Genomic DNA, 115343 nt, shown 5'->3' on the forward strand with positions numbered 1-115343 from the left:
TACGCGATTTTTAGCCAGAGTGAGAAAATCGGTAATAATTTCATTTGCTCGATCCAATTCACATATCATCATTGAAAACTGTTCTGCAAATCCACTAAAAATTGACTTTCTTTGCATATAGCGCAAATATCCTCGTACAGTTGTCATCGGATTGCGGATTTCATGACCGATACTAGCTGCTAACTGCCCCACGAGATTCAAACAACTTAATCTTTCAATATGTTGCTTTAATTCAATGGTTTCTGAAATATCTACAACCGTTAGGAGCAGCATATTCTGCTCATTAACCATTAGGTATTTTATATTCAAAAGAATCATATTTGCATTTTGTGATTTCACATTGAATCTGCATTTATAATCTTTCACACTTTGCTGCTGGAGTAAACTCTTTCGTATATAGTGGTAATCCCTTGGAGAAATCAACTCTTTTAATGAATGTATACTCCATTTGAGAATGGTTTCGTGATCCTGACCTGCTAATTTTACAAAATGATCATTCGCTGTAATAACCTTTCGCGTATCAACTGATATAAGAGCCATGGGGCAGGGGCTGGAAAGAAACAGCTCCCTGAATGCTTTCTCCATTTGATCTGCTTTACTGCAAAACGTACTTTTATGAATTGGTAAATTATTTTTATATCTAGTAATTTTAGCTTTTTTTATTGATATTCGCCTACATTTACGGATTCTCTTTTCAAGTAATCCCATCTTTTCTAAAACAGCAGAATCATGATGTTTTATATTGATGCACCTTAATGTAGGAACAAAGGTAATTACTTTTGTCAACTCTCGAATCGTCGTAAACAGAGCACGAAGAGTGTTCTTACTGCCTTTCACCTTTACAGGTTTCTTACATCGATCCTGTGCAAAGCATTCTATACTATTTGTTTCCTTAGCGAGAACAGACACACTTCGACCCCCTTAATATAGCAACATTCAACTAAAAGAAGATGATTTAGCATTCTTTCCCACATATAAAAACCCTTATTAGTATTTTCTGATAATTTCGCTGTAAAATGTTTAATTCCTTCTAAAAATCACCATCAAAAACTGACAAATATCTTGTTAATTAGCATAATCCGATTCTGTACTATGTAATATCTAGGACAATTATACCTTTTACAGACAGGATAAAGCAGCAATATATAAAGAAGGCTTAACTCAATCGGAATAAAAATCCGTTCTAAATTAAGTCTTCTTTATCAATGCACTAAGCCAGGGTTTTAAAATATCCGATCCCCTTTTGATCCATGAGTACGACAATGAACCCATCCCTGATAGCGAGGATCTTCAGGGTTTTCCTCCAATGCTTTTTTCTCATCGAGATATAATTTAATATCTGTACTTTTATATAGTTTGCGATCTTGACCTACATGACAAACTTTAATACAAATACCGCAAGGATAGCGATGTTCCTCCCGAAGCTGGTCATGATACTTAGCACAAGCAACCTTATCCATCTGCGCAACAAGATCATCTTCTCGCGTTACAAAGGCTTGGGATGGACATAGCTTTTGGCAGACACGGCATTTATTGCAGAGATCTTTTTCTATTAAAGGATCACCAGGTATCGCTAATGTAGTAAAAACAGATACATACCGTACCCTGGGTCCATATTTTTCATTTAGCAAGGTATTATTATAACCAACAGTACCCAATCCTGCATATTTTGCTGCATAAACATGACCAAATGCAGCTACAGGCTTTTCTACTAATACTTTAATATCACCATAACCATCACGGGGTAAAAAAATCGATCCATGCCCAAGTTCATTTAAATAAATTGACAACCGATATGCAATTTGATCCAGCATAATATTTGACGTATCATACTGTTCTACATAATTAATTGAAGGAGTTGTCTCCAAAATGGGCAGCAAGACAGGTATACCCAACACAATTACCGTTTGTGCCTGAGGCCAGATCGCCTTAGGACGGTATGCTTCCTTTACTTCATTAAATTCTTCCCAGCGAGAAACAGGAGCGAAACCAACTAAAGTTGCCCCTAAATTCTTTGCATATTCAATAACATCTTTTTTTATGTTTTGGCTGTTCATGGAAAATTCTCCTTACGACCTTACTTTAGCATAAAAGGCTAAGAATTGCCCTGTTATTAGCAATTCTTAACCTTCAGCTTTCTGATCAGTTATTTTACTTTATAAAATTTATTGTGCTGCAGCAAGAGCTTGTTCAATATCTGCAATGATATCTGCACTATCTTCAATACCAACTGACAAACGAATCAGCTCTTCCCCTACACCTGCTGTGGCAAGCTGTTCAGGAGTAAGCTGTGAATGGGTAGTGCTCGCAGGATGGATGACTAAAGATTTAGCATCTCCCACATTAGCAAGAATTGAGAATAGCTTAAGAGCATCAATAAATTTCTTACCAGCTTGCAATCCACCTTTAATACCAAAGGTTAGAATCGCACCTGCACCTTTTGGTAAATACTTTTTAGCTAATGCATGATCCCGGTGGCTGGGAAGACTTGGATAGCTTACCCATTCAACCTGTTCATGTTTTTCAAGATACTGTGCAACGGCCAAAGCATTCTCCGTATGACGCTGCATACGTAAAGACAAGGTTTCTAATCCTTGCAAGAACAAGAAACTATTGAAAGGACTCACTGCTGCCCCAAAATCACGCAAGATTTGGATACGCAAGCGAGTAATGAAAGCCAAGGGTCCTAATGCTTCTGTATAACTTAAACCATGGTAGCTCGGATCTGGTTCTGACAACGAAGGAAATTTGCCGTTAGCCCAATTGAATTTACCGCTGTCAATAACCAAACCACCCATGGAAGTACCATGTCCCCCAATAAATTTAGTAGCAGAATGAATTACAATATCAGCACCAAATTCGATAGGACGAGAAAGGTAAGGTGTCGCAAAAGTACTGTCAATCAACAAAGGAATACCATTCTCATGAGCAATCTCAGCTACTTTTTCAACATCGAATACGTCAATTTTAGGATTCCCTATGGTTTCTGCAAAGACAGCTCTTGTCTTGTCCGTAATCGCTTTGCGAAAATTTTCTGGATCACTGGGATCAACAAAAGTTACCTTAATTCCAATACGAGGTAAGGTATAGGCAAACATATTATAAGTACCACCATACAAAGTGGAAGAACTAACGATTTCATCCCCAGCTTGGACGATATTTAATATTGCAGCATTAATCGCAGCATGACCAGAAGCAAAAGCAAGAGCTGCCACGCCGCCTTCCAAAGCCGCAATTCGCTTTTCTAACACATCAGTAGTTGGATTCATGATACGAGTATAAATATTACCAGATTCTTTTAAACCAAATAGATTAGCACCATGCTCACTATCACGAAAATTGTAAGATGTGGTTTGGTAAATAGGCACTGCCCTTGAACCCGTTGTTGGATCAGGTTCTTGTCCTCCATGTACTGCTACTGAATCAAAACGTAAATTTTCTGGTAAAGCCATATTTTTATACCCCTTTCTATTCACATATATGTATTTATACAACGCTTGGTAACCTGATACAAGAGACTTGAATGATCGATATACTTCTTTTTAATTGCTGGTATACGTATTTTCGAAACCTCGTCAATTAAAAAGAAAAAGACTAAAGAAAGCCCTCTTCAGGAATTTCTTCAGCCTTCAGTTTATCTGATCAGCTATAATATTGCTTAAATAATATCATAGCTCTATATTCTCGTCAATAGATCTCTACTATTTCTTGACGTCTAAAAATATCGAAATATTCAAAGGGAGGTATCTACTGATTTAAAGAGAATTACTTTATAAAATTGATTTCCACTCATAGCATAATAAAAGAAAAAATAGGAAAAGGTATCTAAAATGACCATAAAAAGAAAAGCTATTTTCGGTATGGCCTTAGCAGCCATTCTCTGGAGTGCCGGCGGTTTTCTGATAAAAGGGATCGACTGGCACCCCATGTCTATTTCAGGAGGACGAAGTCTGATTGCAGCCTTGGTAATTGGGTTCGCATTTCGCAAGGAAAATCTATCTTTTTCCAAATCACAATGGGCAGGAGCTGTGGCTTATTGTGCTTGCGTTACCTTATTTGTAGTTGCCACTAAACTTACTACTGCCGCCAATGCTATACTATTGCAATATACAGCTCCCATTTATGTAGCATTGCTTAGCGGCTGGCTGCTTGGAGAAAATGTGACTAGGCGAGATTGGTTCACCATTTTGATTGTCTGCTGTGGAATGATTTTCTTCTTTCTTGATAAGGTTACAGCAGGCGGCACCCTGGGAAATCTGTTTGCCATTGGATCCGGAATCACTTTTGCTCTATTCATCCTTTTTATGCGTATGCAAAAAGAAGCTTCTCCTTACGGCTCGGTTTTGTTAGGTAATCTATTGACCTTTGCTATTAGTCTTCCTTTTTGGTCAAACAATGTCATCGATGCTGCAAGTATCACTGGCATCACCGTTTTAGGTGTTTTTCAATTAGGAATTTCATATGTTCTTTACTCCTATGCCATACGTCATGTAGAAGCATTAAAAGCCACTCTCATTACTTCGATTGAGCCAATTCTAAATCCTATTTGGGTTTTTCTGTTCTTTCGTGAGCAGCCTGGTTTATACTCTATGATCGGCGGATTCATTGTATTAGCAGCCATTACCATACGCTACTGGTTTGAGGCCAGAACCCAATCGTATATTACGCAAACAGCTAACGATAATCTACAAAAATAATATTGGCATAAATCAAACTATTTGTATATTAAATTGCTATACAAAATATATAAAGACACGTACAATAATAAATAAATTATTTTCTTTGTTCCTGGGAATAACGCTCTTTCCAAAAGGAATTTTAACAGAAAGAAAGAATAAAAGAGTGTATCCTTTTTTCCAGAGACATTCTACACATAACAACATTTAAGAAGGAGGTTTTTGGATGCGTATTGTTGAACAAGCTTTTCGCGTTACAGCACGTACTAGTATTATGAAAGCAGATCATCCCGCGGATTGTATATTCCAAGTCTTTGTAAAGGGACGCCTTCAGGATAAGCAGAGCTATAAGATAGATGGAGAAAACATTAACTTTGGATTCGACTGTCTGGTACCAGGCGACTTAGTACAAGTATTTTATTTCATTCCATGAACCTCTGCTATTCTAATAAAAAACTAACGTAAAAAACGCTGACACGTACTTTAAAACATATAAAACGAGTCGAACCGCAAAGACGCAAAGGGTTTTGTCATTGCGAACAGAGTGAAGCAATCTCTTACAAAGAAATCCCACCAATTTTGGTGGGATTTCTTTGTCTTTAGGCAACCTTCTTCTGGAATTTTTTAATACTTATGGTTAATGTAATGATGATAAAAATGACCAGGGCTGCGATCTGGGGCCATAGCACACTCAGACCTACGCCCTTTAGAATAATACCCCGCAAAATTTGAAGATAAAACGTAAGTGGCAGCAAGTTGCCAAGTAAGTTAAAAACCATAGGCATTGCTTCTCTAGGAAACATAAATCCTGATAATAAAACACTCGGCAAAAATACAAAGAAGGATAACTGCATTGCTTGCATTTGATTTTTGGTCACTGTAGAAATCAACAATCCTAAAGCAAGAGAAGCAAGAATAAATAGAGCCGTAAGGGCATATAACAAAGCCAGACTGCCGCGTATCGGCAGGTCGAATATGAGAACACCTGCCAATAAAGCTACCGTTACTTGTACGTAACCTACAAGGCTATAGGGAATGATTTTCCCCAGCATCAATTCCCAATTTTTCATAGGCGTCACAATCAACTGCTCCAATGTTCCCCGCTCTCGCTCCCGCACGATTGCCATGGAAGTAATCATAACCATTGTCATGGTCAGCATCACTCCCATAATCCCTGGCACCATGTAAAAGGCTGAGATAAAATCCGGATTATACCAAGGACGTATGCGAATATCATAGGGCTTTTCTGTAGGATGCCCTGAAAAACCCCGTATCTGCTGCAAGAGAATATCTTGAGATTTTAACTGGCCAATTAACTGGGCAGCGCTAATTGCAGAAGATGCTGCCATGGAATCAGTAGCATCTACAATAACCTGTACCGCAGCTTGCCGGCCATGCTTTAGGTTTTCCGAGAAATCCGGTGATATGACAATACCGACTTTCGCTTTTCCTGCATCTACAGCAGAATTTACCTCTTGATAACTTTTTGCCAAATATTTAATATCAAAATATCCGCTGGCTTCTAATGAACTTAATAGATCACGACTATCTTGCTGCAAGGATTGATCAAAAACAATCGTAGGTAAATGCTTCACATCGGTATTAATCGCAAAACCAAATAACACGAGTTGTATCACTGGCAGACCGAGCATCATGATTAAGGTAAGACGATCACGGCGCATTTGTAAAAATTCCTTAATCAATAAGGCTTTCAGACGTCTCATTGTATCACTCCTTTCGATGAGATTTCACAAGATAAACGAATACATCTTCCAAGGCCGGAGTTATCTTTTCATAATGAAAGTCTGTAATGTGCGCTAACTTCTCAGTCTCCATCAAAAGATGCAAACTAGTACCTGAACAATAGATATCAAGATAAGGAAGTGTACTTCCTTCAAGAGTTTCTAACAATCCCATAGGATCATCTGTAGGAATTCTAATCAGCGTGCCAGGAATGGTCTGTTTTAAATAAGCCGGCGAACTGCTGGCTACCAGGTTACCTTCGAAAATAAAGCCAATTTCGTCACAATGTTCTGCCTCATCCATAAAGTGCGTGGTCACCATCACCGTAGTACCTTGTAAGGCTAGGTCATAGATAATATCCCAGAACATACGACGGGATTTAGGATCTACGCCGCCAGTGGGTTCATCCAAAAACAAAATAGAAGGCTTATGAAGAATAGAACAGCCTAATGCCAGACGCTGCTTCCATCCACCTGAAAGGTTGGCGACTAATTCATCTTGGCGGTCCTTTAAGCCAGCCAAATTGAGCATTTCTTCAATTCTTACTTTCCCCTGGCTGCCGGATAAACTGTACATTCCCCCATAGAATTGTAGATTCTCTATTACCGTTAAATCATCATATAAGCTAAATTTTTGAGACATATAACCAATTTTTTGTTTAATCATCTCACTATCTTTGGCGATATCAAAGCCTAATACGCTGCCCCTGCCGGAAGTCGGTTCTAATAAACCACATAACATACGAATTGTGGTAGACTTGCCCGATCCATTAGGCCCCAGAAAACCATAAATGGAGCCTGCTTTAACTTGCAGAGTCACATCATTTACAGCAGTAAAGTCGCCAAATTTACGGGTAAGATTCATAAGCTCCACAGCATACATTTAAAACACCTCACTTGCTAATGCAACAAAGACATCTTCTAAGGTAGGAGGAATCTCTTTAAGAGCTTCAATCATCAATCCCGCAGCTCCTAATGTAAGTTTTACTTCTTCCAAAGCTGCACCATCTTTTACAATCACATGGTATTTATCACCAAACTTATTGCACTCCATAACCGAAGGAATTGCTAAATATCTCTTGATGTTCAGGCCCTTAACACTTAATTCCAATACCTGGTAAGGATAGCCTTGACGTAAACCTTGGGGTGAATTGCAGTCAGCCACTTTTCCATTGTGCATAAAAGCCACACGACTGCAAAGCTCTGCTTCATCCATATACGGTGTTGATACGATGATGGTCGTACCTTCTTTATTAAGGCGATATAACATCTGCCAAAACTCTCGACGAGAAACAGGATCAACGCCAGTAGTGGGCTCATCAAGCAAGAAAATTTTAGGGCGATGCATAAGTCCTGCGGCCAAGGCAAGTTTTTGCTTCATCCCTCCTGACAGATGATCTGCTAAGCGTTCTTTAAATGGCAGTAGTTTTGTAAAATCAAGGATCTGATTGGCACGTTCTTCAATTTCCTCTTTATCCTGGCCATATAAGGAACCAAGTAAAAAAATATTTTCCTGAACCGTCAATTCACCATATAAACTAAATTTTTGCGGAACATAGCCTAGATATTGTTTTATGATCTCTGGATTCGCAGCCCCCAGTACTCTCATTGCTCCCGCAGTTGGTGAAAGAATACCTGCAATCATACGGATCAAAGTCGTTTTTCCGGCACCATCCGGTCCTACTAAACCAAAAATTTCGCCCTGGTTAATTTCCAAGGAAACATCATTTACCCCCAATACCCTGCCATAGTTTTTACTTACGTGCTCAAGCTTGATCATTGGATTACCACATCTGCAGGCATACCAGGCTTTAAAATTCCCTCTGAATTATCAATTTTCACTTTTACATAAAAAACCAGATTTGCTCTTTCCTGCTGGGTTACACTCTGTCTGGGAGTAAATTCCGCATTCTGGCTGATTTCTTTGATAGTACCGGCAAATACTCGATCAGGATACGCATCAATCTTAACATCAACAGACTGGCCAAGCCGAATGAGCCCCAACTGTTCCGAAGAAATATAGATTTTAACCCAGCAATCGTTCAAATCACCAATGGTTGCAATTGCCGACCCAGGACTGACATATTCACCATTTTGATAATTCTTGTTTAACACTACACCTGTAAGAGGGCTGACAACATCTCGGTCTCCTAGATTTGCCTTAGTGACAGCAATGATTGCCTGGTACCGCTCGGTCTCCATCCTCTGGGCTTCAATCAGATCCGGACGATTGCCCTCCAGCAATAAACGCTGCTGAGCTTGGGCGGAAAGCAATGAATTATAAGCTACATCATAACTAGACTGAATGGCCTCAATCTGTTGAGCAGCAATGGCGCCTGTACTATAAAGAGCACGATAGCGCTCCAAATCACCTTGTGCTTTCTGATAAAGTGATTGAGCTGCTGCTAAATTTGCATTGGCTTGCTCTATTTCATCCCTTCTAGGGCCTTTTACCAGATCCGTTAATTGTGCTTTTGCCTTTGCCAGTGCTGACTGATCTGCTAAGAGCTGGGCTTCCAGCTCCGGTTTATGAATATGAGCAATCATTTGTCCCCCCTCTACCTTATCACCAACTTGAATGGTCAGCTGCGACAGGTAACCATTCGTCTTAGGTACAACATCTGCAAGAGTCACTTCAATAGTACCAGTCGCCGTAATGCCTTTTTCCTTTTTAAGAAACAGCTTATAACCGGCCCCTGCTGCCAATAGAAAGAAAAACAGCAAAATAGCAATGACTTTCTTATTCATGGTCTTTCCTCCTTAAAATGCCATTTAAAAACGTATCGAGAGCCTGGGCAGTATATTCTTCTCCCGTTTTTTCTGATGAAGAGGTAAATCCTTGAAAAATAGGCTTGGCAATAAAGAAAAAATTCATAATCCCTGCTAAGGATACAGTTGCAAAATCATGATCTAAATCTGGTTTAAATTCACCTTTGGCAACGCCTTCCTCAAAAGTAGTATGAAGAAAACCGAATATACACGAAATATATTTTTTGACTACAGCCTCGCAGCAAGGAGTCGGATTCATAAGCTCACTCAAAATAAAACGAGTTAAATATGGACGCTGCTCATGTATAGCCGAAATATTGTTTGCATACGTGATAATTGCCTCTGTGGGAGATGAAGGAGGGCTTTCTTCAAGTCTTCTTAACATCTGAGCAATTAAGATAAACTGCTCCTCTAATACCTCTTGATACAGTCCCTCCTTACCTCCGAAATAATAAGAAATAAGGGCACTATTGACATTGGCAGTCCGCGCTAACTCACGTATTGATACAGCATTAAACCCTTTTTGCGCAAAAAGCAGCGTAGCTGTTTCAATTAGCTTGACCTGAGCATCTTTTTTCATATTATTCTCCTTCGAGTTTTTTAATTAATCGATTGATTAAAAAATATCATACCTGCCATATGCTGTCAATCTTTTTTTAACATTCTGCTCTTTTGCCTTGTCAGCATATCGTTTTTTGTATCGTAACGCTGTAAATACTACATTCCTGGTATGTCAATTGCAAGCAGAGCGAAGCAATCCCCCTTGTTTAAGGGATTGCTTCGCTCTGCTTCTACCTATTGTCTCCCGTATTTATCACTAAAACGAATGCTGTCATCCTCTCCTAAATAACTGCCATTTTGCACTTCAATGAGCTGGAGGGGTAATTTCCCCGGATTTTCAAGACGATGTATGGTATTTTGAGGTACAAAAGCACTCTCATTTTCGTGCAATAGCTGTTCACTCTCGCCTATGATCACTTTGGCTGTACCACTGATCACAATCCAATGCTCACTGCGATGATAATGCATCTGCAAGCTAAGCATTTCTCCTGGATTGACAACAATTTTTTTCATTTTATAACCTAAACCAACCCCCAGCACCGTGCAATATCCCCAGGGATAATACAAGGTCCTGGGCTCATCTGCCTCGATTCGGCCTCGCTCTTTCAGCTGGGTTACTAAATCTTTCACTTTTTGAGACTCACCTTTTTTGGCTACGACGATAACATCATCTGTTTCTACAACCAGAATATCTTCAAGGCCGATGCCGCCAATAAGCCGGCTGTGTGCCAATATCAGTGTATTGGTGCATTCAATGGGAATACAGTCTCCCTGCAAAGCATTAGCGTCCCGATCCTTGGGCAGCACATCATAGATCGCATCCCATGATCCAATATCATTCCATTCCGCTGTAATTGGCAGCATGACTAATTCTTCGGATTTTTCAGCTATGGCATAATCAAGAGATATGGATGGAATTTCAGCAAAGTTTTCTCCCATTTGTTCCCACCCTGCCTCAGCCAGTGCATATATCTCCAATTGATATTTTTTTAATTCACTCATAAAGCATTCAATAGTAAAAGCAAACATTCCCGAATTCCAATAATAATTTCCAGCGGCAAGATAGGACTCGGCTGTTTCTTGATCGGGTTTTTCTCTAAAAGACTGAACATAAAAGCCGCTGTTAAATGCTTCGCCTGCCTGGATATATCCATACCCTGTCTCTGGATGGTCTGGCTGTACACCTAAAGTTACAATCTTCCCCATCTTTGCCAGCCCTATAGCTTGGAGAAGATTCTCATTAAAGATCTTTAGCGGACGAATAATATGGTCAGAAGGCGTTACATACAGAATCTCATTTGCATCGCACCCCAGTATATCGAGGCAATATCTTGCCGCAAACGCCACTGCCGGTGCTGTGTTACGTGCTGCCGGCTCCAAAAGAATATGTGCTTCATTGGCTTTTGCAGCAATGAGCTCCGTTCTAACATGATGAATGTATTCTTGATTTGTTACGATGACCATATCACAAGGTCTAACCAGGGGTAAAAATCGCAGGATCGTTTGAGCAAGCAATGAGTGCTCCCCGTTTAGTTTTAAAAATTGCTTTGGAAATCTCGTGCGAGACAGCGGAAATAATCGACTGCCTCCACCACCAGCAAGAATGATGACTTTCATAGAATCATCACATTCCTTCCATCACCTATAATAAATAAATCGGCATAGTAAATACTATGCCGATTCTTCACAATACATGATACAATATGCTGTTTCCTAACAGAATTTACGCAATGACTAGACGATAAGCAAAGTCTCGATTACAAGTGCTTTGCAATTTTTTCTCAAAGGCTAATTTCTTTAAAATATCGACTATGTTGGGATCAAACTGACTCCCCCTACATCGCTCCATTTCCTCAATTGCTTCACAAACACCGAAAGCTGACCGATACGTCCTCATGGTTGTCATTGCATCAAAAGAGTCGGCAACAGCTACAATTCTAGCTCCTAAAGAAATTTCTTCTCCACATAAACCATCCGGATAGCCTTTGCCATCAAACCGCTCATGATGATGACGAACAATATCAGAAACAGAACGAAATACTTTAATTTTCCCCACAATAGTGCCACCGATTTCAGGATGCTGACGAATGGTATCAAATTCTTCTTCTGTCAGTTTTCCCGGTTTGTTCAATATAGCATCTGGAATACCAATTTTTCCTATGTCATGTAAATGAGCACCAATATGAATTCGTTCCTGTTCCGCTAATGGCAGTTCCATAGTTTGCGCCATTAGCAAGGAAAGTTCTGCCACTCGTTCCGAGTGACCGCACATATAAGAATTTTTGGCATCCAATGCAGTGGATAAGGCATCTACAATATCATGTAAATCTTCTAATGTAACTGAATCAAACAAGATATACATCGCTCCTTCGTCACTACAATCAAGCAACCTTATGAATCAAATGACTATCAGGATCATAAACAGAAACACTATTTCTTCCAACTTTTTTCGAATAATAAAGTGCTTGATCTGCGTAATTATATAATTTTTCTTTATCAAAGTAGCACAAAAATTGAGAAATTGTACAAATGCCAATGGATACTGTCACCGAGATGTGCTGATTTTCATTTAATACAAAATCATGATTTGCAATATTCTTATGAATCCTGCTGGCAATGACCACAGCCTGCTGTGAATCCGTTTCCGGCAATAATAAAGCATATTCTTCTCCGCCAATGCGAGCCGCTAAATCGCCCTCGCGACTATTTTCCTGGATAATCCTTGCTAATTCCAGCAAAACAATATCACCCGTCTGGTGACCATAATTATCATTGACTTTTTTAAAGAAGTCAACATCAAAAATTAACAATGAAATCGGATGATAATTACATACTAACGCTTTAAAATGTCGTTCTAACGTATCAAAAAAACATCTTCTATTTGCAATCGCAGTTAAAGGATCTGTCATTGCCATAACCTGCATACGGCTGCGAGACTCTTGCAAATCATCAACGGCCTGCCTGAGAGCCTTCTCCCTAAATTCGATCTGCCTCGCCATCCAATTCATATCTCGCATAAGAGTGATTATATTGTCCTCTTCATCTCTTGCTTCATTAGGGAGCGACAATAGTTCTTGATAATTTCCCTGCTTCACTCTGGAACATAATTGACGCATACTATTTAAATGTTTGCCAATGAGCCAGTCCGATACTAAGTTAGGCATTACCAAAATTAGGAATAATGCACTTGCTAACGATAAAGCCTCAATTTCGTTAATATATTTATTCCCTCGTAAAGGTGAATCAAATGCCATCCAAAACATAATGCTTTGGGGGATCATTAATAGTATTAGAAAAACGAACCGAAGCTTACTTACCAAGATTTGTTCCTCCTCTTTAAGCACATATGCCTATAGCCAGGATTGATATTCGCTCTATCCTTTACCCAACTAATCTAAGATCTTTTAGAAAATCTGATGTTCAAACCTATCATATTTCTCATTCCCATCAAATTATCTACTACATATTCAATAATTACATTATCATTGAAAACAATTCTCATTATCTTTCCATAATAATGCAAATTCCCTTTCGGTGTCAATATCTGCGAACTGATTTTATTAAATATAGATCGTTTTATGAACAAATAGTATTATGTTTTTCTATATTGCTTTCCTTATCATACAAAAAGGTCATTTACAGCCTTTCAATTTAATAGTAAAATAACAGTATTGTTAACCATTTTTATATTCATCGTTAACGTTAATTGTTATAATTTGTAAAGCACATATATTGAGTGAAAGGAGGTTGCTAGGATGCATTATCATGAAATCATTGCTCTGGGAGAGTCAATATTACAGGGGCATCAAATTCAATATAAAGAAGCATTACAGCTCACTCATATAATGAATGAGGATATTCCTTTACTTTCCGCTTTTGCTAATAAGATTCGTCTCCAATTTACTGGCAGAAACGTTGATATGTGCGGCATTGTAAATGCCCGCTCAGGAATGTGCTCAGAAGACTGTAAATTTTGCGCCCAATCCGTTTATCACGATACGCAGACGCCTATACATAACTTATTAGACATAGGCCAAATTACTGCAGCAGCGCAAAAGGCTCAGGAACAAGGGGCAAAACGGATTAGCATCGTCACCAGCGGCAAGGGTATGGACAGAGACCCTGACTTTCAAAAGATCATAGAGTCGATACAGGCAATTATGAACCATACCAGCTTAAAAGTTTGTGCTAATCTTGGCACACTTAGTCTAGAGCAGGCACGCATGCTGGCATCTGCAGGTGTCAAGCGTTATGCTCACAATTTAGAAACCAGCGAAAACTTCTATCCCTCGGTATGTACAACCCATTCTTATCAAGAGCGCGTCGACACCATTCAGGCGGCAAAAGCTGCTGGAATGGAGCTTTGCACCGGAGGTATTATTGGTATGGGAGAAAGCTGGCAGGATCGCATTGATTTTGCTTTTGCCATAAAGAGTCTGGATGTAGCTTCCATTCCCATCAATATTCTCAATCCTATTAAAGGTACTGCTCTGGAAGATGTTATGCCCCCCTCTCCCCTCGATATTATTAAGACCTTTGCTATTTTTCGTTTTATTTGCCCTGACAAAATCATCCGTCCTGCTGGCGGCCGAGAAATAAACTTGCGGGATATGCAGGGGCACCTGATGTTATCTGGAGCGAATGGTCTTATTATTGGCAATTACTTAACCTTTACAGGTCGTAACACGGTGGCAGATTTTCAGATGGTACAAGACGCCGGGTTAATTCCAGCGCTGCTGTAAACACAAATGGCTTTCGAGCCTAACTCATCCTTTTCCTGTTTACGGCTATTACATGGCTATTTTCCGAAAGTACACAACGAAAACTAGGAGGAGTCAACATGGACAACTATGATTTAATTTTTTCTCTAGGGAAAAAAATATTAGAAGGCAATCAGCTTACCTTTGATGAGGCCCTGTCCTTAACAACCATTGAAGAAAGTGACATTCCCATACTACTTGGCGTTGCCAATAAAATCAGGGAAAAGTTTACGGGATCCTATGTAGATACTTGCCAAATTCTGAATGCTCGTTCAGGAAACTGTACGGAAGACTGTAAATTTTGCGCCCAATCTGCCCATCATGATGTAGAAGTAGATGTATACCCACTCATGAATGAAAATGCAATTGTCCAGGCAGCCCAAAGAGCAGAGGCAGATTCTGCCTACCGTTTCTGTGTGATTACCTCAGGATGCGGTATGGAAGGTGATCGAGATTTTGAAAAAATTACAGCAGCAATTGAAAAAATCGGTCAGGAAACAACTCTTGAGCGCTGCTGTTCCTTAGGAACCTTGCAAGAACAACATGTAGCCGCACTCAAAAAGGCCGGTATTACGCGTTATCATCATAATTTAGAAACCAGCGAAAGTCATTTTAGTGAAATTTGTACAACTCATACCTATGAAGACCGTATAAATACAATTAAAAGAGTGAAAGCGGCTGACATTGAAGTGTGTTCCGGCGGTATCATTGGCATGGGTGAAACTTGGCGTCAGCGTATTGAATTGGCCTTTACATTAAAAGAATTGGATGTCGACTCTGTGCCCATTAATGTTTTGAATCCCATTAAAGGAACAGCACTGGAAAACCAGGAAAAACTAAACCCAATGGAAATTTTGCAGACCTTTGCTATTTTTCGCATGATTCTGCCTACAAAAATTATTCGTTATGCTGGCGGCCGCGAACATAATCTTGGAGAATTAGTTCCTCTAGGATTCTTATCCGGCGTTAATGGCATGCTCATCGGTCATTATCTGACTACACAAGGACGAGGAGCTAGCAAAGATCTCCAAACTGTAACAGATTTAGGGCTAAAACTACTAAAAAACGCTTAATAGTGACCCATTCTCAGCATTGACGAGTAATGATTTTACTTGATATAATGGCAATGATTATAAGCATGGCGTTGCAATATCAGCGCGAAAATCAACAGTTTATGGCTTTTTTGGTATTCATTTCCGAAAAAGCTCTTTTTTCTGTATTAATGGTGACAAAGACAATGGAGGTTACTATGAGTTTATTATTCGAAACATGTTCGCAAATTACCCCTTTAGATCAAAAAGTCATGGAAGCGGTTCAATTACGATTAGACACATTGATTAAACCCCAAGACAGTCTTGGCCGCCTGGAAGAAATGGTAAAGCAATACGCTGGTATTCGAAAAGAAGAACTTCCTGCAGCGCCTCGTACATGCATGGTTATCGCCTGTGCCGATCACGGCGTAGCTCGCAACCAAATCAGTGCCTATCCTGTGGAAACGACACTGCAAATGACTAAAAATTATGTAGGTGCCAAAGGTGCCAGCGCTAATGCTTTTGCAAACTTCAGCGGTGCCGATATGGTCGTAGTCGATGCAGGGGTTGCCGCTGATCTATCTGATACTGAAGGACTATGGCATCGTAAAATTGCCTATGGCACAAAAGACTTTACGCAAGGTCCAGCAATGACACGGGAAGAAGCCATCCAAGCCCTGGAGATTGGAATCGAAATTGTGAATGAAAAGGTGCGTGCTGGATACAACTGTTTCAGCCTGGGTGAAATGGGTATCGGCAATACAACTTCAAGCGCAGCAATTGCAGCGGCCTTTACCAATATTACTCCCGAGCAAGCTACAGGACGCGGCACTGGCATTTCAGACAGCCGTCTTGTCTTTAAGATTGATATGGTACGCCAAGCACTTACTGTGAATCAGCCAAATCCTCAAGATGGACTGGATGTTCTGGCAAAAATCGGAGGTTTTGAAACAGGGGTTTTAGCAGGAGTTATACTGGGTGCTGCTGCAAATCGCTGTGTGGTTGTCATTGATGGTCTTAATACAACTGCCGCTGCGTTGATTGCCAACGCTCTTCATCCCATGGTCCCCCACTATCTTATGCCTTCTCATTTATCCGGTGAACCTGCTCATCGCATTGCCCTAAAGTTTCTTGGCTTAGAAGCGTGCATTGATATGGGAATTCGGTTAGGAGAAGCAATTGGTGCGTCTATAGTAGTCGATATGCTGGGTGCTTCTATTAAAATGCTGGCTGGTATGGTTTCTTATGAAGATTCTGCTGGTAAAAAGGAAGCATAATTTGTTGATAACAGGAGGTCCCACTTATGATGCAAGATACGATTTCGTTAATTAAACCACTTGATACAATCGCGATGGAAAAATGCCAAATACGCCTTGATAACTTAACCAAACCTCTGAACAGTTTATATTCATTTGAACATCTGGCACGTCAGCTGTCCGGTATTACTTACAATCCTAGACCCCGCAGCCTAAAAAAAAGTATTATCATCATGGCAGCAGACCATGGCGTAGCAGCAGAAGAACCCTGCGCTTTTTCTAAACAAGAAGTGATTCTTCAAAGAATTCATAATATTTCCCGAGGCGGCGCTGCAGTCAACGTTTTCGCTGACCATGTTGCTGCAGATTTACTCCTTGTAGATATGGGTATTGCTGCCAATGTACCTCCTCTTCCTTTGGTACGAAATGAAAAAATCGCCTATGGAACTAAAAACATAAATCATGGCCCAGCAATGACTCGGGAAGAAGCGATAAAAGCAATCGAGATTGGCATTAGAGTCGCTTCTGAAACGATTAAAAAAGGTTCTCAGGTCCTAGGATTAGGTGAAATGGGAGTCGCCAATGCAATTTCCAGTACAGCAATCATTGCCTGCTACAGTCAACATCCGCTGACTGATTTGGTAGGAAAGACTGCAGATTCTTCCAGCGATCTTTTTGATAAAAAGATTTCCCTCATCCGCCACGCCATTACCGTGAATACTCCAAACATTCATGATCCTATTGATGTATTAAGTAAGCTGGGTGGTTTTGAGACTGCCGGACTGGTTGGAATTATACTAGGAGCAGCCTCAGGCGGAGCAGCCATTGTCTTAGATGGTCTTGTGACCAGCACTGCTGCCTTACTTGCAGTGAAATTAGCTCCTCAAGTTAAAGACTATCTCATTGGTTCTCATTTCCCTCCGGAACCTGCACATAAAGCCAGTCTTGACTTAATCGGTATTCCCGCTTACCTTCATCTCAACATCTCCTCAGGAGAAGGAGTCGGTGCTGCATTAGGAATGTCCTTACTCAATGCTTCATTGCATGTCTTAAATGATATGAAAACCTTTGGCGATGCCGAGGTACCTGTCGCTCATGACGGACCGGGCGCTCTTAAGCAAGATAAAAGTGTAAAAGATGAATAAGCAAAATGATGGCAGCAGTTCATAAGAAACTGCTGCCATCATTTTGTTTTAAAATACTAGAATTTATAAGTTTTGTAAGCAAAAAACATAAGAAATTATGAACCACAAAGGCACAATGCCGCTGCTGCGGCACACAAAGGAACACACGAAAAATATAAATAAGACCCTTTGTGTCCTTTGCGCCTTTGTGGTTCGATTGTTTTATATGTTTCATGCAGGAACATAGTTCTGCAAGTTTTCTAATGCAAGTCCATTAATCTCTGCTCCAGTCAATAAATGATCCATATCTAACATAACAACGAGACGCTCCTCCACTTTGCCAATTCCAATTATGAATTTACTTTCTGCATCTTGAATAAAGGAGGGCGCAGCTTCGATCTCTTCGGAATTAAATACTACAATGTCCGTCACTTCATCGACTAAGCATCCTACGATACGCTCATTCGTCTGAACCATCATAATTTTAGTTTCATCATTTATTACTTGGTTTTCTAACTTTAATTTTTTGCGTAAGTTAAAAACATATCGAACTTTCTCTCTCCAGTTTATCATCCCCTCCATATTGCCCAAAGTACCCGGGACCTCCTGAATAGTAACTCGATTCGTTCTAATAATGCCATGTACTATTGCTGCCTCTATAGCAAATTCAGTACCATTTATTTCGAAAACAACCATTTGCACACGTGCCATACCATCATCTCCCAGCCTAAATCAATAACTACTTTTACATATCATTTGCTAAGGCATATAACTCTTCCGCCATGCCAGTTACTTCTTCAATGCTAGCGGTTACTTCCTCAATGGCAGCTGCCTGCTGTTCTACGGTCAAGCTGGTAGCACTCCCCATAGCAACAGTCTTATCTACGGATTGCTGAATAATGGTAGTAAACTCTTTTATTCTACCCACTGTCTGTTTCGAATCCCCTGATAGCTTTCTGATTTCCTGTGCCACCACACCAAAACCGAGACCTGCTTCTCCTGCTCTTGCTGCCTCGATTGCTGCATTTAATCCTAACAAACGGGTTTCATCGGCAATTTCTTTAATAAAATCCATCACGTCATTAATTTTCCCTGACACTACATTTACGTTATTTATTTCTGTATTCAAGGAACTTTGATTCGAGCTGACATCACTTGCAGAAGCTGCCAGCTCTTCCATTGTAGCTGATATCTGAATTACACTATCATTAATAATACCAGCCATATTCCTTAATTTACTTTGCTGATACCACATTTTCGATAGAGTATTAGCAACTAAATATAAGACATGAGCAGCAGCCTCCACGCTTTTTCTAGGCACTTGCTTGATTTCACTTAAGGATTTCATATATTCATCAGGATCTACGCCGATTTCTTGGGCGATCTGACGAAATTTACTTTCATCCGGATCAGAAGTCAAAACCTGTCCACCTAATATCGTTCCGATCTGTTTTCCCTCCAGCATAATAGGTGCCGCAAAATCAACCAAACCAGCATGACAATCATAGATCGCCGGCTTACCTGTTCTGGCAGACTCTTCACCGCCCTTACTGTCACATTCCATACAACGTTTGTTCCCAACATTCGATTCCCGCGTATGTATCATACAAAATGTTGTAAAATTGCTGGGAGTAGTAACGGGCTTCCCCTCAATATCAACTGCAATACTGGCTACCCCTACAGCTTCGGCAAAGTTATCCTGAAAGGTCTGCAAAAAATTTACATCAATAATATCTACTAACTTGACTTTACTAAAATCTTCTAAAGGCTGTTTTACTGCTGTCACCTTTGTCATGGATCTTGCCTCCATTTTTTTGATTTTTCAGTTTTCATTTAATGATAATTTTCGACAAAGGCGAAATCATTTCCTTGAGATTTTTTTAGCTTCATCATGGCACATTTTTGCCATTTTTTGATCTTTTTGTAATATTATGTCGTTTTAGCCAAACATGGCAATTCCTAATGGCGTAACTAATAAAGGATGAGGGGGAACGTGTACTTTACGTCCGAAAGCTTTGCTGAATTCTTCACCAAAACCAGTCAGATAAGCGGTACCGCCTACCACATATACAGGATAATCCTGATACTCATCATATCCTGCCAGCATGTTCTTTACAATCGTTGCCATCTTTTCAATAACAGGTAAAACAACTGGCATGATGCGCCGATGCTGGGATACATCTTTTTTAAGAACTTCCGCTTCTTCATAGGTAATTTTATATGCTCCAGATAATACCAGCGATATGTGGGTGCCTCCTGTTGCTTCATCAGCGGTGAAAACTAAATCTCCATTCTTCAATACAGCAATCCCTGTAGTTCCTCCACCAATATCCACGACAATGCCATGACCGATATTCAGCGCTTTAGCTGCTGCCACTGGTTCATCCACCTGACGGATGGGTTCAATTCCTGCCCCTGCAATGACATGTCCGCAAGCCTGGGCATTTCGCCCTACTGTACCTGGCGGAATGGCTGTGGCACCTTTATCCAGCGTAATACCCATAATTTTTTCTACTTCGGCCTTTAGTTCTTCAACAATCGTCGTCGCTCCCCTAAAATCAACAACTAAGCCATCTTTCACCACCGATGCCCAGCGCAGGCTTCCAGCTACAGGATTCCCCTGGCTGTCAGTCACAACCAGTACCACATCAGCCGTTCCCAAATCGACTCCCACTTTATAAGGTCCTGGCAAATCGGCTGCCGTTCCTGTTTCGATCAAGTGATGCAATTGATGAATTTTTTCATATGTTTCCATACTTGTCCTCCCTATCCCTACTGCCAAAGGCAATTGTATTTTAAATGATACTCTTCTTAACTTAACTTGCTGACCAAGTCTCTCTTTATGATTATCTAAATCATAATTTATATCCTGCTCCAAAAGGCCTAATAGAATGCCCACTTCTTTTACTATCTTGCTCAAATTATTTATAAAACGCTGGCATCCCCTTAAAACATCTAAAACAATCGAACCACAAAGGCGCAAAGGACACAAAGGGCTTATTTTTATATCTATTTTTTGTGTTCTCCTTTGTGTGCCGCAGTAGCGGCATCGTGGCCTTTGTGGTTCATAGATTTTGATATTTTTCACCTATAAAACTTATATATCCCAATACTAAAATTAAGAAAGAACCAAAATCTCACAAAGAAATTTTGGTTCTTTCCATCATGCATTATTTGAATTCCATATTCTTATCAATGGACCAGGCATCAATTAACACACCACTTTGCTTATATGCTTTTACATGCAGGATCTGATTTTCCATCTCCACTACCAGATAATTTGGTTCATCCAATGGATTATAAAAAAATGCATCCCACTCACTTGCTGCCGTATCATTGTAAGTTTTGCTGCCGCTTCGCCCAGTCGTTACATAGATCGTGCCCTTGCCCGGGCTGTTCACCACTTGATCATTATGTATAGGATAGGTACGGGCATAATCATGTTCGTGACCGGAAAAGACCACATCCACATGATATTTATCTAAGATAGGTACAAAAGCTCCTTTAATTCTAGCATTAGCTCCTCCTACCTTGTTATGGTATGGCGGTCTATGTAAAAAAACGATTTTCCACTTTTTATCCGTTGCAGCCAGATCCTGCTCTAACCAAGTTTTCTGTATTTCTAGTATTTCGGGAACAAGCTGAACTTGTTCGCCGATTTGGCTGTCTAACATAACGAAATGTATATCCCCATAATCGAAAGAATAAACCTGCCTTCTAAGACTTTCAGGACCATTAACAGGGACTTTGAGTTGAGCAGTAAATAATACAGGCAGTGAAAAGTGCCTTTCTGGTGTATAGTTCTCATGATTACCCGTCAAAGGCATTGCTGGAATCCGATCAATGACCCCTTGACTCGCATTAAACCATGCATCCCATTGCGCATAATCCTGCCCTACATCGACTAAATCTCCTACATTAATAAAAAATTTCGCATCCTGGTTAGTCTGATACGCCTGCTGCAGAGTCCTACGCCAAACTTCATAGTTAATACTCTGGGAATCACCAAATACCAAAAATTTAAAAACCTCATTCTTTGCTGGAGGTGTAGAAAAAGTACGAGTTTCTCCCCACCCACTGTCTTCATTGATTTGATATACATAACCTGTACCAGGCTTCAACCCCATTAATGTAACTGAATGGATATTCATATTTCCCAGATTCGTGACTAATGTCTCCACCTTAGCATCTATAATTCGGGCATTATGAGGAAAAGACTTGATAAATTTCCTCTCGGCATAACGCACCTGCCCCGCAGGTTCTGTCTCCTCTGTTCTCCAGGTAATCGTCTGGGTTGTTTTAGGATCGGACTCCCAGGTAAGGGTTACATGATCTACCCCAGCAGCTGCTGCCAAAGGCTGCTCTAAAAACGACATCATAGAAGAAGCTATGAGAAGAACAATTGCTATAAAAAAGATACCAATACTTTGAAACAACTTCCTTTTGTGCAACATGCCGTCTCTCCCTTGTTCAAATATATAATATGATCTTAATCGTTTCATTTCTAAAAAACATGTCATCAATTAATAAGAAAAACGCTCCGCGTCCTTTAAAACATAGAGAGGAAACCGAACCGCAGAGGCGCAGAGAACACTGAGAAAAAACTAGAGAAAGAATTTAAAAACCTCTCTGCGCCCTCCGCGCCCTCTGCGGTTCAATCCCCTTCGGGTTCCTTCGCCTCTTCGTGTCTTCGCGGTTCCGTATTTTTTCTCTGTGTCCTCTGTGGCTCTCTGTGCCCTCTGTGTTTACGTTCCCTTTTGTGGTCATAAAATCTTATCTTCCTCGCACCTAAATACTACTTGCTTTGAAAGCTTCATTAACGATTTCTTTTGCTTCTTCCTGAATTTGCTTAAGATGTTCTATTCCTTTAAAGCTTTCGGCATATATTTTGTACACCTCTTCCGTTCCGGATGGTCTTGCAGCAAACCAGCCATTCTCGGTGCAAACCTTTAATCCCCCTATATCCGCTTGATTACTAGGTGCCTTAGTCAACTTCGCCGTAATGATTTCCCCTGCTAATGTTTGCGCTTTGACCTGTTCTGGTGAGAGCTTCGACAATATAGTCTTCTGCTGCGTATTCGCAGGGGCATCAATGCGTGCATATACAGGCGCTCCAAACTTCTCACTTAAATCCTGATAATGCAGCCCTGGATCCCGGCCAGTTTTCGCAGTAATTTCTGCAGCTAATAAGCACAGAATAATACCATCCTTGTCTGTTGTCCAGACAGTACCGTCCTTTCTGAGAAAAGATGCTCCAGCGCTTTCTTCTCCGCCAAAGCCAAAGGAACCATCAACGAGGCCGTCAACAAACCACTTGAAACCCACAGGGACTTCTGCAAGTCTTTTGCCTAGACTGGCAGCAATGCGATCAATCATCGAAGAACTAACCAATGTCTTACCAATAGCAGCATCTTCACGCCATCCCTTACGGTTTTGAAACAAATAGGAAATGGCTACGGAAAGATAGTGATTGGGATTCATTAAACCAACACTGGGAGCAACAATACCGTGACGATCAAAATCCGGGTCGTTGCCGAAAGCAAGATCATATTTTTCTTTTAATTCGATAAGCCCGGCCATGGCATAAGGAGACGAGCAATCCATGCGAATTTTCCCGTCTGCATCTACATTCATAAAGCCAAAAGTAGGATCAGGATACCCATTGATTACATCAATGTCAAGACCATAGGTTTCTGCGATGGGTGCCCAATAACCAAGACCCGCACCACCTAGAGCATCAGCCCCCAATTTCAGACCGGAAGCCTTTATCACTTCCATATCAATTACCTGCTCTAAATCATTCACATAAGGCGTAATAAAATCATATTCATGTACATAAGTTGTTTTTAACGCTTTTTCATAAGGCAAGCGTTTGATCTTTTGATTGCCCTCAAGTAAGATTCCATTGGCTTTATCAGCAATCCATTTGGTAATATGAGTATCTGCTGGTCCACCATTTGGAGGATTGTACTTAATGCCGCCATTATCCGGCGGGTTATGAGAAGGCGTAATGACAATGCCATCAGCCAGCCCTTCTTTTCTGCCTTTGTTATATTTGAGAATTGCGTGAGAAATACCCGGTGTCGGGGTATAATTCATATCCTTAGCAATGAAGGTTTCTACGTTATTAGCCGCTAAGACTTCTACCGCCGAAATAAAGGCAGGTTCAGACAAAGCATGAGTATCAAAGCCAATAAACAGCGGGCCCGTAATATTTTGGGCTTTGCGATAGCAGCAAATCGCCTGGGTGATCCCATGAATATGCTGTTCATTAAAACTGGATTGCAGTGAATTCCCTCGATGCCCAGAAGTTCCAAAAACAACTCGCTGCCCTGGAATATTGACATCGGGAGTATTAGTATAGTAGGCACTAACTAAACGCGGGATATTGACTAACATGCTTTTAGAAGCTTTTTTCCCTGCCATGGAGTGAATCGTCATAGATAGATGCACCTCACAATTTATTTTATATTGTTTCTACATCCTAAGTGACTGTTTATTTATTATTACATTCCCCAGCCACTGTAAAATACCCTGCCAAGGTCTTTGCCAGCAAAGGCTTTTTTTACATCCTTTTTTCCTCAGTCTCTCTTTATGCATTTTCAAAACATTAAGCAGTTATGTTTCTCCTGAAAAAACATTTTCTGCATTTAGGTGATGACAACGTTTATTTTTAATGTTATACTGTAACTATAAATTTCATAAACATAATGGCAATGACGCCGTGCACTTATAGGGATACCTATGAGGGCACGGCTTTGCTTTGTTTCAGGAAAGGGGGTATTTGATGATTAAAGTACAAGGAGTCAATAAATTTTTCGGTCCACTACATGTTTTAAAGGAGATTAATCTCAATGTAGACAGCGGTGAAAAAGTCGTTGTCATCGGACCAAGCGGTTCTGGAAAGAGTACCTTAATCCGCTGCATGAACTTACTAGAAACGCCAAGCACGGGTCAGATCGTGGTTGACGGTGTCGACATCACGGCCCCTAAGGCACCTATTACTAAAGTTAGAGAGTCTGTAGCAATGGTTTTTCAACAGTTCAATCTATATCCTCACAAGACAGTGCTGGAAAACTTAACATTAGCACCAACGCTCATAAAAAAAATCTCCCGTGACGAAGCAAGTGAATCAGGTCTCGCTTTTTTGGAACGAGTTGGCTTACGAGAAAAAGCAGATGCCTATCCGGCTCAGCTCTCTGGAGGACAGCAACAACGGGTTGCCATTGCTCGCGCCCTTAACATGCGTCCTACAGTTATGCTCTTTGATGAACCAACTTCTGCTCTTGATCCTGAAATGATACAAGAAGTATTGGATGTAATGGTTGACCTGGCAAAAGAAGGGATTACTATGGTAGTTGTTACTCATGAAATGGGTTTTGCCAAACAAGTAGCCGATCAGGTCATTTTTATGGATGGAGGCACAATACTTGAAAAGGGTTCTCCAGAGCATTTCTTTTCAAACCCAGAACATGATCGTACGAAATTATTTTTAAGCCGCATTCTTCGCTAAACGTAATGAATTGATAAAAAAAATATACGGAGGTTATTAAAAATGAAAAAACTATATATTCTTATCCTTAGTTTAATGATGTTCATCGCCCTAGCAGTTTCGGGTTGTGGCAGCACAACAGATTCTAAGCCTGCAGCAGGCGGAACGGGTACAGCTCCTGAAATCAAAGCGATACAAGATCGCGGCACCTTAAAAGTAGGCGTTAAGGTTGATGTACCGAAATTTGGTTTTAAAGATCCTAAAACGGGTCAAATTGACGGTTTTGAAATCGACCTAACAAGAGCATTGGCTAAGAAAATTCTCGGTGATGAGAAAAAATTCGAAGCACAAGGCGTTACTGCCAAAACCCGCGGTCCTTTACTTGACAATGGTGAAGTAGACTTAGTCATTGCGACTTTTACCATTACAGAAGAACGTAAACAAAGTTACAATTTTTCCGATCCTTATTTCACAGATGGTGTTGCTTTAATGGTCAAGAAAGATTCTGGTATTACCGATCTTAAAGGCTTAGCAGATAAAACAATTGGTGTTGCGCAAAGTGCTACCAGTAAAAAAGCCATTCAAGAAGCAGCCGATAAAGAAGGCATTAAGGTTAAGTTCTTAGAATTTGGTACCTATCCAGAAATTAAAACAGCGTTAGACTCTGGTCGTATTAATTGTTTTAGTGTGGATGGCGCTATTTTATATGGTTACTTAGATGATACCACTGTAATTTTAAATGATCGCTTCACACCACAAGAGTATGGAGTAGCAAGCAAAAAAGCCAACGCAGGATTAGCTAAAACAGTAAATGATACTATAAACGATATGAAAAAATCAGGTGAATTAGATAAGCTGATGCAAAAATGGGGACTTAAATAGTGCCAGGACCTTTTGCTGGGTTCAAGTGGTTAGCGCTGGTCAATGATTGGTCTGTCTTTGCCGAAGGTTTTGTTCAGACCATTCTTTTATCAGCCCTGGGACTAACGTTGGCTTTAGGCCTAGGAATCTTCTTTGGACTTTTGGGTACATCACATGTAAAACTATTTAAACTACTCAATCGCGTGTATGTAGAATTTATTCAAAATACACCTTTAGTCATTCAAATTTTCTTCTTATACCATGGCTTACCGCATCTAGGAATTATGTTGCCCGTTTTTGTTGTGGGAGTACTGGGCGTAGGTGTTTACCATGGTGCCTATATTGCAGAAGTCATTCGAGCAGGTGTGGAATCTGTACCAAGAGGACAACTGGAAGCCGCCTATTCCCAAGGATTCTCCTATTGGGGAGCCATGATTCATATCGTATTGCCCCAAGCCAAACGAATTTCTTATCCTCCATTGACCAACCAAGCTGTGAACTTAATCAAAAATACTTCCGTATTAGCCATGGTTGCAGGTGGTGAACTTATGTACCATGCGGATTCGTGGTCAAGCAATAACCTTTACTATGGTCCTTCTTATGTGGCAACCGGGTTACTGTATCTCTCATTATGTTTTCCATTGGCTACTTTTGCCAAACGCATGGAACGCAAATTGGAGGTATCATCATGATTGAAGAATTGTTCCAATGGGAACTGCTTAGTTTTCTCGGAGCTGGTCTCTTAACGACATTGCAAATTGCAATCAGTTCCATTGTTTTGAGCATGATTTTAGGAACCATCTTAGGCATAGCCCGGCATTCCAATCATACTCCCCTTAGTCAGGCAGCTTCCTTTTATGTCGAAGTCGTACGAAATACCCCTTTATTATTATTTATTTTGGCGGTTCGCTTCATGACAAAACTTCCTCCTATTTATGCCGGTATTGCTGCCATGACGATTTTTACAACAGCCATGATTGCTGAAATTGTCCGTGGCGGCTTGAATTCTGTAGGCAAAGGACAATGGGAAGCAGCCAAATCCCAAGGATTTACCTACACACAAACACTGATTTATATTGTGTTACCTCAGGCACTGCGCAATACGATACCTCCTTTAGTATCCCAATTTACAACAGTCATTAAGGATACCTCTCTTGTCTGGGCAGTGGGCATTGAGGACCTAACAGGAAAAGGCATGATCATCATGGGCCAATATGGTACTACTGCTCAAGTCTTTACCATCTTCGCTACCATAGCGGTAACCTACTTTGTCTTTAATTATGCTCTTTCTATATTGGCCCGCTATCAACAGCGGCGCTTATCACTAAGAAGCTATTAATCAAAAATGAGAACTCCCGGACATCTTTCCGGGAGTTCTCATTTTCTAGTACTCCGCCACTTTGAAATGGGAAGATGATGACGAGGCAAAATTGTGTCAGCCAAGGCGGAGGAAGGAGGCATACCGCCTGTATGCTGACTGACGACAACGAAGGCTGGCGAAATTTTGACCGTCAGCAATTTCTATTTTCAAGGTTGGTGGAGTACTAGGTCACACCACCGATTTGAATACATAGAACCGTCACATCATCACAGCGAACACCCTCTTCGCCTATCTGCTTTATCGCTGCAACCAGCTGGTCATAATCAGCATCCAGTGAAATAGCAGTTCCCGCCATCAGACGATCAGCTATACCGTCACTATAAAAACAAAAGAGATCCCCCTTCTCAATGGGCAGATAACAAACCTCATACTCGGGTGAGGCGCTTACACCTAAAAACAGACCCGGTGTTTTAATTCTTCCCCGTGCCCCAGCAGAGTCAGCAATAAATTCGGTAATACCTGCTGCAACATAACGCAGCTCGTGTTTTTTAAAATCCAATTCAAAGAAAAATGCTGCCACCATCACATCATTGCCAAAATAATTATTTACCCGCCGATTCAGTTCTAACATCCGCCCGGTAAGGGAAAGGGGCAGATGCATAATTTCCTGCAGCATAAGATTCAACGCCGCTGCTTGAAGGGCACTTGCCACTCCATGTCCCGTAACATCAATTATATAGCCAAATAAAGAATCCTCATTCAGCCAGCGATAACCACACGAATCCCCGCTGACTAACATATAAGGTTCATATATAATTTCCAAACTCAAACGTGATTCCTTAAGATTCTCCGGCAGCATGGCCCGCTGCTGGCGGCCAGCCTTAGTCAGCTCCTTATAAAATTTTTCACGCATATATTGTTCTTCTTGCGTCTTTTCTGCTAAATTCTGCGTTCGCTCAATCACTCGTGCTTCTAAATTGCCAACTAAATCGAGAAGGTCTTTGGCCATCTTATTAAAGGAACGGCTAAGCTGCCCCAGCTCATCCTGCCGTTCCGTATCCGGCACCGGATACAAACGTCCCTGGGCCAGTTCCTGGGCAGATTGATTCAATCTTAGAATCGGGCGTGTCACCCATCCTGCAGTCCAGACCGCTAAACCAAAAACAGCAATCATAATAAAAAAAACGACTCCTGCTGTTTGGTGCAAATTCTTCCAAATATTCTCCATGAAATCTTCATCCGCTAAAACCACATATATTTTCCATGAAAGTCCATTTTCTTCATAAGAATCTACACTTACAGAATAAAAGTGGTCGTCCAAGCTGATTCGAAAAGAGGAACCTCTATCATCCAAAAATGATTTTACAGCTGCCTTTAACACCGGATTGCTACAATCATCGGCCTTAATTCTCTCACTTTTCCCGTTTACTATTTCAAATGGTTCCGTAAGTATTGAGGCAGCAACGATCATGCCATCCCTATCCACAACAAAGACCTGTCCCGAAGCCCCTAAGGATAAGTCCCGGAGCATGTTTCCCAGCCAGGATAAAAGATAATCAACGCCAAAGACACCTACTAGCTGACCCTCTTCATTAAATATAGGATATGTAGCCGTAATTGTGGGTTCATGGAATACAAAATGACGGTAAACCCCGCTGAAAACTGGTTTTCGCGCTTCTTGTGCAGCTTGATACCAAGGGCGTGTACGGGGATCAAAATTGGGAAAAACATTTTGAAGCTGTACTCCATCACCTTGCTCAGAAACACTATAATACCAAGATGCACCACCTGTTCCCAGGTTATTTCTCACTACTTGAAATTCGCCTGCTGTTTTGCGGCGTGCGCCATAAAACTCCCCATTAGATAAGCCGACATATGTCATAGCCGCATCGGGAAATACCTTAAGATGATTCACAAATTGCCGTTCTCGTCCAACTGGGTCCGAAAGGGTGAGGAGCCCTGCATGCCAAGCATTCACATTCAGCTCATTTAGACGCAAAGGCTCCTCTATATGCCGCTTTAATTGCTCATGGACTTGTCCTAGTATTTGCTCCCTCATCTCCCCCAATACAGCTCCTACCGCTTCTTGTCCGCCTTGAAATAAGAGAAAGCCTATTAAACAAGTCACTGTCAGAAACTGTAACATAAAAGGCAGAGAGAAGACAAGCCTAAGAGAAAATCGTCCAGCGATACGTTGAAACCAATACCTGACAGTCATCTTTTTACTACCCTTTCCATCTGTTTTTTGCTGAGCAGCGTGATTCATTCATTTCGCCTCACATTCCTAAGCACTTCGATCATGTCTGTTACTCTATATTCCCCTTTCTTTTTTTACAGTAAAACTCCTGCAAAGTATAAGCAGCTTCGCAGGAGTTTTTGTCGTTTATTGTCTATTTATACAAATTTATGTTTTATCCTACTCTTCCATGAAAGAATGATTTAATGGGAGTATGATACAGTGCATAAGCGATCAAACTTCCCCCAGTTGTACTAATCAGAAATGGAAGCACAAAGAAAAAAGCACCGACCTCAGAACCAATGATATATTTTGCTACGGGAAAAGCCACAAGGCTTCCTATGATTCCAGTACCAACAATCTCCCCCACAATAGCACCCGCAATAAGATTGGTCTTCTTATACAAGATACCTGCCAATGCAGCTCCGAAGATACTTCCTGGAAAGGCTAGCAACGATCCGGTACCAAGAACATTGCGCAGTAAGGATATACTAAAGGCAGCACTGACAGAATAACGCGTTCCCAAAAGCACTGCTAATAAAACATTAATCCCATGCTGTACTGGAAAGCACTTTGCAATACCAATCGGAATATATACTAAATGGGCGGAAAAGACGCCAATTGCTATAAATAAGGCTGTAAAGGTTAATTTTCGAATCTCCATGTTTTCCTCCAAACTACAGCTTCTATTGCTCCAACTATGCCCTTTTATTCCAGACGCCAGCTGCACATGTCATCGATTATCAGTTTATGCTTGTGATAATTCACTAAGGTATTGCGATGCCCAACACTAATAATCGTTGTGTTCTTAAGCTGAGAATGCAGCAATTGATACAAATGAGCCTCTGTTATTTCATCAATTGCGGAAGTTGCTTCATCAAGAAATAACCAGTCTGGCTGCTGCAGTATAGCCCGTACAAAGGCGATTCGCTGCTGTTCACCGAAAGACAGAACATGAGACCAATCCTCAACTTGGTCAAGTTTATCAACAAGACCCTCTAATTTGCAAAGCTCCATAATGCTGCGAATTTTTTCATCCGTTGCAAAATCCTCTCTGTAAGGATACAATACAGAATCCCGTAAGGTTCCAAGGGGTAAATAGGATCTCTGGGGCAAAAATAAAAGTTTCTGTTCTGCTGGAATACGAACACTGCCTTGTCCAAATGGCCAAATGCCGGCTAGAGTACGTATGAGAGTGCTTTTCCCGCAGCCAGATGGTCCCATAATTAATAAAGAATCCCCCTGATGAATTGTTAATTGTAAGCCCTTAAGCAATTCCTCCCCATTGGGTAAATCAATTTGCAGCTGGTGCACATGCAAGGATGGATCAGTCCCATAGGTTACATCAATCACTTCCTCATCTGCAATATGTTCTACGCGATTCATAGCCTGGCTAAAGCCTAGTAAACGTTTAACGACGGACTGCCACTGAGCCAAACTGGAGTAACTATCAATGAGAAATGACAACGAATCTTGTACTTTGCCAAAAGCCGTAGAAGTTTGTATTAATCCACCTAACTGCATCTGATTGCTAAAATAGCGCGGGGCCGCAACAACCAAAGGAAATATAATAGCAATTTGACCATAACCGGCTGTAAACCAAGTCAATTTTTTCTGCCGCAACATTACTGCTTTAAAATTATCAAATACCATCTGAAAACGCTCTGTCAGTTTTGCTCGTTCTTGTACTTCACCGCCATACAAAGCAATACTCTCGCTGTTTTCCCGCAAGCGAATCAGACTAAAACGAAAATCAGCTTCATAACGCTGCTGACTAAAATTAAGATTTACCAAAGGCTTACCAATTTTAACGGTTAACCAGTTACCAGCTACCGAATAAAGAATAGCAACCCAAAACATATAGCCCGGAATCGTAACTTCCGTCTGCCCTATAGGAATCGTCAAGGAACCAGAAAGATTCCATAAAATAAACATAAATGAAAATAAAGTTACAGCAGCTTTTAAAAGCCCAATAGAAAGACCTAGCGTCAAATTAACAAACAGCTTTAAATCCTCACTAATTCGCTGATCAGGATTATCGGTGTTATTCTCCAAGAGCTGCATCTGATAATAAGCTTGTTTATGCAGCCATGTTTGCAGATATTTTTCAGTAAGCCAGCGGCGCCATTTAATTTCAAGAAATTGCTGCAAATAAAGCACATAAACAGCCACAATGATATGAGAGGCTGCCAAAATGCAAAAAGTGCCGATCGCACTCACAAAACCATCTTTGTCATGATTCTGCAGTGTATTATAAAAGGTATTGTTCCATTCATTTAGCAGCACGAATATATAAACATGTCCTAAGTTAAGAGCAACAATAACTGCTAACAGCATTCTAGCCTTCCACTTTTCCTCTGAAAACCAATACGCCTTGGTAATTTGCCACATTCCCTGCATAAAATTGCGATTATATACATTTATCATCAAAACTATCCTTTCTTTCCATGCTATTACTGCTTTTTCTTTAATCTTTCTCGTTTTCTCGAAAATTATCGAAATTCCTTTTAATTATTATAAAAAAACTGACAACCTTTAAAAAAGCTGTCAGTTCTCATACTTCCTATTAAAATAACCTAACTATAAAGATTTATTTTTAGCAAAATAAACAGCAGCACCAAATTATCGGTGCTACTTGTTTTTCTTCATATAAGGATTTTGAACTTCTGTTGAATTAAAGAATGCTGCGATATCCACGTCTAAACCTTCAGCAATCAACAAAAGCATATCAAGTGAAAAGCTTATATTTGTATTTGGAGCCTCTATCTTAGAAAGATGGCTTGTGCTAATATCAACTTTCGCTGCAAGCTCTTCCTGACTTAAACCGCGAAGATTACGATAAAATGCAATCTTTCTACCAATTTCTCTATATACTGAATAGAATTTATCGTTATCTCTTTTTCGCACAAGGTTACACTCCCATTAATTAGTACTATTAATTATAGAGAGCAATACAACTTTATGCACTTCTTTAAATTAGAATGAATCTTGCTAATATAAAGAAATATATGTTATAATTTGGATTACATTTAAGCAGTTTCAAAAGGAATGGTTATGTGCATCATAAACTATCATCTCAAAAGAAAATAGAATATGATACATTATGCAATGCTATCTCGGAACTAAGCCAAGAGATTGATTGTTTAATAAAAGAAAATAAAGACGCATCCGAGATTTATGAGCAGCTTGAAGCAACATTAAATCAATGTGTTCATTTATTAAGAAAGAGTTTCATAACAGAGACTGCTAAAATAAAGTAAGCTGAGCATAATGCTCAGCTTTTTCTTTTTACCAACAGTGAATTACGGCTCATAAACAGGTGGTTTACAAAGCAGGGATCAGTTAAGAAGGTAAGGCTTGCAACTCATCATGAATTGCAAGCAGATTAGGAGGGGTACGTTTTTCTAATACTGCAATTACGTTAATTACGGCGGTATTTCCCATGCGAATATTTGACTCATTGCAGGTTCCCCCCAAGTGGGGCGTCAAAATAACATTTTCTAAACTAAACATAGGGTGCAGCTGCGGAGGTTCAAAATCATACACATCTACACCATATCCACGAATACGACCGTCAAGTAATGCCTTATACAATGTTTCATACTCTACCAATTGACTGCGGGCAGTATTAATCAGAATCGCCCCTGGTTTAAGTAAACCCAATCTGCCATCATCAAGAATATTGCGGGTTTTATTCGTTAAAGGCAAATGAAGACTCACAAAATCAGATTGCTGCAGCAATTGATCAAGAGCAACGTAATCAAGGCCAATTTCCTTTGCCTCTGGTCGCTTCACACAGTCAAACCCTAGAATCTTCATCTTATAGCCCATTGCACGATAAGCAGCAGCTAGACCTATTTTCCCGACACCAACAATACCAATCGTTTTACCCCAAAGACCTACGCCCATTGGCTTTAGCCAATGCCCGCTTTTTGTGGCTTCATTCGCAATATATAACCCCCGTGATAACATATGGAGTAATCCAAAAGTCAAATCAGCAACCTCATGACTGTTCACGCCTGGAGCATTTGTCACCACTACACCACATTCAGCTGCGGTCTTACTATCAATACCATCTACCCCCACACCATGCTTAGCAATTACCTTTAAACGGGCGCAGGAGCGAATGATTTTGCCTGTAACTTTATCATTGCCTACAATTAAAGCATCTGCATCCTGGGCAGCATTTATCATTTCACCTTCCGTCAAGGGTCTACCCAATGAGTTCATAATAACTTCACACCCTATTGCCTGTAAACGCTGCAGAGGCTCAGGGTCAGCTTTAGCAAATGTAACTGCCGTAACAACAACTTTCCATTTATACATGATCATTCCTCCATGTATTTTATAGTTAAAACAAAAGAGACTTGGCATCTGCCAAGTCTCTAGACATCGGCAGATGCCTGAGTCTTTTTATTTCCAATCAAAGGTGAACTGTTAAAACAACACTAATCATGCTTAGCCGCATGAACAGCAGCAACAATTTCATTGGCTTTACGCTTGACCGCTTCCCAATCTCCCCTTGCTGCAGCGGCAAAATCTACAAGCTGACCGCCAGCACCGACAGCCCTTGCACCAGCTTTGATAAATTCTACAGCATTATCCTTGTTCACACCACCAACTGCCATAGTTGCAATCTGGGGTAATGGACCACGCAGTTCCCGAAAATAGTTAGCTCCGATAGATGCTGCCGGAAAAATTTTCACCATTTCGCAGCCTAACTCATAGGCTTTTACAGCTTCTGTTGGTGTCATTACACCAATTACTGCGGGAATGTTGGCCTGGCAGCAAACAGCTAGTGTTTCTTCGGCAAGGTGCGGCGTTAGCACAAAGGTCGCACCGGCCTTGATCGCAGCGTGAGCATCTTCGCCTGTCATGACTGTCCCAGCGCCAATTGGCAACTTTTCACCGATTGCTTCCTTGAGTGCCGTGATCCCCTGAAGAGCACCCTCACTGTTTAATGTTATTTCAATTGCTCCTACACCAGCGTCTGCCAATGCTTGTCCGAGGGGCACAAGTATGCCAGGATCAACACCGCGTAGAATGGCTACTACACCATTTTGAGCCACATGTTCCAATACAGCATGCATAAACACCACTCCTTTCTTTTTTATTGTTTATCCGACTCCCCTCTTCTCCAAGGGGGAGTTAAGAGCGACTAAAGGTTCAGGTGGAGTTAAAACTCCATCTGAATCAAGTCTTCTTTATAGCGGTGCAGACTTGTTTTGTATCGCAGCATACGTGTTTTCTTCTTCCTCTTCCATTAACTTAATTGCTTTGCGCTGCTGGGATTTTGCCACTAATAAAAAGAGGCCAAAAACTACTGCGGAAATAATCACACCGCTCAAAATAAAGGATAAAGTCTGCATAATTGCATAGGTAACAAATAAGGAACCGCCAGAGAAAGAGGCAACGCCTACAGCCCCTTCTGGCATTGTGCCACCTACGGCTAAAAATATTTTGGTCAAAACAGGGGAAGTTACAGTACCGCACAATAGTACTTGTACCAATACAACTGCACCGATAACCAAGGTACGGAATACATTGCCGTTAACCAGTGCCACAACAAAAGCAATCCGAAAAGGTATGACTGTAATATCTGCAAAAGGGAGCATCTGATTTCCTGGTAAAATAGCTGCCAATACTAATACAAATGGAGTTAAAATTAATGCTGCGGTTAAAACGGAAGGATGCCCAATTGAAATCGCTGAATCCAAACCAAGAAATATCTCCCGGCCTCCAAGATGTTTTTGCAAAAATTCACTACTAGCTTCTTGTATTGGCATTAAACCTTCCATTAGAATAGCAACTACTTTCGGTAGAATAATCATAACAGCAGCTAAGTTCATCGCCAAATTTAAGGAATCTTTTATTGAATATTTAGCCATGATTCCGATAATCAGTCCAATGATTACAGCCAGTACTGCAGGTTCACCAAACAAACCAAGGTATTTCCTCACCGAATCAAAATTACCGCGAATATTTTTCACACCAGGAATACGATCCAATAACTCATTGATCGGCGCTGCGATGACCAGCTCAGATATAGAAGACAAGGTTGGCATCGAGATTCCTGGCAGGCCATAAAATTTTTGCAAGAAAGGAGCAGCCCAGTCAGCTGTCAGCCAGGTTATGAAAGCAGCCAGCATCATTCCCACAAATCCAAGATATACATTATCCGTTGCATAATAGGTTAAGACACCAGCAGTTATTAAATGATGGTAGTTCCAAATATCAACCATTAACGTTTTCGTTACACGAAAATAAAGTAATACCAGATTAAAGATCAACAGTACTGGAATGCCAATGGCCCCCATAGGCGTAGCCCAGATAGCTGCTGCAACAGCACCCCAGCCCACATCCATGATATCCAGCTTGAGCCCTGAGTTTTTGGAAAGCGCCTTCATCGCCGGACCTAAATTATCACCCATAAAGGCAACAACCATTTTAATACCAATCAGCGCAATTGCGATGAAAATAGCTGCCCGAATGGCTTTGCTGGCCTTAGTCCCTAACGCCAAGGCAAATAAAAATATAAAAAACGGGAGTACTACATTAGGTCCAATATCAAATATTATCTTAAAATAACTTGCAATCGTTTCCATATTTATCCCTCCCTGCTATTTTGTTATTGTAAATGCTTTTTAATTTCTTCTAAGGTTTCTTTTAGTCCCATGCCAGTAAGAAAAGGAAGCCCTTTAATCAAAGGTGTCTTTACGGTATCAGGAAGTGTTGCCCCCATGGCCATTAAGACTATTACATCCACTTTATCCGCATACGAAGCCAGTTCTCCGATTTTTGCCTGAATTACTTCACAGCGAACGTTGGCATTTGCCATATAATCCTGAATCTTTTTACAAGCCACCGTAGAAGTTGCCACCCCATTGCCACATAATACTAATACTCGTTTTGCCATTACAAAATCCCCCTTACTATTTTTATACTATTTATAGTCCCCAGATTGCTCCTTTGACAGTTGGACCAACCTGCTTGCTATACCTAAGCAGCAAATTTGAGCCAGTTTCCTTCACCAGCGGCTGCCAATTAAGACGCCTGCGCTCCATTTCTGCTGGATCAACCTTAAGATGAACCGTGCCATCTTTAAGGCTAATCGTTATGGTATCACCGTCTTCAACCAAGGCAATCGGCCCGCCTTCTGCTGCTTCGGGGCATAAATACCCAATACTTAATCCTGCACTGGCCCCGGAAAAACGACCATCTGTTATTAACGCCGTATTGGGAACCCCTTTTAGTACCTCCGTAACCCGATGCAGCTCCCGCATGCCAGGACCTCCTTTAGGTCCTTCATAACGGACAACCACAACTTGACCAGACTTAATTTTATTCTTATGCAAGGCAGTATGACATGCCTCCTCACTTTCAAATACAATGGCTGGCCCAGTAAATACGTGCTGCTCTTCCGGTACCGCAGAAGCCTTGACCAATGCCCCGCACGGTGCCATAGAGCCATACAATACTTGAACACCACCCGTTGGAGCAAGAGGCTTGCCAAAAGCCTTAATCACATCCCGATCCCCTTCAGAAGCGCTGCGGGCAACCTCACCAATGGTTATTCCGCCTACGGTTCTGGCTTCCATTTTAAGCAGCGACTGGAGTTCCTTAAGCACCGAAGGTAAGCCGCCAGCACGGTATAAATCGTACACCGTCTGGTTACCGTTTGGCACAAGTGCCGCCAATAGCGGGGTCTTATCACTCACTTCTTCAAAGCTGTCCCAGGATAAGGAGATACCTGCCTCAGCAGCAATGGCTGGAAGATGCAGAAAGGCATTCAATGAACCGCCTAAGGCATTTAATACCACCAGCCCATTATAAAATGCATCTGTTGTGGCAATATCCCTTGGTCTGATGCCTTGCTTAATCATATCCATTACCGCCCTGCCGGATTGTTCAGCGGAAAACCGCCGGGCACTGGTTGGCGCTGGAAGGACACTGCTGCCTGGCAGCATCAATCCCATAGCTTCACAGAGAACAGCCATCGTATTGGCAGTGCCAAAAAACGGACATACTCCAGGACCAGAATAATATTGGAGTGACCCCTCAATTAGTTGACGTTCTGTAATCTCACCTGCAAGGAATTTCGTACGCAGGTGTTTCGAATCTGATGGCTTACATTCCGGTACAGAAGCACCAGCGGTGACGATCACAGCTGGAAGATTGATCCGCAGGGCCGCCTGCATCATACCTGGAATAATCTTGTCACAGGAGCCCAGTAATACGATTCCATCAAATATTCCATGACCAAGAACCATTACTTCTACAGAATCAGCGATAATATCACGATGAGGTAATGTATAGCGCATACCAAGATGCCCTTGGCTAATACCATCACACATACCAATGGTGTTAAATTCAATTGGCTCCCCGCCTGCTGCCCGTATGCCGGCCTTAACAGCTTCAGCCAGCTTCAATAATGGCTCGTGTCCGGGACATACTTCGTTCCAACTATTTGCAACAGCAATTAAGGGTTTACCATCCAGTGCATCCAGTGATATTCCTGCAGATGCAAGGTGTACTTTGGCGATGGCCCGTTGATAAGGCTCCAGACGATCAATGGCGCGTTCCATGATTTAATGCACCTCCTTTAGCTTTAAATACTGCTTTAAAATTTCCTCAATTTCTTTTGGGTTAGTTGCCCCCAGCAAAATTTCTAAAACTTTAGGATTCTGAAAGGTTTCAACTAAATTCTGTAATAAATCCACTTGTGCATGAGGTTCTTTCATTGCCAATAAAAACACAATACTAACTTTTAATGTATTTCCTGAATCACCCATATTGCCAAAAGCTACTGGATGAGCCAGCGTAGCGACTGCGATAGCTGGCTTATTCACATGCTCTACATCGGTATGAGGAATGGCTACATTAATATTGCCAAGAGGAAGACCCGTGGGAAATATTCCTTCTCTCTTTATCACTGCTGGTACATAAGAATCCTTCACATAACCAAAAGCATGCAGCTTATTTCCGAGAGACTCAATGATCTCCTTAACGTTTGCAGCCTCTAATTGCGATATAATTAAATCTGCTGATAAAACTTGATTGCTACTCATTTTTCTAGCCTCCTACTCTATCCTAACCTCAGCATAAATATGCCGGGAGAATTTATATCAAATTACCTTAGTCCCTAGTACCTCATCAGCATTAAAAACGCTGCTGCTTTAGCAGTCTTTTTAACAACAGATTAGGTACTAGACCAGGACAAAAACATTTGGGTTATTTTTTCGGTTTCATTTTCACTGCGAAGACAGGCTACCTTGTCTGCATCACTGAGAATATTGGTTAATTCCAACAATGCAATGACATGAGAGGAATGGTCCACTGCTGCCAGAGCAAAAATCATATCCACTGGATCATTTTCCGGTTTTCCAAAAGCAACAGGCTCCTTAAGCCTAATAAAACTAAATCCTGATTTTTTTACTCCACAATCAATATCTGCGTGAGGGAGGGCAATGCCCTTCCAATATACGATATAAGGTCCCATCTTATCGACTACATCAACCATTGCTTGTCCGTATATTGGTTCACTATATCCCTCTTGATACAATACATTCCCTGCTTCATAAATAGCATCCCGCCAATTTTGGACAGACACATTTAATCTAATATTCGAGGCAGGCAATAGCTGAGACAGCGATGGCGGATCAGAATCCATCTGTGTTTCTTCTAATGTAGCATTCAGCACGCTGTCTAATTCGCGGCGCAATTGGGGGTAATCTTGAATGCTGCAATATTTTTCAATTACCTTCACAAGATCGTCAACAGAAGATGTTCCTTTTGCTTTGTCCATGTGATTTTCTAATAATGCAATATCATGAGGCGGTAAGAGAGGGTTAACAATCAGTATGGGGATCGAAACGGTGGGAATTGGCACTGTAGATACAATAATGTCTACATGATGAATCTCTAACAGCATTTGAACCTGACGGCAAGGTGCTATTGCGACAATTTTTATGTCAAATAAATACTGTAAACGGGATGCTAACAAATTAGCTGTTCCCGTACCTGCCGCACAGATGACAAGTACTGAAGGCTGGATTTTATCCCGGTTTTTCATTCTTTCAAGTGCAGCACTAAAATGAACCGTCAAATAACTGATTTCTTCATCTAACAGTTGTCCGCCAATATAAGCAGCCAAAGAATTCGTATGTTTTCTTACTGATTCAAATAACAGCGGATAATTGGACTTGACTTCATCCAAATAAGGATTCTCTAAACTTAATCCATATTTTACTCGAAACAATGTAGGGCGAACTTCTTCCAAAAGTCCTTCTAATAATTGATGATCTTCTGTCAAATCGTAGGGTACATCCTGACTTACCCGTGCAATGAGATTACATACCAGCATTTGTATTTCCGTTCTGCTCTCTTGTTCTTCGACCGCTGAAGATGCAACATTACTTCCTAAAATATACTCCGTAAAAAGGCTGACTTCATCAAGGGGAATGGATAAGTCAAATCGTTCTTCCAAAAGTGGAATGGTGGTAAGGGCAACGGCAAAGGTACGTGAGCTCTGCAGTACTTCCAATTCTGACTGCCGGCCAACAATATCGCGCCCCGCTCTAATTCGATGAATGGAGACGATTAAGTAAATTACCAGCCCACTAAATGCGACATCTGAAAAGACAACCTTAAGCTCATCTTCCAACCGACGAATATAGGTTTGCAGAAAGGCTACATCAATGTTCTCCAGCCAGCATTTAAATAGCTGGCTATCACTCAAGTTAGGTTCCGGTATCGTGATCCATTCCAACATATAGGACAACGACAGATTTTTGCGCAGCAGTTCTACAACAGCTTGACGGTATTCTCGTTCCGGTCCTACAACTTTGATTCCATATTTAGGTATGGAGCGTAATTCTAGCTGCCTTCTTTCCAGCCACTCGCGCACTTTCTGTAAATCCTTGATGACGGTTCCCCGACTGACATATAAAATAGCTGCAAGGTCATTGATTCTAATATAATCTTTAACATACAATAACTCGGCTAAAATTTTCTGCAGTCGTTCATTCGATGACAATACATACTGATATAACCCTAAATGTTGAAACAATCTTAATAGTTTTGTTTTCTCTTCTGTGGATTCGACAAACTTCACACCACCGTTTTGTTTGCGAATCAGTGATGATAGATTATTAAATTGCAAAAAATCATCCACTACATCCAGATCATAACGAATGGTGCGGTCACTAACATGAAATCGCTGAGCTAAATCTCGAATCCGAGCCCAGCCTTCATTTTCCAAAATATCTAGAAGTACACTACAACGGCGTTCATTTAGCAACATCATGTTCACCCCCACTTCCATTTTTATTCTACATGATTATTTGAATAATCAGAAGTTTAACATCTTTCACAAAAATTATGGCAAAAATGAACTAATAGAGCTTCCCCTGCAAAGAAGATGCAAGAAAATGTGACAGCTTTTCCCTTGAAAAAGTAAGCTATTCTCTTTTAAAATTGCAGATAGTATCTATCATGCTGTAAGAAAAATGACACACGAAAATAGAGGAATCCTTTCCTCAAATTTTCGTGTGTCATTTTATTGATTTTAAACCATCTTCAACGAATGCAAATAAGAAACTTGATTTGCTTTTGAGAGGCTCGACTTTTTTCACGTATATATTAGAATCACTCTTACCAATAGGGTTTATTATACCATATCAGCAGGAGTGATTTTCTTTTGTCTACAGTCTGCGCACTGATCCAAAGATTGGTGCTCATTTATTTTTGCTTATAATTCTCTGCGCTCCTTACAAATGGATTAAACATTTCAGGCGGATTAAAAAATGCGGCAACATGAACGTTTAGACCATCTGCAATTACCAATAATATGTCTAATGAAAAACTTGTATTGGTATTCGGGGCTTCGATCTTACTCAAATGACTTGTGCTAATATCTACCTTCGCCGCAAGCTCTTCCTGACTTAAACCACGTAGATTTCTAAAGAAGGAAATCCTTCTTCCAATTTCCTTATATGTATCGAAATACTTATCTTTATCTTTTTTTCTCAATGCTGCACTCCTCTATAATTGGTCTATATTCATTATAGGAGAGATAGTGAAGTTAACGCACTTCTTTAATTTCGCAATATATTGCTATCATTTAGAAATTAATGTTATAATATGGATATCTTTGCGACTTTGCCTTAAGGAATGGGTTATATGAAAATTAAATTATCAGCTCAAAAGAAAATAGAATATGATCAGTTATGTAACGCTATCTCAGAACTAAGTCAAGAGATTGACTGTTTAATGAAAGAAAATAAAGACACATCTGAGATTTACGAGCAACTTGAAATAACATTAAAGAAATGTGTTAAATTTATTAAGAAAGAGTTTTATAACAGAGGCAGCTAAAATAATTTAAGCTGAGCATTATGCTCAGCTTTTTCTTTTTACAAACATGAATTACAGCTTATAAACCCCTGCTCCCTTTAGCAATTTTCTAATAATTTTTTGGCATCCACATATTGAGCGATCCCTGCTGCCAGTTTCTTTGCTTCCTTCATAGCTAGAACAACGGTTGCTGGCTGATGTACTACATCTCCCCCGGCAAAGACACCTTTGCGCGTAGTCATACCGTAAGGACGTTCCCGTGTGATCACATATCCATTGTCGCTTACTTCGATACCTTCCGTAGTAGATACGATTCTAGCTGCAGGACGCTGACCAATGGCTGGAATGATCTTATCGGCCTCTATTATTTCTTTCACTCCTGTGCCCCGTAACTTGCCATTTTCATCGATCTCCTGCAATTCATACTCTAACCCCGTAACCTGTTCTGTTCCTAAGATGGCAGTCGGATTGGACAGCCACTGAAACTCTACTCCTTCCGCTTTTGCTGCTTCCATCTCTGACGGTAGAGCAGTCACTTCTTCCTCTGTACGGCGATAGATGACAGTAACCTTGGAAGCTCCTAAACGAATAGCTGTACGAGCAGCATCCATGGCAACATTACCGGCACCAACTACTATCACTTTGTCCCGGGTATTAATCGGGGTTTCTTTGCGATCGATTTTTTCCGTACGAATTAAGGTAACCATTCTCAAAAGGTAGGTTGCCTGTATCACCCCAATCAGATCTTTGCCGGGAATATCAAGAATCCTGGGCAGAGCAGTCCCTGTACCAATGAAAATGGCGTCAAAACCATCTGCAAACAAATGATCCACTGTCATATCCTGTCCTACTACAACGCCGGTTTTAACTTCCACGCCCAAATCTTCAATTCTTTTTATTTCCCGGCGAACCACTTCCTTGCTTAAGCGAAATTCTGGAATACCATACAGTAAGACACCGCCCGCCTCGGTTTGGGACTCAAAGATAACGACTTGAAACCCTAATTTTGCCAAATCACCGGCCACGGTCAATCCTGCCGGTCCCGAGCCAATCACTGCAACTTTCCCCTGTATACCGGGGACAGGCTTAGGTCTCTCAATACCCATTTCAGCATCAAAGTCAGCAATAAAGCGTTCCAGTTTGCCAATCTGAATCCCGCGATTCTTTTTATTAAGAATACAGGCGCCCTCACATTGTTTTTCATGTGGGCAAACCCGCCCGCAAACCGCAGGAAGATTACTGCGCTGAGCGATAATAGCACTCGCTTCCCCAACATTCCCTTTTGCCAAAGCCTGAATAAAATTAGGAATTTCATTTTCAATAGGGCAGCCACCACGACATAAGGGTTTTGGACAGTTCAAACAGCGTTTTGCCTCTGCTATCGCCTCTTTTGTAGTAAAACCTTCATCAATTTCATTAAAGGATAATTTCTCTTTAGAAAAATTTGTATGCTTATCAATTAACATCTACTCTACCTTCTTTCTTAAACTATTTTTACAGCCTGGAATTGGAAGATTTTACTCATTGACCTACCATTTTTAGTTTGTTATATTCACATTGGTTCCTTATCCAATTAAAGGTCCGCCAGATCAGTGGAGCTCGAATTCAGATGGAATACATAGCATTCTTGGAGGTCTTATTTTTGAAAAAAATCCTAATTATTTTAGCTTCACTTCTTACTGTAACCGGTACTGGCTTGTCTGCTCCAGTCAATGATCTGGATAAGGGTCAAACTGCTGCTGGCATAGGTAACAACACATTTTATCTTGAGCACAAGCTGGCTGACAATTTTACATTAGGCTTACAAAATGTAAATTGGGATCATCGCAGCAACATGGATACTATCTATGGACAGCTGCAACTTGCTAACAACTTCAGAGGAATTATCGGCAGCAATGATGTGGATTCCAACGCCAAAGTATATGTGGGAATGGCTATAAACGGTCCCATTGCACCCGAGTGGGAAGGATACACCTCACTAATTGCGGGGAAGGAGTTTAAAGAACTGCAAGTTGGTGCCAACTTCAAAATCACTTACAATGCAGACATCAACTTTACCTATCACACTTACATGCCTGACGAAGGTGAAAACAAAAGTGGCGTAGGGATTGGCGCAACCTTGAAATTTTGAAATTCTCTCCTACTATCGTAAAATTCATATAAAAAGTCGTTACTTATTCCCTTAAAAAGATGAGTAGCGATTTTTTGTTATAATCTTTTGGCGACTAAATAGTCTCTCATTTCTAACTGCATTTTTTTATGATAAAATAGGCATTGTGTCGAAAATACTCATTTTGTCCCGATAAAACTATTATATCTGATAAATGACAAAAATCGAATCCCATTTCAAGGAGGAAATATGCGCAAGTTAATCGCTCTATTCACACTCACAACAGGGCTTTTCATGACCACCAGTATCGTTTATGCCTCTCCCGTAACTGAATTTGAAAAAGGTGCCATTAGCGTGGAAATCGGCAGTACACTTGATTCAAAAGTTAGCGGCAGAGGGAAAGTTTCAGCTGACGTCGTTGGTGATTTTGGATTTAAAGCCACAGCGACTGCAGGTGTAAATGATCGTTTTGCAGTACAGTTCAAACATGGGATGTTCAAATCTGAAAGAACCACTATCCCGGTGGGTCCTATCTCAATGACATCTTATGCCAAAGCAGAGCCTAGTGATTTGAATTTTCTTTATAAAGTAAATCCTAATCTAACCTTTATTACTGGCTATGAGTATACTAAAATTTCTTATGGCGACTTTGTCTCGAGTGCTTCTAAGTCAGCTTTGCACTTTGGTTTTACTGGTACTCATAAACTTAATGACAACTACACTTTATTTGCCACTTTACTGGGAGGTAAAGATGTGTCCTTAAAGGAAATTGGTGTTAGCTACAAAATGTCAAAGTCTACTACTTTTAATGTTTCTTACGCTGAACGTAAAGTAAAAGACGTGGATTTAAAAGTACCTGGTGCTCATATTACTGGCAAAGAGAACTATACAATGAAAGGCATATCCTGCCTTTTTGCTTTCAAACTATAATCTATACATATAGTCAGAAGGTCCTGCATAAGACGTGCAGGACCTTCTGACTTATAATACATTTTATATACAGGGAAACTGCTAGGATTTAATACTTAAAATAGGAACCTCTTCCCTCACATCTTCTTCATACTGCACATCATCAAAACCAAAACCAAATAATTTAAAAAATTCTTTACGGTATTTCTCAAGATCAGGAATAATATCAATCTCACCGCTACAAACCTTTTCCCATAAGGCAGAAACCTCAGCTTGCACATCATCTTGCATTTCATAATCATCAATACGAATCAAATGATCCCCATTAGGCAACTTCTCTGCACAATACAATCGACTTGCTAACAGACGGTACATTTGCTCAATGCAGTTTTCATCCAGCCCCTTCTTACCCAATACTCTTGCTAATAACATTAAATATAAAGGAACAACGGGAATTGCTGCACTTGCCTGAGTAACCAGTGCTTTATTTACAGCAACAAATGCTCTGCCATTTATATCTTGAATTTGCTTGTTTATTTCTTTGCTGGTAGCATACAAATGATCTTTTGCTCTTCCGATAGTACCTTCTTTATAAATTGGATAGGTGATCTTAGGACCAATATAGGAATAGCTTATGGTAGTAGCTCCAGGAGCAAGAACGCCAGCCTCTTTTAAATGGTGCATCCATCGCTCCCAATCCTCACCGCCCATGACTGCTACAGTACTGCGGATTTCTTGCTCGCTGGCTGGCTCTAAGGTCACATCGACAATTTCATTGGAATTCATATCTACCGTTTTGCTTGTAAAAGAATCTCCAATGGGTTTAATGACAGACGTAAACATCTCGCCGCTAACAGGATGCGTCCTTCTTGGTGCAGCAATACTGTAAACGACCAGATCGACTTGCCCCAATTCTTCTTTAATCAATGCAATCGTCTTCTCTTTCACCTGATCAGAGAAAGCATCACCGTTAATGCTTTTCGCATAATACCCTGCCTCTGTTGCTGCTGTTTCAAATGCTGCAGTATTATACCACCCGGCAGTAGCTGTATTTCCATTGGAAGCTGGCTTTTCCAGAAAAACGCCAAGCGTACTTGCGCCTGACCCAAAGGTAGCAACAATTCTTGATGCCAGACCATATCCCGTTGATGCGCCAATTACAAGAACCTTCTTCGGTCCTTGAATGGGCTTTTGCTGTTTAACATAATTTATCTGCTCTTGTACAGAATGAGCACATCCGGCAGGATGTGAAGTAGTACAAATAAAGCCGCGAAACTTTGGTTTAATTATCATATTATAAACTCCTCATCATTGCTTCCCTACATTCATGAATCATTTGCCTTTCTTGAATTCATGCATCAGGTGATTTCTTATAAGACAGTGAGTATTTACGTTTTTCCCTAAATTCTACCACAATCTCTTTATATACGCAACGCTATTCCTCTTTCTGTCATCCTTCTACAAACGATGGTTCTTTTCAAGTGCATATAGATCTTCCACTTTTTCAAACATAAAGGCATGTGCGTCTTTTATTGCCTGATTATAAATCACTGCACCCACTTTTTCCACCATAAAATCTAATAATAATTCTGCTCCTAATTGCCCAATTTCCTCCTCTCGCTTTTCCATAAAATATTTCTTTAAATCATCAACAGCTTGTTTTTTTAATTCTTTGGATAAATGAATCACTGCCACCCAAACTCCCTCCAATCCCTCTGCTCCAGATTTATATAAGTTGTAAATCGATAGGTACTATCTTTATAACTCTGTACGGAGCTCTCTTCTATGCACTGCCACTCTGGTCGGCTGTCTAAATTGGGAAAGCATGTATCAGCAGGATGCATATTACTGATTTTAGTAATATAAGCTTCTGAGCAATAGGGCAGGCATTGCCGATATACGGATTCTCCTCCAATGATAAAAATATCTTCACTACGATAGGAAGATAAGACTGTGAACAGTTGTGGCAAAGAATGGCATAGGGTAACGCCTTCCCAATGCAGCTTTATATTGTTGGTCAGCACAATATTAATTCGTCCCTGAAGGGGTTTGGGTCCAGGCAGTGATTCAAATGTCTCCCTACCCATTACTACCACTTTTCCTTTGGTTTTCTCTTTGAAATGCTGCATATCTGCGGGAATTGTCACCAGCAACTGCCCTTTGCATCCAATACCCCACTGCTCATCTACGGCGACGATTAGTTTCATCATAACACTCCCGATTATTAAATTGAGATTCTAAATAGAGATCATTGCATTATCACTAGTATATCCCTCAATGCAAAGTCTTTCTACAAAAAAAATATTCTTTACTTTATTTATAGAAATAAAAATAGTCCTTTAGAAGATCTGCTTCCTAAAGGACTATTTTGCTCATTTACAATATGATCTACAGGATAGAATTACGGTTTGAGAAATTACAGCACACCGTTTACAACATTCAATGGTTTGCCTTGAAGAAATGATTCAATATTCTCAGCCATAAGCCCAATCAGCCTTTGTCTTGATTCCAAACGCCTCCAGCCAATGTGGGGCGTTAAGATTACATTATCCATAAAAAATAAAGGATTGTTTAGTTCCGGCGGCTCTGGGTCCTGTACATCAAGTGCCGCACCTGCAATGATCCCTTGCTGCAAAGCTTCAATTAAATCGACCTCATTTATAATAGGCCCTCTCGAAGAATTTATAATAAAAGCCGTTGGCTTCATTTGCTTTAGTTTATCTTTATTAATAAGATGTTTTGTTTCTGATGTAAGAGGACAATGAATACTTACAAAATCACTTTGGGTAAGAAGTTCTGCAAGAGAAACAAATTGCACCTTCGCCTCCCCCCAAGGTTTAGGAGTACGGCTGTATACCAAAATGTTCATGCCTAGGGTTAGAGCAATCTTGATCACTTCTTTTCCTATGGCCCCTGCACCAATTACACCAAGAGTTTTACCTTGTAATTCAAAATGCGGAACTTGTAAATGCTTTGTAAAATTATCAAAATTCTTTTCTTGAAGCATTACTTGCTGCCGAATTAATGAGGAACTTTGATTCAAGATGAAGGTAATCACCAACTGGGCTACAGCCTCTGTACTGTAGCTTGGAACATTGCAGACTGCAATATTTTTCTCTTTGGCTGCCGCAATATCAATATTGTTGAAACCTGTGCCAGCTTCACAAATTAGCTCTACTGAAGATGGGAATTGAGAAATTAAATCTCTTCCTACAGGCAGTTCTTTCGTGATAACAATATGCTGCCCCTGAACCCGTTCCAGGATTTCGTCATTGCTGCTTGCATCATACTTAGTCACAGTGGTGAGATTGGACAATGAAGAAAAGTCCAGCTTGTTATCAAAATCTAATTTCGCCGCATTGAGAATTACTGTGTTCTTCATGGCTACCCCCTAATATTAAAATACTCTATCTATAAGTATATTTACGCTTCCACTAACTGTCAACTTATTAAGTTTTTAGATGACTAAACCATGCTTCTTTTAATCTTATAATTCCCTCTTTCATCTGATTTGAAGGTATCTTAGAAAAATATAGCAATACTTGAGGCATCTTCTCTGGTGATAGCTGCCAATAATAATCCTGAATTGAGGCTACGCGACAACCATTTGCGAGAGCCCTTGCAGCTAATTCCTGAGCTGATAATTCGGATTTCAAACTCAAGATCACATGAAGACCCGATTCCGTGCCATTTATCTTGGCATTCTCACCAAGAATATTTTGGATTTGTTCTAAAAATAGTTTTCTTTTTTCATAATATAGCTTACGCAAACGGCGTATCTGCCTTTCCAAGTTACCATCTGTCATAAACTGGGCAAGGGCAAGCTGTTCAATGGTAGATGCTGTCTGATTATATAAGGAAGACTTCTTTTGATATATCCCTAAAAATTTCTCTGGCAGCACCATATAACTAACACGGATGGAGGGTGGAATTACCTTTGAAAACGATCCCAGATATACTACCCGTTCTCTATTATCAAGGCCCTTAAGCGCTGGTATCGGACGACCAAAATAACGAAATTCACTGTCATAATCATCCTCGATAATAATACCATTTTTTTGTTCTGCCCAATTGAGCAGCTGATACCTTTTACCGATGGGCATAATATATCCGGTGGGGAATTGATGAGAAGGACTTACATAAACAAGCCTTTCGCCACTGTTTTCAAGCTCTGCCGTATCAATGCCATCTGTCTTCATTTTCACTGGTACAATCGTAAAGGCATGATCTGCAAAAATACGTCTTCCATTTTTAAAGCCGGGTTCTTCAAAAGCAATGCTGCTATATTCCAGTTTAAGCATACTGCAAAGCATGCTCAAAAGGCTTTGCACGCCAGCACCGATTATAATTTGTTCCGTATGAACGTATACGCCTCTTGATTTTTCAATATACTTTGCAATTTCTTTACGCAGCTCTTCTTCCCCTTTAATATTGCCATATCCAACAAGACGCTCTTTTTGAAAAAAAGCTTTACTAATGTATCGCTTCCATAAGGAAAAATCAAATCCCTCCTTATCCATTTCTCCACTTGAAAAATCATAGAGAATTTTTTCTTCTTGTATCTCTTGGTTATAATGATATTGATTTGCCATACTAACAGCAGGGGTATTAAAAACGATTTCCTCCAGTCTATTTACTGTATATCGGGAACGGTTATAATTTTTGATATATCCTTCACTCATCAACTGCTGGTATGCCTTTTCAACTGTGATTTTGCTGACAGAAAGACTTTTGGAAAGACCTCGAATGGATGGCAGCTTTTCATTTTCCCTCAGCCTATTCTGCTCAATGGCAGTTTTATAGTATAGATAAAGTTGTATATACAGTGGTTCTTTGCTCTGGCTGTCAAATACGATTAAATCCATAAGTCCTCCAAACTGTACCTAACAAAAATATGATTTCTGTATATTTCAAAAGGTTCAAATTCATTTTATAATACAATTATGCTTTTGGGAACCCTTAACCTATAGGATAATTATGTTCTTGCTATGTTAGGGCGTGTCTGAAAACTATCAGAACGTCCACTGACGGCGCTTTTTGCGCCATACTTCGTTAAAACTTCTTGAAATAAGAACCATTATTCCTGCGAAGTTTTGCCTCGTCTGGCACAAAAATTACTCGCCATCGACCATTCCGCTAGTTTTCAGACACACCCTAGCACAATTAAACAAATACTGGAGGATATGAATATGAAACAAAAACTTGCAAGAGTCGTGGCAATTCACGATATGTCCGGCTATGGTAAGTGTTCACTTACGGTAGCAATCCCAGTTATTTCAGCAGCTGGCATCGAGGTTTGCCCTCTGCCTACGGCCCTGTTATCTACCAATACTCTTTTTCCAGGATTTAAATTCTTTGACTTTACTCCGCAAATGAATGAGTTTATTAATCATTGGAAAGAAATTGGTTTTAAGACCGATTGCGCTTATAGCGGATTCTTGGGATCAGCAGAGCAAATTCAAATCGTCAAAAATTTCATGCTGGATTTTAAATGCTCCTTAAAAATAGTTGATCCTGTCATGGGCGATAACGGTATAATCATTAAAACCTATACACCCGAAATGTGCAGTACCATGCGAGAGCTTGCCAGTATTGCGGATATCGTTACACCAAACCTTACAGAAGCTTATATTCTTACAGGCAGAGATTATATTGATGGTGAAATAGATAGCGACACCTCTCGCAAGCTCTGTGCTGAAATCATTGAAATGGGTGCTAAAAACATCGTATTAACTGGTGTGGTTAGAGGAAATTTCTTATATAACTGCGCAATGAGCGAAGATCACTCCTACTTTGAAGCAGCCGTTGATCTGCTTCCTTACCATATGCATGGTACAGGTGACCTTTTCACCAGTGTACTTACAGCAGGCGTAGTAAATGGCTATACATTAAAAGAAAGTGTAGAAAGTGCAGCTCACTTTGTGCGCGATGCGATGATCGTCAGCAACGATATTGAAGATGCCTTTGATCGCGGCGTTGCCTTTGAACCCATTGTCTACAAATTACGCAGCGGTCTCTATAATAAAGATTTGGCTTAAGAAGGAAAGAGCTTAAAACCATTTGAAACGCGAAGTCGCGAAGATAGTACGGAGGACATAATGTGCCCTCTTCGTGCGATCTTCGCGTCTTCGCGTTTCAGAGAATTTATTTCATTTCCTTACTAATCACCCCAGTGGCCCTTGGAATTTTAAAGAAGACAAGTAATCCAATCATGATCAATACGCTTCCGGTGAAAAGAAATACAGGTCCAATTCCCAGCCAAGAACTGATCATGCCGCCAACAAGGGGACCTACCATCGAACCCAGATGGTTTGCGGTAGTTGTAAGACCAAAGATCCGCCCCTGAAAAGCTTTATCTGTCGAATTTACAGCAATTGTATTGATAGCAGGATATACGCCAACGATAAATAGACCAAAAAAGAATTGAAGTACACTAAACTGATAAATATTGACTATAAAAAATTGTCCCATATTAAAGATCCCTGCACCGATAAAGGCAATCACTAAAATCTGAATAAAACCTTTTTTCTGCCCCAGCTTGCCCCACATCGGTGCCGATATCGCACCGGCGATACCGGCCATACTATATATAATCCCTGCCGTTAACGCAACCCCCTCCATATTTCCCTGGAGCTCGGCAACATACAACGTAATCAAAGGCTGCAATGTCATACTAATCATTTGTGCACCAAAAAGCAGCAGCAGCATTTCCACTAACTTTCGATTATGGAATGCAATCTTCAAATCATCAAACATACTGCCTTCACTAGGCCGTTCATTGTTGACCGGCTCTTTTACCAATATGCCTACGCCAACGGTTCCCACAAATATAATCCCTGCAGCAATCACAAAAGATAAACGCATACCGAAGAAATGTGATAAGCTGCCGCCCATTAACGGACCTAAAATTCCACCCATTAGAAGTGTTGTCTGCATAACACCTAAACTAAAGCCCATTTTTTCTTTTGGCACAGATGAAGCAATAATCGCCATAGATGCCGGCACAAACCCATTAGCAAAGCCCTGCAGAATTCTGACTAACAATAAATCCACAGGATTTCTAACAAATGCGCCCAAAAAATATACAACTGCCAGGCTAAATCCAGCTCGCATAATCATACGTCGTTTACCGTTTTTATCCGCGTGCCGCCCCCAATAAGGTGCCATTATGGCCGAAACCAAAAAAGAGATGGAAAAGATAATGCCTGACCACACATTTACATCACTCTGACTTACGCCTATATCCAAAAGATATAATGGCAAAAATGGAGTGACCATAGTATAACTTGAACCTGATAACATTACTGCAATGGATAACACCCAAAGATTTCTACGCCAACCCAATGTTTAAAGCCCCCTAAACTACCTAAAAAAATTTTTACTTTCGTGTATTGATTACCTTCTCCCCCCTTTTTATCCGATAACAAACCATTCTAAAACTCCCGTCTTTATCCTATGCCAAACAAACTATAAAAAGCGATAAAGATTAAAGGTACAAGCATCTTCATTAAGGTTAAAATAAATATATCATAGTAGGATGACCTGTGGGTTAAACCACAAACACTAATAACAGTGACTAATGCACCGTTATGAGGAACGGTATCAATCCCTGCGGAGGCAAGACAAATCATTCGATGAAGAAGATCAGGGGACATGCCGATGGATTGCGCCCAAACAAGCCATTCATTCCCTAACATCCCTAATGCAATTGTCATACCGCCAGAGGCGGAACCTGTCAAAGCTGTCATAATATAAGTCGTGATTGCCTGAGAAAGCAGTGGACCCGATCCAATATGCAAATCCGTTAATGCATGCTTAACGATCAAAAAACCACTTAATTTCGCAATTACGCTGCCAAATGCATAACCTGATGCAGTATTTAAGATTGCCGATAACGAAGACAACGCTCCTGCGTTAAAAACATGTACCATTCTGCCTTTTTGACGAATGGGTTTCCACCCAATGGCTAAAGCTAATATAATACCCACAAATAAGGCAATATCCAAAGACCAGATTGCATATATTTTCTGCACACTGGAACTGAGCAAAGATAATTGTAAGTTCTTAAAGGGCTCCAGCATTTCAGGATCCCAGGAATAAGCCCAACTCCAGCCAAAGGGGTTACTCATATACAAATTTACTAAAACAACTGCTGCTAATGGTAAGACAGAAAGTGCCCAATGAGGCATTTCTTTTTCTCCCAGAGGATCTGGCTCATTTTTAGCATGATTACCATAGCCTTCTCCTTTACTTGCTAAGCTCCTAAAACGATACGTTACCCAAAACCAGGCTAAGGCAAAATAAATCACTGCACTTACTATACCAATCACTGGCGATGCCCAAGTTGAAGTGCCAAAGAAGGTCGTAGGAATGATATTTTGAATTTGAGGTGTTCCTGGTATCGAAGCCATGGCATAGGTAAAGATCCCCATCCACAGCGTTGCCGGAATAAGGCGCTTTGGAATGTCAGCTTCCCGAAATAATAAAGCTGCAAAAGGGTACATAACAAAGACGACGACAAAGACACTTAGGCCGCCATAGGTTAAGACACCGCACCCTAATAAAACAGCTAAAATCGCTCTTTCTTTTCCTAATGAACGAGAAATAAATGCTGCAATGGAGCTTGCCAGCTCACCTTCTTCCATGATTTTAGCAAAAACCGCTCCCAGCAGGAATATAGGAAAATAAGTCTTAAAATACTCTGCCGCCTTAGTCATAAAAATTTCGCTGTAAACAGGCATGGATCGAAATTCCCCAACTGATGCGAGTATGGCAAATAACGGTGCGATGAGGATAATGGAATAACCTCGATATGCAAAATACATTAATAAAACTAAACTTACTACGATAAGAAATAGGTCCACTCTAACCTCCTAAAAAGTTCCTTACTACATTTGGGTGTCATACTCACTTATTTTTTAAACTATATCATAAAGAAGCCTTTGATTCCATTAAAACTCCTTTTTCTCTCAATTTAATTGCATTTTGTAACTTTTACCCTTAAATCAACTACTTTGAAATCAATTTATATATTATCTATTTATATTAATTTACGATTATTTTTAGAATATTTGTTTATTTCTGAATGTTTTCTTTATTCAAATGTTTGGCTATGTTTGAATTTTTGACCATATTTGAATTTTTAAGAAAATAGAAGTAAATTCTATCTAATTTTGTCTAATGAGCGATATACTGGTCAGACCACCTCTGAAAGGATTTGATAATACTCCTCCAATCTATTAAACTTAGAATTGCCTTATAGACGCAAGCTATATCCTATTTTTTAAATTGTCAGTTTAATCTATATGTACTCATTATTTAGAACTTCTTTACATTTGGGAAAAAGATACAGAAAGGATTGATTTTATGGTTCTTCAATTAGGCGCTTTCGCTTTCACTGCTATTGCAGTAATGTTAGCAGTGCTAGAAGTAGCACACATCTCCCATCTTATTTAATCTGATAACAATAAACCAACCATGTTCGCGTATAGTATGAGGCTATGAAAAACCCAAACCGTTTTCTTGCGGTTTGGGTTTTTCTATGGATAGATCGTTTGCATGTTCCTCAATAATTCCCTTCTTTACTGGGTAATTAAACCGCCTTACCAATTCCTGCTTCTTTGAAATACCGAACCATGGCAGCAGCAGAAATTTTTATATTCTGCAGCTTCCATAAGAAATACTCTATTGTTTCCTGCCGAATCTGAGTCAGCTGGCTCTCATCCCTGGAAACCAGTGAATTTTTCTCCATATGATCAATAACCTGCTGTATATAGGAAACCGAAATCATATCATTGATTGGCTCTTTAAGCGTATCATTGATTAACTGTCCAAAATGGTTTTGATATTGGAAAATCAGATTTTCGGGACCAAGCATCATTAAAATAAGTTTATCTAGATCATTTATTGCGGGATGTATCAGCTGATCCAATTGATCTTTCTCCATTAGATAAGGCAAAATTGCCAAGATATACCCTTGAGTGAGATAGCCTAATCCAGCCCCTTCCTTACCATTTGTATAATCTGAGAGATTACATTTTTTTTGATGATGATCCCCGATGATAAATAACCCTTCAAATAATGATTTAGGAACCTCAATTAACCAATAATAAGTAAGACCTCTTTGCTCCAAGTCTGGCATTGCCATTATATCCTGCGTTAATACTGTGATTTCTTCTAAAAAGGTATAGTGTATATATTCTTCCCTCGAATACAAAAGTGGTCGAAATATTGGTCCTAAGAAACTTCGTGTCAAGAAAATTTTCGTTAAGCTATTTTCCCCTATGCCTCTTACCATATTCTTCACCCTATCCTATTTTAAAATCCTTCTATTTAGATGATCACTCACTGACAACGCATTTGCCGCTTTACATTCTAACATTACAGGACAAAAGTTAAGGTCTCTTTATTTATTATCTAGAAATTCATAGTTTTAATACCATAAAAAGGGGACTCTTCTACAATCATGTAGAAGAGTCCCCTTTGACTCAAACGTTTCATTTTTAAGTTACAAAAATTGCCATACAAATAAAAAACAATCGTTTATCTCTGATATACATTGTATTACGTTTTCGTTAATTTTACAAGGATTTTCTCTGCTTTTTTAATAAGAATTATCTAAAGCTGACAAGGTACTAGTCTTCTTTATCCTTGCATTTTTTATGTCATTCACATACACTTAAAGCAATATATTTTTTTAAGAGTGAGGTTCATATATGAAATTAATATCATGGAATGTTAATGGTTTAAGAGCATGCCTTTCAAAAGGCTTTGAAGATTTTTTCAACACTGCAGATGCCGATATCTTTTGTATACAAGAAACAAAAATGCATCCCGACCAAGCTGAAATTGGACTTATCGGATATGAAAAATATTGGAACAGCGCTGTAAAAAAGGGATACTCCGGTACTGCCGTTTTTACACGCATAACACCATTATCCGTTACCTATGGTTTGAATATAGAGGAGCATGACCAGGAAGGCCGCATCATAACCTTGGAATTTGAAGATTTTTTTCTGGTAAACGTCTATACTCCTAACTCCAAGCGAGAACTCCTCCGCTTGGACTACCGTATGAGATGGGAGGATGAATTTAGAACCTATCTTACCGCTCTAGATCAGAGTAAACCTGTCATTATTTGCGGCGATATCAATGTTGCTCATCAGGAAATCGACATTAAGAATCCCAAAACCAATCGGCGCAATGCCGGGTTCACCGATGAGGAAAGAGATAAAATGACCGCTTTATTAGAAGCTGGCTTTACCGACACCTTTCGCCATATATATCCTGATAAAATTGATGCCTATACCTGGTGGTCCTATATGATGAATGCCAGAGCCCGTAATATCGGTTGGCGTATTGACTACTTTTTAGTGTCTAACACATTAAGAGACGCTATTAAAGAGGCTACCATTTATCCTGATGTCATGGGCAGTGACCATTGCCCAATTGGATTAGAGATCTTCTAAAAATAAGAAAAAAACACGTTGAAACACGAAGACGCGAAGAGTGCGAAGAGTGCGAAGAATTATGAAGTTTTTTTATAACGATTCTTCTTTATGTTCTTCGTGTCCGCGCTAGCGGTTTCGTGTCTTCGCGGTTGCGGCATTGTGCTTTTGTGGTTCCCGCTAGCAGTCGTCAGGCTGCTAGCTTTTCTTTTTTTAATGCCAAAGCAGGTATTGCCAAACTAACCAATATAAGAGTTACACCAAATAGATAGGGTAAATTAATGTGAATATCAAATAAGATTCCTGCAATGGATGGGCCAATGATAATTCCCAAACTAGTGTAAGTATTACTCATTCCAGCCACAAAGCCTTGTTCTTCGCCTGCCATCTTGGACAATAACGTATGAATTGCGGGGCGTAAAATGGAAGTGAAGGCAATATGAAGTGTTGTTACAAGAAGTATGTACCCAAAGCTCCCTGGAAGCAGCATTAGTGCTAACGATGCCGCTGATAAAACCAAACTCATATTGATAACGCTTTTTTCACCAAAACGGCGCAGCAGCCAATCAATCAATAGTGCCTGGACAAGAACACCCATTAACACACCTACCGTAAGTAGAATCGCTATATCCTTAGGTGTGTATCCATATTTCACATCCACATACATCCCAAACACCACTTCCACACTCACTAACCCAAATGTCAAAATAAAAATCAATACCAGAAGAAAAAAGTAGGGAGCCTTAAAAGACAACGCAACCTGTGAGAAGATATTTTCACTTTTAATCAGGGAATTTCTGGCAACTAATTGTTTTTCTTGGGATAAAGTCTCAGGTAACAACAAAAAAGCTGCAATCATGGAGAAAGCCGAAGCAGCCGAAGCCACATAAAAGGGAAGGCGTAAGCCATATTCAGCCAAAAAACCTCCAATGCCAGGCCCAATTACAACACCGAAAGACATGGCTGCTCCTATCCAGCCGAGGCTTTTGCCGCGATTTTCCTCTGTGGTGATATCTGCCACATAGGCCGTAATTGCCGGAGTTGTAAAGGCAATACCAATTCCGCCAATCAGTCTGGATACATACAGCATCCACAACTCGTTAGCCACGCCGAAAAGATACTGTGATACACTAAATAAACCGATTCCAGAAACAATGATAATTTTGCGTCCATACTGATCCGCCCACTTACCTGCAAGAGGTGAAAATAAAAATTGGGTGAATCCCATAGCCGACACCAAATAACCAAGAGTTGCGTTATTTACCCCAAAATCCTGCACAAATTTAGGTAAAACCGGAATGATCAGCCCAACCCCCACTTGAGAAATAAACATATTCACAATCAAGATCATAAGTGGCATGTTAGAATATTTCAACTTACTCATTTGCAAAAATCCTACTTTCATAAAAATTCAGTATTCGAAAAATCGCCTTGCTCATTGTCTTTTATAGCTAGTGAATCAATCCATGCCTCTGTGATTATACATAATCTAAAAATAAAATGTAATTTAGTATTGACTAACATTTTTGAAACGACTATAATCGTAATTGATCATGATTATCATCTTCAACAGGTTAACATCTTATCACTTTGACTGTCGTCAGTCAAATTAATTGGATATTGGTCCATCAATCTGATTGATGACCCGTAGGTTATTATATTTCTTTTTTTTACTAACCGTCAAATAAATAATTCACGTATCCCCTGCAATTTATATTATTTAACTATTTTTCATTGTGATACGGGAAAAGAAAGGAGCGTGCTATGAAGAAATAATACATATATTTTTTACAACACACTGACTGCCGTCAGTCAATTATTCGACAAGGTTGTTATTTCCTCATAATTTTTATTACATAAGGTCATTATCTATTTTTATAATTACAATAGCGAAAAATAAGGAGAGATTACCATTAACAAGCAGCAAAAAAAATTATTATGCTCACTGCTAAGCAGTGCGATCGTATTAAGTACTTCCGGAATCGTAGCCGCTGAAGAAGCTTCTGCAACAGAAGAAACCTATAATTTCGATGAATATGTGGTAACTGCCAACCGTATGCCTGTAAAGCAGACGGAGGTTGCAGCAAATGTTACTATCATTACCCAGACAGAAATTGAAAAAGGCGGCTTTACCAGCGTACCTGACATTCTAAGCAAAAGTAATGTTGAACTACAGACAAACGGTAAAAGTACCGTTCCCGTTCTCAATGGAGATGATCGCGTATTAATCCTAGTGGATGGCCGCAGAATGAATTGGGATCACCTTGTCATCAGTGGCAACAGCCATGCTGGTGTAAATCTGGACATCTTGCCTGTAAAAAACATTGAACGAATTGAAATTGTCCGTGGCCCTGCGTCTTCATTATATGGCAGTGACGCTGTCGGCGGTATTATTAATATCATTACCCGCAAAGCAAAAACTCCCAGTACCTCCATTGCATCAGAATTTGGCAATTGGGGCCTACGTCGTTATAGCCTCACCACCGAAGGCAGAGAAAATGGGATTGGCTATTTGATCACTGCAGAAAAGAAAAAGAGAGATAGCTTTGAGTATAAGAGCCCTAAAACTGGTAAAACAATTACTAGCCAAGATAGTCAGATAGATCAAGAGTTTATGACGATGAAGCTAGATAAAGAATTTAGCAATGGAAATTCTCTTTCTCTGGATATAGAGCATGGGAATGATGAATCTGGTTTTGGTATTCCTAATGCATACTCTTTCTGGCAATACCCAGGTGGCTATCGAAAAATAGTGGATAATAACGTTGCACTAACTTATCATTGGGGACAAAATAAGGGATCAGAAAATTTCTTTCGCGTATATCGCAACACCACTGAGCAAGAATACTTTAAATCATTAGACTCCATCGCTAATCTTTATTCTAACGGCTTTAATTGGCAAGAAAACTGGCAACTTAGTAAAGGTCATACCCTGACTGGTGGTGCAGATTGGCGCGAAGAACATATCGATGACGAGATCTCCATTAATCAAGGCTATACAAATAGAGCACTCTTTCTCGAAAATCGCTGGTCATTAGCAAATAACTGGTCAGTAACTGCCGGGACGCGCTATGACGATCATAGCATCATCGGCAGTAATACTACTTCTCGTGTCACGGTAAATAAAGAATTAAATACTACTACCAATGTCTATGCTTCATGGGGACAATATGTAAAGAATCCTACGCTCTTCGATCTTTTCGTCGATAATGGCTGGACAATTGGTAATCCAAATCTTAAACCGGAAGAAGGAACTACAACGACTCTAGGTATCAATACCAAACTAGGCGATGGAACAAAGCTGCAAGCCAGTATCTACAGCAGTCGTCTCAAAAATGCCCTAGAATTTATGGCTGGAAAAGATGGAGATTCTGGCTATATCCCTGGTTATTACTATAATGTTAGTAATGAAAAAAGACAGGGATTAGACTTAAATCTATCCCGTGAATTATCACCTCAATGGAACGTAAGTGTTGGTTACGCTTACAATAAGACTGAAATTAAAGACAGTACATCAGCTGACTATATAGCTTATGCTCGTAACACCCAGCCAAATGGTTATCGTTTGAATGTTCAGTATGATCAGGACCAATGGAATGCAGGTCTTATCCTGCGAAGTGCAACGGGTCGTAGCCTTACAGAATTCACCTCTAAATCCTACGTGACCCTTGATATGATCGTTAACTACAAAATCAATCCTGACACGCGTATTTATCTCAAAGGATATAACTTGACAAATAAGGCGTATGAGCTAAGTTCTACCAATGGATACGGGTATCCTGGAACCTATCCAATGCCAGGACGAAACTTCTACGTCGGCGTAGAACATCGTATGTAATTTCTACTATAATCAAATATGCACTGCCCCCATTGTTGGCGGGCAGTGCATATTCATTTATCTAAAATGGTATGGTTTACAAAAAGTGCAGCACCCTTTAGAATGAGTATTGAGGATTCTTCTCAATAGCATTCTAAGGGGTGCACCCTGCCGTTCGTTGCCCAAAAATGAAGTAGGAGATTTTTTACAAATATGACACAATTAAAACAGCGACTATCCATTGAATACGATGCTGCCATCCAAAAGAATCATGTTTTTTTATTTTTGCTGACAGGACTCGGTATACTTGCCTTACTCTCCATGTTACTGGCAGTTGGTTTGGGCACAGTAAAAATTCCACCTGACATTGCCTATAAGATTATTGCTTACAAACTGTTTCATTTAAATATCGATAATGTAATGAGCCAGGTGTCCCCTGCTCATATGGATATCATATGGCAAATCCGTTTGCCTCGTGTTATTCTGTCTGCTGTTGTAGGCGCAGGTCTTGCTATGTGCGGCACTGTCATGCAGGCTTCTGTGCAAAATCCTTTAGCAGAGCCTTATATTCTTGGTATCTCCGCCGGTGCTTCTCTCGGTGCTACTTTCTCCATCCTTATCGGCAGCGCCTCGGGATTATTCTTCGGTCTTGGTACTGCCTTTTGGGCATTTATCGGGGCATTGGGAGCATCCTTCTTTGTTCTGGTCTTATCAGGTATCGGGGGCAGAATGTCAACAGTGAAAATGGTTCTATCCGGTTCCATTGCCAGTGCTTTATTCATAGCCCTCTCAAATTTACTTATATATATATCCAATGATGCTGAAGGCATTCGCAGCGTCACCTTCTGGAATATGGGATCATTAGCCGCAGCTAAATGGGATAATCTAATGTTACCCGTGGTTGGAATTACCCTGTGTTGTCTATTCTTTCTATTTCAATCCCGCACCCTCAATACCTTACTCTTAGGAGAGGAAGCTGCTATCACCTTAGGCATCAATCTGACGAAAGTACGCCGCCTCTATATGATGATTACAGCTCTCATTACAGGACTGATCGTTTCTGTCTGCGGCATTTTTGGTTTTGTGGGACTGGTAATTCCCCACGTGGTGCGTGGTCTAGTCGGATCAGACCACAAACGTTTAATGCCAGGTACTATCCTAATCGGAGCTATTTTCTTAACATGGGCCGATGTATTGGCACGCATCATTTTAAAAAGTGGTGAATTGCCCATCGGTATCATCACGGCCTTGGTGGGAGCCCCCTTTTTCATGTATATTCTGTTTAAGCAGTCCTTTGATTTTGGAAATAAGTAAGGAGGTTCGGAATGGATCTGGAATTAAAAAATATTAATGTAAAGCTTGGCGACAAAAACATTATTCAAGATATTTCCTTGGCGGTTGCCAAAGGAGAATTTGTAGGCATCATTGGCCCCAATGGCAGTGGAAAGTCCACACTATTGCGCACCATCTATCGAATCATTCAACCCAACAGCGGCATAATTTTGCTGGACGGACAGAATCTAAAGGATGTTAAATTATCCGAATCCGCTAAAAAAATGGGCGTCGTAGGACAATTCAACAGCATTAACTTTGATTTTACAGTGCTGGACATGGTTATGATGGGGCGTACACCTCATAAAAGCTTATTAGGTTCAGATACCCCTGCCGATTATGCAATTGCTATGGATTCCATCCAAAAAGTAGGTATGGAGAAACACGCTAATCGTAGTTTTTCCACCTTATCCGGGGGTGAGAAGCAGCGAATTATATTAGCGCGCGCTTTGACCCAGCAGCCTCAGTTATTAATTTTAGATGAACCGACAAATCATTTGGACATTAAATATCAGCTCCAGATTCTTTCGATTGTGAAGTCACTTGGTATTGGTGTACTTGCGGCATTGCATGACTTAAGTCTGGCAGCCATGTACTGCCATAGATTATATGTATTAAAAGAAGGCAATGTAATCACAAGTGGCGTACCGAATGAAATTCTAACTCCCGAACTGGTCCGAGATGTATATGAAATTGAATGCGACATTCAGGAAAACCCAGCTACAGGCTATCTTTCCATTACCTATTACCCCACTAGTCGCCATGCTTAAGAGGAGATGTATAATGAAAAAAACGACACTAAACCTAATTCCCCTTATCCTATGCTTTATAATCATCCTTTCACTAGCAGGCTGTGGCCAATCCAATCCTGCTGCACCAAAAGCTGCCTCAACCCCTTCCCAAAACAATGATGCAAAGTATCCCGTTACCATTTCTAATTACGACAGTAATGAAAACCCAATTTCCTATACCTATAAAAAAACTCCTGAAAGAGTAGCCATTATTCACCCAGGCGCAACGGAACTGCTGTTAGAATTGGGCCTTGAAGACCGTATTTTATCCACCATCGCCCCCTATGGTGCTCCTTTAGACCGGATAGCCGAGAAATATGCCAAGCTTACCATCATGAAGGCCAAATATCTTCCTTCCCAAGAAGAATTACTGGAAATGCAGCCCGATATGATCATTGGCTGGGCTCATAATTTCCGTTCCAGCGAACTGGGAGATGTAAAGTCCTGGCAGGAACGTGGCGTTGGAACTTTTGTTATGCAAAGTACACTAACGAAAAGCCAACCGACTGTCGATACTGTCGTCTATGCCTTTGTTGCTGATATGGGTGCCATTTTCGGTATTCAGGAAAAAACAACCTCTTACATCCAAAATCTCAAGGATCGGATTGCCAAAGTCCAAGCAGCGACGAAAGACATTCCGCAGAAAAAAACGGTGATTGTACTGCAAGATCATTTCAATGGTACCTTTTCGGTCTATGACAGCCACTATTTAATTAGCAATATGATCGATCTTGCCGGCGGCAAGAACCTTTGCCAGGACATCACCTCCTTTGTCGGTGCCGAAAAAGTGCTGGCCTTTGATCCGGATTTCATTATCTATGTATCTCATGATAAAAATGAAGATGCAAAGGATCTTACTGATGAAGAAGCATTAAAAGCGTTGCATGAAGTCTCAACATTACAAAGCATGAGAGCGATTCAGAAAGGCAACATCATTAACCTTCCTTTCTTCACTGTGAATAACGGCGGAATCCGTACAGTTGACGCAATCGAGAAAATTTCTCATGGACTCTATCCTGAACAATACCAATAAGAAAAAACGCTTCGCGTTCTTTAAATAAAACATAGAGAAAAAAGCACGTTGAAACACGAAGACGCGAAGATTATGAAGTTTTTTTATAACGATTCTTCTTTGTATTCTTCGCGTCCGCGCTAGCGGTTTTGTGTCTTCGCGGTTCCGTGCTTTTGATCAAAGAACTTAAAACTTCTTTATGCTAAGTACTTAACATAAAGCTATGCCTTATTCTTGACAAAATTTTCTTTTTTATTTACAATATTAACTGATCGTAGTCAGTTTCATGGAAGAGAGGTGTTATTTATGATTAGAGTTACGAAAGATCCTGAAATACGCCAGGCTGAGCTGATGGATGCAGCGCAAGAACTGTTTATTTTACTGGGATATCAGCAAACTACAGTAAGTACGATTGTGAAAAAGGTGGGCGTAGCCCAAGGAACATTCTATTATTATTTTGCTTCTAAAGAAGCCATTTTAGAAGCTATATTTGCCCGCCATGTGACAACTATGCTCCTGGAAGTTCAGACCTTTTATTCCGACCAAAATACGGTATTAGAGAAATTACAACTATTTTTTAACCTTTTCTACAAATTATGCTACTGTGATGAACCTGGCCTAATTGGCAAGATTCTATATAAAGAAAAACAAGGTTTGTTAATTAATAGGCTTTGGCGGCAAATGCTACTCACTACACAGCCAATTTTTAAAGGAATCCTAGAGCAAGGCAACAAAGAAGGACTCACAAATGTCATACATATGGATGAAACATTTTCTTTTTTTGCTGGCATTATGGCTGCCTTACTGGAAGCTAGCTCGCCTTTAGAATTTGGTCATGAAGTAGATCCAGTCATTGTAGCGAATAAATTAGAAATTGCGGGAAAATTAATTGAGAATTTATTAGGAGCACCTGCTGGCAGCATTCATTTGAAGCCTCTTACATCATAAATAAACAATTAAACCAAAATAAATTCAAAATAGCGGCTTTTAATCTGATTCTCCTAAGAAAAGTCCCCATAATGTATAAAACTGCTCTCGATATCTAGTCGAGAGCAGTTTTCTTAGTTTAATTATAAACCTAATAAGTTGGCAGGAGATATTTTTGTCATCTTCTTCATCATATCTTGGATAATCCTGCATTGGCTAAAAAACCTAGACCCTATTATTTATATAACAGTAATCCCATGGTAACGATACATGCGATGAACATGCCTGGTGCATTACGCTTGGCAACTTCCATAGGTGAAGTACCAGCTAGAGTAGCACAAATAATCAAGCCTCCGGCAACTGGGGACATCGTACGCCCCAGTGCAGCACCAATCGCTGCCATACTTCCCATATCCGTGGGTAATAAGCCAAACTGAGCAGCCTCAGGAGTGACCACCTTATTAAAGGCAACTGCTCCTGCATCACCTGAACCAGTTACAATTCCTAAAATAAAGGGTCCAAAACCTGCACTTACCTTGGCAATAGCAGGATTAGAAATCATGGCATTAATTAAAGCTTTAACAAGACCAATAGCATCCATACCGCCTACAAAAACGAGTGCACAAATAATGATACCAAATACATGTCCAAAAGAGTCCCCTACGCCATGCCAAAATTCTTTTGAAATTTTAGCTGGGCTTACGCGGGTAACGAAAAAGGCACAAAACACGCCAATAATCATCGCGTGAGAAATAGCCAATTGTTTTAGTACAGGAATTACATTCATATTGCCTAAGACAAGAAGTGCAATAGGAACCAGTGGTACGATGGCGCGCAGATAGTTTACCTTAAAATTACCTAAAGTATCTTCTACTGCTCTATCCCCAGGCAGTTCATAACCTTTATTTTCTTTTTTCAGATAGGCAACTACTAATAAACTGAATGCACCAATAATACCTGAAGCTAATAATGCTGGAAAATGATTGGCCACAACATCGATTGGTGTAGATTTCGCCACATTAACGATTATAGCAACCTGAGCATATCCTGGGTTAAACATGGCTCCATACGTTCCTGCATAAATACAAGCCGCGGCAATTGCGGGATGGATTCCTGCAGCCATCATGAGAGGTATCAAAATAGAGCCAACTGCTGCTGAACAGCCTGCTGAGCTGGTAATAGAAGTATTAATGAAGAAAGTCACTAGCGTTGATGCTGGAATAAGCAATGGTCCAGCCTTTTTTAACGGTTTGATCAAAGCATTAATTAAGTGTTTGTCGCATTCCGTGACTTTCATGACCATAGCAAACCCCATAACAGATATAATAGCTTCAAATAGCTTGCTCTCCAGCATAGCATGAGAAAAAGCTTTTAACGGAGCCATTGGTTCTCCCGCGACAAGAGCCATCGCCACACCAGCACAAAACAAGATCATACGCGTTTCATACTGCTTGACCAACAAATAAATAGTAATAAGAATTATAATACAACCAATAAAAATTAACATAGTAACCATCCTCCTAACTATATTTAAAATTCATTTACGCTTAAATATTTCGAATAATCTGGTTAATATGAACCCAATAACCATACATGGCACGAAAGATGCTGCACACATAGTATAGATGGGATACGTAACTACATTAACTATAATACCGTCCCACCTATAACTACTTGCAGCAATGAATTGATCCAAGTCTAGTTCATATATTTATCTTGGCATAATAATTGATCAGGCATCCCGCCAAAATAATATCACGATCATCTTTGGAGAGGTTCTCGATCTTCAAAGTAATGCTTTCTTGACTAGCAGCGTGCATAATATAGCCTTGCACATTATCTGCCCCTGCGGCGATTGCTTGACGAATTTCTGGAATATATAGTAAATCATCCACAGCAAATTTCTGCTTATCCTCTTCATTAATGGTGAAAGGAATCATACCCCAATTAATCAGATTACTGCGATACCGTTTGGTAGCGTACTCAATCGCAATATTTGCATCTCCACCTAAGACCCTTTGGCAAGAAGCCGCCTGTTCTCTTGCTGATCCATCACCAGGTTTCACGGCAAAAACAAGACTGCCAAGTCCCGTTTCTTTAATGAGGGTTTCGAGCTGTTCTGGTGTTTTTTCACCTGCTACATTTGCTAAGAAAACATCCTCAATTTCTGCGAATCCCTTCCCTTGTGCCACTAGTTCTTGACGCTTGAACTCTACCTGCTGAATGGCTTTGGCTCTGCCCACATAAGCAGGATCTCTGCGAGACAAGGTAAACTCAGCTAATTTCAACGGATTGGAGCGATAGGACGAGGTTTCACCGGAAGGAATTAGTTCATCTGTCGTAGTAACAGGATCATGAATCACGGCAGCTACCTTAAGCAATAAATTTTCCGGCAATGAGCGTATTTTCGGCCAAGGAATAATGTTGGGTCCAAAAACCAGTTCTTCTTCAGGATGAGGTGTTCCAAAACCTTGATAAATTCGATTGCCATAGATCTCTTGGTTAAATGTATATGGTAACATGGCTGGGGAAAATTCAAATTCAGTAGCTGCCGTTACGATCCCCCTATTTAATGCAGTCGCAGCAATGGAACGAGCATCCATCAGGGCCACCGAGGCTAATTGACCATTATCAGGCTTAGAGCCTTCACGATTCAAAAAATTTCGTGTAGTATGACGAATACTAAGGGCATTATTCCCAGGAACATCTCCAGCACCAAAACACGGTCCACAGAAGGCCGATCGGATACTAGCGCCTGCAATCGTTAATTTTTCAATGGAGCGATTATTCATAAGCTCAAGAAATACAGGTTGGCTGGAAGGATACACACTTAAGGAAAAATCGCCCAGAGACTTTTGTCCAAGCAGCTGTGCCATTGCCACAATATTTTCATAAGTACCGCCAGCGCAGCCAGCAACAACCCCTTGTTCTACTTTTAAGCGACCGTTAACTATCTTATCTGTCAGTTGGAAGGTAAGATTAGGGTTATTAATCTGTTTTCGACCTTCGGTTTCAACGTGATGCAGAATTTCCGCCATATTCTGATTTAACTCAGAAATGGTCCAGGCATTGCTAGGATGAAAAGGTAACGCTATCATTGGTCTAATACGACTCAGATCCACTTTCACTAATCCGTCGTAGTAGCTTACTTCCTGTGGCTCTAATTTCCGATAAGCTTCAGAACGACCATGAATTTTATAATACTCTTCTACCTGTTCATCCGTACGCCAAATAGAAGATAGACAGGTAGTTTCCGTAGTCATTACATCAATGCCATTGCGATAATCCACGGTAAGATTGGCAATGCCTGGTCCAACAAACTCCATGACCTTGTTTTTAACCATACCATTTTTAAAGACAGCTTTGATGATAGCAAGAGCCACGTCTTGCGGCCCAACACCAGGTACTGGACAACCTTCAAGATAGATCCCAATGACTTCAGGATAAGCAATGTCATAGGTACGCTCAAGGAGCTGCTTGGCGATTTCCCCACCGCCTTCACCAATAGCCATGGTTCCCAATGCGCCATAACGAGTATGACTGTCAGAGCCGAGAATCATCTTGCCACATCCAGCCATCATTTCACGCATATACTGATGAATAACGGCTTGGTGTGTTGGAACAAAGATTCCCCCATACTTACGAGCTGCTGAAAACCCGAAAACATGATCATCTTCATTAATGGTACCACCAACAGCACAAAGGCTATTATGGCAATTTGTCAGCACATAAGGGACAGGAAATTCTTGTAAGCCACTGGCAGCAGCTGTCTGGACAATTCCCACATAGGTAATGTCATGAGAAGCCAATGCATCAAAACGCAGCTTTAAATTCTTTTTGTCCTCTGTTGTATTATGGTTATTTAATATTTGAAAAGCAATCGTACCAGTACGAGCTTTCTCTTGATTGATATTGGTTTCTGCCAGCGGCGCAACACCTTTATAAACCAGACGATTATTAATCTCCTCTACTGTAAGCTTATCAGCATCCTTTACCATCACCTGGCCTTTTAAAAGATAAATCCCCTGCTCTATTAGTTCAACCATACAATTAACGCCTCTTTCAATTCATAGTTTTATAGTGCCTAAAAAATTTATAACATTGCATTTTCAGCCAATTACCGTTATAGCGGCGTTCGAATCACATCAATCAAAGTTCCATCCCGGTATTCAACCACCGCAGCTATTTTATCACTCACTTGAATCGGGTCGGGTTTTCCGGCAAATTCATAAGCAAGATCTCTTAATTCTTCAATATCCATCATAGGAAGATTGGCTGCCTTTAGGTTTTTAATTAAATCTTTACGCTGAGGGTTAACCGCGACTCCCCGCTCAGTAACAATGATATCCACCGTTGCTCCAGGAGTACAAACCGTATGTACCTGATCCATCACCATCGGCAAACGACCGCGCAAAAGTGGTGCTACTACAATTGATAACGCAGCACCTGCCGCCGTATCCTGATGACCGCCGACAGCTCCCATAATCACACCGTTGGAGTCCGTAATGACATTGACATTAAAATCCACATCCACTTCCGTAGCACTTAAAATCACTACGTCAAGCTGATTTACAATCGGTCCCCGATTGTGAGGATTGGCATAAAAAGAGGCTGACATCTCCTGATGATTTCTATTTTTCTTTATGGATTCTATGGAAGGAATGTCAAAATCTTGTACATCATATACGGCCTTAATGAGTCCCTCTTCCAACATTTCAATAAAGGGTGCCGTTACGCCACCTAAACCAAAACTGGCTGTGATGCCTTGTTTTTTCATTTTTTCTTTCAAGAAACGAGCTGCTGCTAAGGATGCTCCGCCGCTGCCTAACTGGATGGAATAATCTTGCTTAAAATATCCGGAGTATTCGATTGCTGTTGCAGCATATTGGGCAATGAGTAATTCCCTGGGATCTTTACTAATCCGCAGTGCTCCTGATGCAATCCCTTTTGGGTCGCCAATGCTTTCTACTTGCACAATATAATCCACTTGGGTTTGTGGAATGCTGATGGGAAAAAGAGGATAAGGCACTAAATGATCGGTTATAGCCACTACTTTATCCGCATAAGCTGCATCTACCATTGCATATCCTAAAGAGCCGCAGGCTGATTTTCCTTCTACGCCATTGATATTGCCATAGGTATCACAGGCAGGTGCACCAATAAAAGCAATGTCAATGTGCAGTTCACCGCATTCAATGGCTCTAGCCCGTCCACCGTGAGAACGAATAATGGTGGGTTTGGAGAGTTTGCCGCTGGTCAAAAGCTGCCCCAGCTTTCCTCGGGCACCACTGGTTTCTACTGCTGTAATCACACCCTGCTCAATATAGGGAATGATTTCTTCATTAATGGTGTTAAGAGAACTAGGTGCCAGTGTCAGACCTTTAATGCCTTTTCTAGCAATAGCAGCTATCACCATGTTTAAAACATAATCGCCATTACGGAAATGATGATGAAAGGAAATGGTCATGCCATCTTTTAGCCCCGCTGCGTCAATCGCTTGTTCAATGGACTGTAGGACTTTTTCGGATCGTGGTTTATTTGCAACAATCTTAGGACCTGTGATTTGACCGACTGGCACGTTAGAAAAAGGATCAACATAAGGCGCTACATTTTTAATTCCTGCTATTTTTTCCGGTATGTCTCTGCCGACTCCATTGATCACAATGTTGTCCCCCTTTCGTTCTTGCCAACTGCATTGGCATATGCCAGAGTTCTTTGCGCCCTCTTTACTACTGGTATATCAATCATTTTCCCATTTAAGGACACAACGCCGGATTTACGGGCCAATGATTCTTCATAGGCTGCAATGACTCTTTGAGCATGGTCAATTTCTTTTTCCGTTGGTGCGTAGATTTCATGCACGATGTTTATTTGTCGTGGATTGACTACGGATTTGCCATCAAAGCCCATCTCTTTAATACGAGTGGTTTCCGCAATAAAATCTTCTTCATTGTTGACATCACCAAATACAGTGTCTATGGCATGAATCCCTGCTTCTCTGGCTGCCAGGATCAATTGTCCTCTGCCGGCAAAAAATTCTTTGCCGTCTTTGGTTCGAGAAGTCTGTAAATCCGCTAAGTAATCTTCCCCTCCGATTGCAATTGCTACCATTCGCGGGCTTGCTGCAGCAATATCATAAGCGTTGCGGATTCCCTTTGCTGTTTCAATGGCAGCCATCATGTTGATGCTGCCAGGACGAAATCCATGTTTTATTTCTGCAGCAGTAATCAGCTCATCAATTTCCTCAATGTCAGCAGCTGTTTCTGCTTTAGGCAGGCGTATAAGATCAGGTTTTACGGCCAAGATGGTCTCTAAATCTTTATAGCCAAAAGGAGTGCTGATATGATTAATGCGTACTGCAACTTCACAAGAATAGCGGATGGATTTCATGGCGTTATATACCAAATGACGGGCCGCATCTTTCTCGCTAAGGGCCACAGAATCTTCTAAATCAAAGATAATGGTATCTGCGCCATAGATTCCTGCATTGATTAGCATGCCTGGATTATTGCCGGGTACGAACATCATGGTTCTGCGTAATTTCATCCTAGCACCTCCTTGGCTGCTGCTCTATCAATTGCCGTCATCATACGAGCTCGAATTGTACAATCTAAAGCACCTCTATCATTAGCTGATACATGGACAGCATCAATACCTTGCTCGCGCAAGACCTCCTGAATCACATTGTTGATTTGACGCCCATACTTTTTCAGCACGGGACTGGTCAGCTCAACATGAATTCCTTTATCTGCTGAGACAGGCGTAAGAATGATTAAGATGTCATTTGACTCAACTGTGCCAGCTTGGCTTGGCTCAATAATTTGTAACATACAATACCTCCAATGCATTTTCAAAAGATGATTTATTGTTGTTATCTTCAGAATCTTTCTATTTCAATTGAATTGTACTATAATAAAATCAATAAATATAATATCGATATTTTATAAAATCCATAAAATATTTTTATGGCTACTTGAGAGTGAGGAAATACAATGGATGATAAGGATTGCATCATTTTAAAAATTATCTCCGAAGAAAAAAACATTACCAAAGCAGCTGAACGTCTATACATCTCTCAGCCAGCTCTTAGTTATCGCCTAAAGAATCTTGAAAAAGAATTTAAAGCTCAAATTGTTGTACGCAATACTACAGGAATCGTCTTTACCCCCCAAGGAGAAGAACTACTGGCCTATGCCTTAGAAACACTCACTAAGCTGACAACCATTCGAGAGCGTATCCATAATATGAAGAATTCGGTACAAGGCTCTTTGCGCATCGGAACGTCTTCTGTTTTTGCCCATTGTGAACTCCCTTCCATACTCAAAGGGTTCCTTACTCTCTATCCCAATGTTGAGATATCAGTAAAAACAGGCTTAAGTTCTAAAATGTATACATTACTGCAAAAAGAAGAAACGACGATTGCCATTTTACGGGGCGATCGTTTCTGGCCGGAAGAAAAATACATGCTGAGTGAAGAACCGCTTTGCCTTGCTGCCTGCCATCCAGTTGATTTTAAGGATTTACCCAATCTTCCCCGCATTAATTATGGAACAGATTCTGCATTAAAAGATATGGTTCATAATTGGTGGCGTGAAACATATCCTTGCCCATCAAAAATAACGATGGAAGTCGATAGTATGGATACCTGCCGGCAAATGGTCCTCCACGACCTGGGATGGGCGATCTTACCAGCTATCGGCTTAAAGGAACAGCCCTCACTTTTTACACGGGAATTATACTGGCGTGATAATACCCCCGTTTTACGAAGAACATGGATGTTATGTCGCACTTCATCCCTAAACCTTTCTGCAGTTCAAGCTTTCGTCGACTATATAAAAGATTGTTATCACTTAAATAATTCGCTCCACCTGCCTTCTCATAAAATAATTCATCCCTCATTGTCAGATTTGCAGTCATAACTTTGTTACACTCCAAAACCTTCCTACTACATATGCATTGCAGACTGAAGCAAAAAGAATTACAATAATGACTAATGAATCACTTTTTATCGCAGGGGGTAGATATATGGATTATGGCTTTTGGAGTGCTGTCACACAGTATTATCAGCTAATCGAAACTGCTTTTAGTTATGAGCATGGATATCGCGTAGGAGTATCAATAGCCATTTTTTTATTTTTTTGGCTATTTAGAAATAAATTTACAAAATACATTCTTTATTTGCTAATAAAAATTTGCAACACAAAAGCAACTACAAATGAATATTTAATAACTGCATTTAGGTGTCCTTTAGTAAATACCATTGTCGCATTAGGAACCTATCTGGCATTACGAAATATTTTTCCTCTTGCCTATGATCGTTTATTGGATCAACTGTTACGTTCTTTCATTGTTCTCTTTATGGCTCATGGCATACATAGGTTAGTGAAGCTTTATGGCAATAATGTGGAAGAATTAGGTAATCTTCTTGACCTCAACGTTGATAAGATTTTGATTCCATTCTTCTCAAAAATGATCCGCTTTCTAATACTGGCACTTGCCTTTGTGACAATCTGCAGTAACTGGGGATATGACATTAATGGTTTTATCGCAGGTCTTGGCTTGGGCGGCCTTGCGTTTGCATTAGCAGCTAAAGATCTGCTGGCCAATATATTTTCAGGAATGGTGATTATTGCAGATCGCCCCTTTAGCATTGGCGACTGGATAAAAACAAGCGATTTAGAAGGAACCATAGAAGATATTAATTTTCGAAGCACCAAAATTAGAACCTTTGAGCACGCTTTGGTAACGGTCCCAAATTCCAATCTAATCAATGCTCCTATTATTAATTTTACAAAACGGGAAATGCGCAGGATTACCTTCAACCTTGGAGTAACTTACGATACTCCAAGTCAAGCCCTTAAAAAATGTATTGAAAAAATTCAGCATATGCTTGTCCAGCATCCCTCCATTGATAATAAGACGATTTTTGTGAAGTTTGATTCATTTGGTGAAAACGGCTTGCATATCTTTATGTACTTCTTTACAAAAACTACAGTCTGGGAAGAATATTTAAATATCAAACAAGATGTAAACTTTCAAATTCTGAAAATACTAGAAGAAGAAAATGTAAGTATTGCCTTCCCCAGAACAAGCCATTATTTTGAGACCCCTCTCCAAATCATAGATCCTGCTCAATCAATCTTAACTAAAAAGTGAAAATAAAAAGATCGCTGCAGTATGGCTAAAATAGTCCACACAGGTACAGCGATCTTTTTATCTTTATTTACTTAAAGTATGCTTTAGGCGCATTTTGTCACTACAAACCGGACAAATATCATGGGTTAATTCGGCTTCCGAATTTTTCATAAGATACTCTTCCAATCCCATCCACTCACCTTTTTCATCATGAATACGATGGCATACTGAGCAAATAGGGATTAACCCTTGCAGTTGAGTAATGAGGGAAACATCCTCAGCAATTACAATTACCATAGTCCTCTTTTCGTATTGGATAGGAGAAGCTGTCACTAAAAGGGTCATTACTTTAACTTGGCCTTGATGAAAAACATGAAAGGTGCCTTTATTCCGTGAAACCACTTTACCACTCAAGGCTTCAAACACGCTTTTTCGTAAAATACATTTCTGGCAAACAATACATTCCCCGCATCCTTCGGGAGTATTCGCATTAATACACTTTAGTATATTTCCACACTTTTTTAAGTAGGCTTCTTCATTCGAAATATTAAAAATGTTTTGGGCAGCTTCATTGATGACCTCTATTTTTGCTGCATCGTTGACTATCATTAGAGCTAGCGGCAGAGTTTTTAATAGAAAAGCTGCAAAGTCACTATCTAGCTCATTCCATTGATATCCCGTTCCCTGCATGATCTTACCCCACCTTTCTACAAAATCATACTCACTTCTCCTCTATGTCTTATGATTATTTTTCTTATCCATTAGTTCGACATATCCTTTCTACTACCTTCTTCCATAAAGTAAAGCCACTTATCTATCCCTATTTACAATTATTCTCTTGCATAATTATCCAGCATATTGATATATTTAATATATCATCCTATAAGAAAGAAATAAAATCGATTGCTTATCATATTACAGGGGAGGACGTTACATGAAATCTTGGCACCAATTACCGATTGAACAAATCACTACGGATTTACGTACTGATATTCAAAACGGGCTGCTTCCTGAAGAAGTAACCCTAAGACAGAAACAATATGGCTTTAATGAACTAGCTGAAAAAGATAAAGAATCACTTTTTCGTAAATTTATCAATCAGTTTAAAGACTTCCTAGTCCTAATTCTATTAGCAGCTAGTGTCATTTCCGTTCTTATCGGTGAAATCACTGACGCCTTTGTCATTATTGCCATTGTCATTCTAAATGCTTCCCTAGGCGTCTTTCAGGAAGCCAAAGCCGAAAAAGCATTGGAAGCGTTAAAAAGAATGTCCGCCCCCTCTTCCAAAACAATACGAGCTGGCAACCTTGTAATGATACCATCTCGTGAATTGATTCCCGGTGATGTTGTCATCTTGGAAGCAGGAGATTACATACCTGCTGACATACGTATTGTTGAAACAGCAAACTTAAAAGTGGAAGAAGCTTCTCTGACCGGTGAATCAGCTGCAGTAGAAAAAGACCATATAACTCTTGAAAAAGATGCACCTCTTGGTGACCGTCACAACATCGGTTTCATGAGTACTATCGTTACCTATGGACGAGGTAAAGGAATTGTCGTAACAACAGGTATGGAAACGGAAATCGGTAAAATCGCTGCCATGATCCAATCCTTGGAAGAAGACAGCACGCCATTACAGAAAAAGCTTAAAGGCTTTGGCAAACTATTAGGAGGTCTGGGTCTGGCCATATGCGCTGTGGTCTTCTTAGTCGGTATTTATAATGGCTATCGAACTGGAAGTTTAGATTTTCAACTTGTACAATCCATGCTGATGATTTCCATCAGCCTTGCAGTGGCAGCGATCCCAGAAGGCTTGCCTACCGTAGTAACGATTGTACTGGCATTGGGCATGCAGCGCATGGCAAAAAAGAACGCAATCGTCAAAAAGCTCCATGCCGTGGAAACCCTGGGGAGTACAACGATCATTTGTTCCGATAAAACGGGTACATTAACCCAGAACCAAATGACAGTGGTAAAAGTCACTCTTGGTAAAAAATCCTTCGAAATCACTGGTGAAGGCTATAAACCTGAAGGAGATTTTCTAGTAGAAGGAACCAAAACAGGCATTGATACCGAAAAGGATCTTGATCTGCTTTTGTTAGGCGCTGCACTTTGTAACGATGCACAGCTAAAAGAACCATCGGACACCCAGAATTGGACCATTATCGGGGATCCTACGGAAGGAGCATTGCTGACAGTTGCTGCGAAAGGTGGAAAGAGCAAGGAGCAATTCAGTCTCTATACCCGGATTGCAGAAATCCCTTTTGATTCTGCCCGGAAAATGATGACGACCTTCCATAAGATGACGAATCACCAAACCATCGCTTTCACCAAAGGAGCTCCTGATATTCTGCTGAGGAACTGCACCAATATTCTAATTGATGGCATAGCCCGCCCGATGACAGAAGAAGATTCTCAAATCATCCAAGAAGGAAACCAGAATATGAGTTCTCAAGCGCTGCGTGTGCTGGCAATCGCTTATCGTGAGTTTGATCAGGTTCCAGATAACCTCAATCCGTCTTCTATTGAACAAGAGATGACCTTTATCGGTTTATTAGGAATGATCGATCCGGCACGTCCGGAAGCAAAAGAAGCAGTGAATCTTTGCCTTTCCGCTGGAATTCGGCCCATTATGATTACAGGAGACCATCCGGGAACAGCATTGGCGATCGCCAAAGATTTAGGAATTGCCACCAACGAGCAACAGGTGCTGGCTGGTCAAGACGTAAATCGCCTTTCAAAAGAGCAATTACAAAAATCTGTAAAAGACGTAACTGTTTTTGCCAGAGTCTCTCCTGAAAATAAAATGTCGATCATCGACGCACTGCGGACAAATGGAGAAATCGTAGCCATGACTGGCGATGGCGTAAATGATGCCCCAGCCCTAAAAAAGGCTCACATTGGCATCGCCATGGGTATCACCGGCACCGATGTAACGAAAGAAGCTGCCGACATGATTGTATCCGATGACAACTTCGCCACCATCGTTACGGCAATTGAAGAAGGCAGGGTCATCTTTGCCAATATAAAAAAATTCATTTTTTTCCTCCTATCCTGCAATGCTTCCGAAGTACTGGTCATTTTCCTGGCTATGTTACTGGGCTGGCCGATCCCCTTATTGCCGATACAGCTTCTATGGATCAATCTAGTAACGGATGCATTTCCTGCGCTTGCTTTAGGAATCGAAAAGAAAGAACCAAATATCATGGAGACACCGCCTCGTGCTCCAGATGAACCTCTGCTGAGCAAAAATATGCTCACTATGATTGCTGTACAAAGTATCGTAATGGCTGCTACCGTTCTAGCTGCCTTTCAATATGGCTTACATACCCATAATAATGATCTTGCAGTAGGTCGAACCTTCGCCTTCGTAACACTTATTTTAAGCCAAATCATTTGTGCCTATTCTGCCAGATCAGAGCATTATTCCACATTCAAGTTAGGTTTCTTCAGTAATACCTATCTCAATCTGGGTGCAGGCCTATCGTTCCTCTTACTATTGCTGTCCATTTATGGTCCTCTCCACCTCATTTTTAAAACCATTGAACCCGGCACTACCGAATTGTTCGCATTCATTCTCTTTGCCCCCATTCCCTTTATTGCCACTGAAATCTGCAAGTTCATTTTGAATACGAGGAAAACAAATACATCCTTTAAATGATTAAAAACATTTTGAAACGCGAAGATGCGAAGAATATAAGTTCTTCACATCTTCGCGTTTCAGCGTTTTTTTTAATGGTCTGAGCTTTTTTATCATATATAAAAGCTCAGACCATCATTTTAATTCATCAAACTGACTCTAATGATTCAATTACCGGCGGCGTAAAAGGTACTGGAGCTTCATTCACTTCAGTAGGCAAGCCCATTGTATCCAGAAGATCAATAAACGGCCTTGCCTCTAGTTCTTCAACATTTACCATATGTTTTACATCCCACTCGCCCCGGGCAACCAATATCGCTGCCGCCGCTACCGGTACCCCTGCTGTATAGCTGATCGCCTGGGATTCTACTTCTTGGTAACACTCAGCATGATCACAAATATTATAAATAAAAATTGCTCGTGGTTCATTGTTCTTGGTTCCGCTGATGTAATTGCCAATGCAGGTTTTGCCAGTATAACCAGGAGCTAATGAAGATGGATCTGGCAGCAGAGCTTTTAATATTTTAAGAGGTGCAATTTCCACACCTTCTGTTATTTTCACTGGTTTTTCCGAAGTAAGACCAATGTTGGTCAAAACGGAAAATACATTAAGGTAATGATCACCAAAACCCATCCAAAAACGAATGGAATTTGCGTCAATATTCTTAGATAGAGAATGCAGCTCATCATGTCCTGTCAAGTATACGGGACATGATCCCACCACAGGAAAATCATAATCTACACGTATAGAGTGAACTTTCTGCAGCACCCATTTACGATCTATCCAAGTCCATACCTTTTTAAATTCCCGGAAATTAATCTCTGGGTCAAAATTAGTGGCAAAATACTTGCCATGACTGCCAGCATTAACATCCAAGATATCAATCGTATCAATGGTATCAAAATATTCCTTTTGCGCTAATGCACACCAGGCATTTACTACACCAGGATCAAAACCAATACCTAGTATTGCCGTAATCCCTTTTTCAGCGCAGCGTTCTTTGCGTTTCCACTCATGGTTCGCATACCAAGGCGGATTTTCGCAAACCTTATCCGGTTCTTCATGAATCGCGGTGTCCATATACACAACACCAGCTTCAATACATGCCTCTAGAACGGACATATTAATATAGGATTGACCTACATTAATAACAATTTCTGATTTGGTCTCTTTGATTAACTCCACCAAAGATGGAATATTTAAAGCATCTACTTCACGGGAATACAGTTTTTTCGTTGAATCCTTTAAGTGACCTTTGCGCAGTACACTTTCGATAATTGCCTCACACTTTTGCTGGGTCCGAGAAGCTATGCAAATATCCCCTAAGACATCGTTGTTCATCGCGCACTTATGAGCAACTACATGAGCCACTCCCCCAGCACCTACAATTAAAACATTTTTTTTCATTTTTTCCTCCCTTACTTGTAATACAATTTTTTATGATAAACTATTTAAGAAATCTGCATAACTAAATCTGCGGATCACTTCTACAGTATCATCCAACCTTCGCACAGCAATCGCCGGCATCTGCAACCCATTAAACCAATTTTTCTTTACCATCGTATAGCCGGCCGCGTCCGCAAACCGAATTTCACTGCCAATTTGCAGTTTATCTTGGAAATGGTAGGTGCCAAAAACATCTCCTGCTAAGCAAGATCGGCCTGCAACCATATATTGATATTTTCCGCTTTCACTCTCATCTATTTTAGCAGACAGTCTATATATTAATAAGTCCAACATATGACCTTCTACAGAAGCATCTACAATGGCAATGTCCATTTCATTATGAACCAAGTCAACTACGCTGGTAACCAGCTCTGCACAGCCAGTAATTGCACTTTCACCTGGTTCTAAATAGATCTGAACATCAAATTCTTTAGCAAAATCAGCTAATTTTTTGCTGAAGGTTTCGATTGGATACCCTTCTTTGGTGAAATATAATCCGCCGCCAAGACTTACCCATTGTAATTGTTTCAGCATATCTCCATAGTATTCACCAATAAAGTCAAGCTGCTTTGAAAAAGTTTCCACATCATCATTTTCACAATTATAATGAAACATTAAACCGCTAAGGCGATGAAGCTGCTGTGCCAATACCTGCCTGTCAACCACTCCCAGTCTGGAATGCTTACGGGCTGGATCGGCTAAATCAAAATGGGAATGGCTAATTCCCGGATTGACGCGCAAACCCAGTTTAGCTGATTTGACCACATCGTAATATCGGTCCAGCTGGGAAACAGAATTAAATATAATTTTATCAGCAAATTTAGTTACGGCCAGGATATCTTCCTGGGAATAGCCTACACAATACGCATGAGTCTCCTTACCGAATTTTTCATGTCCTAAGCGTGCTTCATACAAAGAACTGGAAGTGGTTCCATCCATATATTGCTGCATCAAATCAAATACACTCCAGGTGGAAAAGCATTTTAGGGCCAATACTGACTTGGCTCCGGAAAGCTGACGCACCTGCTGAATGATCTGTAAGTTCCGCAGCAGTTTTTTTTCATCAATCAGGTAGTAAGGCGTGGCAATTGTCATTTTTAAAAACTCCTGTTTATCATTAATATTTTAAAATGAGCTACTCAGGCTCAAAATGATTTTCTATGTAAAAGTACATTGATTTAAAATACTTGCTTTTTGCATCTTCAAATTTTTCTACGACACTAATAATAGCAAAATCGAGCGCATTTGTCGATTATTCTTTAAAAATAATCGAATTTTATATTTAAAAGTCGTTTGTCGCCGAAATGGTGTGATTTACTAGTTATCATTACTACTATTCTTCCTACTGGCAAAGCTCACGATTGTTGATAATCTTTTTGGTAAGTCCGATAAATTGCTCTTTCTCCTGTGGCTCCAATGTTGATAACAGCGAACAAAAAAACAATTGGTCTTCTTCTATATGCTGTTTTCCAAGGTCTCTTCCACTGGAAGTGCAATTTAAATATACAGCCTTTCGATCCTTTTCCGTCCGTTCCCGTTTGACAAGCCCTTTGTTCTCCAGTCGGCTTATAATTCCCGTTAACGTAGAGGGTTTAATAGAGTAATGCTCGGCAAAATCATTGAACCGCCAAGGATTATCTGTACGTATCTGCTGCAGCACATATAATTCTTTGCCCGAGAGTCCTGTTCTCTCAAACTCCCTTATTTCCTTTTCCTTAAATATATGAATTAGTTTATGAAGTATCTGAAACTCCTTCACCCAACAACCTCCCTCTTTTAATACTTCATGCGTATAATACGTTTTGAGTATAACAATCGTATACTAAAGTATCCTTTACGTCAAGTACTGCAGAATTCATTGTGATGCTATAAGAAAAAAGTTCACGCTGGCACTGCACTAGCGTGAACTTTCTTTTTATGTTACATAGTCAGGAACGATGTAAGTCTCGTGAATTCAAGTGAGGAAGAATTAGCTTACGACAAACGTTTTACTAACTGATCATATTCCGGACTGTTTAAAAAGTTTTCAATCGAAATGTGTTCTGCCGCCGGCAGTTTCGTTTTTGCACGTTCGGTTAACGTTCTTTGGGTAATAACAATATCAGCATCGCTAGGAAGTTCATTGACTGCCGTATTGATAACAGTAATGTCTATGCCCGCTTCTTTAAACTTCTTACGAAGAATTGTAGCTCCCATAGCGCTAGACCCCATGCCTGCATCACAAGCAAATACCACTTTATTTACTTTTTGGGAAACAGTTTGGGTAACTTCTACTTTATTGCCTTTGAGTTCTTGCACTTTTGCAGTGGCTTGCACTAATTCGTCTTCATCTGCCACCTGATTGCTCATTTTAAGAATTGCAGAGGCAATGAAAAATGCTACGGCTGTTGCAACGGCAACACCTGCTAATACAGCTAAGAGACCGCCTTTAGGTGACATTGCAATCAATGCGAAAATACTGCCAGGAGCAGGAACAGCAACCAAACCGGCACCTAAAGCTTGGAAAGTCAGAGTACCGGAGACACCGCCACCGATAACAGCTAATAGTAAACGAGGGTTCATTAGGATATAAGGGAAGTAAATTTCATGAATACCGCCAAGGAAATGAATGATCATGGCACCCGGTGCAGATTGTCTGATGGTTCCTTTGCCTGCAAACCAATATGCCAGCAATATGCCGAGACCAGGCCCTGGATTTGGTTCCAATAGGAAGATAACAGATTGTCCTGCTTTTGCTGCCTGTTCCATTCCAATAGGGCTTAAAATTCCGTGATTCAAAGCATTATTCAGGAAAAGAATTTTAGCAGGTTCAATGAATACATTTGCTAAAGGTAATAATCCAGCATTTACTACAACTGCTAAACCAGCTGACAATGCTGCCGTAATTCCTAACATGATAGGGCTGACACCAACAAAGGCCAAAATTGCTACAGCACCAGCAACAATACCAGCTGAAAAGTTATTGATTAACATTTCAAAACCAGCAGGAATGTTGCCTTCAAATGCCTCATCGACCTTTTTAATAGCCCAGCCGCCGATAGGACCCATTAACATTGCACCCAAAAACATAGGCTGGGTCGAACCAACAATAATCCCCATAGTGGCAACGGCACCAACCACTCCGCCTCTGGCATCGTAAACCATTTTGCCTCCGGTATAACCAATCAGCAAAGGCAGCAGATATACAATCATAGGTCCGACTAATTTTGATAAGTTTTCATTTGGCAGCCATCCCGTTGGAATAAATAAAGCGGTAATAAATCCCCATGCGATAAAAGCTCCGATATTGGGCATTACCATTCCACTAAGAAACCTTCCGAACTTTTGAATCGTCGCGCGTGTCCCTAAACCATCTTTTTGCTTCGCTACAACTTTCTCCACTTGGCGTTCCTCCTTTAAAATGTAAATATAATGTTCTATTTGCATCATATAATACTTATATATGCTTTTCAAGAAAATCAAAATTCGATTTCGTCATAGGACTTGTTGACATTTTTATAATATTCTCATTTTAGTAAATAAAGTAAGGGCATTCCAAATCCTTCTTTCCTAATAAAAAGGGGTTCCTTTAAAAACAAGACCTTGAACCGCGAAGACGCGAAGATTAGGAAGAACACGAAGTAAACATACTCGACCTATTAACTTCGCCTCTTCGCGCCTTCGCGGTTGGCGTATTTTTACTCCAAAGCTCTTATAAATTCTACTATAAAACAAAGACTGCCTCTATACGATTTTAAGAATATCGTATAGAGGCAGTCCTTTTGTTAGTTTTTCCTATTCTTCAATTGGGACTAGTGATGCCTGGAAATGACGAAGAATGGGCGGTTCACATGTAATTTTGTTAATTCCTACTATGCTTTCACACTAAATCTGGAAATTACTAACTGCTGCTTGTAACTCCTGAGCCATTTGGGCAAGCTTTTGACTCGAAGCTGCGATTTCTTCCATAGAAGCAGCCTGTTCTTCTGTTGCAGCAGAAACGTTCTGTACCTCTCCTGCCGCAGCCTTCGTCAATTGATCAACCTGCTGTACTGAAAGTACAACGTGTTGACTGTCACTTGCTAAATGCCCGATAACGGCTGATATCTCCCCAACCTGAACGGACAGGTTTGTTACCATCCCAATGATCTCTTGGAAGCTGTCGCCCGCTTCATTTACAACTCCGGCACCAGCCTTAACCTTCGTCGTACCTTCTTGCATCGCGATTACAGCTTTGTCTGTCTCACTTTGAATTTCGCCAATCAGATGAGCAATTTGTTTTGCCGCCTCCTGGGATTGTTCCGCTAATTTGCGGACCTCTTCAGCAACGACTGCAAAACCACGCCCCTGCTCACCTGCTCTCGCCGCTTCGATCGCAGCATTTAGAGCTAAAAGATTCGTTTGACCTGCAATTCCAGAAATCGTATCAACAATTTGTCCTATTTCTTTTGACCTTTCACCCAGCTGCGCAACAGCCATAGCCGACGTGCTAACCGTATGCTCAATATCCAGCATTTGTTTTACAGCGCCTTGTACTGACCTGCCGCCTTCCTGGGCTGTATCGACGGCTTTAAGAGACTGCTCCGATACCCCATTAGCATTCTTTGCTGCCTGCTGAATATTCTTCGACATTTGTTCTATTACAGTGGTTACCTCACTCAGTACATGATATTGCTGATCCGTTCCTTCTGCCACCTCCGTTATGGATGAAGCAACTTGATTTGCAGCTATAGCCGACTGCTCAGCACTAGACGTCAGTTCTTCCGATGCTGCGGCCAGCTGATGAGCATTGCCCTGCACCTGACCGACTAGTTTTTTCAAATTAGTTACCATTGCAGCAAAAGCGGCAGCTAACAAACCGATTTCATCTTTTGAAGATATCTCGATTTTCTGGGTAAGATCACCCTGGGCAATCTGGCTCGCCAGCTTCTGCATCTTTAAGATTGGTTCCGAAAAACTTTTGGCAATAAAAAAGGCTAATACTCCCACTAACACCAGTACCACCAGCGTTACCAATCCCATCATAACTAATAAAGAATGGGTTTTCTCTGTGATAACAGTATAAGGTACCTCCAAACATATCAGCCAGCCTGTTCTATCATCATACGTATAAGTAACTAATTTTTTACCTGCCGCTTTATCCTCAATAGCTGCAAATCCGCTTTTCTTCTCAGATAAACCTTGTTTTATAAAACCGACTTCACTCATATCAACGCGATCTTTGACCAAATTTTGATCTGGATGAGCCAATACTTTACCTTCACCATCAATTACATATGCAACCGTATTATCATTAGACAATTTCGTCACAAATTCACTTATTTTCGTGAGAGTAATTGACCCCTGCATGATTCCGATTACCCCGCCTGCTGCATCTGCATCACGAACAGGAGTTACAAGGTTAATCACAAAACGATTCGAGTTTTTGCTAAAGACCACTCCTGATATTACCTCATCCTGTCCTTTGAGTGCCAACTGATAAAAAGGACGCTCCCAAATGTTAGCAACCGGGATATTATCACCACGTACAACCTGATTCCCTTTTACATCATCAAGAGCAAATGAGTTTTCAGGATACACCTTCTGAACCTGAAGCAGGAATGTTTTAATCTTGGGTACATCAAAGGCCTTTACTGTAGGATTGGCAGCAATTGTTTTAAGCGCAATAAAAGATTTATCAAGATATCCATTAATTTGCAGATTCACTTCAATTGCGAGTTCCCTGCATTGATTAATTGTTTCTTTTTCTAATTCCGCACTTAAATACCGTACTGAAATAACCGACAATAGTATGAGCGGTATAAAACTGATTAATATCATAATGATCAATAATTTCTTTTTAACACTCATTTTAGTGATTCCTCCTATCAAATATGATAGATAGCAAATCGACTCAAGGTTATTTAAATATCCTTTATCCAGCAGTATTGTTCAATCACTTCAATCGTTAAGATGCTGCATACCCTATAATAAATGAAATGCATCAGGTGGTGATTCCACCTGATGCACAGGCTAAGTCTGCAAGATACGTCAAAGCATTTGCTATCTTACTCTACATGCAGTTTCCCTTACGTGTTATCTATATTAAACCTCAATATGCTTAACTTTTCCCAGCAGGAATAGATAATTCAAAATACCAACAACCAAAAGCGCGGAAGAAAGGAGCAACGCCATTTTAAATGAGCCGGTAGCTTGCAAAATTGCGCCGGTGGCGATAGGGCCTACCACTCCGCCCATATTAGAAACCGAGTTTTGGAGTCCGGCAACCACGGAGGTCATATTTTTAGGTGCAACATCGCCGGGAAGCGCCCATACCTGGGAAGCAGCCACTGTCGTGCCGGATTTTGCAATACATAAAAGTACGATGGCGGTTACCGCCGACTCGGCGAAAGCCGCCAGGCCTATGCAAGATGCCATCAGAAGACCGCCAACTAAGAAGACCTTTCGAGTAGCAGTTAAAGACAGCCACCCTTTTGACTGTACCTTGTCTGATGCCCAGCCCGCAGCGACTTCAACAAACATTGATATTAAGAGAGGCAGCATAGCTGCAAACCCCATAGCCAGCATTCCCATGCCTTTTTCCTTGATCAGATATGTAGGAAGCCATGTAATAAAGAAATAAGAAGTATAATTAATCATAAAAAACCCGATGCACATCGCCCAAATATTTCTGTATTTTAAAAGTTCGTACCATTTCATCGGTTGTTCTTTATCAAGACCTCCTTTTTGGGACTGCCCCTCGCGAATGTACTTTAACTCAGCAGCATTGACGCCTTTGTGTTCTTCGGGAATTTCCTTAAAATACATGATCCAGATGATAGACCAGACAATTCCCACCCCACCGATAATAACAAAAGTCATCTTCCAGCCAAACAAGGCAATAAGCCAGACAATAAGCGGCATGGCAACCGCCCCGCCAAATTTGGAACCGCTGTCAAAAAGCCCGCCGACAGTTGCCCGCTCTTTATCAGGAAACCATTTGGAAGAGATCCCCGCATTGCTTGGATACGCAGCCGCTTCACCGATCCCAAGAGCCACGCGAAACCCTAGTATTGATTTAAACCCTGTTCCGAGTCCCGTTAAGGCTGTGGCGATCGACCACCAAGCTACAGCAAAGCCAAGGGTTTTTTTCTGTCCAATTTTGTCAGCAAACCAGCCTGCAGGAACTTGGAGCAAGGCATATGACCAAAAGAAACCCGACATGATAATACCCATCTGACTTGGTGTTATACTAAATTCCTTAGTAATATAAGGAGCTGCGGCTGCAAGCACGGTACGATCAATATAATTAATAGCAATTGCTGACCACATTAACGCTGCAACGACCCACCGTACATTCGATTTTTTCTCTGTTGACAAGATAACCCCTCCATTATATGTATTGCTATTACGCTTATTAGTTTCGGCTGTTCGTAAACTTCCTTTTTATTTCAGGAAGGAATCAGACTAAAATTACAATAATTTTTTGTAAATTGCCCTCATATCTTCTTTTGTTACCACTTTCGGATTGTTATCTAAAAGACGTGTTACCTTAGCCGCTGCCTCTATCAGATCGTCGAGGGCTGCTTCATTAATGCCCTTGGCCCTTAAATCGCAGGTAACATTCAAATCTTTGATTAGGGAATATAGGTTATCTATCATTTTCTCCGCAGCCTGCCTAGTAGTACTGCCGGAAATTTCAAGCTCCATTGCAATCGCTATATCTTTAAATTTCTCTTCGCAAACGTCCAAGTTAAACTTCATTACATCCGGTAACAGAATTGCATTGGATAAACCATGGGGAATATGATATTTTCCTCCCAGCGGATAAGACAACGCATGTACTGCAGTAGTACTAGAGGTTGCAATTGAAATACCGCCAAACATCGCACCTAGCAGCATATCTTCACGGGCTGCTACATTATGTCCATCGTGATATGCAATGCGAATACTGCGAGAAATCAAAGTAATTGCTTTTAATGCAAAAGTGTCACTGAAGGGATTTGCTTTTTTTGAAATATAGCATTCAATGGCATGACATAACGCATCCATTCCTGTATTAGCTGTAATATGTTTCGGTAAATTAATCGTCAAATTGGGGTCTAAAATAACACAATCCGGTACCATCTTTTCGCTGACGATGCCAACTTTCAATTCCTCTTCCGGCACTAAAACGATGGCGTTTGGCGTTGCTTCAGAACCGGTACCTGCCGTTGTCGGAATCATAAGTGTTGGTACGCCGCGGCGTTTTATCTGCGCTTTTCCTTTTACCAATTCACGTAAATTTACACTGTTTGTAAGTAACAAAGAAACGATTTTTGCTGTATCCATGGAACTGCCGCCGCCAATGCCGATAATCATTTGGCATTCAAATTCTTTTGCCGCTTGGAATATTGCATTTACCTGATCTACCGTTGGTTCAGGCGGCGTATCATTGATTACATGGACATTTACGCCTGCTCCTTCAAGTAAGGCCTTAGGATTATCTACTAAACCAGAACCCCAAACACCTTGGTCAGTGATAATCACTACATTTTTAGCTTCATAATCAGCTGCGATAGTTGCGATTTGTTCAATACTGCCTGCACCAGCAACGATTTTTCCAATATTCAGCAACGAATAGATACTCATGATAATTCTCCCATCATTTAAAATATTTCAAGTTTCAGTTATTTCAAAAAAGTCCTATTTTAGTGAACATTATTGATTCCACCGCGGGTGTTCATAGGCCTTTGGATTGCATACGTTCTTCCAGCGTTCACCATTGATTACTGCAATCACGCCTTCTGCTGCCATGGTTGCTACACCTGATGCTGCCTCTTTGGTTTGTCCTGCCATATGGGGAGATACGATAATATTGTCATACTTAAATAAAGGTTCATCAACAGTCACCGGTTCATTCTCAAAGACATCCGTGGCTGCGCTATGTATTTGATTCTCTTCTAACGCTTTTGCCAAAGCAGCTTCATCAATAATACCGCCCCGGGAGCAATTAATTAAAATGGCATTTGACTTCATTAATTCTAACTCAGCTGCACCAATGAGATTTTTGGTTTTAGGTGTCAAAGGAACATGTAAAGAAACCACATCGCTTATTTTTAAAACCGCATTCAATTCTGTTTCATGTTGATATCCTTGTTCAGTGATTGCTTCCGGTGCAACAAATGGATCATACACAACAACTTTCATTCCAACACCAGACGCCATCTTCGCAAGAACACTGCCAATATGACCATAACCAACCAAACCTAATGTTTTGCCATATATCTCAAAAGCTTTATAACTGCTTCGTATATTAAAATTACCTTTACGAAGCTCTCTATCGCTATGCACCATATCCTTTGCCGCAGCAAACATAAAGGCAAAAGCATGTTCGGCTACCGAACGAGTATTAGCGCCAGGAGCAATGACTACAGGAATACCAAATTCCGTTGCAGCTTCTACATCCACATCGTCAACACCAACACCAGGACGTCCGATAACTTTTAATTTTTTTGCAGCCAGCATTGTTTCCCTGTCAATGGAGCCAATACGTATGATAAGACCTTCCGCATCAAGCAATTCAGGCAGCATGGCCTTTGGATCACCATTGTTTGTTATGGCAACCTTTACGTTTGCTTTTTCTAAAACAGCCATTCCATCATCGTGTAATCTATGGGATATAACAACTTTTTTCATTTTTAGCACTCCTTGTTAGAAATTCAAGAGGTAAACATAGAGTCAATATTGTATCCTATCATCTGGACAGCCCATTCACTCTATGTTGTCACTCTTATATTTAAAAACTGCAGATCAGCTTTTGCCTACTATTTGTACAATTCAAAAACTTTCAGTAATGCTGCGTCAATTTCAGGTTTATTGCAATTTGAAGGTTCCCGGCCTGGACCAACTGGGTAACCCAGTAAGTTGACTGCACGTTTAACAACAGAATTTGGATTGCCCATTTGCATCACATTACGAAATGGTCTGATTTTCTTTTGTGCTTCATTTGCCTCTGCAATTTTACCTTGTGACCATAATTGATAGATGCTCACCATTAATTCAGGAAATACATTCGAACAACCGGAAATCGCCCCTGTACCGCCCGCCAATAATGTCCATAGAATCAAAGAATCACTGCCAGCTAATACACTTAAGCGCGGGTCGGTATTTTCAATGTATTTTAACGTATTGTCAAAATTACCACTGCTGTCTTTGATACCAATAATGTTTTCGTATTTTGCCAATTTTTTTACAGTGGTGTAATCGATATTATTGCCTGTTCTTGCCGGAATGTTATAAAGCAGGATTGGCAGATCAACAGCTTCCGCTACACTGCTGAAATGACGATATAAGTCATCTTGGGAAATACCGGCAAAGTATGGAGAAATAATCGATAATACATCAGCCCCTAACTCTTTAGCAATTTTTGAGAGCTCAATTGTTTCCTGTGTTGTAATACAACCAGTACCCACATATACAGGTACCCGGCCTTTTACTTCATCAACCGTAACCTTAATGATTTCGATTTTTTCTTCTTTTGAGAATGCATAAAATTCGCCATTTGTCCCTAGAGCAAAGATACCGCTAATTCCTGCGTCAATTAAGCGATTAATTTGGCTGCGCAGTTCCTTTTCATTGAACTTTTCCTCTGCTGTTAACGGAGTCAAAATAGGAGTAATAATACCTTGTGGCTTAAACATAATAATCATCCTTTCAGTTTGAATTTTTATAGTATTTGATCTATTTTAAAGATGGGCAAATTTTACTTTTGCCATCTTAGCACCCAGTAATAATGACTCAGTCATACTTTTTCCATCTGCAATCCCTTTGCCTGCAATATCAAATGCAGTACCATGGTCAACAGAGGTTCTGATGAATGGCAACCCGACCGTAACATTCACTCCTGTTTCAAAACCCAGCACTTTAATGGGAATATGCCCTTGATCGTGATACATAACTACAACAATATCAAATCGCTCCCTAATTGCCGCCTGATAAAATACAGTGTCTGGCGGTACCGGTCCGGTAACATCCATTCCCATTTCTTTTGCCGCATCAACAGCTGGTGCAATTTCCAGTTCATCTTCTGTACCAAACAAGCCATGTTCACCAGAATGAGGGTTTAGTCCGGCTACAGCAATCCGCGGCTTTTCAATGCCCATCATTTTCAATGTATCATCTGCTAACCGAATGACACGCAGCACACGATCCTTTTTGACAAGATCACAAGCTTTTCTAAGGGGTACATGAGTTGTCACATGTATGACTTTAAGCGCGCCGCCAACCAGCATCATGGAATAATCTTTTTGTCCGGATAAAGCCCCCAGTATTTCTGTATGCCCGGGATAATGACAGCCGCCAAGATTTAAAGCCTCTTTATTTAAAGGAGCAGTAACGATTGCATGGATTTGGGCTTTCAGTGCATAGACAACCGCTTTTTCAATATATTCATAGGCTGCTTTACCAGCTCTTCCATCAACTTGTGCAAAAGGCAGATCCAAGGGTAAATTATCTAAATCAACAACGTCAATTATTCCGTAAGTTCTGCCAGCTAGTGCTACATCTTGGACAGACTGACATGTTACATCAGCACCGACAATCCCGATGGCACGTTCCATTATTTTTTTATCGCCAAAAACTACGGGTCTTGCAATCTCATATATTTCTTTTGCAGCCAATGCTTTGACAATAATCTCCGGACCAATTCCCGCTGCATCACCCATGGTAATTCCTAATATCGGTTTCATCTGTTATTCCTCCTATCTTGTATATTTACCTAAGAACTCAGCTCGTTTTCAAATCCATCACTTTTCGCATTGCCTGTATGGATAGAACAAATGCATCGTCCAGGCCAAAGGCCCCCGCTTTTGTAACCACCTGTAATCCATTGCAACAACCGCCGACCAATCGCCCCAGAGGAATACCAACAGCAACTTCCTCCAGTATTTCAATAGCCTCAGCCCCCAAGGAACGGCAAACATGGATGGCTGTATCACCGCCAGTAAGAACCATCCCAGCCAATTGATAATCGGTTAACTGTATGGCAATATCACCTAAAGCAACCGCCGTTTGTTCACTCACTTCAGTGCTGCTAAGTCCACAATTTTTTCCCGCTGCTACCGCGGCAAAAACATCACCGTCATCAACTGCGCTGGCAATTACGATGTCTTTACCCTGACCCAATTGTTTTTTCGCTTGTATTGTGCATTGCCTTATTTCTAGTTCTTTATTCTGGATAAGATTGGCTACATTCATTTTTACTAGTTCAATATTCGGTAAATTCAGTGCTGTACTAATCTGCGCTTGAGTGACCTTACTCACACTGCCGGCAATCACCAGCACAGGTCCTTTTGCTGCAATCCCTATATTTTTTTGTTCAGCGGACCATTGATAAAAATCTGATAATTGTTCTGCCAAGCCTGCCGAACCTACCCATAAAACCTTATGATAATCTTCCGCTGCTTTGACAATACGCTCTAAATGTTCATCCAATACTGCATCAAAAACGATCCATTTCTCACCACATTCCAGACATTGCTTAATGGCTTGCTTTACTGCGTCTAATCCCTTCATGACCACATGGAGTGAAATTAAGCCAATCTTACTTTCCGTTTGTTTATGTAATAATTCCACAATCCGCGATTCATCTACCGGACTCTTCGGCGCATGAGCAATTTCAGTTAATTCGATTGGAATCTGGTCTAACAAATGATATCCGCCTACAGTTATACGTTTATTACTGGGGAACGCGGGGGCAATCACAACGATCTCTGGTTGAAAGACTGCTGCCGTCGCTTCTATTTCAGCACCCAGATTTCCCCTCAGGGTGGAATCAACTTTTTTGTAGATGTTTTTTACACCGCTATCCTGCAAAACTTCGCAAACTGATCTCACCCGGTCATAAGCCGCCGCTGGTGCAATATCTCTGCTATCAGTATCTATAACAATCACATCAGCAGTTTCTTTCAGTATTTTTTCCTGATCAAAATCAATTCTTACACAACTGCTTATATTACGTTTAGAAAATTGTACTGCTGTATCATTTGCACCTGTTATGTCATCTGCAATAACCGCTAGTTTTATCATCTCTATCACCTTCTCTCTACTGCACCTCACTGCTATGTATTGCAAACTTCGTGCCAACATGATTTTCCTTGATAATACTGGATTTATTTCTGCAACATAAAAAATACGTTGCATTTTTGCAACGTATTTAGTGCAATATGCACGCATTATCTTTTTGCTGCTTTGGCATTTAATTTTCGCCATAAGGTAGTTCGATGAATCCCAAGCCTGGCTGCTGCCCGGTTATAATTATATTCCTCTTCCCTCAGCACACGCAGTAAGATCTCATGTTCCACTAAAGCCAAACTATCTTTCATCTCGCCTTTTTCGCGGCTTCCTTCTCCTACTGATTCACCTTCTTCATCATAGGCTTCAATCATATCCTGTTTGCTAATAATTGGTCCGCTGCTTAAGAGCATAGCTCGCTCTATCGTATTTGCCAGTTGTCTAATATTTCCCGGCCAGCTGCGCTGTTTCAAATATTCCCTGGCTTCTAAATGAATCCCCGTAACCTTCCCATTGATATGTTTCATTTTTTTGATCATTTCTTTTGCGAGCAGCGGGATATCTTCTATTCTTTCATGCAGCGTCGGCATATGAATACGCAGTATATTAAGCCGGTAATAAAGATCTTGCCGAAAATTCTTTTCTTCAATTAATTTTGCTAAATTTTGATTAGTTGCAGCAACAATACGCACATCTACCGGAATAACGGTATCGCCCCCTAAATGCATGACTGCTTTTTCCTGTAATACACGCAGTAATCTTGATTGGAGGGTTAAAGGCATTTCACCAATTTCATCTAAGAAAAGGGTTCCGCCATGAGCCAGTTCAAATAATCCTTGCCGGCCACCTTTTTTCGCTCCGGTAAAGGCACCTTCCGCATAACCAAACAATTCGCTTTCCAGTAAATTTTCTGGCAATGCTGCACAATTTACAGCCACAAAAGGACCATCAGCCCGGGTACTCACATTGTGGATACTTTGCACCAGCATTTCCTTACCTGTACCAGACTCTCCGGTAATTAAAATGGTTGATTGCGTCAATGCATATTTCGTGGCCTTGCGTTTTAATGCATTACAAACTGGTGATGATCCAACAATATCAGCCATTTTTATTCGGGCGACCAGGCCTTTGGCATGTAGTTTTTTACGGACATTCTGTTCTAATTGCTGCAATTGTGATACATTTTGGAAATTATAAATGCTGCCAATGATTTCACCTTTCACCTTGATTTGATTATATTTAATCGTCAATGTCTTATCACCAATGCGTTGTACATCAGCAATTTTCTCACTGGAATCATCGTTTCCAGCCAGCGAAAGTTGGGGAATGACGGTTTGCAGCTGATTACCGATGGCTTCCAAATGGGATACCTGGAAAATTTTTTCTGCCATAGGGTTAAAAATCGTAATTCGCTCATTGGTATCCGTTGCAATAATACCTTCTGCTGACGTATCAATCACAGTACCTAATAACTCTGCTTTTTCTTGTTCTTCACGCCGGATATGTGCGATTAATGCAGCTTCATTAATGGCTTTATAAATCGCTTCTTTGCCAGACTGAATCAATGCTCCCTGTACACCAATACGTGCCGCTAATTTCGTTGATATTGCATCACCAACGATGAGCTCTACGCCGTTTTCTACTGCAGCAGCAATTTTTTCCTGAGCCTCATTTTCATTTTTCAAAGCAATTTCCACAAAAGTAATACCCAGCAGCGTTGCTAAATCCTCACAGCCATAAATCACATTTTCAAACCCTGCGATACCGATTTTTTCAGGATACTCAGTACTTTGCCTTAATGCACGCAGCACATCCATTACAGTAACCTGGATATGCACAGTAGGTATATTTACATTTTTTTTAATCAAGCTAGCCGTACCGCCACGGCTGACAATCACTTCAACACCGTCTTCCACTGCCTGCTTAACGATTGCAATGCATTCTTGCAGATCTCCTTTGACAACTTTAATGAGATGGGACGAATCAGCAAACCGCTCGGCTACCACTTCCTCCGCCAACTTTGCTAAACCCGCAAATGGTGCTACAAATAAAATCCTTGCCTCCACAATTGACTACCTCACTTTTAACTCCAGTAATTAACCATCAATCAAAATTTTTTCAACAAACAGCGCGCAGAATTTTCTATTACCCTTATACTAACCTGAAACTTGCCATCAAGTCAAAATAAGTAATACTTGAAATAGGAAGAATAGCAATCTATAATTTTTATTTATGTTTTTACCGCAACAAACAGAATCAATCCCAACAGGTCACCCCCCCCATTTCGAAGGTATATCTACGCACCATTAAGAAGGAGCTGGTACTATGATTTATACTTGCACAATTGATACTGCATTAGGCGCGATGACAGCATCTGCTGAAAATGGAGCGCTAACCGGTTTATGGTTTATTGGACAAAAGTACTATCCATCCAAGACAGGTACATGGGCTGAGGAGTTCAACTATGCTGTTTTCGAGACACTGCGGCTTTGGCTAGAGGAGTATTTTTCAGGTAATCATCCTATGCTCAACCTTAAGATTGAACCTCAAGGAACTCCTTTTCAAAAAGTGGTTTGGGAGATCCTTTTAAAAATCCCCTTCGGCCAAGTTACTACTTACGGTGAAATTGCAAAGAAGCTTGCCATTATGCAGGGACTATCTTCTATGTCTGCACAAGCTGTAGGGGACGCTGTTGGGCATAATCCTATTTCCATACTCATTCCATGCCATAGAGTCATCGGATCAAACAAAAGCCTGACCGGATATGCGGGAGGCATTGATAAAAAGAAAGCTTTACTTCAGCTTGAAACCCAGACGCTATTTTAGAACATCTTCATACTTTAGAATTTGACCTCATGTTACGATTAAAAAAATAGGATCGTATATAAGCATCTTAATACTGTCTAATACTGATCAGAGAATTAAAGGCTGTGAGATTAGATTCATTCTACCAGCCTTCGATTTATATAAACGAATATCACATACACAGCAAATGGCACTCATTTACACAATAAAAAAAGGGCGTATCGCAAAACGTTTATTAAAAAACTGTTTTGCAACGCGCCTCTTTTTTAGCAATAAAGAAGAAGTCCTTTGTTGATCGGAAGAAAAATAGAAGTTGTATCGCTGCAGTGCTTCAAGGAATTGGGCACGATCTTCTTCGTCTTCCAAAATGGTCTGCCAGTTTATTCTTAGCATAATTATATGATAAATTCCACTTTTACTTTTCTTTCTTGCTGTTCTTGGCATTATTTCACCACCAGCTTTATCTTATTGCGTAGTTACATTGTTGTCAATAACCCCGTCCCTTGTAACTCTTTTCTCCTGCTTTTGCTTTATCATATCATTTTCTGCAAGAAGGAAGCAAAAAAGAACGTCCGAAACCACTGATATATCCATGTTTTTTTAGCTTATCTGCATAAATAGCGGAGCCAATCTGTGATATGTATGCTATAAAATTGGCTATTTGCTTCCAAAATACATGGTCACAAAAGGATAGTAGTGCTGCTATCCTTTTAAGATTTACGGCTAAGGCCGTTAATTTGGCTTGCATTGACATGCTTTTTAGACCGTACCCTCGGGCACGATCTAATCCGTGGAAACGCTTCATTTCCCCGTTTTTCCACTCATGACTGGCTCGTTTTTTGTACTTAAGCTTGAACTGAGTAGTCTTAGTAAATTGACTATATTCATAATATTGAGCATTATGTTCACCGACGCCTAGTATTTTTTTCTTAACGTTTTTGCCAGCACATTCGAGTAGTTTGGGGCACTGAATACACTGTGATTTATCAAAATGATATTTATAAATATTACTTCTATCTTTGTATTTTTGATACACTTTTTTATAGGTGTTATTACCCATCTCACAAAACCATTGATCACTGTCTTTATTGTAAGTAAATCTGCTTTCGTCTATTTTGTAGACGCAAGAATTTACTGGAATGATAGCTTCAACTGAGTCTGTTTGTAGGGTATCTAAAATTGGTTTTCGAAAATAAGCTTTATCTCCATACACCTCTTGTATGGTCAATCCGCATGCTTTACTTCGCTGATAGAGTTCATCAAATTTGCTACCATCTACATAGGCACCGTTATCAACTGTTACTGCGGTAATAATCCTCGCTTCTGGGATCATTGCAAATTCTACTTTATATCCGTAAAAACTGTCTGTTTGAGATTTGTATCCCACACGAGCATCTTTATCTACAAGTGACCGGATTCCTTTTTGTGCGATAAATTTAGGATCTTGTAATACTTCCTTTGCTTCGTTAACAGCTTTTTGGCTGCTGGGCAGAATGGAGAGATCTACATGGTTTTCAGCTTTACTGATTATGGTTTCTAAATATGTCTTCATAATCTGCTTCGCTTCGTTGTGGTCCTCTATGAGCTTGTAGTTAGGAACTTCGCCAATTAGCTCAGATGGGATTTCTCCGTTTTCTTCCTCAATAGCTTTTATGATTCTTCTGGCTAGATGCTTCATGATTCTTTCTGGTACCTTTTTTATTGTATTGGCATTGGTGTGAGTGGCGTCCATGCTCAGTCCTGTCCCCTTAATAATACCTTTTTCTATACACTGGCGGACTACTTCCTGAATAATATCATCCACACTTGTTTCTTTTAATCTATGTCTCCTAAACTTGGTAAGTAGACTGGCTTCTGGCAAATCATCTTCGGGATTTAGTCCCAAAAACCACATATAGGCTAAGTTTAGCTTCTTCAATGACTTTAACATCTGATAAGTTATATAGATATTGCAAAATAAGTAACTTTGCTAGCATTTCCGGCTCTTTAGCAGGCCGCCCCAGGTGCTTACAGTATGAATCTTTCAGTAAATCGTTAATGAAACTAAAATCAACATTGGCTGCAATAGTCTTCAGAATATGGTCATTGGGAATTTTGTCATATAGCACGCTATATATACTTAATTGGTGAGGCACATGTCTAAGCAAAGCAAATCCCTCCATTCCGGCAAATATCTACAGTTATATTTTACCATAATAGAGGGATGTTGGTTTATTTATTGACTTTTTCAGTGGTTTCAGAACGTCCCTTTGCTTCCTTCTTGCAGTTTGAAGTGATGTGACCGATTGGCCTACATCGGAAAGATGAGGATACTCATCTTTCCTCCATCCCGCATCCAGATGTTTCGGTGAAAAGATATCCTGAAATTGTATTTGTCGGAGCACAAGGTCTTCCGCTTCATGGCGATTTCAACCTTTTTGAGAGAGTCAAGGGCGCAATTCATCGAGGCCAATATCAAACAATTTGTCATCAAATGATCGATGAAATTGATCTTCAAATATTTTGTTGAGAACATACCGAATCTGTCTCTCGTCATATGACATTTAACAAGCCTCCAAAAAAAAATTGATTAATCTCTTCCTGAATTTTGCTATTTTTTATAGCTGCCTCGGATAAAATTAAGTGCGCAGTCGATTCAAAAAGGGTACGATATGCACAGAGCCCATTCGCCTTGAGTGTGGTACCCGTTTCAACAATGTCGATAAAGCAATCTGCGACTCCTAGAACAACGGCTGCCTCAACAGAACCGTGAAGCTCTAGGATTTGATACTTTTTTATATCCATACTATCAAAGTACTTTTTTGCAACGATTGGGTGTTCTGTAGCAACAACGAAAGATTCTTTACTATGAGAGCTTTTGCCACCTATCTTACCTCCGAGAACCATCGAGCAATTTCCAAACCCCAAATTATGCATTAGCGGTGGCGAATCCCATGAATCGCATATTAAATCCTTACCTAATATTCCTGCATCCACATACTTACGACTAATATAAGTCATAATGTCCTTGGGTTTTACTTGAACAAAAGTAAGGTTTTTTTGTTGATTATGCCAAATCATAGATCGTCCTTGAGAAAAAATTTCTTTTCCGCAGAGTCCGCGCTGAGCCAAATATTCGACGCTTTCTCGCATTAAACGTCCCTTAGGTAACGCAATTTTCAAATGAAAGACCTCCTATCTAGTAATCGCTACAGCAGATGAGTTACCCCCAACGCCGTGATTGATTATTAAGGCGCTTCTGACATTTAAATTAAGTTTTTGTTTGGGAACCCAATTCTCGGGGCTCTTACCGTATTCTTATCGTTGGTGATATTTCTTGAGATTGAAGCATTTCTAATTGACACGAGATTTTGAAGAATAGTGGACGACCCAAAAGAATGACCGGTACTGGACTTAATGGAAAAAATGGGAACAGATAATCCATTCAAGTACGCGCGAATAGCTGAAGCTTCCATTGCATCAGCAGCGGGTATACCTAATGCAGGCGAACTTATTACATCCAGGTAACTCGTCAAAACTGACTGCATTACTTGCTTGAGCCTAGTACCAGTTCTTTCAAGAGAGTATAAATCGTATGCATCATTCAAAGAATTAATTCCAACAATTCTTGCAGAGTCTTCCCGGTTGGTTTTTTCTACCAGTATGCCTGGGCATGCTTTGAACAAAATCATACCCGATGAAGCATTGTCGAAAGGAATTCCGCTTAGTTCACTAATTCCGCGAGATAAGAACGACATTTTAGCAGGTAATCCCAGGAGTGTTAAATAAACAGGGTCGTCAACTCCTATAATAATTGCTCTAATTAATCCCTTATTGAGCAACGTAATGGCTATCGACAAAGCATCAATACCAGAAGTACATGAATTTGAGATGGTATGTGATGGTCCTGAAAAACCCAACTTAGAATTTATAGCAACGGAAAAAGAATGATTAAGTTTCTTATTGCAGGACAACTGTTAGCTAAATCAAGATTTAGAAATTCCATTTCCCAACAAGAAAGTGATCCGAATGTAGTTCCAATAAATACACTGGTACGAGAATTTTGAACATCCGAAATGTTAATATGGGAATTTTCAATAATCTGTTCAGCAACTTATAGGCACCAGCTAGTCCTGAAGTGACTTGTTGCCATACTGATTTATTTTATCTCTAGTGACTAATTCAATAACTCCCGCAACTTTAAGCCCGAATAAATCTGTTTGCTCTTGCGAAGTAAGAGTACGGAAACAAGGGATTCCACTGAAAACGCCTTCAAATAATGGTTGCATTCCATAACCGTATGGGGTAACAACTTCCATTGCAGCGATATAATACTCAGAACTCAAAGTTTCCATAAACTCCACTGCTTAATACCTCAAGGTAATTATTTAAATTTTCAATTTCACTTTTTTCGGAGGTGATTAGCCAATCGAAACCCCATTTTTTTTCACGATGAGCTAAGCGTACAAGGTGCAAACATTCACGATAGGTTGCCGCATACCATTGAGGGCCAAATCTGTTTACATATAGCCATCCTAATCCATACTCTTTCACAAGTTCATTGCGATGTTTTAAACAATACTTCACGCCTGCAGTGACTTCTGATACCCACTCCTTAACCATTTCGGGGGTGTAAGGACGCATTCTGTTTAAAGTGTATTTATATGCAGGAGCAGGAAAGCTTCGTTTGACTATAGTATTTTTTTGCTCTTGGCCTTTAGAAAAAGCAGTTAAGTAATTTTCACAAGATTCAAACGGCGTCTCGGGAAACTTCGCGTAACAATCAAGCCCCATGTAATCCATAGAAACTTTATCGACTTCCAAAGGTTCATTGCCCACTAATAAAGTTTCAGGGCAAATAGGTTCCCCTATAAAATTATAGTTGCAAGAAACAATTCCATCAATAATTGACAAATGAGGGGTAGCTATTTTGGCAACATCGATTATTGTACGTAATAAACGAATTGGATTAGAATGAAGCCCCCCCTGTCACCGTCCCCATAATAAGGACTAGGCAATAAGCCGAACATATTTTTAATACTTAGAGTAATACCGGCTGTTCCATGTATTTTAAGTTTTGCAGCAGAAATTAACATATCTGTTTCTAAAACAATTTTGGGAATCCAATACCTAGAATGCATATCCCCCGAGGAAACTTCCACCACAGGAAGAGTATTAGTATTAAGAAGCCCCACGTCATATTTCCTTGAGATTAAATCATAACCGGAATTCTTCCAAATATCATCTTCCTTTTCCCCAGATTGAAGATCAAGATCAACACCCTCAATAATATTGATATCTACGGAAGGATTATAGAAACGCAATAGACGGATTAGTCCAGCAACAACCATAGGATCAGTACTAGCAATAGGGCGGCCTTTATATAGCTTATTTCGTTCATCTCGAGCAGTATAAAGGAAGCTCATTAGGTTAACCTTGATGAGAATATTGTTAGCGTTTCTAATTTGTCGCAAAAATGGTTCATGTTCGTTCAAACAATCTTGAAGACGATAAAATATTTCATCTTCAGTAGAAGATACTGGGCAACGAATTACTTCAACAAATGAAGAAATCTCCATCATCTCCTTTAATAAACCTTGTTGGAATTACAGTTGCCGCGGTGCAAACGGCACCAGTTATATGTCCCAAGCATATTTCGCCCATTACACCCACGATCTGATATGCGGCAGAAAAAGATAATGAAGGGTTAGACAAACGAAGTAACTGGATTGAATTTAGTACTGAAGACTGAATAGCTAAATTAACATCAGTACCATATCCTACAATTGCGAGTTGGTTCTCTTTTTTGATAATAGGAAAATCTATACTTATATTGCTCGTAGAGAATGAGATGCTGATTGAAGCAGACGTTTCTAAGGCTATTCCGTTGATTTCTCCAGCGCCTTGATAAAGATGCGCATCTCCAACATATACTAGTCCTCCGTCGAACTCAACCGGTAGGAAAACCTCTGCTCCTTCAACTAAAAGATTGATATCAAGGTTACCACCCGTTTTCCCACATCTCCCTGATCTTGTACGTTCGCAAGTTGCTGCTCCAATTACACCCAGAGATGGTCTGGTTTTTAAGTTATATCCATCTAATTGGGGCTGTAGTGTTGAAAGAATATCGAAGCGACGTTCATATTCGTGCCCCTTAAGGACGCCCGTTGAAAGAGAGTTTGCATTGTATGAATTCTTGTGAGGTTGAATTTTATGAATTGCAACTCGTACTGTACTTCCTGCTTTGCAGCCTTCAATAAAAATAGGTCCAAATAAAGGATGGTGCTTTTGTTGTGATTTTTTATACATATAAAAATCGGCAGGTGATTGAAATTCACGCCCAAACGCATTAACAATGGGGATTTTCACAATTTGATTTGGAGAAACTGTCAATACTGGCGCTCGCTCAGCTTCCAGAAAATATGCATGCTCGTTCATTTGTACGGCATTCTTAATCATGTTTAACGTTAATTAAATCTTCTTTTTTTAATTCGACAGGCGCGAGCAATCTATTACAAAGTTCAATATAAGAATCCAAAAGATTTCCCCAATCGTAACGAAAAACATCTTTATCAAGAGATTTATTAGATAAATTATCCCACACTCTCATCCCGTCACACGAAATTTCATCGCCAATAACAATCTGGTCATTTGCTTTTTTCCCAACCTCGAATTTGTAATCGACAAGCGTAAGTCCCTTTTGTTCAAAGAACGTTTTGAGTACGTCATTGACTCGATGTGCTAATTCATAAATTTCTGTGATTTCTTCTTTGGATGCTAAACCTAGAGCTAGCATGTAATCCGTATTCAACATCGGGTCATCTCCATATTTCATATCAATTTTGATGACGGCTGGATCAAATTTTTGTCCTCGCACAAACGGAAACCTAATGCATGCAGAACCTGCAGCGTAATTTCGAGGAATAACCTCAAGTTTAAACATTTCAAGTTTATGAATTTTGAAAGCATCAGGCTCTACCCGACTGATTAAGTGAGTGGCAATTCCATTGTCTTCTAGAACATGGAAGATTTTTTCCGAAATTGCAGCTCTTACAATTCCCGTTCCAAAAACTCTTGCCGTTTTATTTCCTCCTTGTGCAGTTACATTGTCTAAAAACCTCATAATATAATCATCACCATTTTGATGTATGACCTTAGATTTTCCAGCAAATACTAGTTTCAAAATAATCACCCCTTAATTTATATAAAATAAAAAAATCAGTTCCAACTATTCAAATATTCAATTTGATCGGAAGTTAGCTTGTCAATTTTTACGCCAATACTATCAAGACGTAATTGAGCCACTTTTTCATCAATCTCTTTCGGTAGTTCTAAAAGCTTAGGGGGAAGATTTTTTCCATTATGAAGTAAATATTCTTGAGCTAGGCATTGTAGAGAAAATGAAAGATCAATAATTTCAACAGGATGTCCATCACTAGCGACGAGGTTGACAAGCCTTCCTTCTCCCAGAAGATAAAGTTTACGACCATTATTCAAAACATATTCTTGCGTATTGTCTCTCACAAGCCTTGGTGGTTCACAAGAAATTGATATTAAGTCATTTTTATTTATTTCAACGTCAAAATGCCCTGCATTAGCTAAAATCGCACCATCTTTCATTTGAAGGAAATGAGAGGTTCTAATTACGTTGTTACATCCAGTTACTGTAACAAAGAAGTCTCCCCTAGGAGCCGCCGCAGACAACGGCATGACTTCAAAACCATCCATTATTGCTTCGTTCGCAGGGATGGGGTCTACTTCACATACAATAACTTTTGCTCCCATTCCTTTTGCTCTCATTGCCACTCCTTTTCCGCACCATCCATAACCAATAACGACGAAGTTTTTGCCACATACAGTTTGATTAGTAGTATGCATTATAGCTTCCATTGCAGATTGCCCAGTGCCATACCTATTATCAAACATTTGCTTCATTTTTGCGTTATTAACCGCTATAACTGGATGTTTTAAAACTCCTTGGGCTTCCATAGCCCGGAATCTAACTATTCCACATGTAGTCTCTTCGGAAATCCCAATAAGTTTAGGGGCAAGCTCTGGACGAAGAGCATAAAGAGTCGCTGTGAGATCAGCTCCATCGTCTAAAATTTGATCAGGGTTCGAATCCAATACTCGTAGAAGCTGTTGTTTATACTCTTCTGGAGTAGCTCCACGCCAAGAATGTACTGAAATTCCTTTATGAACCAAAGCGGCTGCACAATCGTCTTGAGTAGTTAATAAATTACATCCAGTAATAGAAATATTTGCCCCTCCATTTTGTAAAACCAATGCCATATAAGCTGTTTTTGCCTCAAGATGAATACACATAGCGATTGTTTTCCCGGCAAAAGGTTTCTCGTAAGAATACCGCTCATTAATAGAACGTAAAATTGGCATGCGTTGGCTCATCCATTCAATCTTTTTAAAACCAGATTCCCAAAAGGAAGGATTCTTAATTGTAGATGATAGGAGAGAAGACATATTAAACGATTCCTCCCAAAAGTTTATTTGATATCTCCTGTACTTTTTTATATACTTCAAGTTCGTCATAGGTCAGAATTTTTCTATCTTTCATTAATACGTTTCCATTTACTATAGACGTGGTTACATCTGCGCCATTTACTGAATAACACAGAGAAGCAAGTATGTTATCTTTGCGTAAGGGGTGAAGCCGTGGAGTATGTTTTGTCACGATGATGATATCTGCTTTATTTCCGATTTTTATTTCTCCAACATCTGTAATTCCTAAAGCTTGTGCACCATTAGACGTAGCCATTTTCATTAGTGTGGGCGCTTCAAGTATTGTAGGATCTCCATGATGGTTTTTCTGCATCCAAGCTACAGCCTTAATTTCCTCAAACATATCTAAAGTTGATGCACTGCCCAAACCATCTGTTCCTAAGGCTACGTTTATTCCTAGTTTGAGCATAAGCGGAATAGGTGCCACGCCACAGCCAAGTTTCATGTTGCTAACGGGATTATGCGAAATTGACACATCCTTCCCAATCATAAGATGGACGTCATCCCTAGATAAATTTACAGAATGCGCAAGTAAACATTTGCGATCAAAAACCTTAAGATCATATAAATATCTAGTCGGAGACTTTTTGTATTGGGCATAAATTTGCTCAACTTCTTCCGATGTTTCGGCTAAGTGAATATGGATCGGAATATTCAGAAGATCAGAAACCGAAAGAACTTCTTCAAGGAAGTCCGGAGGACAGGTAAATGGGGCATGGGGTCCGATCATGCATGTAATCCTTCCATCGGATGATTTATGATATTTTTGCGTAAAGTCTTCGACACTCCGCAATAAGTCTTTTCGCTTTCTTCCCTGCGGAATGAGACCTCGGCATAATGATGCTCTTATACCTGAAGTTGACACAGCACTAGCAACAGCTTCCATATGAAAATACATATCTGCAAAGGTCGTAGTACCGGTTTTAATCATTTCGGTTATTGCTAAAAGTGTACACCAATACACATCATCTTCACTCATCTGGTCTTCAATTGGCCAGATTCTTTTTTCTAACCAATCCATCAATCTAAGATCGTCAGAATATCCACGAAACAATGACATTGCAGCGTGATTGTGACAGTTGACTAGTCCAGGTAAAACTAGCTGATCGCTGGCATCTACCACAGTTTCAGCCTCTTCTTCAATGATTTCATCAATTTTAGCAATCACACCATCTTTGATCAGTATATCGCTCTTAATAAAGCCATTCTCATGAGTTAACACAGTTCCGTTTTTTACTATAATGTTCATTTTTTCCCTCCAAGTACTATTTCTAAAGCCTCAGCTACGCCATTTCCACCATTAGATGGTACCACAAGACTCGAAAGTTTTCGCACTTTTCCAATTGCATTTGGCATTGCAACTGGCAGTTTCACTAAAGATAACAATTCAATATCATTTTCATCATCTCCAATCGCCATACTTTCCTCCCAAGAAAATCTAAGCTCTTTCAGAACGATTTCCGCCCCATAGGCTTTATTTATACGGTCTGGAAGAATTTCAAGCCATTTATTTAAACGATTTTTAAGAGCGTTTAACAAATTATTGTCGCTGGAACTACTAACAAGAATTTTATGTAATAAATTAAAATCAACCTCTGATATTTCTTTAATTAATTTAGGAACTACATTGCCACAACGAGACCATTTCAAGGTATCATCGTCCCATCTTTTCATTAGAGGCCCATTAGCACTCTCAATCCATAGGTTTTCGTATGTTGGAAGGTTTTCAAGAATTTCTTTAACCCGTATAGGGTCCAAATATGTTGTGGAATAACATGTACAATAGTTATGCACCAAACCGCCGTTATAATTAATAATTGGCGTATCTAAACCTAAAACATCGTAAAGAAACCTTGTGTCACGACTCGGTCGGGCTGTTGCTATGATAATTTTGACAATATTTTTGTACTTTCTTATGGCTTCGAAATTTTTCAAACTTAACTCGCCATGATTATTGAGAAGAGTATGATCCAAATCAACAAAGACAACTTTGATCATAGTTGCTCCTCCAAACATTTCTTAAGCCTATTTATGCCATCACAAAGCATAATAGGAGAACAAGCAAAATTGAATCTGATAAAGTTAGATGTATTATGGCTAAATGTTCTTCCTTCGCTTATAAGTAATTTGCCTTTATCCTTAAAAAAATCAAACAAAGATATTTTAAAATTGGATTTTATTTCTATCCAGCAAAGGAAAGTACCTTCTGTACGGGTCATTTCTATAGAAGGTAAAGTTGCAATTTCGCTTGTCAAATACAAAAGGTTTTGGCTTAAAATTTCTAACTCTTTATTTAAATAATCAATACCTTGTGCTGTATATAAAGTTACCAATGGCAACAAATTATAATTGGCAGGCTCATAACATAAACTTGCTTGCAGTTTTTTTCTTTGTATGGGATCTGGTACAATAAGGTAACTACTCTGTAGATTAGCAACATTAAAAGGTTTATTTGGGCTATTAGCAACAACAAATGAGTCAGCACCCTCTATAGTTAAAGCGGAGAAATGTTTATTATCTCCAAAAACTATGTCGGAATGAATTTCATCAGAGAAAATCTTTACTCCGTAGCTGTTACACAAATTAAATAAATCAAGAATTTCCTGCTTATCAAAAACTCGACCAGTAGGGTTGTGAGGATTACAAAAAACATACATTTTGGGCCTTTCTTTTTCAAAAAGAACTTTCATAACCTCAATATCCATAACGTATTTACCATCAAGGTTCTTTTTAAGGTCGATCTCTAAACATCGCCTATTGGCTGCACTTATAACTTTAGGAATATTGGGATAGCATGGAACATGATATACAACCGATTCCCCAATACTAGTAAAAGATTCCAAAGCCAATTTTAAAGCGCACATTACTGTGGGTACATATATAATCCAATTCTCCGGTATATTTAAAGAATGACGCTGTTTGTACCACCAAGAGATATTTTCTTTATAATTATTTTTCATCGTTATTTGGTAGCCATAATGACCTTGTTTAAAGTATTTTACAAGGGCCTGACTTAGGGTATTCAAAGTAGCAAATTCAGTATCTGCTATCCAAAAAGGAAGGGAATCGTCTCCATATTGTTGCCATTTTATAGCCCCACTGTTCCTTCGATCTACAAACCTTATCAATATTATCCACCTCTTAAACAGAGTAATTTAACAAAATTAAACATTTTTGACGCCATCGCCACTAGCCATAATAAGTTAGCTTGTTCTACCTGACTATGTTGCATATTGCTAATTCCTTGATTGGGTTACGTTAATTTGAAGACCTACTTTAGACAAAACGACAAATTATGGTTATTACATATAAAGTAAAATTTATAAAATATTTGCAATCTAGGTTTTATTCTAGCAAATTATGGAAATAAAACCAAGCCCTAATTGAATGGGGCTGTCGCACTAAAATAATTGTATTGATATGCGACAGCCCCCATTCACAGGAGACGATTTTATTCAATGATTGAAAAAAGCTAAACAAACTTTACGGATGAAATCGGATGCCATTATAGCTTTAATCACACGTATTGACGATCATTTGGACGAGCTATAAATATAATTTTAGATGCATTCACTCATGTAATTGTTATCGGTATGGGAAAACCCGGCCATATCGTGCGCAAAATCGCAGCCACTCTCCAAAGTACTGGGATACCCGCTTTTTTTTACCCTCTGAAGGAATACAAAGGGTTATTTATAATGTTCCATAAGGTGAGGCGCAAAAATATAATATTAAGTTATAATGGGAGCATGAACAAGAGAAATAATTATTCATCAGAATTTAAAACCAAAGTCGTATTGAAAGTTCTCCACGAGGAGTCCACAATGAATGAGATTGCTGCAAAACATGATTTAAACCCTGTTATCGAGTGACTTACAGTATCTAGATTCTCATTTTTAGATTCTGGTTTTAGGTCTAATGATGGACTTTTATCTTTTCTTTTCTCACATTTTGCTTACAGCGCAAGATGCTTAATTGATATATATACTTAAATATTGCCCGAAGGCACCTATAAATTAGAAATCATTGTCAATCCGGATTGAAAGTGATTTCTAAGTAGTAAACATCATAATTTTCCTTAAAAATTGGATGTCCGAAACAAAAAAATAAAAGAATTGAAAAATAGATTGTCAGGTATCTTTGCTATCGTATCGGAAGAATGGATGAAAGTATCCAGTTTGTCATTCAAATAAAGACTTTTTACCGGGAGTTCATTTCCAATACTGGCTTTATCGTTGGCTTCCTGGTATAATATTCAATAAAATAATTTTTTTATAACTATGTCCGATCAGATGGCTACTTTTGAAAATCGTATAGCAGAGCTAGACAAAGGACAAGGGCAACCGTCTTCATGATACGAGAACTTTTCGGTAAAGTTCGGAAAAAGTAGCGTCTCTTTTATTAGGCAGGTATCTCTTTTGGAAGAGAGGCATTTGTCTTTAATGAAGCGTAAGCAAAGTGACCAGACCTAAAACAAAAAACTAATAATTACCGGACAAACCCAGGGAAAGGAACAGCGAAAAGAACGATTACAAAATCTTTCGCATAAAAAAATATACAGGCGAGATTATAGCATTGTCAAACCTGCGGCGATGAACAGATATTAGGTAATAAATTAGCACGTCGAAGTAGAGTCTATTCCGGTAGAATCGCACATGTAGTTATATAACACCGTTTAATATGGAAGTATCCGATTCGAGTTCTGAGTATCAGTCCAACTAAAAAGCCTTCTTTAGAGGCATTTCACTCATAGGTTGTATCTGCTCGACAGAAAGTGCCGCCAAAGTCAGTAATCAGCAAAATAGGTATGAAAAAACAAAAGATGACTAATGAATTATCTTAAGACGGAAACTGTTCGATTTCCAACACCTAGCATAAACCCATATAGGGATTGCAAAAACGGCTTTTTAGTGATAGCTCCTAGGGTGTCGCCTGCAAATGGTACCGGATATAGAGCTACTTAATTGAAACAGCGGCTAATGATTTTAATCCTTATGCATTTATTATTCATCTTGAAGGATTTGCCAGGATACCCTTTATGCAAACCCCTGAAATTCCAGAAAATTACCTTCCGTAGACAGAGCAAACCTTGACGTATAACACTACGTCAAGGTTTGGCTCTATTGTTATCTACTTTTATTGTTGACGCTTAGAAAAAGTTACTTTTCTTTGACCAGCAGTTCTCACTTGAACATTGCTTTAAAACTTAACTTCATTGCTGATGAAAATATCCCTGGCTTCGAGAGATTATTTTCTTATTCCATATAATTACATTATCCCATAACATGTCACGAAAACAATAATAGGCACTAGTAAATAATTTGACTATGTGGAAGACATTTTTAACTATCCTTGTATTCCAAATAATGAGATCAAAAGATAGGACGTGAAGCTATGAACCAGGTACAAGTGCACTACGAAAACCTCTTGGCTGAACACTACACATGGATGCTAGGAGATTATAGGTCTAAGGTGCAAGATAACATAACTTTCTTCAAAAAACATAAAATACTACCACAAGGGAACGCCCGAGCTATTGATCTAGGATGTGGTAGCGGATTTCAATCTATCGCTCTAGCTGATATGGGGTTCTGGGTACTTAGCATCGATTTTAGCGACTTATTGCTAAAGGAATTAGAAACTCATCGCAAGAACCGTACTATAAAAACTGTCCAAGCAGATTTACTGAACTTTAATCAGTATTACTTTTATGATGCTCCCGAAGTGATTATCTGCATGGGGGACACTTTAACACATTTGGACTCTTTAGATTCTGTAGTCACCCTTTTAGAACGCGTTAAGATCATTCTTAACCACGGCGGTCGATTTGTAATTACCTACCGGGACATGACACATGAATTGACAGGGCTCGATCGATTTAATTCTCTACGTAGCGACGAAAACAAAATTATGACCAACTTTTTGGAATACCGGCCGGAATATGTAATAGTCCATGATTTAATCTACATCAAGTCTCTCGGCAATTGGGTTTTACACAAAAGCAGCTACAAAAAGCTTCGTATTAATATAACTTGGCTTAAGGAACATCTCACCAACTTAAACATGAGCGTCGAATATGAAGGAACCGAAAAAGGTTTTACCATTCTTATTGCTTCTAAGATGTAAAATAACATCCTTGACCTTACCGCGATTTTATTGACACCAAGAACGTGTAGTATAATGTAAACACGGGAGGTGTCCAAAGAATGAAAACATTTGACAAAGAATATAAGTTAATGGCGGTTAAGCGAGTTAAAGAAAGCGGTAAGCCCTTAGCAGAGGTAGCACGAGAGTTAGACCTAAGCCCCAACACCCTGCACGGATGGATGAGCAAGTTTGGCAAGCATGGTGAGAATGCCTTCTCGGTAGTGGCCATCTGCATGATGCCGATGAAAAATTACGCAAATTACGCAAAGAAGTCCTCGATTTGAAAGAGGAAAACGCTATCCTAAAAAAGGCGGCCACCTACTTTGAGACACTAAGGAACGCCAGAGTGTGCGAAAACAATCGCTCTAAAACGCTCTAAAAATAACACCTAAAGGCATGAATATCAAAGGTTAAATGATATAATAGAGATATGTAAAATTCATGCATTCGAGGTGTATCATGTCACGATATATTACCAATAACACGAACAGAAATCAAATAAGTCTATTACCGATGTCGCTTGACGAAATGATAAGTGAAGACAATCCAGTGCGTGTAATAGATATCTTTGCCGATAATATAAACTTTAACGAGATGGGTTTCAAATATGCAAATACAAAAATGACAGGACGCAAACCGTATAGCCCTGCAGATATGCTTAAATTGTATCTTTATGGATATTTCAATGGGATAAGAACCTCACGCAAACTGGAAACGGAATGTAAGAGAAATATAGAACTTATGTGGTTGTTAAATGAATTAAAACCAGATTATCGTACTATTGCTGATTTTCGCAAGGATAATATCACTCTGGTCAAAGATATCTTCAAACACTTTTCTCTTTTGTGCAATGAACTAGGTCTACATAGCAAAGAGATTGTAGCGATAGATGGCAGTAAATTCAGGGCAAATAACGCTCGAAAGAAGAACCTGACCAAGGGCAAAATTGCCAAAATGTTAGCATATTTTGAACAAGCTGCCGAGCGTTATTTGGAGCTATTAGAACATAGTGATGATAAGGATAGCAATAATACTGTTACATATAGCAAAGAAGAACTACAACTAAAATTAGCCAATGCAACTCAGCGTATTCATGATCTGACTAAGCTCAAACAGCATGTGAACGAGAACGGCGAAGTTTCTTTCACGGATAAAGATGCAAGACTTATGGGTGTTAATAATATGGGCTTTGAAGTATCATACAACATGCAAACTGCTGTTGAGGCGAAGAATCATCTGATTGTTGCTGCTGATATTACCAATAGTCCAGCTGACCAAGGACAACTTTACGAAATGGCAACCCAAGCTAAACAACAACTTGGTGTAAATGATATAACAGTGCTTGCGGATAAAGGTTACTATAATGGAGAATGTCTTGAAAAGTGCGAACAAGACAACATAATTGCAATTGTCTCTAAGCAAAACCCGCCTTCGAGCACAGGTAATGCAGATTACACTTTAGATAAGTTCAAGTATGCCCCCGAAAAGGATTGTTATATTTGCCCTCAAGGTGAAGCACTTTGTAACGTAAGTAGTGATGACACAAAAGAAAAACTCTATCGTAGTAAAGCATGTAAAACTTGTCTACATAAAGATCAGTGCACAAAAAATAAGCGGGGTCGACAAAATAGTACATGGAGAATATCACGAAGTGATGGCTCGTACGGATGAGCGACTAGTTAATAATATAAAACTATATAAACAACGGCAGATGATAGTTGAGCATCCATTTGGTACAATAAAGCGTACTTTTGGATATACATACTTCTTGTTACGTGGAATTGAAAAAGTGAAAGGCGAGGCGGTTATGCATTGTTTAATGTATAACCTAAAACGCGTGCTCAATATATTAGGAACTGACAGATTGATTGCGGCAATTAGGAAGTTTTCAGAGCTTCCTTTGGAATACACCGCTATTTTTCTTGAAAATCTGCAATATTGGCTAAGATTGATACTCAAATTTGATCGTTTTTGCACACTCTGACGTCCCCATCGTCCATGATAGCCTCCAAATGAGATACTTGGAAAATTTTTTCCGCCATAGGATTAAAAATCGTAATTCGATCATTGGTATCCGTTGCAATAATACCTTCTGCTGACGTATCAATCACAGTGCCTAATAACTCTGCTTTCTCTTGTTCTTCCCGCCGGATATGTGCAATTAATGCTGCTTCATTGATGGCTTTATAAATCGCTTCTTTGCCAGACTGAATCAATGCCCCCTGTACACCAATACGTGCCGCTAATTTCGTTGATATTGCATCACCAACGATGAGCTCTACGCCGTTTTCTACTGCAGCAGCAATTTTTTCCGGAGCCTCATTTTCATTTTTCAAAGCAATTTCCACAAAAGTTATGCCCAGCAGCGTTGCTAAATCCTCACAGCCATAAATCACATTTTCAAACCCTGCGATACCGATTTTTTCAGGATACTCAGTGCTTTGCCTTAATGCACGCAGCACATCCATTACAGTAACCTGGATATGCACAGTCGGTATATTTACATTTTTTTTAATCAAGCTAGCCGTACCGCCACGGCTGACAATCACTTCAACACCGTCTTCCACCGCCTGCTTAACGATTGCAATGCATTCTTGCAGATCTCCCTTGACTACTTTAATGAGATGAGACGAATCAGCAAACCGCTCGGCTACCACTTCCTCCGCCAACTTTGCTAAACCCGCAAATGGTGCTACAAATAAAATCCTTGCCTCCACAATTGACTACCTCACTTTTAACTCCAGTAATTAACCATCAATCAAAATTTTTTCAACAAACAGCGCGCAGAATTTTCTATTACCCTTATACTAACCTGAAACTTGCCATCAAGTCAAAATAAGTAATACTTGAAATAGAAAGAACAGCAATCTATAATTTATTTATGTTTTTATTAGAACAAACAGCATCAATCCTAACAGATCAACCCCTATTTCGAAGATATATCTACGCACCATTAAGAAGGAGCTGGTACTATGATTTATACTTGCACAATTGATACTGCATTAGGCGCGATGACAGCATCTGCTGAAAATGGAGCGCTAACCGGTTTATGGTTTATTGGACAAAAGTACTATCCATCCAAGACAGGTACATGGGCTGAGGAGTTCAACTATGCTGTTTTCGAGACACTGCGGCTTTGGCTAGAGGAGTATTTTTCAGGTAATCATCCTATGCTCAACCTTAAGATTGAACCTCAAGGAACTCCTTTTCAAAAAGCGGTTTGGGACATCCTTTTAAAAATCCCATCCGGCCAAGTTACTACTTACGGTGAAATTGCAAAGAAGCTTGCCATTATGCAGGGACTATCTTCTATGTCTGCACAAGCTGTAGGGGGCGCTGTTGGGCATAATCCTATTTCCATACTCATTCCATGCCACAGAGTTATAGGATCCAATGGAAGCTTAACCGGCTATGCAGGAGGTATTGATAAAAAGAAAGCTTTACTTCAGCTTGAACATGGAAAGCCGCTGTTTATTGATGAAAACGGAAACTAAAGTAATTCATCTTTAACGTAATAAATAACTCTGGAGCATTCCTTTTTTTGGCTCAACACCAAAATGTCCACTTGACACTATTGTCATTGCGAGGAGGCGACAGACGACGTGGCAATCTCTACTGCCACCCAGCTTGCTATTTGAGATTGCCGCGCTCCGCTCGCAATGACAGAACATCAAGTATACTTTCTGGTGAAGACCCCTTTTTTTATCAAGCTGCTTTTTTAATCTCATCATATAACAGATATAATAATGAGAAGGGAATCACTTATTGGCGAGTGATTCCCTTCTCATTATCCTTTTATACCATCCATTGCAATCGTGCATAGCTCTTTTAATCCGTTTGATTAAAGGAATTTAAAAATTCCACATATTTTTCTTTGGTCAGCAATGGTTTATAATCATGCAATATGTTCTCTGCTGCTTCGCCATCGCCATACAATAGGTCAATAATCGTCATCGCCAGCGCCTGAGCGGACTTAATATAAGCCGCATGAACATCAGCCACAACATATTCCTTACTATGCAGAGCACCTGATACACAGCCAAGCCAAGGATGTATCGTCGGCATAATATGAGAAAGATCACCGGTATCGGTGCTGCCTGCTTCATGGGTTCCTTCAATTACCTGTGTTTGTCCGTATACCACTTCCGCATTGCCTCTAAACACTTGATTCAGATCCTGGTTATTGTACATTGGCAAATAACCGGGTAAACTTTGAATAGACACTTCAGCGCCTACTGCATCCCCGCCAGCACGCAGGGCACGGTCAATTTTTCCATTGCTTTCTTGCAGTGCCTCCATAGTGGCAGCACGAACATAACTTTCCATGCGTACATCTTCAGGTATTACGTTGACTAAATCACCACCTTGGGTAATGATCGGATGAAACCGCACGTAATCTTGTTCACGGAAAGTCTCCCGCTGGGCATTGACTCCCATTATGCCTAACATAGCTGCATTCAGAGCATTAATTCCTTCTGAAGGCGCCATTGCGGCATGAGCAGCTTTACCTCGATACTTAACCAATTTGCCGATAAATCCATTACTGGTACTGCCAAGACGGATAAAACTATCAGCCTGGGTATTGGTGAGTAAATGAATTTGCAGGGCCATATCAATATCATCAAAAGCCCCCAGGTGAATCAATTCCTGCTTACCGCCAAGATATGTGATTTTACCTTCTTCACGAAGCTTGTTGCGATAGGAAATCTCAACATATTCTTCTGCCGGAACAGCGAAAAGCACTACATCTCCTGCTAAGTACTCCATGGCACCTGTTTCTAGTAACGCTCTGCCTACAGCCATCAATATTGCAATCTGAACGTTATGACCACAGCAATGAGCAGCACCGCTTAAAGGATCTGCGCCAGGATGAGCAGCACAAGTAACAGCATCAAGCTCACCGAGTATGGCAACGGTACGGTTCGATTTTCTACCTTTGAGACGTCCCTTGACACCAGTAAGTGCTAACCCTTTTTCATAAGATACGCCTAATTCACGAAATATTTCTTCTACCTTGGAAGCAGTCTTCGCTTCTTTAAAACCCAGCTCTGGTTCTTTATAGATAGACTCTCCCAACGCAAGGATTTGTTCTTTACTTGCTTCTATTTCCTGACAAATCTTTTGTTTTAATTCTTCCTTTTTCATAGTCTACCTCCAGCACCATTTTTTTATAATTAAATCGCGCCTTCCCATTTTAGGACAAATTGGGCAATAATCGCAGCAAATAAAAAAGTTCCCGTCATCACAGCCAATGTTACCGGTACGATTTTCCAGGATAACTTTTTAAATAACTCGATATCTTTCCCTAATGATAAACCGGCATAGGCCAAGATAGGAGTGGTTACGGCTAAAAATTGCACCTTTTTTGTTATTTGGATCACCCATGCACTGCCGGGAAAGTTTGGGAGAGAAATAATAATGGCAACAATGGAAATCCAAAAAACCATAGGCAATTTATTCAGTCCAGGCACTTGGCTGACAGCCATTCCAATAAGACCAATCACAATAATGACAAGGACACCTAACAGGGAACTATACCAATCTACTTGATAGCCAATGACATTACCAACTGCCATAAGCAATCCTGATAGTATCATGGCAACGGTCATATTCTGCAATTTATTCATTATGCCTTCTCCTTTGCAGTCTCTTTATCGCTCTGAAACTTGCTTAAAAAATTGTACAGTTTGGTGGCCAATGGTAACGAAAAAAAGAGACTTACATAAATGCCCAAGATAGTAGACATTAAGTTCGCTGCCCCTGCATAGGCCCGGATTTGCTGTTCCATATCCGGATAGGCTGCAATAATGGAACCAACTGAAGCAGCCATCATACTGCCGCTACCTACACCTGACCCCATAGCCAATGCATAGGGATGAAGAATTCCCAATTTAGCAACTACTCCGGTTAAAATCGACAGCCATACTGCGCCAACTAGCGTTCCGCAGATATATGTGGCCATTACGCCCCGTCCTTCTGGCGAATCCAGTCCGAACTTCTCTGCAATGATGGCAATATTCGGTTCTCTGGCAACGGAATACGTAGCACCAATAGATTCTCTTCCCATCCTTAAAAATACAGCAATCGGCAAGCCTAATATGACCGTGCCGAAGAAATGGCCGATTTCTTGAAGG

At 40.1% G+C, this 115343-nt stretch carries 103 protein-coding genes (2 of these 103 running past the window's edge); 29 read left to right on the top strand and 74 right to left on the bottom strand.

The window, feature by feature from the left end; translation table 11 throughout:
* From FR7_RS20960 to FR7_RS20970, 3 genes are all read right to left on the bottom strand, one after another.
* Positions 1 to 909, bottom strand: partial view of a two-component system sensor histidine kinase NtrB gene (locus FR7_RS20960; RefSeq protein WP_007950650.1) — the 5' portion only. It extends 444 nt beyond the left edge of the window; only the first 909 of its 1353 coding nucleotides appear in the window; it begins with the start codon at positions 907 to 909; its stop codon lies beyond the left edge, outside the window.
* 314 nt (positions 910 to 1223) lie between these two features.
* The gene (locus FR7_RS20965; protein ID WP_007950652.1) at positions 1224 to 2057 is read right to left on the bottom strand and encodes an epoxyqueuosine reductase; all 834 of its coding nucleotides are present in this window, start codon (positions 2055 to 2057) and stop codon (positions 1224 to 1226) included.
* 108 nt (positions 2058 to 2165) lie between these two features.
* Positions 2166 to 3452 (bottom strand): homocysteine synthase, encoded by a 1287-nt coding sequence (locus FR7_RS20970; RefSeq protein ID WP_007950654.1) that lies wholly within the window; start codon positions 3450 to 3452, stop codon positions 2166 to 2168.
* Positions 3453 to 3830: 378 nt separating this feature from the next.
* Between FR7_RS20970 and FR7_RS20975 the strand changes: the two genes are divergently transcribed.
* Both FR7_RS20975 and FR7_RS20980 read left to right on the top strand, forming a co-directional pair.
* The gene (locus FR7_RS20975) at positions 3831 to 4697 is read left to right on the top strand and encodes a DMT family transporter (protein WP_007950656.1); all 867 of its coding nucleotides are present in this window, start codon (positions 3831 to 3833) and stop codon (positions 4695 to 4697) included.
* Positions 4698 to 4902: 205 nt separating this feature from the next.
* Positions 4903 to 5109 carry a hypothetical protein gene (locus FR7_RS20980; protein ID WP_007932787.1) on the top strand — a complete coding sequence of 69 codons (207 nt, stop codon included), beginning with the start codon at positions 4903 to 4905 and terminating at the stop codon, positions 5107 to 5109.
* 166 nt (positions 5110 to 5275) lie between these two features.
* Here FR7_RS20980 and FR7_RS20985 read toward each other — a convergent pair whose 3' ends face one another.
* The 8 genes from FR7_RS20985 to FR7_RS21020 all read right to left on the bottom strand — a co-directional run bounded on the left by FR7_RS20985 (position 5276) and on the right by FR7_RS21020 (position 13068).
* Positions 5276 to 6400 (bottom strand): ABC transporter permease, encoded by a 1125-nt coding sequence (locus FR7_RS20985; RefSeq protein ID WP_007950658.1) that lies wholly within the window; start codon positions 6398 to 6400, stop codon positions 5276 to 5278.
* Positions 6401 to 6404: 4 nt separating this feature from the next.
* Positions 6405 to 7301, bottom strand: coding sequence for an ABC transporter ATP-binding protein (locus FR7_RS20990; RefSeq protein ID WP_007950659.1), 897 nt, complete (start codon positions 7299 to 7301; stop codon positions 6405 to 6407).
* Positions 7302 to 8198: an ABC transporter ATP-binding protein gene (locus tag FR7_RS20995; RefSeq protein ID WP_007950662.1), complete on the bottom strand. Its 897-nt coding sequence runs from the start codon at positions 8196 to 8198 to the stop codon at positions 7302 to 7304.
* Positions 8195 to 9166 carry an HlyD family secretion protein gene (locus tag FR7_RS21000; RefSeq protein ID WP_007950663.1) on the bottom strand — a complete coding sequence of 324 codons (972 nt, stop codon included), beginning with the start codon at positions 9164 to 9166 and terminating at the stop codon, positions 8195 to 8197. Before FR7_RS21000 ends, FR7_RS20995 begins: the two co-directional genes overlap by 4 nt.
* On the bottom strand, positions 9159 to 9767 hold the full coding sequence (locus FR7_RS21005) for a TetR family transcriptional regulator (protein WP_007950666.1): 609 nt from the start codon (positions 9765 to 9767) through the stop codon (positions 9159 to 9161). Before FR7_RS21005 ends, FR7_RS21000 begins: the two co-directional genes overlap by 8 nt.
* Positions 9768 to 9982: 215 nt before the next feature.
* A complete protein-coding gene (locus FR7_RS21010; RefSeq protein WP_007950667.1) occupies positions 9983 to 11365 on the bottom strand; it encodes a mannose-1-phosphate guanylyltransferase/mannose-6-phosphate isomerase in 1383 nt (460 codons plus the stop codon).
* Between the two features lie 106 nt (positions 11366 to 11471).
* Positions 11472 to 12110, bottom strand: coding sequence for an HD-GYP domain-containing protein (locus FR7_RS21015; protein ID WP_237769565.1), 639 nt, complete (start codon positions 12108 to 12110; stop codon positions 11472 to 11474).
* A 19-nt stretch (positions 12111 to 12129) separates the two neighbouring features.
* Entirely contained in the window at positions 12130 to 13068 is a 939-nt protein-coding gene (locus tag FR7_RS21020; RefSeq protein ID WP_007950672.1) for a GGDEF domain-containing protein, read from the bottom strand.
* Positions 13069 to 13503: 435 nt separating this feature from the next.
* Between FR7_RS21020 and bioB (FR7_RS21025) the strand changes: the two genes are divergently transcribed.
* The 4 genes from bioB (FR7_RS21025) (at position 13504) to cobT (FR7_RS21040) (ending at position 17940) form a co-directional block, all read left to right on the top strand.
* Positions 13504 to 14490 carry a biotin synthase BioB gene (gene bioB, locus FR7_RS21025; protein ID WP_007950673.1) on the top strand — a complete coding sequence of 329 codons (987 nt, stop codon included), beginning with the start codon at positions 13504 to 13506 and terminating at the stop codon, positions 14488 to 14490.
* A gap of 98 nt (positions 14491 to 14588) precedes the next feature.
* The gene (bioB, locus tag FR7_RS21030) at positions 14589 to 15581 is read left to right on the top strand and encodes a biotin synthase BioB (RefSeq protein ID WP_007950674.1); all 993 of its coding nucleotides are present in this window, start codon (positions 14589 to 14591) and stop codon (positions 15579 to 15581) included.
* Positions 15582 to 15757: 176 nt separating this feature from the next.
* Positions 15758 to 16816 (top strand): nicotinate-nucleotide--dimethylbenzimidazole phosphoribosyltransferase, encoded by a 1059-nt coding sequence (gene cobT, locus FR7_RS21035; protein WP_007950675.1) that lies wholly within the window; start codon positions 15758 to 15760, stop codon positions 16814 to 16816.
* Positions 16817 to 16842: 26 nt separating this feature from the next.
* Positions 16843 to 17940, top strand: a complete 1098-nt coding sequence (gene cobT, locus FR7_RS21040; protein ID WP_007950676.1) for a nicotinate-nucleotide--dimethylbenzimidazole phosphoribosyltransferase — start codon at positions 16843 to 16845, stop codon at positions 17938 to 17940.
* Positions 17941 to 18150: 210 nt separating this feature from the next.
* Here the strand turns inward: cobT (FR7_RS21040) and FR7_RS21045 are convergent, their stop codons facing one another.
* The 5 genes from FR7_RS21045 to pgm all read right to left on the bottom strand — a co-directional run bounded on the left by FR7_RS21045 (position 18151) and on the right by pgm (position 24360).
* Positions 18151 to 18630, bottom strand: coding sequence for a chemotaxis protein CheW (locus tag FR7_RS21045; RefSeq protein ID WP_007950677.1), 480 nt, complete (start codon positions 18628 to 18630; stop codon positions 18151 to 18153).
* 34 nt (positions 18631 to 18664) lie between these two features.
* The gene (locus tag FR7_RS21050) at positions 18665 to 19714 is read right to left on the bottom strand and encodes a PocR ligand-binding domain-containing protein (RefSeq protein ID WP_007950679.1); all 1050 of its coding nucleotides are present in this window, start codon (positions 19712 to 19714) and stop codon (positions 18665 to 18667) included.
* A gap of 144 nt (positions 19715 to 19858) precedes the next feature.
* On the bottom strand, positions 19859 to 20674 hold the full coding sequence (eutJ, locus tag FR7_RS21055; protein ID WP_040543347.1) for an ethanolamine utilization protein EutJ: 816 nt from the start codon (positions 20672 to 20674) through the stop codon (positions 19859 to 19861).
* A 415-nt stretch (positions 20675 to 21089) separates the two neighbouring features.
* Complete coding sequence (locus FR7_RS21060) at positions 21090 to 22373, bottom strand: purple acid phosphatase family protein (protein WP_007950681.1); 1284 nt, start codon at positions 22371 to 22373, stop codon at positions 21090 to 21092.
* Between the two features lie 334 nt (positions 22374 to 22707).
* Positions 22708 to 24360 (bottom strand): phosphoglucomutase (alpha-D-glucose-1,6-bisphosphate-dependent), encoded by a 1653-nt coding sequence (gene pgm, locus FR7_RS21065; protein ID WP_007950682.1) that lies wholly within the window; start codon positions 24358 to 24360, stop codon positions 22708 to 22710.
* A gap of 346 nt (positions 24361 to 24706) precedes the next feature.
* On the opposite strand from pgm, the gene FR7_RS21070 reads away from it, so the two are divergent.
* From FR7_RS21070 to FR7_RS21085, 4 genes are read left to right on the top strand one after another with little or no spacing between them, the layout of a single operon-like run.
* A complete protein-coding gene (locus FR7_RS21070; protein WP_007932814.1) occupies positions 24707 to 25432 on the top strand; it encodes an amino acid ABC transporter ATP-binding protein in 726 nt (241 codons plus the stop codon).
* 42 nt (positions 25433 to 25474) lie between these two features.
* On the top strand, positions 25475 to 26293 hold the full coding sequence (locus FR7_RS21075; RefSeq protein WP_007932816.1) for a transporter substrate-binding domain-containing protein: 819 nt from the start codon (positions 25475 to 25477) through the stop codon (positions 26291 to 26293).
* Entirely contained in the window at positions 26293 to 26964 is a 672-nt protein-coding gene (locus FR7_RS21080) for an amino acid ABC transporter permease (RefSeq protein ID WP_007932818.1), read from the top strand. Before FR7_RS21075 ends, FR7_RS21080 begins: the two co-directional genes overlap by 1 nt.
* A complete protein-coding gene (locus FR7_RS21085; RefSeq protein ID WP_007932820.1) occupies positions 26961 to 27611 on the top strand; it encodes an amino acid ABC transporter permease in 651 nt (216 codons plus the stop codon). Before FR7_RS21080 ends, FR7_RS21085 begins: the two co-directional genes overlap by 4 nt.
* A 205-nt stretch (positions 27612 to 27816) precedes the next feature.
* On the opposite strand, the gene FR7_RS21090 is transcribed toward FR7_RS21085, so the two are convergent.
* From FR7_RS21090 to FR7_RS21150, 12 genes are all read right to left on the bottom strand, one after another.
* Positions 27817 to 29859 carry a cache domain-containing protein gene (locus FR7_RS21090; protein WP_007932822.1) on the bottom strand — a complete coding sequence of 681 codons (2043 nt, stop codon included), beginning with the start codon at positions 29857 to 29859 and terminating at the stop codon, positions 27817 to 27819.
* A gap of 145 nt (positions 29860 to 30004) precedes the next feature.
* On the bottom strand, positions 30005 to 30493 hold the full coding sequence (gene thiW / locus FR7_RS21095) for an energy coupling factor transporter S component ThiW (protein ID WP_007932824.1): 489 nt from the start codon (positions 30491 to 30493) through the stop codon (positions 30005 to 30007).
* 44 nt (positions 30494 to 30537) lie between these two features.
* A complete protein-coding gene (locus FR7_RS21100; RefSeq protein ID WP_007932825.1) occupies positions 30538 to 32256 on the bottom strand; it encodes an ABC transporter ATP-binding protein/permease in 1719 nt (572 codons plus the stop codon).
* A 204-nt stretch (positions 32257 to 32460) separates the two neighbouring features.
* Positions 32461 to 32736 (bottom strand): helix-turn-helix domain-containing protein, encoded by a 276-nt coding sequence (locus tag FR7_RS21105; RefSeq protein WP_007932827.1) that lies wholly within the window; start codon positions 32734 to 32736, stop codon positions 32461 to 32463.
* A 435-nt stretch (positions 32737 to 33171) separates the two neighbouring features.
* Positions 33172 to 34155, bottom strand: coding sequence for a phosphoglycerate dehydrogenase (locus tag FR7_RS21115; protein ID WP_007932831.1), 984 nt, complete (start codon positions 34153 to 34155; stop codon positions 33172 to 33174).
* 122 nt (positions 34156 to 34277) lie between these two features.
* On the bottom strand, positions 34278 to 34919 hold the full coding sequence (locus tag FR7_RS21120; RefSeq protein WP_007932833.1) for a bifunctional 4-hydroxy-2-oxoglutarate aldolase/2-dehydro-3-deoxy-phosphogluconate aldolase: 642 nt from the start codon (positions 34917 to 34919) through the stop codon (positions 34278 to 34280).
* A gap of 114 nt (positions 34920 to 35033) precedes the next feature.
* Positions 35034 to 36434: a PTS galactitol transporter subunit IIC gene (locus FR7_RS21125; protein ID WP_007932835.1), complete on the bottom strand. Its 1401-nt coding sequence runs from the start codon at positions 36432 to 36434 to the stop codon at positions 35034 to 35036.
* A 23-nt stretch (positions 36435 to 36457) separates the two neighbouring features.
* Positions 36458 to 36745 (bottom strand): PTS sugar transporter subunit IIB, encoded by a 288-nt coding sequence (locus FR7_RS21130; RefSeq protein WP_007932836.1) that lies wholly within the window; start codon positions 36743 to 36745, stop codon positions 36458 to 36460.
* A 31-nt stretch (positions 36746 to 36776) separates the two neighbouring features.
* Positions 36777 to 38414, bottom strand: coding sequence for a dihydroxy-acid dehydratase (ilvD, locus tag FR7_RS21135; RefSeq protein WP_007932837.1), 1638 nt, complete (start codon positions 38412 to 38414; stop codon positions 36777 to 36779).
* 3 nt (positions 38415 to 38417) lie between these two features.
* Positions 38418 to 38897 (bottom strand): PTS sugar transporter subunit IIA, encoded by a 480-nt coding sequence (locus FR7_RS21140; protein ID WP_007950683.1) that lies wholly within the window; start codon positions 38895 to 38897, stop codon positions 38418 to 38420.
* Between the two features lie 131 nt (positions 38898 to 39028).
* Positions 39029 to 41134, bottom strand: coding sequence for a BglG family transcription antiterminator (locus FR7_RS21145; RefSeq protein WP_007932839.1), 2106 nt, complete (start codon positions 41132 to 41134; stop codon positions 39029 to 39031).
* 434 nt (positions 41135 to 41568) lie between these two features.
* Entirely contained in the window at positions 41569 to 41859 is a 291-nt protein-coding gene (locus FR7_RS21150) for a helix-turn-helix domain-containing protein (RefSeq protein WP_007932840.1), read from the bottom strand.
* Positions 41860 to 42009: 150 nt separating this feature from the next.
* Between FR7_RS21150 and FR7_RS21155 the strand changes: the two genes are divergently transcribed.
* Positions 42010 to 42204: a hypothetical protein gene (locus tag FR7_RS21155; protein ID WP_007932841.1), complete on the top strand. Its 195-nt coding sequence runs from the start codon at positions 42010 to 42012 to the stop codon at positions 42202 to 42204.
* A 77-nt stretch (positions 42205 to 42281) separates the two neighbouring features.
* On the opposite strand, the gene FR7_RS21160 is transcribed toward FR7_RS21155, so the two are convergent.
* Positions 42282 to 43649 (bottom strand): NAD(P)-dependent oxidoreductase, encoded by a 1368-nt coding sequence (locus FR7_RS21160; protein ID WP_007932843.1) that lies wholly within the window; start codon positions 43647 to 43649, stop codon positions 42282 to 42284.
* 176 nt (positions 43650 to 43825) lie between these two features.
* Here FR7_RS21160 and FR7_RS21165 point away from each other — a divergent pair, with 176 nt between their 5' ends.
* A complete protein-coding gene (locus tag FR7_RS21165) occupies positions 43826 to 44314 on the top strand; it encodes a hypothetical protein (protein WP_007932845.1) in 489 nt (162 codons plus the stop codon).
* 228 nt (positions 44315 to 44542) lie between these two features.
* The gene (locus FR7_RS21170) at positions 44543 to 45223 is read left to right on the top strand and encodes a hypothetical protein (protein WP_007932847.1); all 681 of its coding nucleotides are present in this window, start codon (positions 44543 to 44545) and stop codon (positions 45221 to 45223) included.
* Between the two features lie 81 nt (positions 45224 to 45304).
* On the opposite strand, the gene fabV is transcribed toward FR7_RS21170, so the two are convergent.
* The 5 genes from fabV to pdxR all read right to left on the bottom strand — a co-directional run bounded on the left by fabV (position 45305) and on the right by pdxR (position 50067).
* Positions 45305 to 46495, bottom strand: coding sequence for an enoyl-ACP reductase FabV (gene fabV, locus FR7_RS21175; RefSeq protein WP_007950686.1), 1191 nt, complete (start codon positions 46493 to 46495; stop codon positions 45305 to 45307).
* A gap of 165 nt (positions 46496 to 46660) precedes the next feature.
* Positions 46661 to 46897 (bottom strand): DUF2164 domain-containing protein, encoded by a 237-nt coding sequence (locus FR7_RS21180; protein WP_007950687.1) that lies wholly within the window; start codon positions 46895 to 46897, stop codon positions 46661 to 46663.
* Positions 46888 to 47409: a dihydrofolate reductase gene (locus FR7_RS21185; RefSeq protein ID WP_007950688.1), complete on the bottom strand. Its 522-nt coding sequence runs from the start codon at positions 47407 to 47409 to the stop codon at positions 46888 to 46890. Before FR7_RS21185 ends, FR7_RS21180 begins: the two co-directional genes overlap by 10 nt.
* A gap of 209 nt (positions 47410 to 47618) precedes the next feature.
* Positions 47619 to 48584 (bottom strand): 2-hydroxyacid dehydrogenase, encoded by a 966-nt coding sequence (locus tag FR7_RS21190; protein WP_007950689.1) that lies wholly within the window; start codon positions 48582 to 48584, stop codon positions 47619 to 47621.
* Positions 48585 to 48651: 67 nt separating this feature from the next.
* Positions 48652 to 50067: a MocR-like pyridoxine biosynthesis transcription factor PdxR gene (gene pdxR / locus FR7_RS21195; protein WP_007950690.1), complete on the bottom strand. Its 1416-nt coding sequence runs from the start codon at positions 50065 to 50067 to the stop codon at positions 48652 to 48654.
* A gap of 324 nt (positions 50068 to 50391) precedes the next feature.
* Between pdxR and FR7_RS21200 the strand changes: the two genes are divergently transcribed.
* Positions 50392 to 51240, top strand: a complete 849-nt coding sequence (locus FR7_RS21200) for a pyridoxamine kinase (RefSeq protein WP_007950691.1) — start codon at positions 50392 to 50394, stop codon at positions 51238 to 51240.
* Between the two features lie 106 nt (positions 51241 to 51346).
* On the opposite strand, the gene FR7_RS21205 is transcribed toward FR7_RS21200, so the two are convergent.
* From FR7_RS21205 to FR7_RS21215, 3 genes are all read right to left on the bottom strand, one after another.
* Positions 51347 to 52546: an MFS transporter gene (locus FR7_RS21205; protein ID WP_007950692.1), complete on the bottom strand. Its 1200-nt coding sequence runs from the start codon at positions 52544 to 52546 to the stop codon at positions 51347 to 51349.
* Positions 52547 to 52650: 104 nt separating this feature from the next.
* Positions 52651 to 54066, bottom strand: a complete 1416-nt coding sequence (locus FR7_RS21210) for a GntP family permease (protein ID WP_007950698.1) — start codon at positions 54064 to 54066, stop codon at positions 52651 to 52653.
* A gap of 728 nt (positions 54067 to 54794) precedes the next feature.
* Positions 54795 to 55499: a hypothetical protein gene (locus tag FR7_RS21215; RefSeq protein WP_007950703.1), complete on the bottom strand. Its 705-nt coding sequence runs from the start codon at positions 55497 to 55499 to the stop codon at positions 54795 to 54797.
* Positions 55500 to 55917: 418 nt separating this feature from the next.
* Here FR7_RS21215 and FR7_RS21220 point away from each other — a divergent pair, with 418 nt between their 5' ends.
* Positions 55918 to 56670 (top strand): exodeoxyribonuclease III, encoded by a 753-nt coding sequence (locus tag FR7_RS21220; RefSeq protein WP_007950705.1) that lies wholly within the window; start codon positions 55918 to 55920, stop codon positions 56668 to 56670.
* 169 nt (positions 56671 to 56839) lie between these two features.
* On the opposite strand, the gene FR7_RS21225 is transcribed toward FR7_RS21220, so the two are convergent.
* Positions 56840 to 58033, bottom strand: coding sequence for an MFS transporter (locus tag FR7_RS21225; protein ID WP_007950707.1), 1194 nt, complete (start codon positions 58031 to 58033; stop codon positions 56840 to 56842).
* Positions 58034 to 58687: 654 nt separating this feature from the next.
* Between FR7_RS21225 and FR7_RS21230 the strand changes: the two genes are divergently transcribed.
* The 5 genes from FR7_RS21230 (at position 58688) to FR7_RS21250 (ending at position 64549) form a co-directional block, all read left to right on the top strand.
* Positions 58688 to 60487: a TonB-dependent receptor plug domain-containing protein gene (locus tag FR7_RS21230; protein WP_237769566.1), complete on the top strand. Its 1800-nt coding sequence runs from the start codon at positions 58688 to 58690 to the stop codon at positions 60485 to 60487.
* A gap of 192 nt (positions 60488 to 60679) precedes the next feature.
* Positions 60680 to 61780, top strand: a complete 1101-nt coding sequence (locus FR7_RS21235) for a FecCD family ABC transporter permease (RefSeq protein WP_007950710.1) — start codon at positions 60680 to 60682, stop codon at positions 61778 to 61780.
* An 11-nt stretch (positions 61781 to 61791) separates the two neighbouring features.
* Positions 61792 to 62568, top strand: a complete 777-nt coding sequence (locus FR7_RS21240) for an ABC transporter ATP-binding protein (protein ID WP_007950712.1) — start codon at positions 61792 to 61794, stop codon at positions 62566 to 62568.
* Between the two features lie 13 nt (positions 62569 to 62581).
* Positions 62582 to 63622, top strand: coding sequence for an ABC transporter substrate-binding protein (locus FR7_RS21245; RefSeq protein ID WP_007950713.1), 1041 nt, complete (start codon positions 62582 to 62584; stop codon positions 63620 to 63622).
* A gap of 285 nt (positions 63623 to 63907) precedes the next feature.
* Positions 63908 to 64549: a TetR/AcrR family transcriptional regulator gene (locus FR7_RS21250; protein WP_007932867.1), complete on the top strand. Its 642-nt coding sequence runs from the start codon at positions 63908 to 63910 to the stop codon at positions 64547 to 64549.
* Between the two features lie 214 nt (positions 64550 to 64763).
* On the opposite strand, the gene dcuC is transcribed toward FR7_RS21250, so the two are convergent.
* From dcuC to citD, 5 genes are all read right to left on the bottom strand, one after another.
* Positions 64764 to 66035, bottom strand: coding sequence for a C4-dicarboxylate transporter DcuC (dcuC, locus tag FR7_RS21255; RefSeq protein WP_007950717.1), 1272 nt, complete (start codon positions 66033 to 66035; stop codon positions 64764 to 64766).
* 196 nt (positions 66036 to 66231) lie between these two features.
* On the bottom strand, positions 66232 to 68574 hold the full coding sequence (locus tag FR7_RS21260) for a hydratase (protein ID WP_007950718.1): 2343 nt from the start codon (positions 68572 to 68574) through the stop codon (positions 66232 to 66234).
* A 77-nt stretch (positions 68575 to 68651) separates the two neighbouring features.
* Positions 68652 to 70190 carry a citrate lyase subunit alpha gene (gene citF / locus FR7_RS21265; protein WP_007932878.1) on the bottom strand — a complete coding sequence of 513 codons (1539 nt, stop codon included), beginning with the start codon at positions 70188 to 70190 and terminating at the stop codon, positions 68652 to 68654.
* Positions 70187 to 71074 (bottom strand): aldolase/citrate lyase family protein, encoded by an 888-nt coding sequence (locus FR7_RS21270; RefSeq protein WP_007932879.1) that lies wholly within the window; start codon positions 71072 to 71074, stop codon positions 70187 to 70189. The genes citF and FR7_RS21270 overlap by 4 nt, the downstream gene beginning before the upstream one ends.
* Positions 71071 to 71358: a citrate lyase acyl carrier protein gene (gene citD / locus FR7_RS21275; RefSeq protein WP_007932881.1), complete on the bottom strand. Its 288-nt coding sequence runs from the start codon at positions 71356 to 71358 to the stop codon at positions 71071 to 71073. Before citD ends, FR7_RS21270 begins: the two co-directional genes overlap by 4 nt.
* A gap of 162 nt (positions 71359 to 71520) precedes the next feature.
* On the opposite strand from citD, the gene FR7_RS21280 reads away from it, so the two are divergent.
* Together FR7_RS21280 and FR7_RS21285 are read left to right on the top strand one after the other, a co-directional pair.
* Positions 71521 to 72447: a LysR family transcriptional regulator gene (locus FR7_RS21280; protein WP_007932882.1), complete on the top strand. Its 927-nt coding sequence runs from the start codon at positions 71521 to 71523 to the stop codon at positions 72445 to 72447.
* Between the two features lie 37 nt (positions 72448 to 72484).
* Positions 72485 to 73684, top strand: coding sequence for a mechanosensitive ion channel family protein (locus FR7_RS21285; RefSeq protein WP_237769567.1), 1200 nt, complete (start codon positions 72485 to 72487; stop codon positions 73682 to 73684).
* Between the two features lie 63 nt (positions 73685 to 73747).
* Here FR7_RS21285 and FR7_RS21290 read toward each other — a convergent pair whose 3' ends face one another.
* A complete protein-coding gene (locus tag FR7_RS21290; RefSeq protein ID WP_007932884.1) occupies positions 73748 to 74353 on the bottom strand; it encodes a nitrogen regulation protein NR(II) in 606 nt (201 codons plus the stop codon).
* A gap of 244 nt (positions 74354 to 74597) precedes the next feature.
* Here FR7_RS21290 and FR7_RS21295 point away from each other — a divergent pair, with 244 nt between their 5' ends.
* Entirely contained in the window at positions 74598 to 77324 is a 2727-nt protein-coding gene (locus FR7_RS21295; protein ID WP_007932885.1) for a cation-translocating P-type ATPase, read from the top strand.
* Between the two features lie 127 nt (positions 77325 to 77451).
* On the opposite strand, the gene FR7_RS21300 is transcribed toward FR7_RS21295, so the two are convergent.
* The 12 genes from FR7_RS21300 to FR7_RS21355 all read right to left on the bottom strand — a co-directional run bounded on the left by FR7_RS21300 (position 77452) and on the right by FR7_RS21355 (position 93827).
* A complete protein-coding gene (locus FR7_RS21300) occupies positions 77452 to 78711 on the bottom strand; it encodes a saccharopine dehydrogenase family protein (RefSeq protein ID WP_007932886.1) in 1260 nt (419 codons plus the stop codon).
* Positions 78712 to 78741: 30 nt separating this feature from the next.
* Positions 78742 to 79845: a carboxynorspermidine decarboxylase gene (gene nspC / locus FR7_RS21305; RefSeq protein ID WP_007932887.1), complete on the bottom strand. Its 1104-nt coding sequence runs from the start codon at positions 79843 to 79845 to the stop codon at positions 78742 to 78744.
* A 247-nt stretch (positions 79846 to 80092) separates the two neighbouring features.
* Positions 80093 to 80509: a MarR family winged helix-turn-helix transcriptional regulator gene (locus FR7_RS21310; protein WP_007932888.1), complete on the bottom strand. Its 417-nt coding sequence runs from the start codon at positions 80507 to 80509 to the stop codon at positions 80093 to 80095.
* A 215-nt stretch (positions 80510 to 80724) separates the two neighbouring features.
* Positions 80725 to 82131, bottom strand: coding sequence for a PTS mannitol transporter subunit IIBC (locus FR7_RS21315; RefSeq protein ID WP_007932889.1), 1407 nt, complete (start codon positions 82129 to 82131; stop codon positions 80725 to 80727).
* Positions 82132 to 82614: 483 nt separating this feature from the next.
* Positions 82615 to 84579: a methyl-accepting chemotaxis protein gene (locus FR7_RS21320; protein ID WP_007932891.1), complete on the bottom strand. Its 1965-nt coding sequence runs from the start codon at positions 84577 to 84579 to the stop codon at positions 82615 to 82617.
* Between the two features lie 234 nt (positions 84580 to 84813).
* Entirely contained in the window at positions 84814 to 86088 is a 1275-nt protein-coding gene (locus FR7_RS21325) for an MFS transporter (RefSeq protein WP_007932893.1), read from the bottom strand.
* 93 nt (positions 86089 to 86181) lie between these two features.
* Positions 86182 to 87339: an iron-containing alcohol dehydrogenase gene (locus FR7_RS21330; protein WP_007932895.1), complete on the bottom strand. Its 1158-nt coding sequence runs from the start codon at positions 87337 to 87339 to the stop codon at positions 86182 to 86184.
* A gap of 69 nt (positions 87340 to 87408) precedes the next feature.
* Positions 87409 to 88386: a hydroxyacid dehydrogenase gene (locus FR7_RS21335; RefSeq protein ID WP_007932897.1), complete on the bottom strand. Its 978-nt coding sequence runs from the start codon at positions 88384 to 88386 to the stop codon at positions 87409 to 87411.
* Positions 88387 to 88514: 128 nt separating this feature from the next.
* Positions 88515 to 89390 carry a 4-hydroxy-tetrahydrodipicolinate synthase gene (dapA, locus tag FR7_RS21340; RefSeq protein WP_007950719.1) on the bottom strand — a complete coding sequence of 292 codons (876 nt, stop codon included), beginning with the start codon at positions 89388 to 89390 and terminating at the stop codon, positions 88515 to 88517.
* Positions 89391 to 89435: 45 nt separating this feature from the next.
* A complete protein-coding gene (gene pdxA, locus FR7_RS21345; RefSeq protein ID WP_007950721.1) occupies positions 89436 to 90437 on the bottom strand; it encodes a 4-hydroxythreonine-4-phosphate dehydrogenase PdxA in 1002 nt (333 codons plus the stop codon).
* Between the two features lie 37 nt (positions 90438 to 90474).
* A complete protein-coding gene (locus tag FR7_RS21350; protein ID WP_017531383.1) occupies positions 90475 to 91776 on the bottom strand; it encodes a four-carbon acid sugar kinase family protein in 1302 nt (433 codons plus the stop codon).
* A 146-nt stretch (positions 91777 to 91922) separates the two neighbouring features.
* Positions 91923 to 93827: a sigma-54-dependent Fis family transcriptional regulator gene (locus tag FR7_RS21355; protein WP_007950722.1), complete on the bottom strand. Its 1905-nt coding sequence runs from the start codon at positions 93825 to 93827 to the stop codon at positions 91923 to 91925.
* 259 nt (positions 93828 to 94086) lie between these two features.
* Between FR7_RS21355 and FR7_RS21360 the strand changes: the two genes are divergently transcribed.
* Positions 94087 to 94587, top strand: coding sequence for a methylated-DNA--[protein]-cysteine S-methyltransferase (locus FR7_RS21360; RefSeq protein WP_064448918.1), 501 nt, complete (start codon positions 94087 to 94089; stop codon positions 94585 to 94587).
* 177 nt (positions 94588 to 94764) lie between these two features.
* On the opposite strand, the gene FR7_RS24345 is transcribed toward FR7_RS21360, so the two are convergent.
* The 14 genes from FR7_RS24345 to FR7_RS21430 form a co-directional block, all read right to left on the bottom strand.
* On the bottom strand, positions 94765 to 95010 hold the full coding sequence (locus FR7_RS24345; RefSeq protein ID WP_007950735.1) for a hypothetical protein: 246 nt from the start codon (positions 95008 to 95010) through the stop codon (positions 94765 to 94767).
* Positions 95011 to 95104: 94 nt separating this feature from the next.
* The gene (locus FR7_RS21370; protein ID WP_082918273.1) at positions 95105 to 96496 is read right to left on the bottom strand and encodes an IS1182 family transposase; all 1392 of its coding nucleotides are present in this window, start codon (positions 96494 to 96496) and stop codon (positions 95105 to 95107) included.
* Positions 96429 to 96728, bottom strand: coding sequence for a transposase (locus FR7_RS24725; RefSeq protein WP_082918274.1), 300 nt, complete (start codon positions 96726 to 96728; stop codon positions 96429 to 96431). Before FR7_RS24725 ends, FR7_RS21370 begins: the two co-directional genes overlap by 68 nt.
* 370 nt (positions 96729 to 97098) lie before the next feature.
* On the bottom strand, positions 97099 to 97728 hold the full coding sequence (hisG, locus tag FR7_RS21380; protein ID WP_007950743.1) for an ATP phosphoribosyltransferase: 630 nt from the start codon (positions 97726 to 97728) through the stop codon (positions 97099 to 97101).
* Positions 97729 to 97811: 83 nt separating this feature from the next.
* Positions 97812 to 98519, bottom strand: coding sequence for a beta-ketoacyl synthase N-terminal-like domain-containing protein (locus FR7_RS21385; RefSeq protein ID WP_139181567.1), 708 nt, complete (start codon positions 98517 to 98519; stop codon positions 97812 to 97814).
* Positions 98520 to 98672: 153 nt separating this feature from the next.
* Positions 98673 to 98900: a hypothetical protein gene (locus FR7_RS21390; protein ID WP_040543367.1), complete on the bottom strand. Its 228-nt coding sequence runs from the start codon at positions 98898 to 98900 to the stop codon at positions 98673 to 98675.
* Entirely contained in the window at positions 98881 to 99459 is a 579-nt protein-coding gene (locus tag FR7_RS21395) for a hypothetical protein (protein ID WP_007950745.1), read from the bottom strand. Before FR7_RS21395 ends, FR7_RS21390 begins: the two co-directional genes overlap by 20 nt.
* Before the next feature lie 29 nt (positions 99460 to 99488).
* Complete coding sequence (locus tag FR7_RS21400) at positions 99489 to 100127, bottom strand: DUF362 domain-containing protein (protein WP_082918275.1); 639 nt, start codon at positions 100125 to 100127, stop codon at positions 99489 to 99491.
* Positions 100102 to 101004 (bottom strand): acetamidase/formamidase family protein, encoded by a 903-nt coding sequence (locus FR7_RS21405; protein WP_007950747.1) that lies wholly within the window; start codon positions 101002 to 101004, stop codon positions 100102 to 100104. Before FR7_RS21405 ends, FR7_RS21400 begins: the two co-directional genes overlap by 26 nt.
* The gene (locus FR7_RS21410; protein WP_007950748.1) at positions 100997 to 101728 is read right to left on the bottom strand and encodes a phosphoribosylaminoimidazolesuccinocarboxamide synthase; all 732 of its coding nucleotides are present in this window, start codon (positions 101726 to 101728) and stop codon (positions 100997 to 100999) included. The genes FR7_RS21405 and FR7_RS21410 overlap by 8 nt, the downstream gene beginning before the upstream one ends.
* 35 nt (positions 101729 to 101763) lie before the next feature.
* Complete coding sequence (locus FR7_RS21415; RefSeq protein ID WP_007950749.1) at positions 101764 to 103023, bottom strand: adenosylhomocysteinase; 1260 nt, start codon at positions 103021 to 103023, stop codon at positions 101764 to 101766.
* Position 103024: 1 nt separating this feature from the next.
* The gene (locus FR7_RS21420; protein WP_007950750.1) at positions 103025 to 104311 is read right to left on the bottom strand and encodes an amidohydrolase; all 1287 of its coding nucleotides are present in this window, start codon (positions 104309 to 104311) and stop codon (positions 103025 to 103027) included.
* Positions 104308 to 105060 carry an HAD family hydrolase gene (locus tag FR7_RS21425; protein ID WP_007950751.1) on the bottom strand — a complete coding sequence of 251 codons (753 nt, stop codon included), beginning with the start codon at positions 105058 to 105060 and terminating at the stop codon, positions 104308 to 104310. The genes FR7_RS21420 and FR7_RS21425 overlap by 4 nt, the downstream gene beginning before the upstream one ends.
* Complete coding sequence (locus FR7_RS21430) at positions 105057 to 106190, bottom strand: MalY/PatB family protein (protein ID WP_007950752.1); 1134 nt, start codon at positions 106188 to 106190, stop codon at positions 105057 to 105059. Before FR7_RS21430 ends, FR7_RS21425 begins: the two co-directional genes overlap by 4 nt.
* A gap of 2266 nt (positions 106191 to 108456) precedes the next feature.
* Here FR7_RS21430 and FR7_RS21440 point away from each other — a divergent pair.
* The 4 genes from FR7_RS21440 to FR7_RS24525 all read left to right on the top strand — a co-directional run bounded on the left by FR7_RS21440 (position 108457) and on the right by FR7_RS24525 (position 111193).
* Positions 108457 to 109188: a class I SAM-dependent methyltransferase gene (locus tag FR7_RS21440; protein WP_007950753.1), complete on the top strand. Its 732-nt coding sequence runs from the start codon at positions 108457 to 108459 to the stop codon at positions 109186 to 109188.
* Between the two features lie 80 nt (positions 109189 to 109268).
* Positions 109269 to 109493 carry a transposase gene (locus FR7_RS21445; protein ID WP_007950754.1) on the top strand — a complete coding sequence of 75 codons (225 nt, stop codon included), beginning with the start codon at positions 109269 to 109271 and terminating at the stop codon, positions 109491 to 109493.
* 175 nt (positions 109494 to 109668) lie between these two features.
* Complete coding sequence (locus FR7_RS21450; RefSeq protein ID WP_007950755.1) at positions 109669 to 110880, top strand: IS1182 family transposase; 1212 nt, start codon at positions 109669 to 109671, stop codon at positions 110878 to 110880.
* Entirely contained in the window at positions 110864 to 111193 is a 330-nt protein-coding gene (locus FR7_RS24525) for a transposase (RefSeq protein ID WP_007950756.1), read from the top strand. Before FR7_RS21450 ends, FR7_RS24525 begins: the two co-directional genes overlap by 17 nt.
* Here FR7_RS24525 and FR7_RS21460 read toward each other — a convergent pair.
* The gene (locus FR7_RS21460; RefSeq protein ID WP_007950757.1) at positions 111165 to 111926 is read right to left on the bottom strand and encodes a PrpR N-terminal domain-containing protein; all 762 of its coding nucleotides are present in this window, start codon (positions 111924 to 111926) and stop codon (positions 111165 to 111167) included. The two genes, FR7_RS24525 and FR7_RS21460, sit on opposite strands and share 29 nt — an antisense overlap.
* Positions 111927 to 112181: 255 nt before the next feature.
* On the opposite strand from FR7_RS21460, the gene FR7_RS21465 reads away from it, so the two are divergent.
* Positions 112182 to 112703: a methylated-DNA--[protein]-cysteine S-methyltransferase gene (locus FR7_RS21465; protein ID WP_007932902.1), complete on the top strand. Its 522-nt coding sequence runs from the start codon at positions 112182 to 112184 to the stop codon at positions 112701 to 112703.
* A gap of 334 nt (positions 112704 to 113037) precedes the next feature.
* On the opposite strand, the gene FR7_RS21470 is transcribed toward FR7_RS21465, so the two are convergent.
* The 3 genes in view from FR7_RS21470 to FR7_RS21480 are tightly spaced (at most 29 nt apart) and all read right to left on the bottom strand, a layout consistent with a single transcriptional unit that may run on beyond the window.
* Positions 113038 to 114354, bottom strand: a complete 1317-nt coding sequence (locus FR7_RS21470) for an amidohydrolase (RefSeq protein ID WP_007932903.1) — start codon at positions 114352 to 114354, stop codon at positions 113038 to 113040.
* Positions 114355 to 114383: 29 nt separating this feature from the next.
* Positions 114384 to 114836, bottom strand: a complete 453-nt coding sequence (locus FR7_RS21475; RefSeq protein WP_007932905.1) for a hypothetical protein — start codon at positions 114834 to 114836, stop codon at positions 114384 to 114386.
* A protein-coding gene (locus FR7_RS21480; RefSeq protein ID WP_007932906.1) for a DUF3100 domain-containing protein crosses the window boundary here: on the bottom strand, positions 114836 to 115343 show its 3' portion. Its footprint extends 287 nt past the window's final position; only the last 508 of its 795 coding nucleotides appear in the window; its start codon lies off the right edge, out of view — the gene reads right to left on this strand; it ends in the stop codon at positions 114836 to 114838. The genes FR7_RS21475 and FR7_RS21480 overlap by 1 nt, the downstream gene beginning before the upstream one ends.

It is taken from the genome of Pelosinus fermentans DSM 17108 (assembly GCF_000271485.2).
GTDB lineage: Bacteria > Bacillota > Negativicutes > DSM-13327 > DSM-13327 > Pelosinus > Pelosinus fermentans.

Coding starts and splice junctions, on each gene's coding strand:
- FR7_RS21400 (WP_082918275.1), bottom strand. CDS start 100,127: ATGATGGAGATTTCTTCATTTGTTGAAGTAATTCGTTGCCCAGTATCT.
- FR7_RS20970 (WP_007950654.1), bottom strand. CDS start 3,452: ATGGCTTTACCAGAAAATTTACGTTTTGATTCAGTAGCAGTACATGGA.
- FR7_RS21215 (WP_007950703.1), bottom strand. CDS start 55,499: ATGGTAAGAGGCATAGGGGAAAATAGCTTAACGAAAATTTTCTTGACA.
- FR7_RS21120 (WP_007932833.1), bottom strand. CDS start 34,919: ATGCATGCTGTATTGGAACATGTGGCTCAAAATGGTGTAGTAGCCATT.
- nspC (WP_007932887.1), bottom strand. CDS start 79,845: ATGACAATTGCCACGCCTTACTACCTGATTGATGAAAAAAAACTGCTG.
- FR7_RS20985 (WP_007950658.1), bottom strand. CDS start 6,400: ATGAGACGTCTGAAAGCCTTATTGATTAAGGAATTTTTACAAATGCGC.
- thiW (WP_007932824.1), bottom strand. CDS start 30,493: ATGGAGATTCGAAAATTAACCTTTACAGCCTTATTTATAGCAATTGGC.
- FR7_RS21100 (WP_007932825.1), bottom strand. CDS start 32,256: ATGATAAATGTATATAATCGCAATTTTATGCAGGGAATGTGGCAAATT.
- FR7_RS21260 (WP_007950718.1), bottom strand. CDS start 68,574: ATGGTTGAACTAATAGAGCAGGGGATTTATCTTTTAAAAGGCCAGGTG.
- FR7_RS21420 (WP_007950750.1), bottom strand. CDS start 104,311: ATGAACATTATAGTAAAAAACGGAACTGTGTTAACTCATGAGAATGGC.
- FR7_RS21070 (WP_007932814.1), top strand. CDS start 24,707: ATGATTAAAGTACAAGGAGTCAATAAATTTTTCGGTCCACTACATGTT.
- eutJ (WP_040543347.1), bottom strand. CDS start 20,674: ATGGAAACATATGAAAAAATTCATCAATTGCATCACTTGATCGAAACA.
- FR7_RS21130 (WP_007932836.1), bottom strand. CDS start 36,745: ATGGCAAAACGAGTATTAGTATTATGTGGCAATGGGGTGGCAACTTCT.
- FR7_RS21320 (WP_007932891.1), bottom strand. CDS start 84,579: ATGAGTGTTAAAAAGAAATTATTGATCATTATGATATTAATCAGTTTT.
- FR7_RS21240 (WP_007950712.1), top strand. CDS start 61,792: ATGGATCTGGAATTAAAAAATATTAATGTAAAGCTTGGCGACAAAAAC.
- FR7_RS20980 (WP_007932787.1), top strand. CDS start 4,903: ATGCGTATTGTTGAACAAGCTTTTCGCGTTACAGCACGTACTAGTATT.
- FR7_RS21290 (WP_007932884.1), bottom strand. CDS start 74,353: ATGCAGGGAACGGGATATCAATGGAATGAGCTAGATAGTGACTTTGCA.
- FR7_RS21090 (WP_007932822.1), bottom strand. CDS start 29,859: ATGAATCACGCTGCTCAGCAAAAAACAGATGGAAAGGGTAGTAAAAAG.
- FR7_RS21445 (WP_007950754.1), top strand. CDS start 109,269: ATGAAAACATTTGACAAAGAATATAAGTTAATGGCGGTTAAGCGAGTT.
- FR7_RS21425 (WP_007950751.1), bottom strand. CDS start 105,060: ATGATCAAAGTTGTCTTTGTTGATTTGGATCATACTCTTCTCAATAAT.
- bioB (WP_007950673.1), top strand. CDS start 13,504: ATGCATTATCATGAAATCATTGCTCTGGGAGAGTCAATATTACAGGGG.
- FR7_RS21115 (WP_007932831.1), bottom strand. CDS start 34,155: ATGTATAAATGGAAAGTTGTTGTTACGGCAGTTACATTTGCTAAAGCT.
- FR7_RS21155 (WP_007932841.1), top strand. CDS start 42,010: ATGAAAATTAAATTATCAGCTCAAAAGAAAATAGAATATGATCAGTTA.
- FR7_RS21405 (WP_007950747.1), bottom strand. CDS start 101,004: ATGATTAAGAATGCCGTACAAATGAACGAGCATGCATATTTTCTGGAA.
- FR7_RS21235 (WP_007950710.1), top strand. CDS start 60,680: ATGACACAATTAAAACAGCGACTATCCATTGAATACGATGCTGCCATC.
- FR7_RS24345 (WP_007950735.1), bottom strand. CDS start 95,010: ATGCCAAGAACAGCAAGAAAGAAAAGTAAAAGTGGAATTTATCATATA.
- FR7_RS21200 (WP_007950691.1), top strand. CDS start 50,392: ATGAAACAAAAACTTGCAAGAGTCGTGGCAATTCACGATATGTCCGGC.
- pgm (WP_007950682.1), bottom strand. CDS start 24,360: ATGACGATTCACTCCATGGCAGGGAAAAAAGCTTCTAAAAGCATGTTA.
- FR7_RS21045 (WP_007950677.1), bottom strand. CDS start 18,630: ATGGCACGTGTGCAAATGGTTGTTTTCGAAATAAATGGTACTGAATTT.
- FR7_RS24725 (WP_082918274.1), bottom strand. CDS start 96,728: ATGGAGGGATTTGCTTTGCTTAGACATGTGCCTCACCAATTAAGTATA.
- FR7_RS21125 (WP_007932835.1), bottom strand. CDS start 36,434: ATGGAAACGATTGCAAGTTATTTTAAGATAATATTTGATATTGGACCT.
- FR7_RS21005 (WP_007950666.1), bottom strand. CDS start 9,767: ATGAAAAAAGATGCTCAGGTCAAGCTAATTGAAACAGCTACGCTGCTT.
- FR7_RS21390 (WP_040543367.1), bottom strand. CDS start 98,900: ATGGAAACTTTGAGTTCTGAGTATTATATCGCTGCAATGGAAGTTGTT.
- FR7_RS21245 (WP_007950713.1), top strand. CDS start 62,582: ATGAAAAAAACGACACTAAACCTAATTCCCCTTATCCTATGCTTTATA.
- FR7_RS21470 (WP_007932903.1), bottom strand. CDS start 114,354: ATGAAAAAGGAAGAATTAAAACAAAAGATTTGTCAGGAAATAGAAGCA.
- FR7_RS21000 (WP_007950663.1), bottom strand. CDS start 9,166: ATGAATAAGAAAGTCATTGCTATTTTGCTGTTTTTCTTTCTATTGGCA.
- FR7_RS21010 (WP_007950667.1), bottom strand. CDS start 11,365: ATGAAAGTCATCATTCTTGCTGGTGGTGGAGGCAGTCGATTATTTCCG.
- FR7_RS21465 (WP_007932902.1), top strand. CDS start 112,182: ATGATTTATACTTGCACAATTGATACTGCATTAGGCGCGATGACAGCA.
- FR7_RS21085 (WP_007932820.1), top strand. CDS start 26,961: ATGATTGAAGAATTGTTCCAATGGGAACTGCTTAGTTTTCTCGGAGCT.
- dcuC (WP_007950717.1), bottom strand. CDS start 66,035: ATGTTAATTTTTATTGGTTGTATTATAATTCTTATTACTATTTATTTG.
- FR7_RS21415 (WP_007950749.1), bottom strand. CDS start 103,023: ATGTCTTCTCTCCTATCATCTACAATTAAGAATCCTTCCTTTTGGGAA.
- FR7_RS21360 (WP_064448918.1), top strand. CDS start 94,087: ATGATTTATACTTGCACAATTGATACTGCATTAGGCGCGATGACAGCA.
- FR7_RS20990 (WP_007950659.1), bottom strand. CDS start 7,301: ATGTATGCTGTGGAGCTTATGAATCTTACCCGTAAATTTGGCGACTTT.
- FR7_RS20975 (WP_007950656.1), top strand. CDS start 3,831: ATGACCATAAAAAGAAAAGCTATTTTCGGTATGGCCTTAGCAGCCATT.
- FR7_RS21295 (WP_007932885.1), top strand. CDS start 74,598: ATGAAATCTTGGCACCAATTACCGATTGAACAAATCACTACGGATTTA.
- FR7_RS21160 (WP_007932843.1), bottom strand. CDS start 43,649: ATGTTAATTGATAAGCATACAAATTTTTCTAAAGAGAAATTATCCTTT.
- FR7_RS21475 (WP_007932905.1), bottom strand. CDS start 114,836: ATGAATAAATTGCAGAATATGACCGTTGCCATGATACTATCAGGATTG.
- pdxR (WP_007950690.1), bottom strand. CDS start 50,067: ATGGATTTAATCGTATTTGACAGCCAGAGCAAAGAACCACTGTATATA.
- FR7_RS21170 (WP_007932847.1), top strand. CDS start 44,543: ATGCGCAAGTTAATCGCTCTATTCACACTCACAACAGGGCTTTTCATG.
- FR7_RS21140 (WP_007950683.1), bottom strand. CDS start 38,897: ATGAGTAGCAATCAAGTTTTATCAGCAGATTTAATTATATCGCAATTA.
- fabV (WP_007950686.1), bottom strand. CDS start 46,495: ATGATAATTAAACCAAAGTTTCGCGGCTTTATTTGTACTACTTCACAT.
- FR7_RS21450 (WP_007950755.1), top strand. CDS start 109,669: ATGTCACGATATATTACCAATAACACGAACAGAAATCAAATAAGTCTA.
- cobT (WP_007950676.1), top strand. CDS start 16,843: ATGATGCAAGATACGATTTCGTTAATTAAACCACTTGATACAATCGCG.
- FR7_RS21300 (WP_007932886.1), bottom strand. CDS start 78,711: ATGAAAAAAAATGTTTTAATTGTAGGTGCTGGGGGAGTGGCTCATGTA.
- FR7_RS21015 (WP_237769565.1), bottom strand. CDS start 12,110: ATGTATATCTTGTTTGATTCAGTTACATTAGAAGATTTACATGATATT.
- FR7_RS21370 (WP_082918273.1), bottom strand. CDS start 96,496: ATGTTAAAGTCATTGAAGAAGCTAAACTTAGCCTATATGTGGTTTTTG.
- citD (WP_007932881.1), bottom strand. CDS start 71,358: ATGTTACAAATTATTGAGCCAAGCCAAGCTGGCACAGTTGAGTCAAAT.
- FR7_RS21060 (WP_007950681.1), bottom strand. CDS start 22,373: ATGTTGCACAAAAGGAAGTTGTTTCAAAGTATTGGTATCTTTTTTATA.
- FR7_RS20965 (WP_007950652.1), bottom strand. CDS start 2,057: ATGAACAGCCAAAACATAAAAAAAGATGTTATTGAATATGCAAAGAAT.
- ilvD (WP_007932837.1), bottom strand. CDS start 38,414: ATGGAACGCGCCATTGATCGTCTGGAGCCTTATCAACGGGCCATCGCC.
- FR7_RS21185 (WP_007950688.1), bottom strand. CDS start 47,409: ATGAAACTAATCGTCGCCGTAGATGAGCAGTGGGGTATTGGATGCAAA.
- FR7_RS21220 (WP_007950705.1), top strand. CDS start 55,918: ATGAAATTAATATCATGGAATGTTAATGGTTTAAGAGCATGCCTTTCA.
- FR7_RS21350 (WP_017531383.1), bottom strand. CDS start 91,776: ATGATAAAACTAGCGGTTATTGCAGATGACATAACAGGTGCAAATGAT.
- FR7_RS21075 (WP_007932816.1), top strand. CDS start 25,475: ATGAAAAAACTATATATTCTTATCCTTAGTTTAATGATGTTCATCGCC.
- FR7_RS20995 (WP_007950662.1), bottom strand. CDS start 8,198: ATGATCAAGCTTGAGCACGTAAGTAAAAACTATGGCAGGGTATTGGGG.
- bioB (WP_007950674.1), top strand. CDS start 14,589: ATGGACAACTATGATTTAATTTTTTCTCTAGGGAAAAAAATATTAGAA.
- FR7_RS21250 (WP_007932867.1), top strand. CDS start 63,908: ATGATTAGAGTTACGAAAGATCCTGAAATACGCCAGGCTGAGCTGATG.
- dapA (WP_007950719.1), bottom strand. CDS start 89,390: ATGTTTAAGCCACAAGGTATTATTACTCCTATTTTGACTCCGTTAACA.
- FR7_RS21225 (WP_007950707.1), bottom strand. CDS start 58,033: ATGAGTAAGTTGAAATATTCTAACATGCCACTTATGATCTTGATTGTG.
- FR7_RS24525 (WP_007950756.1), top strand. CDS start 110,864: ATGGCTCGTACGGATGAGCGACTAGTTAATAATATAAAACTATATAAA.
- FR7_RS21335 (WP_007932897.1), bottom strand. CDS start 88,386: ATGAAAAAAGTTGTTATATCCCATAGATTACACGATGATGGAATGGCT.
- FR7_RS21270 (WP_007932879.1), bottom strand. CDS start 71,074: ATGAAATTACGCAGAACCATGATGTTCGTACCCGGCAATAATCCAGGC.
- pdxA (WP_007950721.1), bottom strand. CDS start 90,437: ATGAAACCGATATTAGGAATTACCATGGGTGATGCAGCGGGAATTGGT.
- cobT (WP_007950675.1), top strand. CDS start 15,758: ATGAGTTTATTATTCGAAACATGTTCGCAAATTACCCCTTTAGATCAA.
- FR7_RS21330 (WP_007932895.1), bottom strand. CDS start 87,339: ATGAGTATCTATTCGTTGCTGAATATTGGAAAAATCGTTGCTGGTGCA.
- FR7_RS21440 (WP_007950753.1), top strand. CDS start 108,457: ATGAACCAGGTACAAGTGCACTACGAAAACCTCTTGGCTGAACACTAC.
- FR7_RS21190 (WP_007950689.1), bottom strand. CDS start 48,584: ATGAAGAACACAGTAATTCTCAATGCGGCGAAATTAGATTTTGATAAC.
- FR7_RS21280 (WP_007932882.1), top strand. CDS start 71,521: ATGGATGATAAGGATTGCATCATTTTAAAAATTATCTCCGAAGAAAAA.
- FR7_RS21050 (WP_007950679.1), bottom strand. CDS start 19,714: ATGACAAAGGTGACAGCAGTAAAACAGCCTTTAGAAGATTTTAGTAAA.
- FR7_RS21145 (WP_007932839.1), bottom strand. CDS start 41,134: ATGATGTTGCTAAATGAACGCCGTTGTAGTGTACTTCTAGATATTTTG.